Raw genomic sequence first — 114667 nt, 5'->3', positions numbered from 1 at the left:
GAATGAAGCCTTTTAAAGCCGTCATTGGATTTCTAATTTCATGGGCAATTCCAGCGGCAAGCTCTCCGACAACATGAAGCGTATCCGATTTTCTTACCCGCTCCTCTAATTCCTTGCGCTCAGTCACATCTCTAAAGATGGCCAAATTCATGTTATGAATAATATTTCGTTTAAAAGAAAACTCCAAAATACGTTGATCTGGATGGTTCAGCACAAATGGAACTTCATTGTCCATCTCATCTAATGACATCGCCTGAGCTGGCTGCGCCAAATTTTCAATTTGATATGGTGCAAGGATATGAAAAAGGTTCATTTCCGTTAAGTGATCATCTTTGAGGCCAAGCAGTTCACTTGCGGAAGGATTCACATCAATAATCCGGTATTGATTATCGAAAAGAACAATGCCATCCATAGAGCCATTAAATACTTTACGGAATTTGAGCTCACTTTCTCGCAGCTCCTCTTCCATTCGCTTTCTGTCACTGACATTCCGTAAAATGGTTAAGTGCTGTCCTTCTAATACCGCATGCTTAGAGGTGAACTCAAGCTCTTTGAATTGGCCATTCGCCATTCTAAAGAGGAGTTCTTCTCTGATTTCAAGATTCCTTATATACCGTCTTCTTGTCGGCCGGTATCTGCGATCAGATTTGACTAGAAAATCCATGAGTTTCTTGCCAATCAGCTGATGCATCGGTAATTCGAAAATTCGGCAGGCTGATTCATTTGCCCTGACAATTTCTCCATCATCCGCCCAAATGATGATGGCATCCATCGCATTTTCGAATATTTCTCTAAAACGTTCTTCACTTTTTAGCAGCTTTTCTTCCATTAATCTTTTTTCTGTAATATCACGCATGATGGACATGTAAAAACCACTCATCACATTGGATGTGATGGTCAGTTCGAATAATTTGTGCTGCCCAGATTGAAGGGTAACAGGAAGTTCTCCCTTTGCTTTCCCTGTTTCTTTCAATGAAGTTAAGAGCTGCTGGAGCGCTGGAAGATTTTCTTCTTCAACAAATTCATTTAAGTAGCGGTCTGTTAAATCTGTTTTTTGAAGTTCAAAGCTCTGGCAAAAAGAGTGATTGGCGTCAATCATACAACCATCCTGATCAAAAATGACCATACCGTCAATCGCTCGATCAAATAAATCTTTAAACAGCTGCTCATTCATCGAGCGTTCTCGCTCTAATATTTTCTTTGAAGAAATATCACGCATGACGACAATATATTGTTGATTCACCACGTCGTGCTCTGCTGCAAATTCAATATATTTTGTCTCTCCATTTTCAAGTTGAATGGAGATCTCTCTTTTTAAAGTTCCTTTTCGAAAAAAAATCTCAAGTGAGCAGTCAATTTTGTTTTTCGGAATGCCGTATAGGAAATCTAGAACGGATTTATTGAGGAGGTCTTCTTTCGGTGTTTGGACAAGCCTGCATGTCGCTTCATTGGCTTGGATAATGTTGAGGTGCTGATCAAATATAAAAATGGCATCTAACGTCTTATTTAACAGCATTTTGTGCTGTATCAATTCATTTCGCAAATATTCGTTTTCTTTTTCTAATTTTCTGATATTTTTCGCACCATCGAGCGTTTCAGTCATTCTCTTACACTCCTTTTCCAGCCTCATTCCTCTACAATATTTCTACAAGATTTTCATTGTTCCTTCATTCGACTCATAAAAAAAGAGAACTTTTTACACGAGGCTTGCTTCATTTGTTTCATTTGGATGACACGATTGTATAACGATTCTCTTTTCTTACGCTTCTTTTACAACCGCTCTACAATTTCACATCAAATAGCGAAATGAGCCAATTTGTATTTTAAAATGGGGCAAATGAGGGAACAGTGCACTTAGAACGTTTATGTTCGAAATGAAGCAGGAAAGGTGATGTTATGACATCCACGAGAGACAGTTATTTTGATAATGCAAAATTTCTTCTGATTTTTCTAGTTGTTTTTGGTCATTTGTTACGGTCATTCATACATGATAATGACTGGATACTCTACTTATATAAATTTATTTATACATTCCATATGCCCGCTTTTATATTGGTGTCTGGCTTCTTTGCCAAAGGTTTTAGAAAACCAGGTTTTATGAAAAAAGTCGCTGTTAAGCTGATCATCCCATATTTGATTTTTCAGGTCATCTATTCTGTGTATTATTATTTCTTACAGGATCAAAGCATCTCTAACTTAAATCCGATTGATCCGCAATGGTCTTTATGGTTTTTAATCAGTTTATTCTTTTGGAACTTACTACTTATTCCTTTTTCAAAACTGCCATTCCACTGGGCAATGATCGTCAGTTTATCGATGGCGTTACTTGTCGGTTACGTGGACAGCATTAGCGATACACTCAGCCTATCTCGTACATTTGTCTTTTTGCCGATGTTTTTAGCTGGCTTTTATTTAAAAAAGCAGCACTTTGAATTTATCCGAACAAGCAAAGGGAAACTGACTGCACTTCTTGTACTGATGGCCGTGTTCATGTTTTGCTATTTTTATGAATTCGATTATTCCTTTTTATTTGGGTCACAGTCTTACGCTTCTCTTGGAGATGAAGGACTCATTGCAGCTATGAAACGAATGGTATGGTATTTACTTGCATTTGCTGCTACCTTTAGTTTCTTTGCATTAGTCCCTACACGCCGGTTCTTCTTTACCAAATGGGGCACAAGAACGTTATATGTCTATTTACTTCATGGCTTTGTGATTAAGCTTTTAAGAACGACTTGGTTTGATGATTGGGCTCTAAATACGGCAAGTGTATTGATTCTATTGCTGCTTACGGTCCTCTTAACCTTTACCCTATCTAGTACATTTGTTAAAACTGTTGCACAACCAGTCATCGAGCTCAAAATGACCAGCCTGATGAGAACCATTACTGGCAGACAAAACAGTTATATTAAATAGAAAAAACGATCTCTCAGGATCGTTTTTTTCTATTTATTTTTTGTTTTTCTGTTCAGTATGACATTCATCGTTTTTTTTAGGCTTCATTAAGGTATCAATCCATTTACTGCTGTTTATATCTCCCAGCTCGCTGCCAAATTCCTCTTGCAAGATATCGGGGTTCATCGGTTTTTTATGGTCTTTCATATCTTTACTTTTCACATGTTTTTTAGTCACGAGACGCTCCCCCCTGTTTCCCTTGATGAGAATTTCGGTTCGCCTGGCGGTCTTCTGATTGCTCGTCAAATTGTGTTTGTCCTTGATCGTGTGCCATGCTTTCTGTAGGCGTCATATTATTCGTGTGTGCTTCATTTTTTGCTGTTTTTCTTTTCATCTGTCATCATTCCTTTTTAACATGGTTTAGTTCTTCGCTCAATTGATCAAACAGCTCTTTCATTTGTTTGACTGTCACTGGTTTTTCCTCAGGCTTTAACTCATATCCAATTTGCCCATTCGCTTCTAGCGTTGCTTTTTTGAGACTGCTGATGTCTGTGATACCCTGCTGCTTTAAGCGCATTTTGAATTGGTCCCTTGTCAACCGCGTTTTTTTCAGCTTGTGATCAAGCATTTCTCCATCCTCTAAAATCACCACAGACTTCCCTGAAACCAATTTTTCAAAAAAATCAAATTGAATCGACAGCTTTTCCATAATCACAAGCGCCACAATAAAAATGGCGGCCGCATAAATGGTTTCAAGTAAATTATGCTCAATAAAGGGTTGGATAATAATCGATCCAATTGAAATCATGATGACTGTCTGTTGAACCGTTAATTGACTAATGGATTTAGGCCCTGCTATTCTCAGCAGCAAAGTACCAACGAGCAGCATTACAATTGCTTTCCATAACACATCCAGCACGTCTCTTTCACCTCTTACCTATAGATTGCGAACATCCTTTGTGATTTAGCCAGTTATATAATGGAAATAAAAAAACCAGCATTCAGTAGGAATGCTGGTCTGATTGTCGACAAAGAGTTAAAATGATCGTTATTTTAACTCTTTGTCTTCTTTTCAGCGTGATAGAAAACCTTTGCAGTCTAGGAAAGTCGAGCACCGGAGCAGAGCGAATTTGACATTCGTGAGCACCGGAGCACAGATTTGACAACGAATGCGAGGGTTTGTCTACACGCTGAAACCAGCATTCAGTAGGAATGCTGGTTAGCCGATGATCACACGCTCTTTCGGATAATGATAATTCGCTTCACTTTCCCGGCGGCCAATTAAATACAAGAAGCTTGGAATTCCAATCCGTCCTATAAACATGACCACCATAATAATACACTTACCAAATACCGACAAGTCAGACGTAATTCCGAGCGACAGTCCCGTTGTTCCAAAGGCAGAACAAACCTCAAATAAAGTTTCAAGAAGTGTATGATGGTCTGATAAAGTTAACAGAAACGTAGCGCCAAACACTAAAATAAAGGCCATCATCGTCACCATGAGGGATTTATTAATATCCGCTTGATGAAGCTCTCTTTTAAAGATTTTAATGGACTTATTTCCTCTCGCAAAGTGAAACAAAGCAAGTAAATTAAGGGCAAACGTGGTTGTCCGAATTCCGCCCCCTACCGAGCTTGGAGATGCCCCGATAAACATCAGCAAACATAAAAATAACAGTGTCGGCTCTGTCAATTGCGTAATATCTAATGTCGAAAGCCCGCCACTTCTGGTGGCTGTTGATTGAAACAAAGAATAAAACAAGATTTCATGCCAGCTCTTCCCTAGAAAAGTAAACCGGGCTTCAAGTGCATAAATCCCAATTGCCCCAACGACAACAAGGAGACCAAACGTAATCGTTGTAATTTTCGTAAACAATGAAAACGATGCATGTTTTCGGTCTTGATTGAATAAATAATCCTTTACTTCGACAAGTACTGGAAAGCCAATAGCGCCAAAAATGATGAGCAGCATCGTGATAAATTGTACGAAATAGTCATCTTTATAAGGAATTAACGAATTCCCTGTAATATCAAAGCCTCCATTGGTTGTTGCACTGATACTAGAGAAAAACCCGTGTAAAAAAGCGCCTTGCACATCGTAATACTTTAGAAAATACATACTTAAAATCAGACCGCCTACAAACTCAATCAGCAAGATTAAATATAAGACCTGCTTCATGAGTTTCACAATTCCTGATAAGTTGCTCTGGTTTTGGTCTGCCATAATTAATTTTCTTTCTTTAATGCCGATCCTTTTTCGCATAACCAGCCAGACGAATGTACCAAGTGTCATAATGCCGATACCACCGATTTGCAAAACAAATGCAAGGATCCACATCCCGGTCACACTAAATGTTTGTGACGTATCGACAACAGTCAGACCCGTGACACTAACAGCACTCACAGCTGTAAATAGCGCATCAATAAATGTCCATTTGACTCCTTCTTGGTGAGCCACTGGCAGACTGAGTAGAATGAACGACACGGTCACAGCAAGAAAATAGTAAAGGGCAATCAGCTGAAAAGCCGACAGCCGGTCAATTAGTTTTTTCATTGGATTCATGGTTATTCCTTCTTTTATCTTTCTTTTCGAATACTTTATCATTTTAATGAAAAGAGAGAAGATTTTAAAGGTATTTTGTGCTTTATTTACTTTTTCATCAAAAAGAAAAAGACATCCTTACGCAGAATGTCTTTTGATCTTTCTTATTTTGCTTCTAGTCTTCTAATTCTTTCGTTTAAATCAGGGTGTGTTGAGAAAAGAGAAGCTTTTCTTTTACCACTGATTTTCAGTGTAGCAACAGCTGCTTGATCATCATCTTTAATTCTTGATGTATACGCCTCTAGTGAACGAAGCGCATGAATCATTTTATCTTTTCCTGCAAGGTCCGCACCGCCGCGGTCTGCATGGAATTCACGATGTCTAGAATATGCAAACACGACAAGGCTTCCTAAGATAGAGAAAATAATTTGGAAGACGATCACAGCGATAAAGTGAACAACTGGGACAAGCTCTTCACGTGGAACGAAACGACTTGCGATCCATGCCGCAATTCTTGAAAGGAAGACAACAAACGTGTTGACGATTCCTTGAAGTAACGTCATTGTAACCATGTCACCGTTCGCTACGTGAGCGACTTCGTGAGCGATAACCCCTTCAACTGCTGCATCATCCATTTCATGAAGCAATCCAGTTGATACGGCAACAAGCGATCTACTCTTAGAAGGACCTGTCGCAAAAGCATTTACTTCAGATGATTGGTAAATACCGACCTCAGGCATTTTAGAAAGGCCTGCTGCTCTTGATAGTCTGTGAACGCGGTCAACAAGCTGCTGCTCATCATATGTTAAAGAATCCTTTTCTGGATTTAACACACGCACACCCATCATCATTTTTGCCATCCAGCGAGACATCGCTAGTGACATAAACGAGCCTACAAAACCAACAACTGCACTGAATACAAGAAGATAAAGGATATTAAGTCTTCCGTCTGCTCCTATATAAGAACCAACACCAGTTGCTGCACTAATAACCGATAGGACAATACCAATCGTAGTGATAACAAGAATGTTCGTTAATATAAACAGAAATATTCTTTTACCCATACATAACCTCCGCTGTCATATTAAGTTCATTTGAACTTATTAATAAAATTATAAAAATAAACGTCTCAAATTGCAAGGAAAAAGGAATCGTTTTCTATGTTTATCATACTGGCTCAAACCTCGTCATTTCAATGATTACGCTACTTGCATCCGCTAAAAAGTGAACAAATTGTGACGCAGCTGCCCTATTTTAGTTTATTTTGCATTTTCATTAAAAAGAGATTATGATGTTGAATTAGATCAATAATCACGTTTTTGACGTACAAATGAGGTGGAACATGGTGACTTTTAAATTAACGAGAATTGACATGACGAGACTTCTGTATTCTCTAAAAGGCGAGGGAGATCTGACTCCGCTTCAGCTTTTGAATTTATCTGTAAAAAGCGATAAGGAACATGAATATGATGAATTAAAAATCCCTTCGTTTTTTGAAAAACTCGAACGGCGGAAGCAAAAATCAGAGCACGGGCTTTCAACGAACGAAATCGTTGAGCTTGGCAACTTGTGTGAGCTGACTTCTCTTAAATCGACAGCCATTCAAAACTGGATCAAGCGCGATATTAAAGATATGATCGGCCATCCAGAGCTTGGCAAGAAGTACTCCATTGATCAGGTCGTTATTTTATTAATTGTCCGGGATTTAAAATCAGTATTTGATTTTGATTCTATTCGTATGATCTTATCTGCCTTATTTAATACGATCACAGATCGAACGGATGATATTATCAGCCCCATCCGTTTTTATGAAGCATATGCGCACGTCCTTGATTTTATTTATCACCATACACATTTTCCATTAAAGGAAACGAATTTAAGAGAAATGACAGAAGAACAGACGGACAAGCTCCACGAAGAGTTTACAGAATTGACGAAGCCGCAATGGCACTTGATTAAAGGCATTATCAGTTCTACCGTTTTCTCCGTTTTCACTTCTCACTTGCAAAGCACAGCGCAAGAAATGATGTTTAATACGCTTCAGCTGAAAAAGGCTTAAAACAGAGCCCGAGGTGACCTTCATCACCTCGGCTTTTTTGTGCAGCAATTGCCAGCATAATTGCAGGCTGTTTTTTTCAAAATAAGAAGGCGCAACAAACATGAGGTGAAAGGAGGAATCTGTGATGGCAAATCGAAATCAACTTCTTGTTCCTGGAGTAGAACAAGCATTAGATCAATTTAAATACGAGATCGCTCAAGAATTTGGCGTGACTCTCGGTTCAGATACAGTCGCACGTTCAAACGGTTCTGTTGGCGGCGAGATGACAAAAAGACTCGTACAGCAGGCGCAATCTCAAATGGGCCATTCAACTAAATAAAGACATGGTGAAATACGCCGGATCTATTCTGGCGTTTTTTTACTGTTCATATGTAGGCTCATCCCGGTTTTCACGGTATGAAGGCGGTGTATTTTCCCCTTTTTGTTTGACGTCATTTCTGTTACGTTCGACGTACGGACGATTCTGACCACTGTCGTTTTTTTTTACATGCTTTTCAGCATCACCACGTGATGTGCCATTTGGATGTCTTTTTTCATCAGGATCAGTCGAGTGATTTTTTTTTTGCTCTTTGTCTTTTTCAAAAGGGCGGTCCTTTTCTTCTTTTCCCTTTTTCTCTTTATTTTCATGATTAGGGCTTGTTTGGTGAGGCTTTTGAACAGCTCCTTGCTCTTCCCTCTCAACTTCCTTCTGCTCTTTGTCTTCGCCTTCTGGAGCCTCTTTATCCGGCTGCATCTCATCGCTACCGTCTGTCTTTATATCTTCTTTTTTGTCTTCGTCTTTTTGATCTTCATCAGCATTTTTCGGCTCTTCTTCTTTGACAACCTCGTCATCTGCTGGATCTTCCTCTTCCTTTTTAACGTCCTCTTGTTCTTTGTCTTGCATTTCTTGATTTCTAATATAAGTTCCTGTTGAGATGCCTGCTTTTTGTGCCTTTTCTCTTGTTTCCAGGTCACCTTCCACAGTTTCCAGCTTATAATTGCGCTTTTGATATTCCCCCGAGATGGTGCTGATTTTACTTTTTACGTTTGTTTTGTATGTATGATCCTGCTTGTTTTCATAAACAGTTGAAATATAAATGCTTTTAGAGTGGTTCACGTATCCTTTTTTATCACAATCATCGATGATTTCCTGCACGACTTTGGTCATGTCGTTTTTTTCTAAATCTTTCATACTGGCCAGTACTTGCTTCGCATCTTTATTCAGCGGAGTGACACCGATCACTTGATAATTGTGATCGAGTTTCAGCTCAAAGCTTGGGTTAATGTCAATCGTCATATATGCATATGCTTTTTGACTTGAGAAAGATGGCATCATAGTGAAAATCACGACAATAATTGCTGCAATTGATAGAATTCCTGCATTTAACGGACGTAAACGAAGCAGGTCAAAAAAACCGGCTCTTTTTCTTTCGAGACGTGATTCATTCGGAAACGTCACTTCTTGACCGATTTCATAGTCTTGCTGTTCATACTTTGTCCGCAGAAATTGTCCATCAGGGGTCAGCAGTGTGACATATTTTTTGTTTTTCTCTACTATAATGCCTCTTCTCATGAATTAAGCACCCCTTTAAGGTAATCTTTCAAATACACATAATCACCTGTCATAATGATCGCCATCGCAATAATATATTTTCTATTTCTCTCAATCGTTTTGCGGCTGACTTCCACTAGCTTTTCCAGCTGTTTGACTGGCAATTGTTTTTTCTGAAATAAAATGGTTCTCAGTTCATCGTGCTTAACGAGTGTATGGGCCACTTTAATGGCATTTTGTCTCGCATCCGCATGCTTTGGTGAATGCTCAAGCAGTTCTTGAAACGTAAGACCATATACTTTCAATCGTTCTTTAAAATGTTCAATCTCTTCTCTTCTATGTTCTTGTTCAATTAAACGCCTATATTCATTTGCAGAAAGCTCTGCTTCAATCATGCTTTGCGAGTACTCGCCATTCTCACTTTCTTGAAGGTCCATTTGAACCGTTGGCGCGTTTCTTGCTTCTTTTCGAATATAGTCGATTACTTTTCTTTTAATAATTAACTCCGCAAATGCAAGGAGTGAGTTGCCTTTTTCGGCAGAGTATTTTTCTATCGCTTCATTAAAGGCAATTAAGCCTACGCTGAATTCATCATCTTTTTCATCTATATATCGTTTACAAACGGATGAAACCGTCTTAGCGACAAATGGTTTGTATTGCTCGATTAATGCATTTTGCAGCTCGGTATCACCCTGTTGGATGTTGATTGCCGACTGCTCTAATGTTTGCTTTTTCTTTCCCTTTTTAAACAAAAGGCTAAGCAATGGTTTCACCTCAGTTCTCCCTATATTACTCATTTATGATAGCTAATTTATGAGGGAAGCGCAAAGGAAGAAATGAGGAATTCATTTCCTGTTACTCAATTGTGACATGTATTTCTTTATCTACTTTACAACGTTTCGTTTAAAAGCAAAGAAATAAGGGGGTCTCCCCCCCTTTTTTGTAATATACGTGTTATGAAAATGAAATGATATTTCTTTCAAAAAACCTACTCTTCCAGCCGCATCTCTTGTTTTTCCTCGTTTTGCTGGCCGCCTTTTCTTGATGGACTTGATAAAAACCAACCAAATGCTGCAATTGCGAGAAGAACCGTCCAGAAAATGACTTTCCATAATGTTGAATGAATGAAATGAGAGGACACGATCCCAATGGCTGGATGAGAAAGTGTATAGAGCGTCAGCTTCACGCCAACCCATCCGACAATGACAAATGCTGCTGTTTCTAGGCTTGGTCTCGTTTTAAGCAGTTTCACAAATACAGTCGCCGCAAACCTCATGATCACTAGACCAATGATACCGCCCAATAGAATGACAATAAATTGACCGCCATCAAGCCCGCCAATTTGTGGAAGGTTTGTTGCTGGCAGAGTCACAGCTAATGCAACAGCTGCTAAAATAGAATCTACTGCAAATGCAATGTCAGCAAGCTCAACTTTCACGACGGTTGCCCAAAAGCCGCTTTGTTTCATGTTTGTGTCTGCTTCCTTTTTCTTAAATACGTGCGATTTTAAAATATGGTGAATCGAAATATATAGAAGATAAATTGCGCCAATGGCTTGAACTTGCCACACATCTACTAAAAACGAAATAAGAAAAAGAGAACCAAATCGCATGACAAATGCTCCCGCAAGTCCGTAAAACAATGCCTTTTTTCTCTGTTTTTCAGGAAGGTGTTTGACCATCACAGCCATAACCAGCGCATTATCAGCTGCTAAAATCCCTTCTAATCCAATCAATACGAGAAGAACCCACCCGTACTCTAAAATAATTGCTGCATCCATCATCATTCCTCCTTATTTTTTATCTATTGTCCCACAACAGACAAAGGCTTATGAATGCAAAAAAGACCTTTGCCTGTAATGGCAAAGGTCTTGCTAGACATGTGATATGTAAATCATGCCAACAAAGCCGATGGAATGAGGTTCCATGTAATGACGACTTTGTTTCCGGTAAAAACCGGACGCTACTCCCCTTTGGTGGGATTAAGAATATTTAGATTACTTATATCATAATCAACAGACCCCGGATTGTCAACAGGTGACTTTTTATCTCCACCCATTGATTAAGCCGTTGGTGTTTCTGTTTTTCTTTTTCTTCGTTTCAGCCACACGTAGAGAACAAACAATAAGAGCATACCAATTCCAATCGGCAATACATATGGTTCTAAAATGGTTCCAACCTCTTGCCAGTTCTCCCCAAGGACAAATCCTAGATACACATATACAAATGTAATTGGCGTAATCGCCAAAAACGTATACAGGCAAAAAACCCACACATTCATCTTCGCAATCCCGCACGGAATGGAAATAAGAGTTCTGACCCCTGGAATAAACCGGCCGCTAAACGCAACAAATCCGCCATGCTTTTCAAAAAAGGCATCCGATTTATCAAGTGACTCAGGTTTCACAAAGAAATACTTCCCATATTTATTTAAAAAGGGTCTCCCTCCATAACGCCCTAACCAGTACAAGGTCAAGGGGCCTGCCACACCGCCAATAGAACCGGCAGCCACAACACCAATGAAGGCCATGTCCCCTTTTGAAACCCAGTAACCTGCAAGAGGCAACACCACTTCAGCAGGAACAAATTCAATGCATAATGCAAGAAAGATGCCGAAGTACGACAAATTCTTAAAGGCATCAGCTAATGAAATAATAAAATCTTCGATGTTTATCAATCCCTTTCACACATAATCAGTTTGACAGGCTATGCTTGCAAATCGTACCGTGCCACCTATTAAACGAATAAAAAACCAAAAATGATTCACTTTTCTTCGTTTTTTTACATTAAATTTGATTTTACTATAAAAAATGTTCAAAAAAAAATGCTAAATGCCCTTTTTAAGTAAAGGAAAAGTGAACACAGGAGCCACTTGATCCGATATATTAAGTATATGTCTGTTTTTTTAGATACAGGAGGTTTTCTTACATGACACATTTAACAGGAAGCTACAACGGATGGCTTGTCTTTCTGTCAGTCGCTGTCGCCGCTGTCGCCTCCTACTCAGCTCTTCAATTAGCCAGCCGGGTGATCCAGTCGAGTGGCGCAAAGAAAAGAGTATGGTTGATCATTGGTGCGATGATCATGGGGATGGGAATATGGTCAATGCATTTTATTGGCATGATGGCGTTTCATCTACGCTCTGGTATCACATATGAAACACCCTTACTCATTTTATCGATTTTGGCCTCTTTTATCGGTTCTTTCATTGCATTTTCAATATGTATTCAGCAACAACTTTCTACAAGACGACTTTTGATTAGTTCGATCACGATGGGCTCAGCTATTTGCAGCATGCACTACCTCGGATTGGAATCAATGGCGAATGTCACCATCAGCTATGACCCTGTTCTCTTTTTTCTTTCGTTTTTTATTGGTGCGCTCGCTTCATTCTTTTCATTACACCTTTTTTTCCGGCTCCATCGCTCTGAGAAAAGGCGGGAGGATCAGCTGTTAAAAATAGCGGGTGCACTGATGATGGGCGGTGCTGTTGCGGGCATGCATTACACTGGCATGGCGTCTTCGACGATGTTTTTTCATTCAGATGGTCATGCCGCTGCGGGTGGTTCTCTTGAAATGTCACCATTTAGCCTGTCCATTTTCATCGGCCTGATGACGCTTATCGTCCAATCACTTATGATTTTCGGCGCCTATATTGATCACCGGATTATGTCACAATCCGATCAGCTAAAAGAAAATGAACAGCGGTTCCAATCACTGATCAAACATAATATAGATGGGATTATCGTGTTATCTGTTGATCGAAAAGTGATATCTGCGAATGACCCAGGCAAACACATTTTGAAAATGTGCAATTCCTGGATTGGTGATGATGTGAGTCAATACGTCATGCCGACTGAGATGTGGGAAGACTTTATTTATCAATCAAAAAAAGCAATTACGCGTGAAGCAGAACTGAAAGCAGCAGATCGTTTTTATTATTATCATGTTACATACATACCCGTACACGTCAACCATACACTTGACAGCATTTATCTCGTTTTTAAGGATTTAACCCAGCAGAAGATTGCTGAAAAAGAAATTCATGTGATGGCACATTATGATGCACTAACTGAACTTCCGAACCGTCGTCACGGAATTAATCATTTAAATGATGTTTTATCCGCTCAAGAAGAGACAAAAACGTCAACGGCAGTTCTTTTTCTTGATTTAAATCGGTTTAAAATTATTAATGATGCCCTTGGTCATAACATAGGCGATCTGCTGTTGAAAGCCGCCGCAAACAGACTAACCAAATGTTTGCCTGACAATGGCTTTATTGCAAGAATTGGCGGGGATGAATTTTTAATGATCTTTCCTCACATGGAGCATAACACACATAAAATTGAACAGCTTTTGAAAAACATCATTCGCCAATTTGAACGTCCTTTTTTCATTCAAAACCATCAGCTCATTACATCCATTAGTATTGGAATCGCCATCTCTCCGCAAAACGGAAAGAATGGTATGGAATTGATGAGAAAAGCAGATATGGCCATGTATTTATCAAAGAAACATAAACAAAGCCGCTATGAATTCTTTACTGAATCTATGGAGAGATTGAGTGAGGACAGACTCAATCGCGAACTGGAGCTACGAGATGCCATTCAAAGAAAGCAGTTTGTGCTTCATTATCAGCCGCAAATCAGCGCCAAAACAAGACAGATGACAGGTGTTGAAGCCCTTTTAAGAATGAAAGCACCAGACGGTTCTCTAAAATCACCCGAGGCTTTCATTGAACTTGCTGAAGAATCCGGCCTGATCATCGATATTGGAAGGTGGGTCATTGACACGGCATGTCAGCAGGCAAAATTGTGGTATGACAAGCAATTGAAAATTCCTGTAGCGGTCAATTTATCTGCTAAGCAGTTTAACTCTGAAGACTTAATTGATTTGATTAAACTAACGCTAAAAAAATACGACCTTCAACCATCACTTCTTGAGCTTGAAGTGACAGAAAGCATGACAATGGACAACATCAAGCAGTCAAAACAGGTACTGACATCTCTAAAACATCTTGGCGTCCGTATTAGTATTGATGATTTTGGTACAGGCCACAGCTCTTTAAGCTATTTGAAGGATTTGCCGATTCACCGCCTGAAAATTGATAAATCATTTATCGAGGATATTTTGAGCGATTCAAAGTCTGAGCAAATCACAGGGGCTATTATTGCAATGGGGCACCAGCTATCTCTAGAAGTCATTGCTGAAGGTGTTGAAACTTTTGCACAAGCGCAACTTTTATCTGCGCAGGGCTGTGACGATCTACAAGGCTTTTATTATGCCAAGCCACTTCCAGCTAGTGATATTGAAAAATTTATCGCCTATCCTGCTCATCAGCTGGATACATAAAAAAGGTGCCAACCATGGCACCTTTCAGCGTGTAGACAAACCCTCGCATTCTTTGTCAGTCCTGCGTGCTGGTGCTCACGAATGACAAATTCGCTCCGCGCCAGTACTCGTCCTTCCTAGACTGCAAAGGTTTTCTATCACGCTGGGCTGAAAAGAAGACAAAGGGCTAAAATCAAGTTCATTTTAGCCCTTTGTCAACAATCTAAAAGGTGCCAACCATGGCACCTTTTCGTTTTATCTAAATAACAAATGCTGACTGTGAATACCTGCTTTTTTCAGCAGACTAATTAATTGCTCCTGTTCTTCACGCGAAAGACCAGAAAACGCCCGCGCAATTCGAAGAGAATGGATTGGATAAATTTTATCTAGATAACTGCGCCCTTTATCCGTTAAATGGGCATAAACTGACCGTTTATCCTTTGGGTCCTGTTCTCTTTCAATGAAACCATTTCGTTCTAACTTGTCAATTACGTACGTAACATTCCCGCTGACAAGCAGGAGTCTTGAGCCGATTTGCTGAAGTTTTTGAGCACCTCTCGTATACAGTAATTCGAGAACGGCAAATTCAGTTGGATTGAATCCATGCTCCTTGCTGTCTCTAATACTGTGTTCGGAAACGCTTTTAAATGCTCTTGCAAAAACTTTGTAAAGCGTCATTGAACGTTCTACTTCTTCTTCATTAAACGATAGTCTCATCACATATCTACCTCTTATAATATTTTTTTAACTTCAAGGCTTTCTTGCGGTGCAGTTGGAGCCTTTCGTAAAAAATAGAAGTACGTTTTTGAAAACCCTTTCAACCACATAAGTGACTCCATTCGTGTTATGTATAAGATTTCGATATAAACTTTTAAAATCCTTCTTATTTTTCACAATCATCTCGAAAAAAAGCTTTTCCAGCAAACCATCAAGTTACGACAAATTTTAACATAATCTGTAAAGGCTCTATATTTTCTTACATTTGATTCGTCAAATTTCTACAAAATTCAATATTGCTATAATATTAAACACGCAAAAAAAGAACCCTTCATGTGACAGTGCACATGATAGGGATGTTAAAGATAGCGGTCTGTTTTGTTGAAAAAGAAATGATACTCTTTTTTTAAGTCACTAATTGTCATGTTCTTGGTCATATCAGGGCTATACACCCCAAGTGAGCAAAGCTGCTTCGTATAATAATGTCTTTCTTTCGCTAAAGCTTCTTTTAGCCGCACGACATCTCCCCTCCTATCAATGGATATGGATCGGGTGCTTATGAGGACTTTTTATACAAATCATTTTGTACGGCTCTAAGAAGAGCATGTGCATTCTGACCCGCAGCCTGCATGAACTGCTCCAGCAGTTCATCCCTCTTCACATCTAATGCGATGATTTCTTTTGCCATACGGATGATCTGTGTTTTCTCCATCAAGTGCGCCTCCTCCTCATTTTTTCTTTTTATTATCATATGTTCACGTGACATGATTTGCACGTTATATGTTAATTTTCCTTCCATTGTTTTTCACTTTTTTCATTTTTGTGTTATATTATCTAACAAACGTTAGGTTTTTTTACTGACTTTTCGATATAATATGAAGAAAAGACTTGTAGGGGTGAGGATATGACGCAGGAAGATGTATCTTATAAAGATAAAAAAGTCATTTCAATCGGGATTGTCAGTGAATTAACAGGGCTTTCCGTCAGGCAAATCCGATATTATGAGGAACGGAAACTCATCTACCCCCAGCGCTCAACAAGAGGCACACGGAAATACTCTTTTTCTGATGTAGAACGTTTAATGGATATCGCAAATAAACGGGAAGATGGTGTGCAGACAGCGGAAATTTTAAAAGACATGAAGAAAAAAGAACAGGCATTAAAAAGCGGACAATATAAGAAAAAAATGCTGGAAGGTCAAATTAACGCACACTTCCGGTACAAAAATCGATGAACTAAATAAAAATCGCTTACTCGGCAAAATAGACTTAGCATCTGATCGACCTGAATATGAAACGATGAAAGCACGAACTTACCCAAAGACCGATTCTTGCAGAAGAGTCTATTTCAGACAACGAAAGCCAATGAATCATTGAAGCAGCAAAACGAGGCAGCAATTGCAGCCTCGTTATAAGCTAAAACAACCATTCAACTATTTATCACCTAAGATACTTGATCTTTAACGATTTAGTTTTTCAAATTTGTTCAGGAATCGAAACAGTTCGTTCATTGAGCACATTCCCCGTGTTTAGCGTCGTTTTGGGTTCAATTAAGAGCAAGTGAACTTCTTCTTCAGCAATTGGCTGATGTTCAACTCCTTTTGGAATCACAAGAAATTCTCCTTCATTAAGCGTTATTTCCCTATCCCTAAAACGGATGACTAGATTGCCTTTCCACACAAAGAACATTTCATCCTCATCATCATGGTGATGCCAAATGAATTCACCCTTAATTTTCACCATTTTCATGTATGAGTCGTTCAACTCTCCACTTATTCTAGGATTCCAATAATCATTTATTTGCGAAAATTTTTCTTCGATATTTACCTTTGAAATCAATCGATTCCCCTCCTTATTAAATGGAAACGTCTGTTTTAATTGGCACAGCTAAAAAATTCTCATTTTCTCCTCTCGATCAGATAAAAGGGACGCAATGAGCATCAACCTCTTTTATCATTCAGTTTACATACTTCATTGGATCACGTAAAATCAAAAAATAGCATATAGATCATCACAATTTGTGATGCAAAAAAGGAGAGTTAGTTTGGATATTAAATCTTTGGAAGTATTTAAAGCCGTTGCCATTGAACAAAGCATCACAAAAGCTGCTCAAAAATTAAATTATGTGCAGTCCAATGTCACCGCAAGAATCCAACGTCTTGAACAAGAGTTAGGTGTACCTCTTCTCTATCGATATCATAAGAAAATATCTTTAACGCCTGCAGGACGTGAACTGCTGCCCTATGTAAATAAATTACTATACGATTACGAAGAAGCGATAGAAGCAGTAAAGCTTTCCTCTACTCCGCGGGGATCTTTACACATTGGATCTATAGAGTCCACCGCATCTACGAGATTGCCCAGCATTTTCACAGAATATCACAAAAAATTTCCACAAGTAGAATTGAGCTTGTATATGGCACCTACAGTCGATCAAGTTAGCGCTATCCTCAACTACAAAGTAGACGGCGCCTTGGTAGATGGGCCAATTCTTCATCCAGAAATCATCGAGTATCCTGTATTGGAAGAATCCCTCGTTCTCATTACAAGCTACTCCACGGAGCAATTCCAGGTAGAATCTATTTTACATGAGCCGTTGCTCTCGTCATTCGCCCATTGTATTTATTTAGGACGATGGCAAAAGTGGCTAGAGAACAATGGCTATCCTCCTATGAAGGTCATGGAATATGGTACGTTAGAGGGCGTCCTTAAATGTGTTGAAAGCGGGCTGGGAGTGACCGTATTACCAAAATCTATGGTTGAATCTCGGGGAGAAGGCAAATTTACCTGTCATCCATTACCAGAACCACATCGAATCGTTCCCACTGTGTTGATCAGGCGACGTGATTCGTACATGACCAGTGCCCTGTCACAATTTATGGAGTTAATGGGCATCACGAATAAGTGATCTGAGACAGATCATTGTTTCATAAATAAGATCATGTGTGATAAAAAAAGAGGATAGATAGAGCGACATTCTTTCAGCTCTTCTATCCTTTTACATCATCTCAACTTATGCCTGACTGATCATAAAGCATATGAACGATTCTTTTTATTTAGATGAAGCGTCAGTTCCTTCAACAACCCCTACAAAGTCAATTCGTACGCCGCCTTTTTCAGGATCTTCTTTCACCCGAAAGGCAAGCGCCTTTTTTTCTCCAGTGTTTGCATCTTTATAATTTGCATGAAAGACGTGGATGCTGGCTTCTTCCATTTGAAAATCTTCATAAGAAAGCGTCTCAATTCCCCATTCCTTTTTCGATTTAAGAATGTCATTTGGGCTTGGGACTGCGCCTTCGACATAGACATTGTCCATTTTTCGTTTATTTCCTTCAGTTATCGCTTCAAGCATATGCTCTGATGCCACCAGTCTTCTGTCTTTCCCCTCGTCTTCTCTTGAACATGCACTTAGCAAAACAATGCACATGAAAATGAATAAAAACTTCTTCATTTTTCTCTCCCACCTTCTCCTTAAAATGTAAAGGATGGAAGCGCTATATGCAATCTTTATTCAAAAAAGACTGTAAAACGTTACATTTTACAGTCTTTTGACTACATCAGTGTATGAAGAAATGCTGTTGCAATTCCAAAATAGATGAGTAAGGATAAAATATCATTCAATGTTGTGATCAGTGGTCCAGATGCAATGGCTGGGTCCACGTTTAATCTGTGTAAAATAATCGGCACGACCGTACCTGCCATTGTCCCAATAATCAGTGTTGCAAGAAGCGAGGAACCAACAACAAAACCTAAAATCATATTGCCCTGCCATACCATGGCAACGACCGTAATAATGATTGAACAAACAATCCCAATATAAATACTTGTTCTCAGCTCTCTGAAAATCAAGCGCATAATGGTTTTTTTCGTTAATTCTTCTTTTGACAATCCTCTAATGACAACCGCTAGAGACTGTGTCCCTGTATTCCCTGTCATACCTGCAATCATCGGCATGAAGAACGCTAAAGCAACGACTTGTTGCAAAGTATCTTCAAAATAATTCAAGATACTGCCTGAAATCAGCCCAATGAATAAGAGTAAAATAAGCCACGGAAGACGGCGGTATGCCGCCACAAATGCCGGTGTGTCGAACGTGATATCTTTACCAGAGGCAGCAAACTTTTCATAGTCTTCTCCTGCCTCTTGAATCACAACATCAATGATATCATCGACTGTCACAATTCCGACTAGGACATTGTTCTCTTCTACAACAGGGATGGCAAGGAAATCATATCGTTCAATGAGCTTTGCGATTTCTTCCTGGTCTTGAAAGGCACCAACGGCAATGACTCTTGTAAACATAAGATCCTGCACTTTTTCATCTGGCTCACCTAAAATAAGATCCCTGTATGAGAGTACCCCTACAAGCTGTTTTTGATCATTTATGACATATAAGTAGTTGATCGATTCGGCAATTTCAGCAAAGCTTTTCAGCTTCACCACGGCATCCTGAACCGTATAATGCTGCGGAATCCAAACGTACCGATTGGTCATGATCCGACCTGCTGTCTCAGCAGGATAATTCATGAGAAGCTGGACGGCCTTGGATTCCTCTGCTTCCATGTTAGATAAAAGCTGATCCTTCAGCTCATCCTCCATCTCATCAAACAAGTTGGCTAGATCATCGTTATCCATTTTGTTTGTGACGAAGGTGGCTTTGTCTTTCCCTACTTTTTCAAGAACAATCTCTTGATATTCCCGCTCCAGTTCACCCATCATTTCCGTCACGTCATCGACTGTTAAAAAGCTGAGAAAGCGGCCGCGGTGTTTTTCTGGAAGCTCCTTGAATAAGTAGGCCATATCATAAGGCTGAAGTTCTTCCATAATGTTTTTAAATTCTTTACGTTTTCCATCTCTTAGTAAAATAATGATGCGTAAAATGAGTTCATCGTACGTAATGTTCTGTATCATCGCTGTTACCTCCCCAAAATCAGGAGATACCCGAATCCCTTAGATTGTGCGGGGGTCAGGATCTCCTCTATCTGATGCGTCAATCTGATCTTTTGACATAATCTCTATGTGTCTCGAATCGGGATGATCCATCCCCACACCTCCTTTTCTCATAAAAAAGCACCTTCAACCGAATGAAGGCGCTTTGTAAGCATGACAAATAAACACTTGCTCCTTCAATCGTAGAGCTTTAGCACTGTATGGCATAGGATTAATCCAGCTGCATTAAAAATCACCTTATGTCGATGATTCCTGTTGACCCATTGGCGTCTTTGGACATTTTTGGGCAGCAGCGTATCTCCATACAGGAGCCTCACCTAACGAAGTCTCATATTGTTGACACACTGAGATTACAGAAAAAGCGCAATGATGTCAATAAGCAAGATGCCAAGTTTCCTGATGTATTCGCTTTCTTTTCAAAAAAAGAGCGATCGACAAGTTGACCATCGCCCTTTCATGTCTTTTATTCTTCTTCCGGCTGATTCATATCCTCTTGGGAGAGGAGATGAAAGGAATCATGCAAAAACAAAGCATATCCTTCTCCATCAGGATGGGGAACATATTCCGCACGATCCATCGTCTGTTCTTCTTCTTTTTTCTTCATCATATTCTCTCGCCTCCTTTCCAGTAGTTTGTCCCAATGAAAAAACCTTACACATAAAAGTGTAAGGTTCAGCATGTGCGTGCTGGTGCTCACGAATGTCAAATTCGCTCCGCGCCAGTACTCATCCTTCCTAGGGCTGCAAAGGTTTTCTATCACGCTCAAAGGTTCATTTATGGCTTAATCGTCCCATTCTTGCTTGAGGATTTTGCCTGTTTTAGCAGAAATCTCAAAATCAACTTCTTCGCCGCTTGGTGTCGTAATTTCAATTTCATACAAGTACACACCATTTTCTTTATCTAATTCTGAATCTGTGACTGTTCCTTTTACTTTTGCAAGGGCAATTTGTTCAGCCTGTTTTTTGGTGATTTTTACATTTTGTTTCTTTTCTTTGACTGGATCATTGAGCGCTTTGCCTGTTTTGGCATCGACATATACTTTATATTCAAAGCCGCCTTTTTTAATCTCGACCTCATATACCCATTTTCCTTTTTTACGCTCAAGATCTACATCATCTACATAGCCTTTCACAACTTTTAATGCTGCTTTTTCAGCCTGTTTCTTTGAGACAAATGAAGATTTCTTTTGCACCACTTGTTCGGCATTTGCCGTTTGATTTGTATTTTGCGCTTGAAGGGTGAAACCACCTGCAACAAGTGCTCCTGTGAATGCTGTAGCTACTAGTACTTTTTTTATCATGTTTAATTCCTCCTCTGTTTGATTTCTCCTTTATCTTAAAAAAACAAGATGATAAAGGAAGGAAAGGAACATGAGAAAATCATGAGAAAATGATTAGTTTTCGTACGTAATGCCTTCAATATCTCCTGTATAGGCATTCACTAACACCTCTGCCTCTCTTCCATCCGGCAAATCGAGCTCTACCTCAAACACGAGCATTCCACTAAAAGTTTCAAGATCTGCATCATCCACTGTGCCGCCCACTTCTTTTACGGCAATCTGAATGGCTTCTTCTACCGTTATTTTTGTGAGCTTCTTTTCTTTAGAGGTTGGCTTTTTCTTTTCTGCTTCAATCACCTTGAACGTGTCTTTCTCAACATCCACTTGATACAGTTCTTTTTTTGATTGAATCGTAAAGATAAAGCGATCCGATTTTTCTTTCTTTTGAATCACGGTACCCTTCACTTTTTTCACTGCCACTTCTTCTGCTTGGAGTTCGGCATTTTTCTCATTTGGTTTTTGATAGCTCTTTAACTGTTTCATCTCTTTCATTTGACCGCTTGAGGAAGATGCAATGATTTGATAGATGCCATTTGAATTTTCAAGCGTCAATGTATAGTCCTGTTTATGGTTGATCAGATCAATATTTGTGATGTTTCCATTGTAGTCTTTTGCGATGATTTTTTTTATGTCTGCTTCGCTTAATATTTTTTTGTCAATGGTTTGAATCATGAGCATTGCAAAAGCCACAAGAATGAAAAGACATCCTGCGAGCGTAAGCAGCATTTTCAGTTTTCTAGACATGCAGCGCCTCCTTCCTATTTCCTATTTTATAAGGAGGAAATGAGAAATTGATGAGAAAAGACCTATTTATTTCTGAAAAAGAATGGTCATCACGGTTCCTTCACCGATACGGCTGTCTACCTTTAGCTCAGCCCCATGCTCTTCAGCAATTTGCTTCGCAATTGACAGGCCAAGTCCAGTACCGCCCGTCTCACTGTTTCTCGCTTCATCCACACGGAAAAAGCGGTCAAAGATTTTCGGCAGATCCTCTTCTTTTATGCCAATTCCTTTGTCAACAACCGAAATAAACGGTTTCTCTCCTGCTCGTCCGCAGTTCACATCAACTGGCTCTGCACTATATTTAACCGCATTATCAATCAAGATGGTCAAAAGCTGTTTGATCTTCTCTTCGTTCCCTTCAGCAATAACAGGCTGATCTGTTTGTACATGAGTAAGGATGGTTCGATTTGTTGCCACTTCAAGTGTATGGCCAACTTGGCTGCACAAATGACCAAGATCAACCGGCTTCATGTCCAAGTAAAGCGGCTGCCCATTTTTCGCCAGTGTGAGTAGTTGATCTGTCAGCCTTTTCATTTTTTTTGCCTCATCATGAATGGCTTGAGAGGATTCTTCTACGACCTCTGGCCGGCTTTGCCCCCAGCGTTTTAGTAAATTGCTGTAGCTCATGATGACGGTAATGGGTGTTTTCAATTCATGTGAAGCATCGTGCAAAAATTGCTGCTCTTTCTCATAATGTTTCTCAAGAATTTCGGCCATTTCATTAAAGGTTTGACCCATTTGATACAGTTCATCCTTTGAATCGCCTGTTAATTCAATTCGTTTAAATGCCTTTTCTCTCATACTTGCTTTCATCGTATTGGTCATTCGACTAATTGGGCGGACAATTTGTTTCGTTAAAATGTGGCCTGCAAAATAAGAAAGCACAATAAACAAAACGCCAGCAGCGATTAAAATCATTTTTAATAACGCCAAGTTCTCTTCTGTATTTTCAATTTCTTCATAAACTTGCAGCGACACAATGTCCCCATTTGTCCAAATGACAGGGATAGCCGCGAACGCAATCATATGCTTATTGTATTCTTGAATTTCTGCTGTCTGACCAGATTCGTATGTAAAAGGAAGTGAGCTAAACGTAGATTCCTTCGTGACGGTCAGCTTTGATTCACCTTTCTCTGTGACGACACGGATCATACCATTTTGAGGCAGATACGCTTTCAGAAGCTCTGAAGATGGAAGGCCCTCTTCTTCTGACTTCTTTAGTGCAATCGCAATATTTTCAGCTACTTCCGACAGTCTGGACATATCTTTTTGCGTCAAGGTCATCGAAAAAATAAAATAAATCGCTGTATGAAACAGCAGCACCATTAAAAACAAGGACAACGATGTATAAAGCTGGATCTTATTTTTTAATCTCATGCTTTATCCTTTCATCACATAACCCACACCTCTCACTGTGTGAATCAATTGTTTTTCAAACGGGTAATCGATTTTTTTCCTTAAATAGCGAATATAGACATCAACCACGTTCGTGTCACCAAAATAATCAAAACCCCAAACAGCTGTTAAAAGCTGATCTCTTGTGAGCACTTGCTGTTGATGTTTCAATAAATGAACAAGCAGGTCATATTCTCTCGGTGTCAGCTCAAGCGTCTGACCGCCTCTTTGAATTTCTCTTGTTTTCTCATTCACCGTTAAATCTGCAATATATAGCTCAATTTCTTTTTCCTCTTGCGCATTGTGATTGAACCTCAGCTGTGCACGAATTCGCGCTAATAATTCTTCTATGTCAAAGGGTTTTGTAATATAATCGTTTGCCCCAAGATCAAGACCGCTGACCTTATCGGGAACACTTCCTCTTGCGGTAATCAAAATGATCGGTGTTGCCGTATTTGTCTTTCGAACCCTTCTAAGCACTTCAAGTCCGCTTAATTCTGGAAGCATGACATCTAGAAGCACTAAATCAAAACTCTCCTCCTCGAGCGCCTGGAGCCCTTTCATCCCTGTATCTTGGACTGTGACCTCATATCCTTCATATTCAAGTTCTAATGACAGCACTCTTGCAATTTTCTTTTCATCTTCGACCACGAGTATCTTCCCTTTGTTCATCTCTATCTCTCCTATCTAAAAGGCAAGCTTGTCTTTCCATTATTATATGTTGCCTTTCTCCATTGGAACAGTCACAATCTTCATATCTTATTTTTCATGAATGAGGAATTGTTATGTAATATGGTTGATTTTTATTTTCAGCTGATCCTTTCACATTACACAAATCAACAAAAAAAGCCTCTTTTCTGAGGCTGGTCCCTTACTTCTTTTTAGGTTGACTGACAAAAAGCTCATCTACAGTCGTATTCAAAACAGAGGCGATGTCAAAGGCTAATTGTAAAGTAGGGTCGTACTTATCGTTTTCAATGGCATTGATGGTTTGTCTCGAGACCTTACACCGTTTAGCAAGTTCTTCTTGGGATAATTTAATGGATTTCCTTAGTTCTCTTATATGATTTTGCAATTTAATCACCATATTTTTTTCTGTATATGAGTAATGTAACTAAATATATGACCGAAATCACAGTTAGGAACATGATGGGAGAAATCCCAAACCCCTTATCAGAATTGTTCCCTTGGGTCGTTAAAAATATAGACTTTGCGACTTCTAATAAAAGCATACCGATGACCACCATAAATGCATACGATTGAGCTTTTGAGTAGATAAATCTCTTTCTTTCATCACCCTTTTGAATCATAGGCGCGATAAAGATGAACAGTCCGACCACTAATAAGATGACTGAATACACAACTTTTACAACATCCAACGGTTAGTCCCCCTCCCAATCAAAATGTCAAATACTTTTTACATTTCAATCATATCATCCACTTAAAAAATGTCAAATACTTTTTACATTCTATATTCTTTCGATCATTATAATGAAAAAACAATCATCCGCACATGGCATGTACCTTTTTCTTTTCTGTCATCATCTATCTTTTTATATGATTGCTTTTTCGATCTGCCTTTTTTAGTTCTTTTCGCCCATTTTCATCTATACAGGTGCAAGCTCACTATGCAGCATTTCCTTCTTTTTCATATGATACTAAGAGTTTTCCTCAAAAGGTGACTTCTTTCGGCAAGATATGAGGAGAACTGCACAATGAATAATTATTTGATTATTTGAAAAATTATTACAATTGACCCTTTCCGATCAAACATTTGTTTTATACAATAACATTACGCAACCTGAATCTACTTTGAAAACAAAATAAGGAGGGCTTTCTTATGAAAGGTGAAATTCGCTTAATTCCGTATGAAGTAAAAGCCAATGTGATGGAAGCGAAAGAGACGCCGGAAAGTATTCAGGAGATTAAAGCACCCGAACTTTGGTCAAGTGGCTTCAAAGGAAAAGGCATAACCATTGCTGTCCTTGATACAGGTTGCGACACGGAGCATCCCGATTTAAAAGATCAGATTATCGGAGGAAAAAACTTTACCGATGATGACAATGGAGATGCTGAGAATGTAAAAGACTACAACGGACATGGTACCCATGTATCAGGAACGATTGCAGCAACGGATCAAAATGGCGGCATTTTAGGTGTTGCACCTGAAGCCAAGCTGTTGATCGTAAAAGTTCTTGGAGGGAAAAATGGCAGCGGGAAATACGAATGGATTATCAATGGCATTAACTATGCGGTTGAGCAGAAGGTTGATATCATTTCCATGTCTCTCGGTGGGCCAAGCAATGAACCAGCACTGCAAAAGGCCATCCAACATGCGGTAAGCAGCGGTGTGCTTGTTGTCTGCGCAGCAGGAAATGAAGGTGACGGAGACGAGCGTACTGAAGAGTTCTCCTACCCAGCTGCATACAATGAGGTCATTGCCGTCGGCTCTGTCTCTCTTGCAAGAGAATCCTCTGAATTCTCCAATGCGAATAAAGAAATCGACCTCGTCGCTCCAGGTGAAGACATTTTATCCACTCTCCCTAACCATAAATACGGAAGACTAACAGGCACTTCCATGGCTGCCCCTCATGTGAGCGGTGCACTCGCCATTATTAAAAATGCCGAAGAAGAAGCGTTCCAGCGTAAGCTGACAGAACCTGAGGTATATGCTCAGCTCGTACGGAGAACCCTTCCGCTAAAACAATCGAAAACCCTTGTAGGAAACGGGTTTTTATATTTAACTGCACCAGATGTGCTTCTTGAGAAAACATTGGAAGCAGAACTTTTGTCTCTATAGGTACATTTTAGGTCCTGAGAAAAGATAGAATTTTCTCAGGATTTTTTTAATTAAAATTATTCAAAATTTACTTTGACGAAATGAAGTGAACGTTATATAATCGAACACAATAAATTCATAGTTTGAGAGTCGGTAATTCGATCACACGTCGAATTTTAATTGGGAAGACCGGTGAAAATCCGGCGCGGTCCCGCCACTGTAAGTGAGGAGAGCTTTTCGTTAATAATCCACTGTCATGAGGATGGGAAGGATGAAAAGCTTGCAGATTCGCGAGCCAGGATACCAGCCGCTCTATCACATCAAACCCCCTACGGTTGATAGGAGATGTCGGAAAAGCGTTCGTCATTGATACTTACGCCTTCTTTCGCACACACATTTTGTCTTTTTAAACCAGACATTTGCCCTCATCAATCTTGATCATGAGTGTGAGTGTCTTTTTATATTTAGAGGAGGAATTGGAATTGACAATTGTTAAAACAAGTAATCTAGGTTTCCCGCGAATTGGTTTAAACAGAGAATGGAAAAAAGCACTTGAGTCTTATTGGAAAGGTCAAACTGACAGAGAAACCCTCTTAAGCACACTCGATGAACAATTTTTAGCCGCTATTAAAACTCAAATTGATCAACAAATTGACGTTGTTCCTTCTGGAGACTTTACCTTCTATGATCACGTGCTGGATACTGCCGTTATGTTCAATTGGATTCCAGAGCGCTTCCGCAGCTTGAAAGACCCGCTAGATACATACTTTGCGATAGCAAGAGGAACAAAAGATGCTGTCTCAAGTGAAATGACAAAATGGTTTAATACAAACTATCACTACATCGTTCCAGAATATGAAAAAAGCACAGAATTCAAACTCACACATAACAAACCGCTTGAAGCATACGAAAAGGTGAAAAAAGCGTTTGGTGTTGAAACAAAACCTGTCGTCCTTGGTCTTTATACATTTGTTTCTCTTTCTAAAGGCTATGAAGCCAATGAAGTGAAAGAGATTCAGCAGCGCCTAGTGCCGCTTTATACTCAGTTGTTAAAAGAGCTTGAAGAAGCCGGTGTAAAATGGGTTCAAATTGATGAGCCTGCTTTAGTCACAGCTTCAAGTGAAGACGTGAAAGCAGTAAAAGCCATCTATCAAACGATTAAAGAAGCTGTACCTGCCTTAAACGTTCTCCTTCAAACATACTTTGACTCAGTAGATGCCTATGAAGAGCTTGTCACGTATCCTGTTGAAGCCATCGGTCTTGATTTTGTCCATGATCAAGGACGAAACCTTGAACAAGTGAAAAAACACGGCTTCCCAAAAGATAAAATTTTAGCAGCCGGTATCATCGACGGCAGAAATATTTGGAGATCAGATCTAGGAGAAAGATTATCGTTTATTTCTGAAGTAATTGCTGACGTGCAGCCGAAAGAAGTATGGCTACAGCCTTCAAGCAGCCTGCTACATGTACCAGTTGCAAAACATCCGAGCGAACAGCTTGAAGAAAAACTATTAAACGGACTTTCTTATGCCACTGAAAAGCTGGCTGAATTAACGCTATTAAAAGAAGGCTTATCAAAAGGAGCGGCTGCCATTGATGCAGACATCCATGCAGCAAATGAAGCACTTCTGACGTTAAAAGAATTCGCGAAAGGAACGAATGCGGATCTGACAGCAGAGCGCAACAGTCTTTCATCAAAAGATTTTAAACGTCCAGTTGCTTTTGAAGAACGACTACGCATTCAAAATGAATCTCTTGAACTGCCGCTTCTTCCAACCACAACAATCGGAAGCTTCCCTCAGTCAGCTGAGGTGCGCAGTGCTCGTCAAAAATGGCGCAAAAATGAGTGGACAGATGCAGAGTATGATGAATTTATTAAAAAAGAAACAAAAAGATGGATTGATATTCAAGAAGAGATTGGCCTAGATGTACTCGTTCATGGAGAATTTGAACGTACAGACATGGTTGAATACTTCGGTGAAAAACTCGCTGGATTTGCCTTTACAAAATTCGCTTGGGTTCAATCTTATGGATCACGCTGCGTGAAGCCGCCGATCATTTATGGAGATGTAGAATTTACAGAGCCAATGACAGTGAAAGAGACGGTTTACGCTCAAAGCTTAACGGAGAAAAAAGTCAAAGGAATGCTGACAGGGCCTGTCACGATCTTAAACTGGTCTTTCCCAAGAACAGATATCTCTCGTAAAGACATTGCCTTCCAAATCGCTTTTGCTTTACGTAAAGAGGTAGAAGCGTTAGAAGCAGCGGGTATTCAAGTGATTCAAGTGGATGAACCTGCGCTAAGAGAAGGTCTTCCTTTAAAAGAGAGTGATTGGGCAGCATACTTAAACTGGGCAGCAGAGTCATTCCGTCTATCGACATCGTCTGTTCAAAATGAAACGCAAATTCATACACATATGTGCTACAGCAATTTCGAGGATATTGTTGATACGATTGAAGACCTTGATGCAGACGTGATTACGATTGAACATTCACGCAGTCATGGCGGGTTCCTCGATTATTTAGAAAAACACCCGTATTTGAAAGGCCTTGGACTTGGGGTATATGACATCCACAGCCCGCGCGTTCCAGCTGTTGAAGAAATGAGTAAAATCATTGATGATGCACTGAACGTCTGTCCGACAGATCGCTTCTGGGTCAACCCTGACTGTGGACTGAAAACAAGACAAGAACCTGAAACCATTGCTGCTTTGAAAAACATGGTGACAGCTGCTGAAGTCGCTCGTAAAAAGCTAGCGCAGCACGCATAATTAACTCACTCTTCCCCTGCTGAACATTTGGCAGGGGTTTTTTATCCGTAAATTGTCCTGTTCGATCTCCTCCTACAATGATTCCTTTTCTATCATGATTCGTTTATACTAGAGAAGTCAGTCGAACAAAGGGAGGAAGACAATGAATCACGAAGCTTTTTTACAACGCGCAATTGATCTTGCAGTAGAAGGAGTAAATAGTGGCACAGGCGGCCCTTTTGGAGCGGTCATTGTCAAAGACGGTCAGATTATTGCAGAGGGAAGCAACAATGTCACAACGAGTAATGATCCAACCGCACATGCAGAAGTTACAGCCATTCGAAAGGCGTGCCAAACACTACATACATACCAATTAGAAGACTGTATTTTGTATACAAGCTGTGAGCCTTGTCCAATGTGTCTTGGTGCTATCTATTGGGCTAGACCAAAGGCCGTATATTTTGCCGCTGGGCACAAGGATGCAGCGACTTCTGGTTTTGATGACTCCTTTATTTATGAAGAAATCAACAAAGAATACGAATCAAGAAACATTCCATTTTACCAGCTGACCCTTCAAAAAACCCTTGCTCCATTTGAAGCATGGGACACATACGACAAAAAGAAAGAATATTAAAAAAAGACACCTGCTCCACAGCAGGTGTCAGTAGATTGTTGAGAAAGGGCTAAATTTTAGCCCTTTTTTCTTTTCATGATTCCGCCACTTCAAGCTCTACTTCGATATTTCCTCTTGTTGCTTTTGAATATGGACAGAATTCATGTGCAGCCTCAACAAGCTCTTTCGCTTTGTCATGGTCAAGCCCTTTAGCGGAAACAATCAGCTTCACGCCAAGTTTAAAACCGCCATCACTTTCATCTTTTAATAGACTGACATGTCCTTCTACTTCTGATTCAATTTCGACACCTTGCTTCTTGGCGACTTGTTCAAGCGCCCCTCCGAAGCAGGCCGCATAACCCGCTGCAAATAATTGCTCAGGATTCGTACCAGTTTCTCCATCTTTCTTTGCGTTTGGCATCACAATGTTGTGGTCAAGCACACCATCATCCGAACGAACATGTCCTGCTCTTCCGTGCTGTGCTTTTACTTTTGCAGTAAATAATGGTTTCATCTTGATCTCCTCCTTCTTCTACTTATACCTTTCACGTTCTATTCGTTGCTCAAACATTTATGGCACATTGAAGAATTTTTCATTTTTAGTCTGTATTTATTTTAAAAAGGAAGAAAATCTTATACAATGATAAGTATGACAAAAAATAGTTGGTGACAGATATGACAAATGAATTTGAACATATGAAGCTGGAAAATCAGCTTTGTTTCTTGTTATATGCAAGTTCAAGAGAAATGACGAAGCAGTATAAACCATTATTAGAAGAGTTAAATATCACATACCCGCAATATTTGGCACTGCTTTTGTTATGGGAGCATGGGACATTAAATGTGAAAACAATGGGAGAGCTTTTATATTTAGACTCCGGTACACTCACACCTATGCTAAAACGAATGGAACAAAATGGACTCATCATCCGCGAACGTTCGAAAGAGGATGAGCGTTCGGTCCAAATTCGTTTAACAGAATACGGAGAAGCTTTACAAGAGAAGGCCACTTCGATTCCATTTCAAATGCTGTCTGGAACAGGCAGATCAGAAGAAGAGCTGAAAACACTTCGCGCTTCTTTACATGAGCTTTTGCAAAAATTAACACAATCAAAAGGCTGAGGGAATATTCCCTCAGCCTTTTTTTGATGTCTATTATTGAGCGACAGCTACTAATTCTACTTCAATGTTTCCTTGCGTTGCTTTTGAGTATGGGCAAACGCCGTGTGCTTTATGAACAAGTTCATCAAGTGCAGATTGCTCAATTCCAGTTCCTTTTACTTCTAATTTGACACCTAGTTTGAAACCGCCGTCTGAACTGTCTTTGACTAAGCTTACATGTGCCGTTACTTCACTTTCAAAACGGATACGCTCTTGTCTTGCGACCATTTGAAGGGCTGAATCAAAACATGCAGAATAGCCCGCTGCGAATAATTGCTCTGGATTCGTTGCTTTCTCAAGCTTTTTCGCTCTTGGCGTTCCTGGCATTGCTACATCATGCTCTAGTACACCATCTGTTGACACAACCTTACCTTCTCTTCCTCCTACAGCTGATACCGTTGCAGTAAATAAAACTTCTGACATGAATATAACCCTCTTTCGCTCTAATAATATTTTCTACAATTGAATTGTACACAATCTAAATTCAAGAGTCAATGAAAAACACTCACTTTCATCTTTCCTCCATTTTTTATTTTTATGAATGTGCAACCTCCGATGATTGAAGCGGTCAATAAAAAAAGCCCTTTAAAAAGGGCTTTTTAGATCGTGATATGCTGCGGATTCGGTTTTTCTAGCGTATGGTTTCTGTTATCGGGGTCGGCATTAGGTGATGTGATCCATAATGCCAAGATTGTGATGCTTGTACAGACGACTGCCCATTTTTTAAAATTCATATAAACAATCCCCTCTCTGAATATAGATACGAGCATGTTCCGCTTCCCCATAGAACATGGAAGATTTTTCATAATCCTCCATTTCATTATAATACTTTGCGGTGTCTAAAGCCAGCTCTTCTATATCTGGATATGCATAGGAAGATTCTAAAAAATGGAAAATTCGTTTAATATGCTCTGCATCTTGTCGTAAGTACAATGCTTCTAAAAAAATGGTCTTCTGAATATGAATGTCATCCTGCAGAGCTTCTGCTCGTTTCATACATTCTTCTCTGTAATATAATGCTTCATTGTTTTTACCTTGTTTGTATAAGATCTGAGCGGCTGTATAAAGAGGGTCTATCGATCGACGAAGATGATCAGATTGATTTTGATCAAATAATGAGATGGATTCTTTCATTAAGTCGAGTGCGCGGTTCAAGTCTCCCATTCTGTAATAGCTGTTGCCCATATTAAACAAAGAAGAAGCAATAAAACGCACATTCTGAAAGTCTCTTGACCTTGCAAGTGCTCTTTCGAGATGTGGCAATGCCTTTTCATGCCTTCTCATATCATCATAATTACCGGCTACAATAAATTCACACTGAATGGTACGAAGCGCATATAGTTCGTGCTGAATATAGACATCCAGCGCTAGTTTGGCATGGTGCATCGAAATGTGTGTTTGTTTCATGTGATAATATATTTCTGACATTTTAAAATGAAATTCTGCACGTTCAATATCGTCGGATACAAAAGAAAGCTTGTGCTCTGCCTTTTGATAGGACGATATGGCAGCAATGTACTCTCTCCGGCCGAACTCATACATGCCTCTGAAGAAATGATAGTAATATTCAAGCATGCCTGTGACATGCGTTTGATGCTCATCTATTTCTTTCGAAAGCTCGGAAAAGTTGGCGCGAAGCTTTCCTTCCTTTAATGGCTTTAAATAATCGAGCATGACCTCATGCCTGAATTCCATTAAAGAAAAATAGAGAAGCAAATTCTGATCTTCTTCCATTGAATCAAGAGAGGTGCGAATTTCCTGCTTTAACTGTTCTGCTTGTTCTGAATCAAATCTGCGGATTAATTCATACCACTTGTTGATTTTCACTCCAATATCCGAAGAGGGAATGATTTTCGCCATACGTTGCCTTCTCCAATCTTCTCAAAATATAAAACATTACCATATTTTATCATACTTGACCGGAGAAATACAAAAATGAAAGGAAAAAGAGAGCCTTGTGCGATAAGACTCTCTTTTTGGGTTGGTTATTCTCTTATTTGTCCTTGACCACGAATCACAAATTTTTCAGAGGTTAAGGCTGGCAGACCCATTGGTCCTCTAGCATGCAATTTTTGTGTGCTAATGCCGATTTCCGCTCCGTAGCCAAATTCAAAGCCATCTGTAAACCGGGTGGATGCATTATGATACACAGCGGCTGCGTCAACGGCTGTTAAGAAAAGTGCCGCATGCTGCTCGTTTTCCGTAATGATCGCTTCAGAATGCTTAGAGCTATATTTTTGAATATGCTGTATCGCCTCTTCCATGGTCTTGACGGTTTTAATACTGACAATCGGCGCTAAAAATTCCGTTTCAAAATCAGTGGCCTTAGCTAATGTGGCACTCGGTGCAAGTGCACATACTGCTTCATCGCCCCGTATCTCTACACCATGTGTCTGAAGTGCTTCAAAGAGCGAAGCGCCATGTTCTTTTGCCCATGTTTCATGAATGACAATGCTCTCAATGGCATTACAAACAGATGGTCTTTGTGTTTTCGCATTCAGAACAATTTGTTCAGCCATTTCTTTTTGGGCTGTTTCATCAATGTAAATATGACAATTCCCTGCACCCGTCTCAAGTACTGGAACAGTAGACTCTCTCACAACAAGATCAATTAAATGTTTCCCGCCGCGTGGAATCAGGACATCTAGATAGTCATTTAAAGTGAACAGGGTTTTAGCTGTCTCACGGCCTGTATCTTCAATCAATTGTACACTGTCTACTGGAATATCCGTTGGTTGCAACGCTTCATGAATGACTTTCACAATCGCTTTATTACTATGAATGGCCGATGAACTTCCTCGAAGAATCACAGCATTTCCAGTTTTCAAGCAAAGAGTGGCCGCATCGACTGTCACGTTTGGTCTTGCTTCGTAAATCATCCCAACCGTTCCAAGAGGCACACGTACTTTTTCAATGAAAAGCCCGTTTTCTTTTTGAATGGTCTCTAATGTTTCACCAATTGGGTCTTTGAGCTGAATGAGTTGATGCGTAGCGTCTGCAATCGCTTCAATTCTCTCTTCTGTTAATGTAATTCTGTCGATCACAGATGGCGTGAACTCTTTGTCTATAGCCGCCTGAACATCTTTTTGGTTCTCGGCAATTAAATACGCTGAAGATGCTTTTAATGCTTTTGCAATAGCGTCTAATGCAGCATTCTTTTGTTCAGTTGTTTTTAATAGCAGCTGATCTTTGGCTGCGCTTGCCTTTTTTGCTTTTTCTAGAACTTCATTCATCGTTTTCCCTCCTCAGTTTTGTACGTGCTGAACCCAGTGATCTCGGTGAATGACTTCAGGTTTTTCATGAGAAAGCTCATGACTTCGCATCCCTTTAATGCCAAGAAGCTCATCTGAATCATACAATGTTTGTCCTTTACCGACTAACCCGTTTGGACCAACAACTTCGACGACCTCTCCTTTAGAAAATTCACCAGCCACATCAATGACACCAGCTGGAAGAAGACTTCTTCCATTATGCAAAATCGCCGCCTCTGCCCCCGCATCAATCATGATCTTTCCAGAGACTGGTGAGTGGAATTGAATCCATTGGCGACGGTTATTGACTGATGATAAGTCTTGTTCACCAATATATGTGCCGTCCCCTTGACCAGCGAGAATGTGAAGAAGCTTGTCTTCCCCTGCACCTGTACCAATGAAGACTTTAACGCCAAGGGAGAGAGCTGTTTGTGCAGCTGAAAGCTTAGATTTCATCCCGCCTGTTCCAACCTTTGAACCCGTACTCTTCGCATATGAGAACAATTCATCTGAAATGTGAGTCAGCACATCAAACCGCTTCGCATCAGGATTCTCACTTGGATTGGCATCATAAATTCCGTTGATATCTGTTAAAATGATCAATTGGTCTGCATGAATTAAGCCACTCACCAGTGCTGATAACATGTCATTATCACCAAAGGTAAGCTCCTCGATGGACACAGAATCATTTTCATTAATGATCGGTAAAATTTTTCTTTCGAGCAGCTCCATCATCGTTGCGTAAGCATTTCGATATCTTGTACGATCTGAAAAGTCATTACGTGTTAAAAGCATTTGTGCAGGCGTCATCTGAAACTGTGAAAATAGTTCTGTATATTTCTGCATTAACAAGCCTTGACCAACAGCAGCAGCAGCCTGCTTCCCTTTTAAGGTCACAGGTCTTGACGGATATCCTAAACTGCCAAATCCCGCCGCAACGGCACCTGACGAAATGAGAATGATTTCATGCCCTGCCTCTTTTAGTTTTGCGATGGCTTTGACATGATCCTGCATTTTTTGTTCATCAATGGCTCCCTTTTGCTCTGTTAATGAACTGCTACCAATTTTTATGACGATCCTTTGCTTTTTCATCATTGATTCCCTCCGCTATACCTTTCACCACATAAAAAATCCCTTTTTCTCCTTATGTAAAGGACGAAAAAGGGATTTTCCGTGGTACCACCTTCATTGAATAAGCATACGTCTGCTTATTCCACTCAACTCCTGTAACGCCAGGCATGCGCTTAGATTTTTCCTCTAAGGCTCAAAGGGTAGGTTCAGCAGCTGTCTGCGGCAAATGTTTCAGCGTGTCATTTGCTCTCTTTACACAGCAGGTCCTGCTTACTATTCCTTCTCAACGCTCGTTAATTTTTTTATATTATCACCAATTGCTTCAGAAAAGTCAAGCGGTCAATTAAACACAATCGTTTTATTCTCATGGACAATGATTCGATCTTCTAGATGCCATTTGACAGCACGGGCAAGCACACTGCGCTCAATCGTGCGGCCAATATTTTTTAATGCCTCTGCATCATCTCTATGATCTACCCGCTCAATATCCTGTTCAATGATTGGCCCTTCGTCTAAATCATTGGTGACATAATGGGAAGTCGCGCCAATCAGTTTAACCCCTCGCTCATATGCACGCTTGTAAGGGTTAGCCCCTATAAAAGCCGGCAGGAAGGAATGATGAATATTAATGATTTTGTTCGGGTGCTGTTCGATAAAGGCTGGCGTCAAAATTTGCATGTATCTAGCAAGCACAACCGCATCAATATCATATTCTTCTAATAATGCAAGCTGTTGTTTTTCTGCATCTTGGCGGATGTCTTTATTTGCTTTCACGAAGTGGAATGGAATGCCGAGTGCTTCGACTGTATCTTTTGCCGTTTCATGATTGCTGATGACAACCGCTATTTCAGCCATTAAATTACCGCTTTGCCATTCCCATAAAAGTTCATGTAAACAATGAAGCTCTTTGGACACAAAGATCGCCAGCTTTTTCAGATCACTTGCACGCGACATGCTCCATGTCATGTGAAATGATTGCGCAATTGGCTCAAAACTGCTTTTCAATTGATCTAAGTTGGCAGAAATGTCTTTCCAATCAAATTCAATTCTTAAAAAGAACCGGCCGCTCTCATGATCTGTTGTGTATTGACTAGATTCAATGATGTTTGCTCCATGTTCAAATAAAAAAGTAGAAACAGCTGACACAATACCAGGCTGATCCGGGCAGCTGACTAAAAGCCTTCCTTTTTGCTCATGCTTTTGTCTGTGTAATTCAAGTTTCTCTGTAATCAATGTTCTCATGTCTTATGACCTCATTTACATTTTTCATTCTAATGAAATATTATACTGGACTGGAAAGAGAAAAAGCAATTAAGCGTCGTATTTTTTATTGAATATTCATTCAATTCTGCACCTAGCGTGATATAATATGAATAGACCTTTTATCACAAAAGGAGTGATGGAGATGAAAAGCATGACTTTGTTTGGTAAAGTGAGCTTTTGGCTCGGCATCGTATGTCTAATCACGGGCATTTATCTATTTATGACCGGAGAAAGACTCATTCCTTTACTTACATTTGGTGTATGTTTTCTGCTTGTGAGTCAGCTTTACCGCAAAAATGAAAACGATTCCAATCATCATTCGATGTAGCAAAAAGGCTGGCTCATGTTTGCCAGCCTTTTCTTATTCAATGATTTTCAACCCGACCGCTGCTGATAAAATGAGTGCGATAAAGAAAATACGTTTTGCGTCTTTCGACTCTCCATAAAACAGCATCCCAACAATCGCTCCTCCAGCTGCTCCGATTCCTGTCCAAATCGCATACGCCGTTCCCATCGGAATTGTATTCATCGCAAGAGACAGCATCAGAAAGGAAAGCGAAAAGCCAGCTGCTATGAAGACGATCCATTTTATATGGCGATCTTTCTGAAATTGATTCATCATGGTGACACAAAGCATTTCTAAGATGCCTGCCCCAATGAGTAAAAGCCAGCTCACGATTCAGCCTCCCCTTTCTTTTCACCTGTGGTCAATTTGAGTCCTAATACACCGCTTAAAAGCACCATGATCAAAAGTAATTTTACTAGCTGTACTGGCTCACCCATGACCATCCCTACTATGACCGTACCGGCTGTTCCAAGTCCGGTGAAAACGGCGTAAAGTGTGCCAACTGGAAGTACAGTCGTGGCTTTCAGGAGTAAATAAAAGCTGACAACAATACAAACGATGGTGGCGCTCCATTCCAATATAGAGCCAGCATATTTCAACCCCATCACCCAGCCGACTTCAAATACGGCTGCAATCAAAACATTTCCCCATTTCATTCGATCTCTTCCTTTCTTACCGATTCCAAGCAATAAAAAAAGCCCGGAAATCGATCGTTTGATCAAATCTCCCGGGCTTTTATCCCTCCGTGTCCATACGGTCTATTGTCTAGACCCTATGTGTTTTCTCTCGGTCCAGACTGCGCTGCCCGCACGGAACCCTAGAAAACCAATTCATGATAATCAGATCTAGCGTAGAGCCGATTCTGTATGAAAAAGTGTATCACACCCTGATATGCCGGTCTACCACTTTGCTTTTTCCCTTCAAATATACTTGTTCATTTTTCGAAAGAAAGTGGATGAAAGCGAAGTATACTAAATGTTAGAAAGAGGAACGACCACATCACTGATATAATAAAACAAGAGGTGGATCAAATGATGATGACCGACCAACAAAAACACGAATTTTATCAAGCACTTGTTGATAAGAATCCGCAATATGACGGCACGTTCTTTGCAGGTATTAAAACAACCGGCATCTTCTGTCATGCCACATGTACTGCTAGAAAACCAAAATATGAAAACTGTGAGTTTTTCTTTACAGCAGAGGAGGCGCTGCTTGCAGGGTATCGGCCGTGTAAGCGATGCACGCCTTTAACATATCCTAACAGCATTCCAGAAGAAGTCAAAACACTTGTATCAGCAGTTGAAGAGAGTCCTGAGAAACGGTGGAAAGAAGAAGATTTTCGCCAATTAGGGATTCACTCTGCAACAGCTCGGAGAAAATTCAAAGAAATCTATGGAATGACCTTTGTTCAATATGCTAGATCACGCCGAATGGGGCTAGCGTTTAAAGAGATTCTGAACGGAAAAAAAGTCATTGATCAGCAAGTCACCTTCGGTTACGAGTCTTCCAGTGCCTTCAATGATGCCTTTACGAAAATCATGGGGAATCCACCCAAAAAGGCGCAAGTCAATATTTTGCATGCGAATTTTATTTCTACTCCGATTGGGCGGATGATGAGCATTTCAGATGCAACACATGTGTATTTGCTTGAATTTATGGACAGGCGAGGATTAGAAAGAGAAATTGAGAACATCAGAAAAAAACATCATGCCCGTATTTTAGTTGGAGAAACAAACGTCCATCAGCAATTAGCAAAGGAATTGGCCTTATATTTTGAAAAGAAACTCACGCAGTTTACTGTGCCACTTGCTATACATGGCACCCCTTTTCAGAAAAGGGTATGGGATCTTCTATTACAGATTCCGCCAGGCGAAACGAGATCGTATCGAGATTTTGCCATCATGCTTGGCGATCCCCATTTGGTTCGGGCGGTTGGAAATGCAAATGGTGCCAATCAGTTGGCCATCATCATTCCTTGTCACCGAGTCATTCAAACAAGCGGTGAACTTGGCGGATATGGCGGGGGAATCGAACGAAAGAAATATTTACTTCAGTTAGAACAGCGTCTATAAAAGAAAAAGCGGCTCTCTTTATTGTTCAAGTGAGCCGTTTTTTCCATCATGAGTAATAGTGTAAACATCAATCATTTGATCCCATTTTGAAATGGTTTTTTCTTTTTTCATCCCCATTTTCATTGCGACCTTGACTGACGCTTCATTGTCAGGGCGAATTAAGCTGACCATTCGCCTCACCTTCATTTCGTCAAACCCATACGCAAGACAGCCTTTTGCAGCCTCAACAGCATATCCTTTTCCCCATGCCGATCTCTTTAGCATATAGCCAATTTCAAGCTCTGTTTGTCCTTCGACGTTTTGGAGAACAATTCCGCTTTGACCAAGTGGTTCCTTCGTTTCTTTTTCTTCAATGATCCACAGGGATGTATGAAATGTGCGGTCATTCTTTTGATTCCAAGCAATCCACTCTTTTGTTTGCTTTTCATCCTTTAGTGAAGGATAATACTTCATGACCTCTTCATCTTGGAACAGCTTTTCATATAAAAAAGGCGCATCGTCTTCATCCATTGTTCTCAGTCTGAGGCGCTCTGTTTCAAGCACGATCCGTGTTTGATGTGTCATTTGTTATCCTCTCTCCCCTGCTTACTTGCTAAAAATATCTCCGAACAACCCATTTGAATCTGGGGCAAAGTAATGGAACCCCGCACCCGTTAAACTAGCAGCTAATGCGGTCCACATGATTAAACTGACCGTCATCCACACAGTGACTTGTTTTCTTTTCGTCCCGAAGCTCATACACATAAAAGCCGCTAAATGACTGCCAATAATAAAAGGACCGATAAGTGCCAGACCAGGGAGACCGTACCGTTCCCAAACCTTTCTGGCTTTCAGCTGTTTTTTCTCTCCTTTTTCATCATGTTTCTCCTCTTTCCTCTTCAGCCACCACGCTTTAAATCGGTCCACGAAGACGATGAGTAGCAAGACGGTAAGAAAGTTGCCGACGAATCCAATAACTGCCGTTGTCACAGGATGCAGACCACTTAAAATCCCTAGCGGAACGACACCAACCACTTCAAAGAAAGGTAAAGCAGCCAATATAAAAACGAGTACATACCCCCATACAATATCCAATCACAGAACCCCTTTTCATTTTTGTCCTCTTCTCATTGTAAAGAAAAATGTGATCCCATATCTACATTTTTTTAGAAAAAGAAAAGCACATCGCAAGAGATGTGCTCCAGATTGTTGACAAAGGGCTAAAATGAACTTGATTTTAGCCCTTTGTCTTCTTTTCAGCTTGATAGAAAACCTTTGCAGCCCTAGGAAGGACGAGTACTGGCGCGGAGCGAATTTGACATTCGTGAGCACCAGCACGCAGGACTGACAAAGAATGCGAGGGTTTGTCTACACGCTGAAGCACATCGCAAGTGATGTGCTCTATTTACATTAAATGTTCATTTTTCTTGTTTGTTTTCCGTAAAAAAGCGATTGTGAGCAAGACTAAAATCACAATGGATACCAGACTTGTGAAAAGAAGCATGAGAGGTGATGTCCATCCAAGCCATTCGAATAGGAGCTGCGGTCCGAAGAAGATCAGCGGAATGAGCGACACCATATTGGCTTTTAAAATGGCATTCAATAAGATAATACACAGCAGTAACAGAAGAATGACGCCCCATCTTTGGCTCGAGGTCAGCACAAGTAAAGGAGTACCAAGTTTTTGGTCCAATAATTTCACTGTGATCAAGGCTGTCATCTGAAAAACACCTAATATCCAAAAGTAAAAGAATGCCCTCCTGCTTGTTTGAAAGGCAGAAGCCCTAAACATCACAATGGTCATGATCACATTGGCCACTATGATGAGCGGATAACCAATGAGTGCATACCAAGAATACGATAAACTTTGACTGATGGCATCTGCTAACATCATGTAAAAAAGAGATCCAATTAAAAAAGCACTGACAAACGGAACCCAGTCTTTATGATTTCTAGAAAGCTCTTTCGCCAGCTCATCAGCAAAGCCCCGTGGATCTCCTCCAAATACATCTTCCCCTGTTTTCCCCTCTTTCTCAGCTTCGACAGCGTGTGTCGTTAATTCATCCATCACTTCGTCGATCTCGTCCTGATTTTTCCCTTTTGATATGAGATAGAGTTGCAGCTCTAATAAGATGTGTCTCGTTTCTTTTGTTACCATCTTCTCACTTCCCTTTATGTAATAATCGCTCTACATTCCCTGACAGCTCATTCCATCGCATGGTAAAATCCGTCAGCGCTTCTTCGCCTCTTTGTGTGAGCGTATAGTATTTCCTTTTCGGCCCGCTCGCCGATGCTTTTGTGGACGTACTGACCAGCTGTTCTTTTTGCATGCGCAGCAAGATCGGATAAATACTGCCTTCACTAATTTGATCAAACCCATAGTGCGCAAGCTTCTTTGTCATTTCATAGCCATAAATTTCACCTTCAGAAATAATCGACAGTAGGCATCCCTCTAGAATTCCTTTTAGCATTTGTGTTGATTGTGTCATCATCGATCCTCCACTTTCAGTACCTTGCATGACAAGATAGTTTGATCTTACCACACACTATCTTGCCATGCAAGATACCGACTCAGAAAAAAATCACCGCTTAAAGGGTGATTTTTACGCCCAAGGCTTATCCGTCCCAAGTGCGTCAGCCAAAGCTTTACTATGCTTTCGGCGGCTTTTTCTTTCCTCTGCCCGCTGCTTCGCTGTTTGATGAAGCATGATTTCTTCCTCTGTTTCCGGCATGACTTGTGGAACTCGTTTTGGCTTCCCGTTTTCATCAAGCGAGACAAAGGTAAGAAATGAAGTTGCTGCGAGTCTGCGCTCTCCAGACATCAAGTTTTCCTTAATGACTTTGACGAATACTTCCATAGAAGATGTGCCGACCCATGTCACATAAGATTCTAAGCAGACGGACTCTTTCTGTCCAATCGGCTCTAAAAAATCAACTGAATCCATTGATGCGGTGACTGTTTCACTACGGCTGTGTCTTGCTGCCGAGATGGAAGCAATGTCATCTATATAACTCATTAATTTCCCGCCAAATAACGTTTGGTGGTTATTCGTATCGAGGGGGAATACCCTGCTGGTTTTCACAACTTTTGATTCCTTGCAGTATTTGAAATTTTCTTCACTCATCGTCATAGCTCCTTCTTGCTGTTTTCGTTGATGCGGAACGACTTTTATTAAACACTATTCTATTAGGTTTGTCTAAACTTTTTGCTTTAGTCTCTCATGAGAGATTTTCTTTCGGAAATGTTTCAACATTTACTAGAAGGAGGAATAATATAACTATCGATAAACAAGGAGGCCCTTTGATGGATTCTATGAAATCAGAGAAAGTGTACAAAACGCCGCAATGTATGAGTGAATACGATGATTTACAAGAAGTCCTCTTATGCAGTCCAATTTATATGGAAATTAAACAGATCATCAATGAAACCCAAAAGTATTTTGCAAGAGAAAATATTTCTCAAATCAAAGCCCTCACGCAGCATAAGCAATTCATCCAAACGCTGAAAAACCATCATGTCCGGCCTGTCCTTCTTCCTGCAAATGAACGTTTCCCTGAACAAGTCTTCACTCGGGATATTGGATTTACAATTGGACAGACTTTATTTGTTTCAAACATGGCAGCCCCTGTCAGACAAGGAGAAGAACATTCCTTAAAAGAATGGGCACAGACAAAAGGATGGACAACCATCACGCTGGATGATGGAACGATTGAAGGCGGCGATGTGCTTATAGACCAAACCCGTGTATTTGTGGGGATCAGTAAAAGAACAAATCTAGCCGCCATCCAGCAGCTCAAAAAAGAACTGCCGAATTACGACATCATTCCTATTCATCTTCCTTCTCACATTTTGCATCTTGATTGTGTGATGAATATTCTTTCTTCTCATGAGATATTGATTTACCCTGAAGCTTTTACGGAAAAGGATCTTCATATGCTCAAAAAGCATTATGATCTCATTGAAATAAGTGAGCAAGAGCAGTTCACACTTGGACCAAATGTTTTGTCCATTGGTCAGAAAAAAGTCATCAGCTTACCAATCAACCAGGAAACAAATGCTGCATTAACAGCACGCGGCTACACCGTCATTGAAGTGGATTTTTCAGAAATCATTAAATCCGGCGGCTCTTTTAGATGCTGTACATTACCTATTAGGCGTTCATAAAAGCCAAAAAGCCAGCTTGTTTACTCGCTGGCTTTTTAAACGCTTGTCTTCTTCCCTCTATCTATTTCCTATCATATAAATGACAGGCCACTTCATGTCCTTCTTCGACTGCTTGTAATACTGGCTTTTTGTCCGCACATACATCCATTGCAGCAGGACATCTTGTCCGAAATACGCAGCCGCTTGGCGGATTCACTGGACTTGGAATTTCTCCCTTTAAAATAAAGCGCTTGCGTTTATCTTCCACATCAGGATCTGGAATCGGGATAGCAGACAGCAATGCTTGTGTATATGGATGAAGCGGTGTTTTATATAAAGCATCACTGCTAGTCATTTCCACGAGATGTCCTAAGTACATGACACCGATTCGATCGCTAATATATTTGACCATCGATAAATCATGGGCAATAAATAAAAACGTCAATCCTTCTTCCTTTTGCAGTTTTTTCAGCAAATTCACGACCTGAGCTTGAACGGATACATCTAGTGCAGAAATCGGCTCATCTGCCACAATAAACTTTGGCGATAAGGCGAGTGCTCTAGCAATCCCTATTCTTTGCCTCTGTCCTCCGCTGAATTCGTGAGGATAGCGTGTAGCAAAATCATGACTTAGCCCCACCGCTTCAAGCAGTTCCTTCACACGCTCGAGTCTTTTCTTTTGACTGCCATACAATTGGTGGATCTCCATCGGTTCTAGCATAATATCTTTTACAGAGAGCCTAGGATTTAAAGAAGAATACGGATCTTGAAACACCATTTGAATTTGTCTATTGAAATCAAATGATTCTCGGTTCGATAAGTGATGGAGACTTTTCCCTTCATACAAAGCTTCACCTTCTGTCGGGTCATAAAGCCGCATGAGCACTTTTCCAAGTGTAGATTTACCACAGCCTGACTCACCAACAAGACCAAAGGTTTCGCCTTGTTTTAGCTGAAAGGTGACACCATCTAATGCTTTTAACGTTCTTCCTTTCGATAGATGAAAATGCTTTTTTAAGTTGTTGACTTGCAGAAGTGGTTCACTTCCCATCACATCTCCCCCTCTCAGCTTTCAAATACCGCCTTGTTCCTGCCCATTCCTGTTCATATGACGTACCAGAAAGAGAAAGGAGTTCAATCTGTCTGCCCGTTTTTGGCGAGTGAAGCATCATGCCATCTCCAGCATACATCCCTACATGGCGAACTGCTCCCTTCCCATTGTCATTGGCAAAAAACATGAGATCACCTGGCGCCAAATGGTTTGATGCGACTGGAGTTCCTTGAACTGCTTGGTCACTTGCGTCTCTCGGTAATAAACATCCACACGCTTTGTACATGCTGTAAACAAAACCCGAACAGTCGTAGCCATAGCTGCTCATGCCGCCCCACAAATATGACAGTCCAATAAATTGTTTTCCTATGGCTAAGGCATCCTTACCGCTCATAGAAGAAGGGGATGAAGCATGGCGCACATCTTCTTTTTTGATTTCTCTTCTTCCTACTGGAGTTAGAACATCAAAGGAATCGCTCATTTCTTCAACAGGTGCTAGTTCTGTTAAAAAACTAACCTCCATATCCGGTGTTCCGTTTTGATATAAAACCGCTTTTTTCTGACAAACAATCAAGGGACTAGCAGGTGGTTCACTCTCTGATACTTCATTTAATTGCTCTACAGGGATATAACCTGGGTAGCCTTGCGGGTGTTTCCGGCTCGCCTGCTGAGGGATGACAACTTTCATCCAGCCATTTGTCTCCTCCAGCCCAATGACTCGTTCGCCGAGCAGTACTTGGGTTTGAATAAGGTTTTCTTCACATAAGGCCAATTTCTGTTCATATGTTTGCTCATCAATCCATTCTTTGATCTGGACGGAGCTTTGAAGAACGTGTCGATCCATTTCTCTCGGCGACTGCGGTGCTGTCCATATATTTGCGACTGGAACCTTTGATTCATATAACATCATAAGACCCCTTTCACTCTTTGAATGCCTAACCCATGATGCAGCGGAAAGAGAATATCTTTTCCTTGATAGACAATTCCTCCGTCTATTAAGTCCTCTTTGAGCATAAGCGGCGCATCAAAATCGTAACGGGTAATATTCGGTTGGCTTGCAGCAAGATGAGCGGCTGCGGTAATCCCTAGTTTTGATTCAATCATACTGCCAACCATGCACTTGACGCCGTATGCTTCTGCTAAACTATTGATTTTCAGCGCTTTTTTGATACCGCCTGTTTTCATTAATTTTAAGTTGATGAGATCACAGCTTCTCGTTTCTAACACCTTGATGGCATCATGGAGGCTAAAAATACTTTCATCTGCCATAATCAATGTGTCTGTTGCTTCCGTCACCCGGCGCAGACCCTCGATGTCTTCTTTAGGCACTGGCTGCTCGACTAGTTCAATATCGAGTGCCTCCATTTTTCGAATGGCGACAATCGCTTCCTTCCATGTCCAGCCTTGGTTGGCGTCAAGCCTGATTTGAATATCCGGCCCGACTTTTTCTCGAATCCGTTTGATCCGCTGAATATCCGTATCTATATCATCTTTTCCCACTTTGATCTTTAAGGTACGAAAGCCTTCAGCTGCATATTGCTTCGCATCCTCTGCCATTTCTAGCGGACGGTTGACACTAACCGTGTAATCCGTTTCCAGCTGATCACGATAACCACCAAGATATTGATAAAGCGGCAGGCCAGCCTGCTTCGCTAAACCATCGTAAATCGCCATATCTATTGCAGCCTTTGCACTCGTGTTTCCTACAAGTACACGGTCGATCGCTGAAAAGATTTGTTCATATTGTGACAATGAGGCCCCAATCAAGATCGGCCTCATCACAGCGCAAATAGCATAGTCGATGCTTTCCAGTGTTTCACCTGTAATGACCGATGTCGGCACTGCCTCTCCATAGCTGACATCGCCTTGATCATAGGTGATGATCACAATAAGAGATGCGGCGTCACACACCGTTCTTAATGCTGTTTTGAAAGGCTTCTTTAGCGGTACACTCGTTCTGCATGTGCGAACATCTACGATTTTCATTTGATCGCCTCTTTCGCTGCAACACCTGGGGAAATATGCAGTTTTTTCCCTGTAGCATCTAATGTTGCGTGCACGCCGATTGGAATGGCGAAGTTTGGAGATGAATGACCGATCCGAAAGCCGCCAAGTGCAGGTTTCTGTTGCGGGACAATATACTTCTCCCATAACTGATCGAGCGTTAAGGACTGCTCTTTCTTTTTCGGCTCACATTGATGAAAATCACCAATGATAAATCCCGCCGCATCATGTAATTTTCCTGCAGATGCTAAGTGCTGCATCATTCGATCGATTTTATATGGTTCTTCGTCAATATCTTCTATCAATAAAAGCTTCCCCTTTGTATCAATTTCAAAAGGTGTACCAAGTGTCGTGACGATAAGGGCAAGATTTCCCCCGGTGATTTCGCCTGAAGCCGTGCCATGATAAAAAGTGTGAAGAGGTGACAGGTGGTTCGTATACGAAAAGGCTTTCGGAGTGAATAGCTGTAAAAAGGTATCTTTTGTATACGGATGAACCTCCTCAAGTCCCACATCAGAGGAGAGCATTGGACCATGAAAGGTCACAAGACCCGTCTGCTGCTGAATCGCTGTATGTAAAAACGTAATATCACTGTATCCCCAAAAGATTTTTGGGTTCCGGCGAATGAGATCATAATCAATGGCTTCTGCAATTCTTCCTGTTCCGTATCCTCCGCAAGCACAAATCACTGCCTTCACGTCTGGATCTTGAAACATGTGATGAATATCTTCCACTCGTTCATGATCATGAGCTGCTAAATAACCATACCGGGAGTTGATATACTTCCCCTTTTTCACCTTTAGCCCTAAGCTTTCTAAAAAAGAAATACCTCTTGCTAATTTCAGCTCATCAGGCGGGCTTGCTGGTGCAATGATTCCCACTGTATCTCCTGTTTGAAGTGCCACTGGCAGATGGTTCATGCCAATCCCCTCTTTCTCTTCGTTTCTTTCAATCTATGGGCATCTTCTTCATAACATGAACGAATAAAGGAACAGACGCTTTTTTCAAAGCGTCCCAGATTGTTGACAAAGGGTTAAAATGAACTTTATTTTAACCCTTTGTCTTCTTTTCAGCGTGATAGAAAACCTTTGCAGCCCTAGAAAGGACGAGCATCGGCGCGGAGCGAATTTGACATTCGTGAGCACCGAAGCGCAGGACTGACACCGAATGCGAGGGTTTGTCTACACGCTGAGACGCTTTTTTCAAAGCGTCCCGTTCTCTCATTCTTTTCATTTACTCTCCATCTACCTGTGCCCATTTCAAATCAATGTAACCAACAGGATGACGGACAATGCCCTTTACGCCTTCTTTTTGTAAATAGACTTGGTTATAAAAATGAATGGGAATGATCGGTGCTTCTTCCATGAGAAGTGCCTCGGCATCATGCAGCATACGATTTCTCTTTTGTTCATCTGCTTCTTGACTCGCCTTTTTGATCAGCTGGTCATACGTATCATTTGACCAACCTGTCCGGTTCATCGCATTTCCTGTTTGGAAGCTCTCTAAGAAATTGATTGGGTCTGCATAGTCAGCTAGAAATGAACTTTGCGAGAATTGGAATTTGAGTGCCTTTTGATCTTCTGCAAACACATTTGCTTCCATGTTGGCAAGCTTCACATCTACCCCTAGCGCTTCTTTTAATTGCTGCTGAATGGCTTCTGCTTTTTTCTTATTTTCAGGCTTTGTACTATATGTTAATGTGACGGGCGGCAGCTTTGAATAGTTCTCTTCTTTCAACCCTTTTTCTAATAGTTTTACGGCTTCACTCGTATCATGTTTGACAAGGTCGCCGCCAGCTTCTCTGAAATCTTCACCCTTTGAATCTAAAATTCCTGGTGAAACGAAGGCACGTGCTGGCTTCTCTTCATTTTTCGTTACATACTCTACAATATCCTGAGGATTGATCGCCATTTGAAAGGCTTTGCGAATGTTCTTATTTTGAAAAGGCTCCATGTTGACATTTAGACGATAAAAAAACAGCCCTGCTTGATCTTCAATTTGCACATCTTTGCTTTTTAACAGGTCTTCACTTTGTTCTGCCGGAACGAAGGCCGTATCTAAATCTCCTGATTGATACATTTGGTAATCTGTGTTTCGATCACTGATCATGAGCCATTTCACTTGATCTAGCTTGACCGTTTGTTTGTCCCAATACGTGTCACTTTTTTCCATTGTAAAGCTTTCATCATGCTTCCACTCTGTCAGCTTAAACGGTCCATTACCGACAAAGGTTTTCGCATCCTTGGCCCAGTTCGGGTCCTTCTCCGCTACCTTCTCATTCACCGGGAAAAAGGCAGGGTTTGCGGTCATATTTAAGAAAGATTTCTGCGGGTATGCTAGCTTGACCTCTAGCGTTTGATCATTAACAGCCTTGACTTTTACATCTTCTTTCTTCCCTTTTCCGCTGTTAAACGCTTCGCCCCCTTCAATCATATAAGCTAAGAATGCCGCAGAAGAGCCCGTCTTTGGATCTAGCAGCCGCTTCCACGCATATTCAAAGTCACTTGCTTTGACTGGGTCACCATTTGACCACTTAATCCCATCCCTTAAATGGAACGTGTACGTTTTTCCGTCCTTTGAAATGTCCCATTTTTCCGCCATGGCAGCAGATGGTTCGTGCTTTTCATTCAGTCTCGTTAATCCTTCCATTAAGTTATTGAGCCCTTGCCAGGACACATTATTAAAACCAATGGGCGGATCAAATGATGTCGGTTCGTTTTCATTATTTAATGTTAAAACTTTCTCTTCGCCCTTGCTTGAAGATCCTTTGCCTGCTTGCTCATTGGCTGTACATCCTGCAAGCAGCATCACTGCGATAAAGCACATACTGAGAATCCAACCTGTTTTTCTCATGAAAAACTCCCCCTTTGTGTTGAAGATAAAACCGTTTGCTTCGCTCGTTCATCTTGAAGCCAGCAATGTACTGCATGTGTAGGTGAACGCTGCGTTTCATGCGGCATGATATGATCACACACTTTCATCGCAGACGGGCATCGATCGGTATATGGACATCCTTTTGGCGGGGCAAATAAATCAGGCGGGCTTCCTTCAATAGGAATGAGTTCATCTTTCATATCCAGCCTTGGAACGGATTGCAGTAGCCCTTTTGTATAGGGATGCTGCGGACTGTAAAAGATATCTCGCCTTGTCCCAACTTCAACGATTTTCCCCCCGTACATGACGGCCACTCGATCAGCGACTTGTGCTACGACCCCTAGGTCATGTGTGATTAAAATAATCGTCACGCCTGTTTTTTTCTGAATCTCCTTAAATAGTTCTAAAATCTGCGCCTGTATGGTGACATCTAGTGCAGTTGTCGGTTCATCTGCAATCAGCACCTTCGGCTCACAAATAAGAGCCATTGCAATCATGAGCCGCTGCCTCATGCCACCGCTGAATTGATGCGGATATTGCTTCAGTCTCTCTTTCGGCTGCGGTATCCCCACCAAGTCAAGCATACGAAGCGCCTCTTCTTTCACTTCTTTTTTTGTCAGCTTCTGATGCACTTTTGCAGCTTCCATCAGCTGATCCCCAATTGTTAGCGTCGGGTTGAGTGCCGTCATAGGATCTTGAAAAATCATGGAGATATCGACACCACGGATGCTGCGCATGTCTTTTTCAGATAATGACAGCAAGTTGCGATCACGAAACCAAATTTCCCCTTGATCGACTTGTGCGCTGTATGCAGGGAGAAGCCGCATGATACTTTGAGACGTCACACTTTTTCCGCAGCCTGATTCTCCTACAATGGCGAGGGTTTCTTTTTCATACACATCCACATTCACCCCGCGTACCGCTTGAACAGAACCGCCATATGTCCGAAAGCTAACATGCAGATCGATAATCCGAAGCATTTTTTTCATCACGCCATCACCTCTTCATCTTCGGATCAAGCGCATCTTGCAAGCCATCACCTAAATTATTAAAGCAAAACATCGTCAGCGAAATAAAAAATGCCGGAAAGAATAAACGCCACCAGTGGCCATTATCTGACAGCACTGTCGGCAAGGCGTCATTGGCCATCACACCCCAGCTTGCAAACGGGGCTTGAATCCCTAAACCGAGAAAACTTAAGAATGCTTCAGCAAAAATCGCTGTCGGTACAGTTAGCGTCATCTGGACAATAATCGGTCCCATCGTATTCGGCAGTAAATTTCTGCGGATGATGCGCAAGCTTTTTGCGCCAAAGGTTTTCGAGGCAAGGACATATTCTTGGCTTTTCAGCTGAAGGACTTGACCTCTCACGATTCTTGCCATCCCGATCCAGCCTGTGACAGTGAGCGCCACAATAATAGTGACAAGCCCAGGCCCCATCAGGACCATCAATAAAATGACGACGAGTAAATACGGCAGACCGTAAAGCACCTCGACGATCCGCATCATGACATGGTCATACTTCCCGCCTTTATAGCCTGCAATACCGCCATAGATGACACCGATTGCAAAATCAATGAGAGCGGCCATCACGCCCACAAATAATGAAATGCGTGCGCCGTACCAAGTACGTGTAAACACATCACGTCCAAGCTCATCTGTTCCAAACCAGTGAGCAGCTGACGGTGGCAAGTTTTGCATAGAAAGCCGCTGTTCTGTCACACTATTCGGCGCAAGAAGTGGACCTAATACAGCCATGAGGAAAAGAAAAATCAGCACCGATAAACTAAACATAGCGAGTTTATTTTGTTTTAACCGTCGCCAAGTATCTGCCCAATACGAAAGTGAGGGTCTTTTAATGGCATGGACTTCAGATGTCTTTTGTTCTTTAGGAGCAAACCATTCATCTGGCACTTCATGCGCTTGATTCGTTTGATCATGCTGAAGGTGTATACTCATGCCTTTCCTCCTTTCTGATGCAACTGGATCCTTGGATCAAGCAGACGATATGTCACATCTACAATGAAAAGAAGGGTAATTAAGATGATGCTGTAAAAAACAGTGGTTCCCATGATGACAGGATAGTCACGGTTGTTAATACTCTCGACAAAATATTTTCCCATTCCTGGGATCGCAAATATTTTTTCAATCACAAAACTGCCTGTTAAAATACTTGCGACAAGTGTGCCAAGGATCGTGACAACAGGTAAAAGTGCATTCCGCAGGGCATGTTTAAACACAATTTTATAAGGGGAAAGTCCTTTCGCTTTTGCAGTTCGAATATAGTCCTGCGACAGCACTTCAATCATGCTCGATCTCGTTAACCGGGCAATGATCGCCATTGGACCTACCGCCAGTGCAATGGTAGGAAGCACCATATGCATTGGACTTGTCCACATCGCTGTAGGAAAGAGCTTTACGTTCACAGCAAGCTGCTGAATTAATAAGGTAGCAAAGATAAAGTTTGGTATGGATATACCGAAAACAGCAATCGTCATGGCGATATAATCAATCAAACCATTATGCCGGAGGGCAGCCATGATTCCGAGCAAGATGCCGGAGATGACAGCAATCAAAATAGAGATAAGACCAAGTTCTAATGAGACTGGAAAACCTCTCGCCAATAAATCATTGACACTTTCAGAAGGCTTTTTAATGGAAGGACCAAAATCAAAAGTAACGATGGATTTTAAATAGATCATGTATTGAACATAGAGTGGTTCGTCTAAGTGATAGTAGCTTTCGAGGTTTCGCTGGACAGTTTCGTTTGTATTTCGTTCTTCATTGAAGGGCGATCCTGGGATGACCTTCATTAAAATAAACGTTAACGTCGTAATCGTTAAAATCGTGGCAATCATCGCAATCAAACGCTTGAGCAAAAAGCTGGCCATCTGCTGTCTCCCCCTCGCTTAACAAAATGTTGTACGTGCGGCAAGCTCTGTCATGACAAGCATCGCTTGGTAGGCTTCTAATATATTCTCCGCTTGGTACGTCACCGTTGTTGTCCCTTCAATGATGGCCGTACCCGGCATTAAATTCGCCCATTCAGCTTGTCCATAATTGGCAAACTCGATTTTCAGCACTGGCTGCTCAGGAGGCGTGAGCGGCTTCATTTGATGAATTTGTTTCATGGCAGCTTCCACTTGCTGAGAGATGAGGGTGCTCACTTTCGCTGGTGTTAAGCATTTCACAGCAGATCTTGAAATGGTTTCTTTCACCGCCACTGTTTTCACGCCAGGCATTAACTTTTCTGCTTCAAGTGCCGCTTGATCGTCTCCGCATACAAGAATGACCGGAACACCATAATAGCCTGCGACATACGCATTAAAGCCCATTTCACCAATCGGATGATCATTTATGTAAAAATGTCTGACACCAAAAATCATACTGTGAGACATCACACCTTTCATTGATGCCCTTGCATGATAGCCTAAAAAAACAGCGGCATCATACGTTTGATCTAATCCTTGAACCATTGAATAAGGCTTTACATCACCTGATATGAGAGATGCTTCCTCATGCAATTCTTCAATCAACAGATTATTCATTTTAGAATGGCTATCATTCACTAAAATATCGGTCGCCCCATGTGTAAGAAGAGCTTCTACACAGGCGTTCACTTCACCTGTCATGATTTTTCTCCCGCGCTCATAATTGTGCTGGCGGCTATCAACAAATGTATGATCAGCTAGACCAGTAATTCCCTCCATATCGACTGATAAATAGAGCTTCATCCCCATCCCCCTTTAATTAAACTTAAAATTTGTGTATATTTTTCTAAATTTTCTAAAAAATTATATGAGAACTTGATTGATTTTTCAATACAATGTCTGAAAATAAGGAAATTAGACTCAGGTAATACAGGTCAAAAGCATTGATGCGAAAGGATTTATTTTACAGAAAAAACACCACTAGCTATGTCTTTAGTGGTGTTTGTCTGCTTCATCGATTTGCGATTTTAGCTGCGCATATTTTTTCATCGTTTGTGTAAACAAGTCATCGAACATTTGCGGTGCCTGCTGCTGGATGACTGCAGCGCCTTCTCCTGTAATCCCGCCTTTTGTTGCGACCCTGTTCACCGTTTCAGCAAATGTCAGTCCGTGTTCAACAAGAACTTGTCCTGTACCGAGCAGCGCATATGTTAAAAATTCATAGGCTTCTTCTAAAGAAAGCTCACTATTCCGAACAGCTGCTCTCGCCATTTCTTCAAAGATTGCTGCAATAAAGCCCGGAGAAGAGCTTGTCAAATTACTCGCCGCATCAAACCGGTCCTCCTCCACTTCCCTGACGATACTAAAAGCTGAAAGCAGGCGGTGGAGTCGTTCTTGTGCCTCCTGCCCAGTGGTTTCACCATGCGCCACAAGGGATACACCCGTTCCTACGGCTGATGTCAAAGTGGGAATGTATCTAGACACCGGCTGATTCGTATGTTGCATTAATTTGTCTAACGTGACAGCCGCTGCCACTGATACGATATGAAGAGATGTCTTTGCGGGGCTCAGCTGATCTAAGACATCAAGTACAGCAAGCGGTGGTACACAAACAAACACGACATCACATGATGCAGAGATGTCATCTAAAGAGCAAATGTTGACATGCTGGTTCTTCTCTTTCAGCTGTTGCAGACGCTCCGTTTCACTTCTTGTATGGATCATAAACTGACTGGCATGAAGTACTCCTTTATCCAGCCATTTTTGTACCATCATATCTGCCATGCTTCCATATCCAATGATTCCAATAGTCTCCACAGTTTAATCTCCTCTATTTTGCTTAGATTCACTACTTATTTTAACAATTTCCCACAATGTTTTCATTTTTATCCCACACTTTTTTCTTACGCTAAAGTCAGTATCCACCACATACGGTCAAACATCTTGAACACATACATGTAAAAATCGATGAAAGAGAGTGATCTTAATGACACAACACAAAGATGAAAAACACACTTCTTATGAATTACAAACCATTGAACAGCCGAAACAAAAGCAGAAGAAGCCAAGTGGCTGGCTGAAGCCATTTGTCAGCGGGATTGTAGGCGGTACGTTAGCGTTAGGTGTTTACGTTCTAACTCCATATGCTCAGCATTCAGAAAATCATTCAACTGATTCGTCAACGAAAACAGCCGCTGTATCGACAAATGATACAAGTACAAATTCGTCAAAAACAACAGCGTCACAAACATCCAATTCGACCAGCAGTATTTCCAATATGGTCGAAAACGTATCACCAGCCATCGTCGGCATTACAAACTATCAAACACAAAGTCAAACAACCACAGATTTTGGCGATATGAACACACCTTTTGATGGATCACAGCAAAATCAAAACAGTAGCAGTCAAGAACAAGAAAGCGGTACCGGATCAGGGGTTATTTTCAAAAAATCCGGCAGTAAAGCCTATGTATTAACAAACAACCATGTGATTGAAGGAGCAAATAAATTAACAGTCTCCTTGCATAATGGTAAGACGGTGGAAGGAAAAGTGGTCGGTTCTGATCCGCTAACTGATCTTGCTGTCGTGGAAATTAGCAGCAGCGGCGTTACAAAAGTCGCTGAACTTGGAGACTCCTCATCCCTTCGTGCAGGAGAAACCGTCATCGCAATCGGAAACCCGCTTGGTGAAGATTTATCAAGAACAGTAACGCAAGGAATTGTCAGCGGTGTCGATCGAACAATTTCTATGGATACCTCAGCTGGCGAAAGCAGTATTAATGTCATTCAAACAGATGCAGCCATTAACCCTGGCAACAGCGGCGGGCCGCTGTTAACAACAGACGGAAAGGTTGTGGGGATCACCAGTATGAAAATTTCTGAAACAGGTGTGGAAGGTATCGGGTTTGCGCTCCCAATCAATGATGTCAAACCAATTGCAGAGCAGCTTCTCACAAAAGGAAAAATCGAACGACCTTATATCGGTATCAGCATGCTGGATCTCGAACAAGTACCAGATGCTTATCAGAAGGAAACGCTTGGACTGACAAGCAGTCAGCTTGATAAAGGCGTGTACGTAAAAGAAATCGCTGCTGGCTCACCTGCTGCAAAAGCTGGATTAAAGGCAGAGGATGTCATCACCGCCATCAATGGCAAAAAAGTGACAACCGGCAGTGAATTACGTCACGAGCTTTACACGAATGCAAAAGTAGGAGATACCGTCAGCATCACACTCGTTCGTAATGGAAAAGAAGAAACAAAACAAGTGACATTAACACAATCTGAATCAAAGCAAGTCAGTTCTTAACGAAAAAAGCAGCTCATAAAAATTGAGCTGCTTTTTTCATGTTCACTTGATTGGGACCAATCTTTGTTCAATTTCTGCTCGTTTGTGCTCTAAAAATGGCGGAAGTGCTAATTGATCACCAAGTTCATCCACGCTTTCATCCACTGTAAATCCCGGACCGTCTGTTGAGATTTCAAACAAAATGCCGTTTGGCTCTCTAAAATATAGGGCTTTAAAATAAAAACGTTCTACAACACCAGAGTTGGTGAAACCGGCTTTGGCTATTTTATCATGCCATTTTTCAAGCTCTTCTGCGTCCGCTACACGAAAAGCTACGTGATGAACACTCCCTCTGCCAGATCGCTCAGCAGGTCCTTCTGCTTTTTCAATGACATGAATCTCTGTTCCAGCTCCGCCTTGTCCTGATTCAAAAATCGTCACGATTTCCCCATCATTTGATTGTTCACGTGCTTTTTCTGTGAAACCAAGGATGCTCGTTAACACACTGATCGTTTTATCTGCTTCTGCGACTGTTAATTCTACTGGTCCCAAACCTCTGATCGCAAAATCAGCAGGAATCTCATCATGCACTGGTGGCTTCGCTCCATCTTGCACGTTTGGTTCTACAGTCAAAAACAGCTGCTGTCCTTCTGGATCTGTAAATTTCAAAGCAGGTCTGCCGCCTCTTAAAGAAGCTGTTTCTTTCTTTACACCTTTTTCTTCAAAGCGCTTTTCCCAAAATGTGAGTGCCTCTTCTGAAGTGACAATCAAACCTGTGCGTGAGATCGCATTTGTTCCGTCCAACCGGCGGGCGAGCATCGGTATTTCAAAAAACGTCAGCTCTGTACCAGGTGAGGCGACCTCATCTCCATAAAATAGATGATACATCGATGGATCATCTTGATTGACTGTTTTTTTCACCAGTTTTAAGCCAAGGATTTGGCGGTAGAAATCAACGTTTTTCTGAGCATTTGCTGTTAGTGCTGATACGTGGTGAATCCCATTTATTTTCATTGTGTTCACTCCTATTATAAAATATCTCGAATTCAAGATAATATCCTTATGAATAAAATAGGTCATTTTAGAAGAAAAGTCAACCATTCGGCTGCATCTTTATTGGACGTTCGGCTTCCGCCTATTAAATTAACATTACATCAAAAATTTTCTTATATTGTTCGTTTTTAAGATAACATTCATCCTAATATCTCCAATAAACGAACACTTTTAAATACAAATACGAAAATCAGAAAATTTTTTTAATTCTTGTTTTCCTAAAATCGTATTACAATGAACAAAATACATGTCACAGTAACGTATGAAAGTGATGCAGGAGGTCGTGTGTAATGAACAAAGAACAACCAGCGTTAAAACAAGACATCGGCTTATTTTTTGCCCTATCTCTTGTCATCGGAACAATTATTGGATCTGGCGTTTTTATGAAGCCTGGCAACGTCCTTTCTTATTCAGGAAGCTCAGGCATCGCCTTATTCGCATGGCTGTTAGGCGGGATCTTAACCCTTGCAGGCGGACTCACAGTCGCTGAAATTGGTACACAAATCCCACGTACTGGCGGTTTATATGCCTATCTTGAAGAAATATACGGTGAATTTTGGGGCTACTTATGTGGCTGGGTGCAAATTATTATTTACGGGCCAGCGATTATTGGTGCTCTTGGTCTTTATTTTGGTTCATTATTAGCTAATTTATTTTCTCTTTCTTCTTTATGGGCTACAACGATTGGCATTATCACCGTTCTTTTTTTATGTGTGATCAACATCATGGGAACGAAATACGGTGGTTTTGTCCAAGGACTGACCACGATCGGAAAGCTTGTTCCAATTGCAGCAATTATTGTGTTTGGCTTATGGAAAGGAAATGAACATATTTTCACAGCCGTCAATGAGAGTATCGCACAAATGAACTTCGGTGCAGCAATTTTGGCGACGTTATTCGCCTATGATGGCTGGATTTTGCTTGCAGCGCTTGGCGGTGAAATGAAAAATCCAGAGAAACTGCTTCCTCGCGCGATGGCAGGCGGTATTTTAATTGTCACAGCATGTTATCTCTTTATTAACATCGCCCTTTTGCATGTGTTACCAGCTGATCAAATCGTTCAACTAGGTGAAAATGCAACAAGCACAGCTGCTACAATGCTCTTTGGTCCAATTGGCGGTAAAATTATTAGTATCGGAATCATCATTAGTATCTTTGGCTGTTTGAATGGAAAGGTTCTTTCGTTCCCGCGTGTCATTTTTGCGATGGCAGAACGAAAACAAATTCCGTTTGCCAAAGCCATTTCACGCATTCATCCTACTTTTCAAACACCTTGGATCGCTGTATTTGTACAGATTTTGATTGCCATTGTGTTTATGATCGTCAGTAATCCCGAGAAGCTGTCAGAAGTTTCGATTTTCATGATTTACATCTTTTATGTGATGGCCTTTTTCGCTGTCTTTAAGCTAAGAAAACAAAACAGGGGAATGAAGCGCGCTTATAGCGTACCACTTTACCCGCTCACACCGATCATTGCAATTATCGGCTCTTTCTTTGTCTTAATCAGCACCATGATCACCGATTGGCAAAGCTGCCTGATCTCCATGCTGATCGGCATTGCTGGACTGCCGATTTATTACTACATGAAAAAAACACAAAATAAAGCAGAGCGCTAAGACAGCCTCTGCTTTATTTTTTATATTGCTTAATGACCTTATAAGATTCGTTTAAATATCTCATCAGCCGGTATGGCTTACTTAAAACCCGGATGGGGAGTCTTGAAATAAATCCATTCAGATTCGCCTTATACTCCTGCGTCATCCGCTTCGGCTTTGTGGCAATTTTTTCATACACTTCTTTGTAAAATTCCTTCATGATGTCGACTTGCACACTGATCTTCTGATGACACTCTGTACACTCAACGCTTTTCATCTGATCATTCACATAAACGATGCTGTGGAGGGTCTCTTCTTGGCACCGAGTACAGTGTAGGTTTGCTTCCATTTCGGTTTTCTTCAAGATACACAACTCCTTTCTCGTTTGATGTTGCTCTTTTTATACAATACGATGGCTGTCAGCTGTTTATTGGACAGATGCTTCCTTTAAAATAGCTGCCGCAGTCAATTCATCGGTGACGAGCACCTGAATAAAGCCGCCGTTTAAAGCCCCTAAAATACTTTCAGCCTTATGGGTTCCTTCCACAACTGCGATGACTTTTTTCACGTTCTTTAATTGTTCTAACGATAATCCAATCACCTTTTGGTTCAACTCATCTTGGACTGGTTTCCCTTCCCCGTCAAAGAAACGAAAACCAATATCACCAACAGCTCCTGATTGCCTTAAACCAGACAAATCCTCTTCTTTTAAATAACCGACTGTTTTCAATGTAGAGCCTTTATGCGGATTCCCAATACCGATCAGGGCAATATCAACATTTCTGCCTTCTTCAAGCACAGCTTCTATGTCCTGCATCGCCATCAGCCGCTCTTTTAATTCTTCTGTTTCTAAAATCGCAGGTGCATATAAATAGGAGCACGTACCATTCATCTTCTTTGCCAGCTCATATGCCAGCTGATTCGCGTGAATGTCGACCGCCTGCCTGCCCATTCCGCCCTCTAAAGGAATGACTTTGACATCGTTTCTTCGCTCAAATGGATATTCCTTCACGAGCTCGGCAAGTGTGGTTCCCCATGAAATACCGATTTTCTCAGCGCCTTTCATGTTTTTAGAAAGATAATAGGCGCCCGCTTGACCAACTGCCCGTTTGACCATCTCAGACATTGTCCCGACACTTGGGACAACGACAGCATCCGTTAATTGAAAGGTCGTTTCCAGCTGCTTTTCAAGTTCCACTGTATGAATACTTTCGTCTTTAATGTACACTTCAACGATTCCCACATCTTTTGCTTTTTGTAAGAGCTTTGAAATGACTGGTCTTGAGACATTGAGCTTTTTTGCAATCTCCTGCTGCGTCCACCCGTCTGTATAATAAAGATGAGCAACCTTGACGAGCTGTCGTCTTTCTTCCCAATTCAGCATGTGACATCATCCTTTTAATATACTATGATTACCAGTATACCAAACATTCGTTTCTAATTGGAACAATTGTTATGAAAATAAAAAAAGAGCGATTAACTCTCCGCTCTTTTTCCCTCGCTATATTTAGGCTGATACGTTCTCCCGCCATCTAATAAGAGTATCTGTCCGTGCAAATAGCTTCCCTCGTCACTTGCGAGAAATAAAGTGACTCCAGCAATATCTTCTGGTTTTCCTAATCTCCCGATAGGAATAAGGGATCGAAGCTGACTTTTCTCAAGCTCAGTCGGATAGAGCGTATCAAGCATCTGAGATTCAATGACGCGCGGTGCAATGACATTGATGCGGACATGATGGGAACCCAATTCCTTTACAAGCGAACGCATGAGACCAAATGCCCCGGCTTTTGACGCGTAATACTGGATGCCGCCGCCAGAGCCTGTTATCGCAGATCCTGATCCAATAATGACAACGCTGCCTTCTTTCCGCTCACATAGATAGGGTGCTAATGCTTTGATGCAGTAGAAAAGACCATATAGATTCACAGCCAGTGTCTTTTTCCAAAGTGAAAAATCAACCTCTAAAAAAGGAAGGGATTTCGTCATTCCTGCTGAATAGACAAGATGCCCAATGCCACCCAGCTCCCTTTCAGCTGCTGACGTCATCTGCTGAACACTTTCCCACGATGAAACATCAGCTTGGAACGTCAGCAGCTGAGGATGCTGTTGTTTTAAAAGCGAAAGTCCCTGTTCATCTATATCTGACACAGCTACACGATGCCCTTCTTTTAAAAAACGCTGAGCAATTTCTTTGCCGATCCCTTGGGCACCACCTACGATGAGAACTGGTTTTTGTTGATTAGCCAGCGCTCTCACCCCCATCAAGCATAATCGCTGCTCCATCTGTAAATGCACCGTACGATGTACTTAAGAAAACCGTCATATGAGCCACCGTCTCCTTGATTTGCTCTTTGTCAGGAAGCAAATGGAGAGGCGGCGGAAGTAGAGCCAATACCCGAATGCCTTTGTCTTTAAATTCGCGCGCTAATCCTTTTGTCATGGCATTCAACATACTATTTGATGTAGCATGTGAGATCCCACCGTCACCTGTTATGCTCCCTGATGAGGAAATATTAATAATGCAGCCCTGCTTCTGATCCACCATATGCCACACAGCGGCTTGACTGGAAAGAAAGACTGTATTTACGGATCTTTCCACTTCATCGACCCATATCTCAGGACTTACGTCATCAATCCCCCCATCTGCTTTTTGCTCGGCTTGGTTGACTAAAATATCAAGCTTGCCGCATGTATCGATGACTTGTCTTAGCATAAGCGTAGCATCACGCGGTGTCTCAAGCGGATTGATGACAACAGTCGATTGGCCGCCTAATTTTTCAATGTCTTTGCTAATCGACTTTGCTTTTGATTCATCACGAAAAGCGTGTATGAAAACATGTGCACCTGCCCGGGCCAAAGCCAGGCAGATGGCTTCTCCAAATCCATCTGTGCTATCTGTCACAAGTGCCACTTTCTGATGAAGCTGGACGTGCACACGGATCTCCTCCCTATCCCTTGTTTGGCATTTATTTTCTCAGCTTACTCACAATATCAAGAGCTGCTTCATAAAAGCCTTCTGAGATGGTAGGATGCGGGTGAATCATTTTGGCCATCTCTTCAGCTGTTCCTTCTAAATACATAAATGAGGAAGCCTCTGATATCATCTCCGTTACATGCGGACCAACCATTGTAGCGCCAATGACTTCACCATAAACGGTATCGTACACGAGTTTAATAAAACCTGTTTGAACACCTGCTGCCAACGCTTTTCCGCTTGCAGCTAAATCAAATCGCTCTGCCCGAACGTTCAGCCCTTTCGCTTTCGCCTCTTTCTCAGTCAGCCCAACACTCGCTACCTCTGGCAATGTATAAATACATCTAGGAACGATGTCGTGATTCATTCTTTCAGGCTCGCCGCATATATTGCTAACTGCAACGGCTGCCTCTGCCATCGCCGCATGAGCGAGCTGATAGCCGCCGGCTACATCGCCAATTGCATATACACCTTCAGCACTTGTCTTCATCTCGTCGTTTACTTTAATAAAAGGGCCATCCAGCTGAAGATCCAGCTGACTGACAGCAGATACATTTGGTCTTCTTCCGACACAAACTAACAGTCTTTCAGCCGTAAAGATGTGCGTCTCTCCTTTATCGTCTGTCGCATGAATCGCTTTGACTCCTTCGCTTTCTGTTACCTCTGTCACCGTCGTTTTCTTTGCGATATGGATGCCTTTTTTCTTCAATTCTTTTTCTAGTAATTTCGACGCTTCTTCATCTTCCTGCGGAATAATCGACGGAGCGGCTTCTATAATGGTGACTTTTGATTGGAGACTCTGGAAGATACAGGCCAGCTCAAGACCAATCACACCCCCGCCAATAATGACGACAGATGCAGGAATATCTGGGATGTCAAAGATCGTATCACTTGTGTCAAATTGAATCTCTTTGAGCCCTGGAATAGGCGGAATAGCAGGTGATGAGCCAGTGGCAATGATCAGCTCTTTTGTTTCAATCGTTTCTGACCCATCTTGTTTTTCAATGTCAATGCGATTTTTTGTCACAGCTGTCCCTCTGCCGTTATATACATCAATCTTTCCTTGCTTTAATAAAAAGGCGATTCCGCCCCTGAGTTTTTCGATGACATCATCTTTACGTTTTCTCATTTTATCGAAAGAAAGAACCATCTCACCTGTTTCGATTCCCCAGCTTTTTGCTTTCTCAATTGATTCAATGACTTCTGCATGTTTGAGCAGTGTCTTTGAAGGGATACAGCCTCGATTTAAACAAGTACCCCCTAGAAAATCCTCTTCAATCAATGCAACCTTGTGTCCACGTTCAGCGGCTTGAAGGGCGGCAGTGTATCCGCCAGGCCCTCCGCCAATGACTGTCAGATCATACGTTTTTGTCATCCGATTCATCTCCTACATTAGCAATTCAAATGGTTGTTCAAGCACTTTTTTAAGGTCTGTTAAAAAGGCCGCTGCTGGTGCACCATCTACCACTCGATGATCAAATGATAAGCTGACACCCATCATTGGCCGCACCTGAATTTCTCCATCGATCACTACAGGTTTTTCTTGAATGCGTCCAACGCCTAAAATCGCCACTTCCGGCTGATTAATAATTGGGGTAAACGTATCAATGGCATACATCCCTAAGTTACTAATGGTAAATGTAGACCCCTTCAACTGGTCTGGCAGCAGCTTTTGATCGCGTGCATTTCGACCAATTTCTTTTGCTTCTTTTGTGAGCTGTTTCAGCCCTTTTTGATTTGCATGAGAGATGACCGGAACCATTAGGCCGTCTTTCACAGCAACCGCAAGACCAATGTGCACATCCTCATGGAAATGGAGCTCATTTTGTTCAAACGTCATATTGATTTGCGGATGGCGCGTGAGGACACTGCTGACCGCATGGATGATGATTTCTGTAAACGACAATCTGTAGCCTGTCTCTTTTTCTATCGCTGGGAGCAGCTGTTTGCGTACTTCTTTTGCTTTTGTCATATCAATTTCACTTGTTAATGTGACGTGCGGCGCTGTAAAGGCACTTTGTGACATGCGATCTGCGATCACTTTTCTCATCCCGACTAGTTTTTGTGTTCTTACTGGAGCAGCTTCTGCCTTTTGTGCGCCTGCTGCTGTCACATCACTCTTCATGATTTTTCCGTGGACGCCAGAACCAGCAACATTCGCTAAGTCGATCCCTTCACGAGCAGCCACTTTTCCTGCAAGTGGTGATACTCGCTGACCTTCCTCGCTCGTATGAAGGGCCGCTTCGACATCCCGTTTTTGAATTCTGCCTTTTGGTCCTGTACCAGATACTTCGTGAATGGCTACTTGATGATCTTTTGCCGTTTTTCTCGCTGCAGGTGTTGCGCGTACTTTCTCACCCACCGTTGGTTCAACGTCAGTCGAAACAGATGGTTCAGATGTCGATGATGTTCCGCTGTCTTCAGAAGATGCTTCATCTGACTGCGCTGGTGGCTCGCTCGGTACCTGCTCATTTGCCTCTCCGATATATCCAATGACAGCATTGACTGGAATCTGATCATCTGCTTCGTAATATTTCTTTAGAAAAACGCCATCATCATAGGCTTCAACCTCGATATTGATTTTGTCTGTCATAATTTCAAATAGAGGCTCACCGATTTCAACCGAATCTCCTTCTTCTTTAAACCATTGAAGCAAGGTACCGATCTCCATCGTACTGCTTAGCTTCGGCATAAATATCTCTTTTGGCATGATCTTCTCCCCTTTACTTAAGAGCGCACGAGCTCTTTTGCTGCTTCAATAATATCTGGCACTTGTGGAATGACTGCTTTTTCCAGCGTTGGGTTGTACGGTATTGGGACGGCAAGACCGCCAAGTCGTTTAATAGGTGCATCTAAATAGTCGAAGGCTTCACTCTCCGCTATCATACTCGCAATCTCTCCGCCGTAGCCGCCGCGTTTCACTGCCTCATGCACAACGATACATTTGCCTGTTTTTTTCACAGATTCAATAATGGTTTCTTCATCTAATGGGACGAGCGTTCTCGGATCAATGATCTCGACATCGATTCCTTCCGCTTCTAGTTCCTTCGCTGCTTCGAGCGCTTTGTGCACCATAATGGCTGTTGCGACAATTGTGACGTCCTTTCCGCTTCTCTTCACATCCGCTTTCCCTAAAGGAATCGAATACTGCTCTTCTGGTACTTCACCAATTGTTTTATATAAAAGCTTGTGTTCATAGAAAATGACAGGGTTGTCATCATCCATTGCTGCTTTTAAAAGTCCTTTTGCATCATAAGCTGTTGAAGGCTGAACCACCTTTAGTCCAGGAATATGAGCCATCCACGCTTCTAAGCTTTGGGAGTGCTGCGCTGCGGCACCTGTCCCGGAACCTGCTGGTGTTCTGACAACAAGCGGCACTTTCCCTTTTCCGCCAAACATGTAACGTGTTTTCGCTGCTTGGTTTACAAGCTGATCCATTGCAATTGTAATAAAGTCAGAGAATTGTAGTTCTAAAATCGGACGCATCCCTGTCAAAGCCGCTCCGACTGCGCCTCCTGCGATGGCAGCCTCTGAAATCGGCGTATTGCGGACGCGTTCTGGACCGAATTCCTCGATCATCCCGCGCGTGACACCAAATGCGCCACCGTATACGCCGATATCTTCACCTAAAATGAAGACATCTTGATTTTTTCTCATTTCCTGACTCATTGCTTCTCGAACGGCTTCTAAATATGAAATCTCTCTCACTGTCGTGTTTGTCACGTGATTCCCCTCCTAATTAGGCGTATACATCCTCTAATAGTGTGTCAATTGATGGTTCTTTACTATTTTTCGCAAATTCAACAGATGCCTCGATCTCTTGCTTCGCTTCTTCTTGTAAACGAGCAGCCTGTTCTTCTGTCAGAACATCTAGCTCCATTAAGAGTGACTTAAAGCGTTTAATTCCGTCTTTTTGTCTCCATTCTGTCTCTTCTTCACGTGTACGGTATTTTTTCGCATCACTCTTTGAGTGACCCTTCCAGCGATACGTTTTCATTTCAATGAGTGATGGCCCTTCTCCAGCTCTTGCACGGCTTACCGCTTCATCTACTGTATTCATGATTTCAACCATGTCATTTCCATCAACTGTTTTCCCTGGCATTCCGTAGCTTTTGGCTCTTGTTGAGATGTCTTCAATGTTGATCATTTCTTTCACAGGACCAGACATGCCGTATTGGTTGTTTTCACAAATAAACACAACAGGTAAATCCCAAATGGAAGCAAGATTCAGCGCTTCATGGAAGCTGCCTTCATTTGTAGCGCCGTCTCCGAAGAAACAAAGGACCACAAAGCCTTCCTTTTTCATCTTGGACGTGAGCGCCGCACCAGTTGCAAGCGGAATACCGCCGCCAACAATTCCATTTGCCCCAAGGTTTCCTTTTTCTAAATCGGCAATATGCATGGAACCGCCTTTTCCTTTGCAGTAACCTGTTTCACGTCCGAATAGTTCAGCCATCATTTTATTGACCTCTGCACCTTTTGCAATACAGTGACCATGTCCGCGGTGTGTACTGACAATCTTATCTTCATCCTTTAACACAGCAATAGACCCAACAGCCGATGCTTCCTGTCCAACACATAAATGGGTCGTTCCATGGATTAATCCTTTAGCAAAGAATTGATCGACCTTTTCATCAAAATATCTTACTAACCACATTTGTTTATATAAATCTGCTAATTTCTCATGACTAATCTGTTCAGGCAAAGTGATTTGTTTTTGCATTTCTTCTCTCCCCTTTACATTTGTTCTTATGTGTTACATTTGTAATTATCATACGTTTAACTCTCATTGAAGTCAAGTATTTCCGTTTATTTTTTAAGCGTTTTCATCTTTTTTCAGAAAAAAAGAGAAAGGCAAAGCCCTTTTCCAAAGACCTTCTCTTTCTCTCCATCTCGTACATTCTCATTCATCTGGATACATCATGATTTTGACGCTTTCACCTTCTGGATGCCTAGCGCATTCTATCGCCTGACGAAGCTGACTTAATGGATATCGATGCGTCACCATTTTTTCTGTATGAACGACCTTTGCTTTTAAGAGCTCTAGCGCTTCACGATAATGGTATGGATGCGAGGAATAAGCTCCGACTACTTTTACTTCATCATGGAAAAAACGTTCTGCTGGAATGGAGACATCCCCTTTCGGAAAGTGAGCAAAGACCAAAATCGTTCCGCCTCTTGCAACAGCTTGAAATGCTTCTTTTAAAAGCGCACTGCTCCCCACAGAAATAATGACAAGGTCCGCTCCCTTTCCATCTGTTTCTTTCATGACGCGGTTTTCTACTGGCTCAGATGCTGGATGAAAGGCGACGTCCGCCCCAAGATTTCTTGCTTGAAGGAGCCTGTTCTCATTTACGTCTGTGATCATCACTTTTCCAGCCAAATAATATTTGGCAAGCTGTAATTGAATGCAGCCAATTTGCCCCGCTCCAAGAATCAAGACCGAATCTCCAGGATGAACGGGCGCCCTTTCAAAGCCGTGAAGACAGCAGGCAACCGGTTCGACCATCGCTCCTTGTTCATATGAGACGTCATGTGGGAGTTTGCCCATTGTATGCTTCACATGTAAAGCAGGAACACGAATATATTCCGAAAAACCGCCCGGCTCTACATTTGTGGCTGCAAATTGCGGGCACATTGTATAAAATCCTCTTTGACAAAAGTCACAAGTGAAACAAGGGACATGATGCGCTACATACACCCTGTCTCCCGTTTGAACATGTGTGACGTGACGGCCTGTTTCGATAATGTCACCAGCGATTTCATGCCCTAGCACTGTGCCAGGAGGTACCGTCTCATGTGTCGCTTTATAAATATCCGTCCCACATAACCCGCAGGCACGCATTTTTAATAATACTTCATCATCACCAATGGCTGGCCGCTTCCGCTCCTCGTAACGAATGTCCTCTGAAGAATAAAAGACAGCTGATTTCATTTAGCCGCATCCTCCTTTTCATCACATGTCGCAAGACTCTGCAAGGATTGAACGAGCTGCTTGTACTCACTCATCTCACTTGAAATCCAGTAGCGTCCGCCAAATATTCGCGCAGGTCCCACTCTGACATATACTTTCCCGATATGAGGATATGGTTTTAAAAACAATTTTCCTTTAATATCGGACACGGCATATGTGTGCCACCTGCCAAAAGCACCTATTTTCAGCTCATCTTCACTAATCATGATATTCGTTGGCTGATTCAGGCCAGTGATGCTAGAAAGCATAAGGATAGGCAGCGTATAGACACCTAACACAGCTAATGGCTCAGGTCCTGCCGACATCAACGTATAAAGAGACCAGAGAAAAAACACACATATTAACAAGGCCGGAAGGAAAATAGAAAACATGGCAGACGTTCGGCTATAAGCATGCTGCTGCATGAGAGCTCCTCCTTTCAAATGACATGGAAGGAGCTTTCGCAGCTCCTCCACGCAATCATCGTTCACTTAATATGATCGATAATTTTTTCAATATCTTCTTCAATGCCAAATCCCGTTAAAAAAGATAACGTTTGAATCACAGGCGTTCCTTTTGTATCACTAACAGGCGTTGTCGTCACAATTAAATCAGCACCCTCCGCTTTCTGCGGAACCTCAGATGCCTTACACTGTTCAACGATGACATCGTATCCTTTTTCCTTTAATGTCTCTTCTACCTTTTTTGCCACAACCGTTGACGTAGCAACTGCCGTTCCGCAAGATACTAATATTTTTTTTGCCATGAGAATCCCTCCAGCTCGTTTATTGATCTTTCTGATCTAAGCCCATTTCTTTTGCATACTGCTTTTTAATATCATTTCGCACCCAGTACCAAAGAAGCGCATATGCCAGTGCACAGACAATCGCTGCAATGAAGTAAGGATTGCTCGGATCAAGAAGTCTCACCATGATCCAAGGAATGACGTGTGAACCAAGATCGATACCAGAGATCATATTTGCCCCTTCTGGGAAGTCGAAACCAACTGCTTTCCCCATTGTTGTGGCGAGTGGTGCAAGGTTCGTTGCAATGAAGAAGACAATCATTAAAGTAAAAATACTGTTAATGAGGCCGCGAATAATATTCCCACGAGCGGCTGCTACTGCCCATACGACTGTAAATGGCAGAACCGATAAGTCTGCAAACGGCAGCATGCCATTGTAAGGAAGGACGACAGCGAGCAAAATGGTGATTGGCACCATCAAAAGGGCTACAGCCATATTCGCTGGATGACCAATGACAATCGCTGTATCCAAACCAATATAGACATTTTTTCCAGGGAAACGCTTTTGAATATAAGAACGAGCACCCTCAGAGATTGGAATAAGTCCTTCCATTAATAAAGCAACCATTCTTGGCATTAACACAAGCACTGCAGCCATTTGAATTCCAAGAGTCATGACACCTTTTGCATCATAGCCGCCAAGAAGACCAATAATGATACCAAGTATAAGACCCATCACAAGCGGTTCACCAAAGATGCCAAAACGTTTTTTCAAAGTTTCTGGATCCGCATGAATTTTGTTTAAACCAGGGATTTTATCAATCACGCGGTTTGACGCATACATCAGCGGAGCGAAGTTGACCGTTTCAGCATGAGCCATCGATACGCCTTTTAATCCGAAATGGTGTTCAATCGTCGGTGCCGTCCAATCGGCGAGTTTTAGTGTAATCGCAGAAACGATTAAACCAACGGCAAGGGCTAAGAACATATTATGATAAGCGTAGTAAGTAACAGAAGCAGCGAAAATCAAATGCCAGAAATTCCAAATATCCACATTCAATGTTTTCGTAAAGTTAACAGACAGCAAAATAACATTTAACAAGAGCACAAGAGGAATCATTAAAGGGGCAACAGGTGTACCAAATGAAATAGCGGCTCCAATCGGCCAGCCGACATCTAAAATATCAAGCTTTAATCCAAGAGAATTGACCATGGCTTTGGCTGCTGGTCCAAGACCGCTTACGAGTAAATTAATGACAAGATTGACCCCGACAAATCCAATTCCGATCGTAATACCTGCACGGAAGGATTTTTTAAATCCTTGCCTTAAAATCATACCGAATAACGTCATAATAATTGGGAGCATAATTGTTGGCCCTAAGTCTAAGATAAAATCGACGGCTTGCTTGATCATACATCCACCTCCTGATTTTAGATAAAGCGCTTACATTATGTCGTGAATAGCTATTGGTTTAATTCTTTTTGAAGTACATCAACGGCTTCTTCATACGATGTCATCTGAGATAAACTTGTCATTACTTCTTCTTTTCTGAAAAGCGTCATCAGTTTCTCTAACATCACGAGCTGCTTACTAGGTTCAGAGATTGCCAGAACGAACACAATTTTGGCTTGAACTGTCTCATGAGGGCTTCCCATCTTATGAAAAATAACAGGTTCCTTTAATGTCGCTACACTGATCGCCGGTTTGTTTACATGTTCAGGATCTGTATGGGGAATGGCCACCCCAAAGGTCGCAAGAGGAAGACCGGTCGGATATGTTTTTTCTCTTTCAAGCACTGCTGGTAAAAAGCTCGATTTAATATACCCTCCAGTTTCTAACCTTTCTGCTAAATAGGCAGTCACCTCCTCACTTGAAGATGCTTCGTATTGCAGCTCAATCAGCTGTTGATCTAACTCAAACAAGCTGTTCAAACAACCACCCCTTTCATTTGGTATAAATATGAACACATGTAACAAAAAGAATGAACATTTTAAAATAGAACCTTTTGTAAAGCGCTTACAAATAGATGTTTTATAAAATGTTCAATACTGTTACCTTTGTAAAGATATTATAATATTCGAAATTATAAGTCAATGTTCCTAGGAAAATTTTTATAAAAAAAGATGCAGCTTTTTGCCGCATCTCTTTCATTACATCACATCAACTTCTTGTTAAATATGGCTTCCTATATCTAAAAATTCAGCTACAAAAAGGTTGTCTGTCTGCTCTGTCATTTCTTTTTTTGTGCCGATTTTTTCGATTCTGCCCTCATTCATCACTACAACACGATCAGCGATATCAAACGCTTCTTCTTGATCATGCGTCACAAAGATGGTCGTCATTTGAAATTCTTGATGAACTTTTTTCAGCCAATGTCTTAATTCTTTTCTCACCTTTGAATCTAGTGCACCAAAAGGTTCATCTAAGAGAAGAGCTTTCGGTTTAACGGCTAGAGCACGTGCGAGTGCTACACGTTGCTTTTGTCCACCTGACAGCTGCTCTGGATAACGGTGTTCATACTGCGTTAATTGAACAACTTTCAGCAGCTCATGCACCCGCTCTTTGATGTCTTTTTTAGGCAGCCTTTCTCCTCTAGGTTTCATCTTCAATCCATAAGCCACATTATCAAATACCGTCATATTTCGAAAAAGCGCATATTGCTGAAAGACAAAACCAATTTGCCGTTTTCGCACTGGAATGTGAGTATAATCTTGTTCTCCAAATAAGATCTGCCCTGTATTCGCATCATCAAGCCCTGCAATAATTCTTAATAAAGTCGTCTTACCTGATCCAGATGGTCCTAGTAAGGATATTAATTCCCCATTTCCGATCGTCAAATCCACGTTTTGCAAAACCTTCGTCTGCCCAAATTGCTTTGATATTTGTTTCGCTGTAATCCCCAAGGCTGATCCCTCCATTTATTTTGAACGCTTGCCAAGCCTGTGATCTCTCTGCTGAATGATCTGCTTGATGATTAATGTGATGACCGCTACAAACGCCATGAGAGAGGCCACGGCAAAAGCAGCTTGGAATTGATACTCGTTGTATAGAATTTCTATATGAAGCGGCATTGTATTTGTCATTCCGCGGATATGACCGGATACAACTGACACTGCACCAAATTCACCAATCGCCCTTGCCCCTGCTAAAATGGCGCCGTAAAAAAGGGCCCATTTTATATTTGGAAGTGTCACAAGGAAAAAGGTCTTCCACCCACTGGCACCAAGCGTAAGCGATGCTTCTTCCTCATGAATGCCTTCATTTTGCATAAACGGAATTAACTCTCTCGCAACAAAAGGAAATGTCACAAAGATGGTCGCAAGAATCATCCCCGGTACAGAGTAAATCACTTTCCATCCATTTGCTAAAAGCCACGGTCCTAAAAGTCCATTTGAACCAAATAAAAGTACAAATACAAGTCCTGCAATGACAGGTGACACCGCAAATGGAAGATCAATGACAGTCGTTAACAAACGTTTTCCCGGGAAATGAAATTTTGTGATGATCCAAGCAGCACTGATCCCAAAAATCATTTGAAGCGGCAATGTGATCATCACAATGAAAACAGTCAATTTAATTGCCGCAAGCGTGTCTGGATGTGAGATGGCAAGAAGATAAGAACTCCATCCTTTCTCAAAAGCCTTTGAAAACACAGCAATCAACGGCATAAGTAAAAACAAAATCAAAAAAGCATACACCACACTAATCAACATACGCTTCACCGCTTTTGATTCCGTCACAGGACTCCTGTACTTGATGCGGTGCTCTTTAAGAAGCTCCCTTTCCAATCATCTCACCTCACTTCCACTTGTTTTTCGCTCGACAAACCACTGCAATCCGTGAATCAATAACAAAATGACAAATGATAAGAGCAGCATGAAACAGGCAATGGCTGCGGCACCTTGATAATCATACTGTTCAAGCTTAGACATGATCATCAGTGGTGTAATCTCTGTTTTAAACGGAATATTTCCCGCTATAAACACAACGGAGCCATATTCACCGAGTGCTCTTGCAAATGCAAGAGAAAATCCAGTCATCACCGCTGGAAACAAGGCAGGCAGCAGTACATGAAAAAAGGTCTGTTTTCTTGTAGCACCAAGTATGGCTGCGGCCTCTTCCACTTCCTGCTCAAGCCCCTCAATGACCGGTTGAACCGTTCTTATGACAAATGGAATGCCAATAAAAATCAGTGCCAAAATAATCCCGAGCGGGGTGTATGCCACCTTCACATGCAAAAATTGCCCAATCCACCCATTCGGAGAATAAAGAGTCGTCAAAGCGATGCCAGCCACTGCCGTTGGAAGAGCAAACGGCAAATCGATGAGGGCATCCAGGATGTTCTTTCCTGGAAACGAGTACCGCGTGAGAACCCATGCGATCAGTACACCGAAACCTGCATTGATGAGTGCAGCTGCAAAAGAAGTCGTAACCGTAAGCTGCAGCGACTTTAGCACCCGCGCATCACTAAAGACATTCCAAATTCCTTCTGCTCCTAATGAAGCCGTCCAAATAAATACCATAGATAAAGGAATCACGACAATCGCACTGACATAAACAAGTGTCACTCCGAGACTCAGCCCGAATCCAGGCAATACACGTTTTCTTTTATTGGCGGCAGCATAGCCTTTCTTCATCACGTCGCCCCCTATTTTTGTCCGCTATATATTTGATCAAATAATCCGCCATCATCAAAAAATCTTTTCTGCGCCTTTCGCCATCCGCCAAATGCCTGATCAATGGTCACCATATCAATTTCTTTAAATTGATCTTTATATTTGTTTAGCACTTCTTGATTTCTTGGTCGATAATAGTTTTTCGCCGCAATTTCCTGTCCTTTTTTAGAATACAAATAATCTAAATAAGCCTTTGCCACTTTCTCTGTTCCTTTTCGTTTCACATTTTGGTCGACAACGGCAACGGGCGGCTCTGCTAGAATACTAATGGAAGGACTGACAATCTCAAATTTGTCTTTGCCTAATTCATGCAGTGTCAAATAGGCTTCATTTTCCCAAGCAATTAACACGTCACCAAGACCGCGCTCGACAAAAGTTGTTGTGGCGCCACGAGCACCTGAATCGAGCACCTCGACATGCTCATATAACTTTTTCACAAAATCCTTCGTTTTTTCTTCATCCCCATGAAAGGTTTTATCGGCATATGCCCATGCGGCTAAATAATTCCATCTTGCACCGCCTGACGTTTTTGGATTTGGTGTGATGATAGATACACCTGGCTGAATCAAGTCATCCCAGTCTTTAATATTTTTGGGGTTCCCTTTCTTCACAAGAAACACAATAGTAGACGTATAAGGTGTGGACTGATTCGGAAATTCTTTTTGCCAATCCTTTGAAAGTAGCCCTCGATCTGCAATGGCATCAATGTCGTACCCAAGAGCAAGTGTAGCCACGTCTGCTTCGAGTCCATCAATAATCGATCTCCCCTGCTTACCTGACCCTCCATGAGACTGCTGGATTGTCACATCTTCACCGGTTTTGTCTTTCCAATAAGTCTGAAAGGCTTGATTGTATTCCTGATACAATTCACGGGTAGGATCGTATGACACATTCAAAAGCTCAACCTTTCCCTTTTGATTTGAGGCTTCATTCGCATTTGAGCATGCAGCACTTGTGATGATGAAAAGTGTGATCGCAATAGACATCCATATCCATTTTTTCACGTTATCCGCTCCCTTTCACATTGAATAGTGACACCAACCTTGCCGTTTTCAGTTCTATACGCAAAAAAGGCCCTCAGCGATTGAAGTACAAAAAAGTCCTGTACGTCAATGCCAAGAGCCTTCGGTTGTCCGATCAGCTATGTATGATTGATGTTAGTCTATATATTATTCAAACTATTCACAGGTGTCAACTGTGTTTTTATTTTAATGAAAAAAAGAAACGCCTTCTTGATGAGGCGCTTCTTTTCCCGGGAAATGCTATTGATCTGCAGCTACCTTTAGATTGACACCAACAGCAGTTCCATTTCTCGTTGAATCAGCTACTCCAGTAAATGTCCCTGCTTTTCGATCAATCAGTAAAGCTTGCACATTCCCTATATCAATAGGTGAACTGCCAAACTGGTGACCCATATCATTTAACTTTGTTCTTACATCTAGAGGGACACCTACTTCATAACGATACGAAGTTAAGCTGTTTGTGTAGATTCTTGGCTCTTCTACCGCATCCTGAAGCTCCATGTCATATTCAAGTAAATTGAGAATCGTCTGTGAAACAGAAGCAATGATCGTCGTTCCACCAGGAGATCCAACAGTCATGACAGGCTCTCCATCTTTAAAAATGATCGTCGGGGTCATACTTGATAATGGACGTTTATTTGGCTGGACTTCATTTGCACCGCCAGGTCGTGCATCAAAATCAGTTAGTTCATTATTTAAGAAAAATCCATACTCTGGAACAAGAATCCCTGTACCAAATAATTGTTCAATGGTAGTGGTGAATGACACAACATTTCCCCACTGATCTGCAACAGTAAAATGGGTCGTCTCACCAATGGTTTTATCTTCTGGCTGAGGAACAATTGGGGATGGATTTTTTTCATCCTCATATGCCCAAGGATCTCCTTCTTTCGGGCTGCGATTCATTTGATCTAATTGAATGAGAGAGGCTCTTTCTGAAATGTAATCATCGTCTAATAGTCCTTTTAGTGGAACATCTACGAATTCGGGGTCGCCGGCATATGCGGCTCTGTCAGCATAGGAGAGGTGCATCGTTTCAGCAAGAAGCTGATATTTTTCGAATGATTTGGGGTCATACTGAGACAGGTTAAAATGGTCAAGTATTTTGAGAATTTGTAGCATAAACACCCCGCCTGAGCTTGGTGGTGGCATGCTTGCAAGCTGATATCCTTTATAGTCTCCCCAGATTGGCTTGTCAGTCTTGACTTCATAACGTTTGATATCTTTTGAAGTCATCGTCCCGCCAAAATCTTGAACTGTATTTGCAAGTGCCTTTGCTACTTTTCCTTCATAAAACGCTTTGCTTCCTTTTTTCGCAATAAGTTTAAATGTTTTTGCAAGACCTGGCTGGACAAGCAGATCTCCTTCTTCGAGCGGCTGATCATTTGGAAGAAAAATTGGCGCTGCGGCCGTTTTTTTCAATTTTGCTTGATGATCATCAATCGCTTTTGCCAAGACAGAATCAATTTCAAAACCATCTTCTGCAAGTTGAATGGAGGGCTCAATCAATTCCTTCATAGAACGAGTACCCCACTTATCTAATGCAGCTTCAAGACCTTTTACAGTCCCTGGAACACCTACCGCATTTCCATGTGTAGATCGCTCAGCAAACGGAATCACTTTTCCATCATCTGTTAAAAACATGTCAGGTGTTGCGCCCTGTGGTGCTCGCTCTCTGCTATTGATGATGGATGTTTCCTTTGTCTTCCCATCATAAACCATCATAAATCCGCCGCCGCCAATTCCAGACATCATTGGCTCTGTTACATTAAGTGCGTACTGAATGGCAACAGCAGCATCCACTGCGTTCCCACCTTTTTTCAATACGTCAGCACCAATCTCCGATGCAAGCGGATGTGCAGTAGCCACCATCCCATCTTTGCCAACAGCTACTTTATTCCCATGAGTTTCGTTTGCAGTGACTTGGCTGACCGGCAGAAAAAACGAGAAAACAAACAGACATATGGACAAAACAGTTAGAGAAATGCGTTTCATGAACAACACCCCTTCCATATTCTTACTTTGACCTTACCGACTTCTTGACCAGAATACAATAGATTATTCTAAAATTTCAAAATTTTTCATTCTATCATCCTATATCTGCCAAACAAAACACATGTTTTCAAAACATATGACATGCACATCTTGTAGTAATAAAGACATACGTTTTTCAAGTAGGAAACTTCACGATATAATAAACTCATAACAAAGGGGGAAAAAGGATGAACCACAAAAGCACTTTATTTTGGGAATCTTATTGGGAAGAAAAATCAGGAAAAACTCCTGATCACGCCTCTGTTTCTGCTTGGGCATTTGGCGCAAATCCAGATCACTTGCTTGACCTTGTACAACAAGGAAAAAAAACAGCCACTTGTTCTGGATACCTTTTTTACGAAAAAGAACAAGAGCCGCTTCCAAAACCCGGTCATTATGCGGTCATTTTGGACAGCCGGGAGGAACCAAAAGCCATCATAGAGATCACGCAAGTAGATATCATGCCAATGAATGAGGTTCCTGAATCATTTGCAAAAGCAGAAGGTGAAGGCGATCTTTCATATGACTATTGGTACAAAGAACATGAAGAATTTTTCACAGAAGCACTTAAATCGTACGGATTAACATTTAAGGAAGATATGCTTCTTGTTTGTGAGCGATTTAAGCTTGTTTATTCAGCTTCTTAACGTTTAAGCGGTGCCAAAAATGGTCCGCTTTTTTGCTTTCTTTTCCCCTTTCTGAAAAAGGTGAGTTGAGATCACATCTTTAGGTCAGAATAAGATCAAATAGAAAAAGTGAAGAAATTTTCGACTACACCTGTTTTTTTTCGACAAAAGAATATATAATTATTTGATGTGTGCATTGTCTCATTTATACAATGGAGGGTTTTTACATGTTAAAAAGGAAAAAAGACAAGTTTTCCGTCTTGTTAACGGAAATTGCTAAAAATTTAGATGAAACTGCTGAGTATTTTGTTAGCTATAAAGTAACAAATCAAACCACTCTGAAAGAATTTTCTGACACATTGAAGGAATATGAGACAAAAGGTGATAATCATGTTCATACCATGATTAAAGAGCTGAATAAAGCCTTTATTACACCGATTGAACGTGAAGACATTCTTCAATTGACGAATAGCCTCGACGATGTTTTAGACGGCATTGAGCATTTTTCTGCAACATTAGAAATTTATTCAATTACAAGCTCTGACGAACATATCGACAAATTCAGCCACTACATCAGAGAATGTGCGAAAGAAATTTTAATAACTATTGAATTACTGGCTGAAAATCGCTTAAAAGATATTCATCCGCACGCAATCAAAATTAAAGAGATTGAGCATAATTGTGACAATCTTCACCGCAAATCACTAAAGAACTTGTTTGGAAAAGAAACAGATCCAATTAAGGTCATTCAATACAAAGAAATTTACGAAACACTTGAAGAAATCGCAGATTCCTGTCAAAGTGTTGCCAACAATCTAGAAACAATCATTATGAAGAATGCGTAACGGGGTTAGTTAAACATGGATACATTACTCATCCTTACCATACTTATTGTCATTTGTGCACTTGCTTTTGATTTCATTAACGGATTCCACGATACAGCAAATGCCATTGCCACTTCAGTTTCAACAAAAGCGTTAAAGCCTAGACATGCTATTATTATGGCAGCGTTCATGAACTTCTTAGGAGCAATGACATTTACAGGTGTGGCAAAGTCCATTACAAAAGACATCGCAGATCCTTTTACACTTCAAAACGGATCTGTCGTCATTTTGGCTGCTTTAATTGCAGCCATTACTTGGAACTTGCTTACTTGGTATTACGGGATTCCGAGTAGTTCTTCACATGCACTGATCGGATCAATTGCAGGAGCTGTTATTGCCTCTGCTGGTTTTGGCGCTTTAAACTATTCGGGATTCATTAAAATCATTCAAGCACTTTTGCTTTCACCTATCCTGGCTTTTGTTTTGGGATATATCGTGTATACCATTATCAAAATTGTATTCCGAAACAACAATCTCGCAAAAACAAATAAACAATTCCGACGTGTTCAAATTTTAACGGCTGCATTGCAATCGTATACCCACGGAACAAACGATGCGCAAAAAGCGATGGGAATTATTACGATGGCTTTAATTGCAGGTAATTTGCATACAACAGACGACATTCCTTTCTGGGTACAATTCTCTTGTGCGCTTGCAATGGGACTAGGTACGTCTATCGGCGGCTGGAAGATTATTAAAACAGTCGGCGGTAAAATCATGAAGATTCGTCCAGTAAACGGAGTATCTGCAGACTTAACGGGTGCAGCTATTATCTTCGGTGCGACATTTATTCACTTACCGGTTAGTACCACTCACGTGATCTCATCTTCTATTCTAGGTGTAGGTTCTGCACATAGAGTAAAAGGAGTCAACTGGGGTACGGCAAAACGTATGCTTGTCACTTGGGTGATCACATTACCGATTTCGGGAACTCTAGGGGCACTTATATACTTTGTGTTAAATGCGATTCTCTAATATCAAAGACCTGTCTAACAGGTCTTTTTTTATTTGTGTTTGGATTCTCAAATGCTCTTTTTCTGCAAGCCATTTTTTCATGAAGCAGGGTTTCCAATCATACCCATAGAAATAAATAAGTATCCATCTGTCTATGGGAGAGAAGAACATGCTATTATTTTTTCAATTGACTGTTTGGTTATTGCTAGGAGCTCTTGCTGTATATGTATTTGCGGTATGGCGCTTTGAACAAAAAGTAAAAGAAAAGATGTTTGCGATTCGTAAAACGTGGTATTGGATTTATGTAGCGGGTGCTGTTGTGTACTGGACAAATGACCCTGCTTCAATCTTCACCGATTGGATGCACTACCTGATTATTGCTGTTTTTTTCGCATTAACTGATGCCTTTATTTTCCTCAGCTCCTATATTAAAAAACTCGGAAATCATGAACTTGAAACCGACACCCATCAACTCCTAGAACAAAATAACGACCTGCTTCATTCTTACCTCAATAAACTAAAAACGTACCAATACCTATTGAAAAACGAACCGATCCATGTATATTATGGAAGTATAGAAGCTTATATAGAGGGAATTGAACGACTGATCTATTCTTTTGCAGAAAAAATGAATATTCAAGCAGTTCTTTGTACTTATGATAAGCAGGAGCAAAAAGATGACCTGCTGCGGACACTTGATCAGAGAGCGCTCATTCAAGCAAAGCTTGACAGGCAGGAAGTGTATTACGATGATTTCGGCAAATTGGTTCTCATCCCGTTTTCAGTAGCGGATGCACACTTTGTGATTAAGCTGACCTCTGAGGATATTGTCACTGAATTCGACTATTTATTAATGACTTCACTTACAACGATTTATGATCTAATCTTGCCTGACGAAGAGGAAGGTGATGAAGATGGAACACGCACTTCAAGGGGATAATAACAATCGCAAGAAAAACCCTTTTAAGATTTTAAAGAAAAAACGCCATATTAGTATGGCTGATTACAAAGTAAGTCCCCATACGGAGCGTATTTTCAAAAAGAATGAACAGCTCCTAGATGAGTATAAAAATAAAAAAGCTTGATTACACTAAAGGACGCGGAACTTCATCCGCGTCCTACTTCCGTTTTCACATCTACTTGCATACAATAAAACCAACTGCTGCAACGATTGAGGTGCCAATATGAAAAAGAAACTTAAACAATTGAGATATGTTCAGTTTGCTGAATTTAAGCCATCCCCATATGTCTGCCGATTACATGAAAAGAGTGAAGCCGTCATTCAAGCGGCCAAAAAGAAAGACTTACTGATTTAATAGTTGAAGCAGCTTCACTTTTGTTTTAGGACCGTATACCCCATCACTTGTTAGACCATTCATTAGTTGAAATCGCGCGACGGCATTGGCTGTTTTTTCCCCATAAACGCCATCAATGCCCTTGTCTACAGCTGTTTTGTCAGGATAAAAATACACAGCAGCAAGCGCTTTTTGGACGAGACGTACATGCTCCCCCTTTGTCAGAGGTGATGTCACCTTTAACACCCCATCCGGCAGTTCATAACTGAGCTTTTCTTCTGTACGATAAATCTTGAGAACTTGTCCAACTCGAATCATGTTCGGGTCACTAATCTGATTCCATGTCTGTAAATCACTCACTGTGACACCATGGGCTTTGGCAATACTCGTTAGCGTATCCCCTCTTTTCACCACATATGTGATCACCGTTTCCGGATCACCTGCAGTCTCAATTCCTCTTTTAAATTCATCCCATGTAGCTAGCAGCAGACGTGGACATGTTTTTCCTGACCAATGCTGATGCGTCACCACATTTGCTAATGGAATGCCATGTTCTTTTAAAAGCTTTTGAATAAGCCACTGGGCATGTTTGACAGCTTGTTGAAAGTTTCCATCCTCATTTTCACAAATTTCAATGCCAATCGATTTTCGGTTGCCATCTCCATGTCCATCCCCAGCATGCCATCCATTTTCATTTAAAGGGAGATGCTGAAAAATTTCCTTGTCATCCACTGTAAAGTGCCAGCTTACCTCTGTTGTTGAGCGTTTGACATATGCCGCGTGACTTTTTGCGTCAGCTCCCTTAGATGTATTGGCTGTGTTATGCACAGTTACATAAAGCGGCGTCATAGCATATCCTGGCCGATTTCCGTTTCCAACTGGAATAAAATCTTGATAAATTTGTACCATGTTTTGCACTCCTTTTTGTTCAATTGATGTTTGATCTTGCTCATCAATCGGTGGCAAACGTAAGACAAATTTGTTTGTTTTCGTCAGAAGACTATGGTAAAATTTGAATTCAATCGCCGTTTTATCTTTATAAAAAATAAAAAAATAGAATAAAAAACAGGAAAAACTTCCAATTTTCTTTGATTTTATGTTAAAATTGTTAAAAACAAGCCGATATAAAAAGTAAGCGATAGCTTTATTAGCCATTTAGTCCTATATGGACTTTTCTTTTATGGCAAAAATAGAACATACGTTTGTATGGAGGTTTTGACATGACTTATTTTTTAACCCATTTAGAAGAAGATATTAAACGGTTATACACTCAACTGCAAATAAGCGGTCCTGCCTATGTAGACATGCATAGGATCGCAGCTGAATTTCATGTATGGGTACACTACGAGGATACTGGCAGCATGATGATCAAACATCAAGGTCTTTACAGTATTATTTTAAACAGAGCCTTATCGTCAGAAGAACAGTGGCAAGATTTCGCCCACGAGCTTTGTCATGTGCTGAAGCATACAGGCAACCACTTTAACATGCACAAGCTCTTTCGAGAACTGCAAGAGTTTCAAGCAAAACAATTCATGTATCACTTTTGTGTTCCGACTTTTATGCTACTGCAAATGACGCTCCCAAACCTTAGGCAGCAAGCCATTTTGCATATTGCTCAAACATTTCATGTCACTCGGGCTTTTGCTGAAAAACGGCTTGCTCTATTTGAACAGCGAAGAGCCGGCATTCAATTTCAAAAAGAATTTACTTCTTATTTAATGAGAGCCGGCAAGGTCGCAGAAAATGAAGCTGCGTATCAAACAAAAGCGTCAGCACACGTGACGTCAGAAGTTTATTCATAAAGGCTTAACACTTGTTTCAGTACATTTGTGTATTGATAAAATTGTTCGGTTTGTGTATCACGCCTACGGCTCCGCCTAAAGTCTTGAAAGAAAGCTCTTCTCTGAGCTTGGCTAATTTCAATTTGAACACTTTTTCCTGTGAGGCACTGATTATTAATATTTTGAGGATGTGTTCCAGCAAATTGATCCGATTCAGATAAAAGTAAGGCATGGAAGCCATTTTGTGTGAGACGCTTCACTGTTTCAGCAGCTTTTTCCCTGTCGGTACCGCCAACTAAAGTTTGTAGGACGTCTGTTTCTCCATAGCCGTGGAGTGCAAACGTATAATGATGTGTATGCACTTGAGAAAGACAAATCGGCTCATCAAAACGTGTGCTCGTAATATGAAGAACATGATTGCCTTTCACTTTAAGGCCCTCGAATAAATACATAGAATAATCGGTTGCTACTTCATGGACCAGCTCGCTCACGCCAGATTCAATTCCTCCCGCATGAGGTGACAGGACGAGAAGCTGATCCCCTTTCCGCTGATGAAGAATCTGATAGTCAATCCCTTTTCTTTCATGAGCGGAAAGCTCTTCATAATTTTGATACGTATCTATGATTTGATTCATTCCATCTGCCCCATTTCTCTATATGAGCATAAGTCTACTGATCGCAAATTCTTTTGTAAAGTGTTTTAGAATGACCAGTGTGATCTGAATGCATCCTTAAATTTTCCTTACCTTTTCGGGCTAACTGTTGAATGTTGAGAAAAAATGACCGATAATTGAAATGAATAGAACTTTTGGACTATATGAATCTTTTTGTATTCTCTCTCATATATTAGAATATTGCGATCTATACCTGGAGGAATTCATGTTTAAAAAGAAAACCACCATCATCCTTGCCATCTTATGTCTTAGCTTCGCCGGAATTATTTACTGGAAATGCTTCTCTCTTCAAGGCGTGTCTCACGGGACATTCATCCGCTCGATATCATCACCTGATGGAACCTATACCATTAACACGTATCGACATAGCGGAGGAAAGCTAAAAGAGAATGCGGTCAGAGCAGAAATTGAAAACAAACTCACCCATCACAAGAAAACAATCTACTGGAAGTACCCTGATAAAGATCCACTGATCAAATGGGAAAATGCACAGCTCGTTCAAATTGGACATGAGTTTTTAAATGTGGTCAAAGGTGAAACATACGATTATCGCTTTGATAAGAAAAATAGAAAATAACGAGCCAGCAAAAAAAACGAACCCTTTTTGGATTCGTTTTTTACGTTGACATCACCTTTTGCATAAATTCTTTCATTTCTTTGCTAACTGTCGTCAACCTGTCTACAATTTCACTAAACTCCGTCACTAATAAAGCTTGTTCTGAAGATGACCCTTTCATATGGCCCATACTCTCAAGTAATGTATGTATATTAGAGGAAATCCCTTGCAATGAGCTTTCTATGTTTTCCGTTGCACGTGAGGTTTCGCTTGAGAGCTTTTGAACCTCGCTCGCTACAACACTAAAACCCGCTCCCTCTTTTCCTGCCCTGGCCGCTTCAATTGAAGCATTCAATCCTAGCAAACTCGTTTGTTTAGAGATACCTTTGATCATTTTTGTAATATCTGAAGTTTTTTTCGAGCTTTCAAGTGTTTGCTGTGTTTGGAATGTCATTTCCTCACTTGTCGCAGAGAGCTCTTCTGAATGAGCCGCCACCACATGTACTTTTTCTTGAATACTTTGAATGATGTCGTTCAATGACTCCATATACGCCTCGAGTTCTATTTGATTTTTAAGCGGAAAACCTAAAGCAATTGCACCAATGACTTGATGATTTTCATCGAAAATAGGTAATCCCATTGCATTTAAAGGCGTCCCATACACCGATTCAGGTACAAATGTACTTGATGTTTCGCCTCTAAGCGCATTTTTCATATTCTGATCATCTGGTTTAATGGGATCTCCTGTCCGTATTTGAAAATCCACATCTTTTGATGGCAAATACAGCAAGAATTTTTCTCGATCAATGACCCCCATCGTCACTTCATCTTTTAAAATCTTCATCATATAAGGTGCTGCTGTTACAATACTCTGTAGTATATCCATCTTCTCTACCCCCTTAATGTATTTATCGGTCATTCCTCTTAAATTTGATCATTATTTTTAAAAAATAATGATCAAGATTGAAGTTTTTTTCATATTTACGAGTAAAAAGTATGCCAATTCCTTTCTATATTCAAAAAAACAAGAATTTGCTATACTTAGAAAATCAACATATGATGAAATGGTCATGTAACCATTTTATATATTCACTGGAGGCGCATGTTGTGACACAACCCATGAAGTATGAGCGGGCGATCGTCATCGGAGGCGGAATAACGGGAATGCTCGCTGCAAAGGTTTTATCAAGTTTTTACCTTGAAGTATTGATTATTGAAAAGGACGAATTGCCAGACTCTCCTGAGAATCGTCTTGGCACGCCTCAAGCTTTTCATCCACATAGAATGCTGCCACTAGGCAAACAAATAGTGGAACGTCTATTTCCTGGTTATACAAAAGAATTACTCGAAATGGGCGGGTACAACACATGGCATCAGACATCTCGATTTTTGACAAAAGATGGCGAGTTAGTACTCACCGATACTGAAGAAACAGCTGTCACACGACGTGCCATGCTAGAGTGGGTGCTGATGCAAAGAATGTTACGTGAGGAACGTGTTCAATTTTTAGAAAAACATGAAGCGATCGCTCTTCTTTTTGAAGAAGAAACGACTAAAGTGAGTGGATTACAGGTCAAAGATCGGAGGATAAAGCCTGGAATCATCAACAAAATAAGTGCGGACTTAGTCATTGATACGTCTGGAAGAATGTCTAAATTGCCAAAATGGCTGAAAAGCGCAGGGCGAACCTTGCCGCAGACAGATGAGCTAATCGTGTCTCTTGGCTATAGCACAAGATACTACCAAATACCACCTGAGGCACCGAATCTGGAACCAATGGTCATCGTTGGACAGCCAAATAAGAAAATTCCAACAGGACTGTTTGAACGAGTAGATCATGATTTAGTAGCGGTTCTTCTCTCAGCAGCTGGCGGCTCTCATTATCCAACAACGGACGCTGATCAGTTTGATGCAGAGACCGCTAGGCTGACCAATCCCTCGATAGCAGAAGCCATCACTCATTTAATTCCCTATACGAAACCAAAAGGATTTAGAGTTCCGGCTTGTGTCAGAAACCACTATGAACAAATGGAAGATTGGCCAAGCGGCTTATTGGTCATGGGTGATGCCTTATGCACATTAGATCCAATACATGGTCAGGGAATGACAAAGGCAGCTCTTGAGGCACAGACACTTGAGCGTATGCTCAAACAAGCACAAGAAAATGAGCTTATTTCTTTTGAACGGCATACCTTACAACAAATGCAGCACGCCAATGAACTTGGCTGGTGGCTTTGTGCAATTGCGGATATGGCATGGGAAGGCGTCGAGTTAAAAGGAACCCCCATTCCCCATCTGACATTTGTACAAGAATTTTTCAATTATTATGTACAATATGCCGTTCAAACAAAACAAACTAAATACCTTGAGGCATATCATCGTATGCATTCATTCTTAATAGAACCGAGAAACATCATCAACCTAGAGCAGCTGCAAGACATGATTCAAGCTGACTCCACTGGTGAGGTCGGCCACTGGTGGCAGAGGTGGGATCAAAAGAATGATGAATTAAATCAAGCTTTCTTCTACGAAGCTGTTCCAGACTTTCAATTACATCAATTGCTAAAATCAACATAAAAAAAGCCCCTCAACGGGGGCTTTTAATTAACGTAATAATTGAAGTACGTTTTGTGGCTGTTGGTTCGCTTGTGCAAGCATTGCTTGTGAAGCTTGAGAAAGAATGTTGTTCTTAGTGAACTCACTCATTTCTTTCGCCATGTCAACGTCGCGAATACGAGACTCAGCAGCTGTTAAGTTTTCAGCAGAAGCACCAAGGTTGTTGATTGTGTGCTCTAGACGGTTTTGGACCGCCCCAAGTGATGAACGTTGTTTAGATACAGCGCCGATTGCCGCATCGATTTTTTCAATTTCAGTATCGAAATTGAAGCCATCAACACTTACATCAATATCTTTAACTGTTAATGTTTCTGCATCCATTTTACCAATTTCAACAATAATATGTTGTTCCTTGTTCGCACCAATTTGGAATTGGAATCCGTCTGTAACATCTCCATTTAAAAGGTTCTTTCCGTTAAATGCTGTGCGGCTTGAGATACCATCAATCTCTTCAACAAGTGCTTTAATCTCATCTTGAATCGCCGTTAAATCCTCAGTCTGCTGTGTACCTACGTTACCCGCTTGAACTGTCAACTCACGCATACGTTGAAGAATCGCATGAGTTTCAGTTAATGCACCTTCAGCTGTTTGAATAAGAGAAATACCATCTTGTGCGTTTTTAGATGCCATTTCTAATCCGCGGATTTGTCCACGCATTTTTTCAGAGATTGCAAGACCCGCTGCGTCATCTCCTGCACGGTTGATACGAAGTCCAGAAGAAAGCTTCTCCATGTTCTTTTGTCCTGCCCCATTGTTTGCAGACAAACGGTTCAGTGTGTTAAGTGCTGCGATATTGTGGTTAATTCTCATATTAAATGACCTCCATGTGTTTGAACCAATTAGACATCCATGTCCAAAAGTTCTAAATTAGAATTTTTTTGTAAGCCTTACAATCCATTTATCGAACTTTAATGGAATATGTTTAACAAAAAAGGAATAAATAAGTAAAAAGTCTTATTCATTATGATCGTTTCGCTAGAGTATGCCAAATTTAGAGGTCATTTTTCATGATTTATCAGAGGGATTTAAGAATCATAAGACTGGAGGAAATGCGAAGGAAAAAACAGCATAAAAAAAGCCCCATCAAGGGGCCTTTCATTAACGTAGTAATTGAAGTACGTTTTGTGGCTGTTGGTTCGCTTGTGCAAGCATTGCTTGAGAAGCTTGAGAAAGAATGTTGTTCTTAGTGAACTCACTCATTTCTTTCGCCATGTCAACGTCACGGATACGAGACTCAGCAGCTGTTAAGTTTTCACCAGAAGCACCAAGGTTGTTGATTGTGTGCTCTAGACGGTTTTGGACTGCACCAAGTTTAGCACGTTGAGAAGATACTTGGTTGATAGCTGAATCAACAATCTTAAGTTGAGTATCAAAACCAACATCTGCTGCATCTGCTGCATTAGTTGCAAAAGCTGTTACATCTAAATCTTTAATGGATTGGTTTGCAGTGATGCCACCAGTACCATTATCAACGCCTAATGCGTCTGCACCCATATCCTGGATATTAACTTTGATTTGTTGTGTTCCGTTAGCGCCAATTTGGAAAACTAAAGATGGATCAGCTGCTACTGGTGGAGTAGAAGCTTTATACGCACCATTCAAAAGTTTTTTACCATTGAACTCTGTACGATCAGAAATACCATCAATCTCTTGAATTAAAGCATCCATTTCATCTTTAATTGCAGTTAAGTCTTCATCTTGCTGTGTACCGGTGTTTCCAGCTTGAACCACTAGTTCACGAACACGTTGAAGGATTGAGTGTGTTTCAGTCAATGCACCTTCAGCTGTTTGGATAAGAGAAATACCGTCTTGTGCGTTTTTAGAAGCCATTTCTAATCCACGGATTTGTCCACGCATTTTTTCAGAGATTGCAAGACCTGCTGCGTCATCTCCTGCACGGTTGATTTTAAGACCAGAAGAAAGTTTCTCCATGTTCTTTTGGCTCGCACCGTTGTTTGCAGACAAACGGTTTAATGTGTTAAGTGCTGCGATATTGTGGTTAATTCTCATTTCCTATTACCTCCATGTATGTGGGACCTGACAGACGTCCTTGTCTGAAAAAAGTCCTTTATTCTAGGGCTTATCAACCCTGACAATTGTATTATCGGACGTGGTTATGGGATGTTTAGCAGATTTTTAAAAAAATATCTTATTTTTTTATGATGTTCATCCTAATTTTAACAATAATACAAAATATAAAAAGCTGCTAATCTATTATCAGCAGCTTTCATTTTATCAATATTGCTTGATATCAAACATTAATATATTTTGGTACACCACGTAATCCTTCTTACTTGTGAAAGGTCCTTTATTGTGTTCATCATTGATCTCATAAAAGTTCATCCCAATTCCAAAGCTTCTTTCTTTGTACCAGTTAAGAAAATCGTTGATTTCTTTCATTGAGAGCAGATAATCCTTTTGTAACCCATTGATCATGGTAATGGAAAGTATACCTTTCGCAGTTTCTTCTCCTGGTTTTGTCCCATCTTGGTCTTTCGGTTCTTCTGTTGTACCGTCACCTGGCTTTGTTCCGTCTTGATCCTTTGGTTCTTCTGTTGTACCATCACCTGGCTTTGTTCCGTCCTGATCTTTCGGTTCTTCTGTTGTATCATCACCTGGCTTTGTCCCGTCCTGATCTTTCGGCTCTTCGGTTGTATCATCACCTGGCTTTGTTTCCTCCTGATCCGTTGACACTTTTTGCAGATCTTTTAATGGAATAGAGATAACAGATTTAAAATTGTTTTTGACAGAATGACTACCAATTGATTCAGCATAGTCTCTTCCACCAATAACATATAATTGGTCATCAGCAATTACTGCCACAGATCCAACTCTACCTTCAGGGATTTCATATAAAGAATCTTTAACTTGACTAGTTTTTGGATCAAATATTTGAACTTGTTTTAATAATTTGCTAGATCTATCTCCAATTTGCTGACCACCAATGATAAATAGTTTATGATTATATGTCGCAAATGCAGCTTCATAGGCAAAAGAATTTAATTGAACATCCTTTAAGCGTTGCCACTTCCCTAGCGACAAATCATATTCTAAAATGTCTTTATCTTTCCCTCGGCTAACATTAGCCTCACCACCAGCAATATATATTTTCCCATTTATTTCTGAAATACTTCTACCTTGGTGATTCACTAATAGGGAACTATCTAAAGATTCCCACTCTCCACTTACCGTATCATAGGAATAAAAATTTTCTTGATAGGATGATAAAGAGGATACGATATAAATCTTTTCTCCAACTGTAACAGCTCGTAAGGCACCTGTTGTATAGGATGTATATATAAATTTATCAGGCATCTTAATCGGTTCTTCTGTCCATTGGTCAAGTTCTGTATCATAAACATCCATAGTTCTATGAACTGTTTTAGTCGTTTCATAGAGACCTCCAATGACATAGATTTTTTTATCTACTGTCGCATAAGCAGCACCTGTTCTTGACCTAGGCATAGCTGATTTTTCTGTCCACGAATCAGTTTTAGGATCATACATATATGTTGAATCATTGAACTTAGACTGCTGGCTAGCTCCACCGAATACATATATTTTTCCGTCAACTACACCTACACTTGCTCCGATACGCTCTTCCGGTAAGTCCGCTCGCTTCGTCCAACCATTTGTCTCAGCTGCATGAGCATTTAACGGATGAATTGTGACCATCATAAAAATGGCTAAAAGCACTAAAAACAATCCTTTTTTCATCGTTTCTTTCCTCCATCTCTTAAATTTCCCTCCTTTTATCGACATATTTGTAATAAAATTTAATTTTTACCGTTGTACTTGTCATAAATTTAGGACGCTCCTATTTCTATTATTATCATTCTATATATATCAATTTTATATGACATTACCTTTTCATAATCACTTCTTCATCTTTCAACTGAATCATAAGTGAGGATTGAATATATAATAAATTGATAATGCGGCGTGCCATTTCTGAGGGAGATGCATTGTAGTCATTTCTGATCCATTCAATGATAAAACCAAAGATGCCGTATGAACGATACTGGACAAAATAACTGTCGTTGATTTCTTCATACTGATCACTCACAAACGACATTCTATTTTGGAAAATATATTGTATTTTCTTAAGCAATTGTTCTTGTATGTGGGGAATTCGGTCTTCCATCACTAATAAATCATAATAGTCGCGATTTTCAACGATATATTGAAATACATCAGTGCCCTCTGGTTTCATGCGAGTTAAATCCAACAGTGGATTTTCACGAGTCGGCTTACAAAATTCATATTCAAAATCGACCATTTCCCGGTGAATAACATCTGCTGCTAATTCATCTTTACTTTCATAATGCACATAAAACGTTGTCCGATTATAGTTTGCCTTTTCCACAATATCCTTCACTTTTACGTGCGAATATCCTTTTTCTTTTACTAGTATTTTGAATGTTTGACGAAGTGTTTCTTTTGTTCGCTCAACACGGCGATCCTCTTTTTTGATCATGGGCCCCTCCTTTAGACACTTTTTAAAAAATGTTGATTAGAGATACATAATTTCATTTGTGTTGAAAACCTATACAAAAAAGTTTTTTTGCTGATTGAAACGAAAAATCTTTCGTCCTACAATCAACTTAGTCATAAAGAAATGAATTTTTTGTGACATTTGATCTAACCTTTCTTCAGAATATCATACTATACAAAAAGTGAGGGCACATGATATGGAAATTCAAGCGATGGTCACAACAAATGAAAAAGATTTCGAGAAACAAACACTATTACTAGATGATCCAAAAGCAGATGAAGTGCTTGTCAAAATCGTTGCATCTGGCGTTTGTCATACGGATGCCACTGTATTAGATGGCACGCTTCCTGTCCCACGTCCTGCTTTATTAGGACATGAAGGCTCTGGTATTGTCGTGAAAGCAGGTTCTAATGTCACAACCGTTCAAGAAGGAGACCACGTTGTACTAGGTTTCGCTTATTGCGGTCATTGCCATAATTGTCTTGATGGGAACGCTGGTGGATGTGAAAACATGATTCCACTGAATTTTTCTGGTCGTAATAAACATAATGAAACGCCTATCCATACACATGATCATCAAGATGTATCACAATTTTTTGGTCAATCGTCATTTGGTACATATGCAACGGTTGATGAGAAAAATGTGGTGAAAGTAGACAAAGAAACTGATTTACGTTATTTAGGACCATTTGGCTGCGGCTTAATGACTGGGAGCGGTACTGTCTTAAATTCACTTGCTCCAGCTCCAGGTACAAGCTTTGTTGTGTTCGGTACAGGCGCTGTTGGTTTAAGTGGGTTAATGGCAGCAAAAATTGCAGGCTGTGATCCGATTATTGCCGTTGATATCCATAATAGCCGCCTTGAGTTAGCAAAAGAATTAGGTGCAACACATGTCATCAACAGTAAACATGAGAATCCAACTGAAAAAATCAAGGAAATCACAGAAGGAAAAGGGGCACATTACTCATTTGAAACAACTGGAGTACCAGAAGTCACGCTAGCTGCTCTTCACTGCCTACGTGTCAAAGGAACTTGTGCAACAGTAGCAGTAGGAAAGCGCGATTTAACGTTTAATGTGACAAATGATCTCATGCTCAATGCGCTCACGTTAAAAGGTGTGATAGAAGGAGATGCCGTTCCTCAACTATTCATTCCTAAACTAGTCAAGTTCTTTAAAAATGGACAATTCCCAGTTGAGAAACTAGCAAAATTCTACGAATTAGAAGAGATTGAACAAGCCTTTGAAGATTCTAAAAATGGATCTACGATTAAACCAATTCTTATTTTAGATAAAGAGTATCGAGCTTAAGTCGTAATGAGACATGAAACTCAAAATCCCCCTTTCCATATAAAGGGGGATTTTTGGACTTTCATGCTGTCCTTACCTTCACACATACATCACCGGCGTCGATATTTTAATAATCTTCCCGCCTCGACGATAAAACCTTGGGACTCGGCGGCTTAAGGTCGCGACAACTTCGTAATTGATCGTATTCAGCATTTCAGCAATTTCATCAACAGAAATTTCTCCGCCCTTTTGACGGCCATAAATGACGACTTCCTCGCCTTGCTTTGCTTTCATTTCCCCTAAACTGATCATCGTCATATCCATTGTGACTCGGCCAGCAATCGGCATTCTTTCTCCGCGGAAAAGCATAAACCCTCGATTGGATAAAGCACGTGAGTACCCATCTGCATAACCAATCGGTATGGTCGCAATGACTTCGTCAGGCTTTGCCACATAGGTTGCCCCATAGCTGACCGTCCTAGGTTTTGTGACCATTTCTTTTACAAAAGCAATTCTTGCCTTTAAGCTTAGTGCTGGTTCCAATTGAACAGCGTCTAAGCTTTGAATATATTGCGATGGATACAATCCATAAAGTCCGATACCAAGCCGGATCATATCGGCACTAAATTCAGGAAACGCAATCGAAGCAGCTGTATTATTCATATGTACGGTCGGCAGTTTGATCCCTTCTTCTTTCAAAAACCGAAGAAAATCAATGAAGATGCTGTGCTGAAGCAACGTAAAATCAGGATCAGGCTCATCCGCAGTGGAGAAATGCGTAAATATTCCATCCCACCTCAGGTTTTCACTCTTTTCAAGCGCCTTCACCACCGCTAACAGCTCTTCCTTTGTCCGTACACCTAATCGCCCCATCCCTGTGTCAACATTGACATGAATCCCAAGCCGGCGCTGGCTTTCTTCTTCCGCTAAGATCTCATTTGCTTGAGCAATCCAGTCTTCTCGAAGGCCGGAGAGATCGATTCTCCAGGCTGCGGCCCTTTTCACACAATCGAGCGGTGTAAATCCAAGCACAAGAATAGGTGCTTCTATTTTTGCTCTTCGCAATACAATCCCTTCTTCTAAGCTAGCAACTGCAAGTTCTGTCGCACCGCTTTCTAGTGCCTGCCGCGCTACCTCCACTGAACCGTGTCCATAAGCATTCGCCTTCACGACAGCCATGATCTTACTCTTCTTTGGAATATGCGCTTGAATGGCTTCGATATTTCTTTTAATTGCATCAAGATTAACTTCGATCCAGACTTCCCGGCAAAGTTTTTTCATAATCGTTCCTCCTTTTAACATAAGTTTCTTCTGTAATTTGTGTTCGTTTTAACATATAGTCTATCTTTATTCATTTATACAAAAAACATTCAATAAGAACCAAGACCTGTTAATTCTTGAAAAAGCCTATATAGACTTGAATACTTACATTCACACTGAAATGACATTAATGATAGGACCTTACAAAACTGAAATAATTATGATGCTCTTGATAAAGCTTGGCTTTCACAATCTAGTTCAAAATAGAGTCCCGCAAACGGTCAATGCCGTGTCACTTCTTTAGTTGTAAATGATCTTTTAAGCGGCGAATGAATGAAGATAGAATTAGGAAATGGCTAGATTTTTTTCAATATCATCCATGGGAAAAGATTAGACTTTTCCTCTTCACAATTCTCTGAGGAAATTTCTTAAAATAGGTAGATATTCAAATCGAGAAGGAGCTTTAGCAATACGAGTAATGAGCAATATTCTTACTAAAAAATAATGTTTTAAATTTTTAATAGATAGATATTAAGTCGTTTTCTTCACAGAAAATTTCAATTCATCCCGAAAGGAAAATGTTCACAATTAATTAACACTTTTTAACAGGAATATCTCGATTTAATATCGAATTAATGACTTGTAAACTAATTTAAAAGGAGTGCTTTAGAATGAAAATGAAGAAATCTATGTATTCTCTTATTGCTGTTTCTGCATTGACTTTTACTATTGGAGGGGTTGCTTCTGCTCAAGAATCCGTTCAAACTAATCATCTTTCATCTATGCCTATTACGCTAAAATCTTTATCCGCGGATGCTCCAATTAAAACAAATGCAAGAAATATCACAATTAACGTAGGATCTAGTTATCCTATTGATGACATTGCCTCATATGCTGTTGTTGTGAAAGGATCACAGTATGTCTCTGTATCCGGTAGAGATATTAAAGGGTTAAAAGATTCAGGTAGTAACCAAGTAGAAGTATGGATGTATAAATCAAATGGCGCTCTATTAGGCGCTCTTTATATAACGGTTAGAAAGTAAATTAAAAAGCCTCTATTATGGAGGCTTTTTTTTAAGCAGGATCACCAATACCTAACGTGTGAGTCACATTAGATTATTTTACAATTTTATCCTTATTCATAAACAAGCACCCAGTACTTCGCCCCAGGCTCCCCTTCCTCTACAACAGCCTTCCATCCTCTTTTTTGATAAAAAGACAAAGCTTTGTGATTTTCGGATACACATTTGAGGGTGACTGGTGTTCCCAAAACTTTTATAGCTTGCTTAAGCAGCAGATCGCCAGCCCCTTGACCAGCAGCTTCTGGATGTACAAACAAGAGATGAATAAAACGATCTGGTACATATAATGAGATGAATCCAAGGATTTTATTGCTCTCCTCAGCTAAGAAAATTTGCTCTTCCTGCGTATCTTGATCAAAATCTTGCAGTTTGATTTCTTCTGTATTGAGCCAGTGAAAGCTCTGACGTCGGGATTCTAAATAGATTTGTCTTAATTGTGGATAATCTTCTATGCTTGCTTCTCTTATGAACATCGCAACACCCCCTATGTTTTCATTTGAATGTTAATTCGCTTCTAAAATGTGTTTTGCCTGTGTTCTACCTGCCAATAACAATTGATCACTGAACTGCGAATCATTGACAGCTCGTGCAAGAGCAATTGTACCAATCATGCTGCTTACTAGTGCGTAACTGGTAGAGAGATCTATGTTTCCCGTATCAGCTATAAACGCCATAAACCGTTTCAATTCATCTGTATAGGCTTTACGTACCTCTTGCGATAATTGAGCAATCTCCCCTGCCAGTGCAGGCAATATACAGCCGATCTCCGTCTGATCACGGTGAACGGAACTTAAATAAAAGTCAATGATCGTCTGAATTCGAGGCTGATCTACTTTCTTATCTGCAACACTTTGCAGCAGCTTGATCGTATCAGTAATAGCAAAATGAAAAGTCTCTATCACCAACTGATCCTTGTTCTTAAAGTGAGCGTAAAACCCTCCATGAGTTAGACCTGCCCCTTTCATAATGTATGGCAAACTGATACTCCGGACGCCATTTGTTCGAAATGCTCGTGCAGCACTAGCGATGATCTGCTCTCTCACTTTTGACTTATGACCTTTCGGATAAGGCAACCTCTTTCCCCCTCCTTCCTTTTAACTCATCTAAGTGTATTTATTAAAATATTATATTCATCATATTATCATGTGTCAATTGACTGAAATCCATCTTTCCTCACTCAAATGGGATTGACTTCGCCAAAATATGATGACTATAATATATTATGAACATCATATTTTGAAATTGGAGGTGCAAGAAATGATTCATTTAGAAACAGTAGATACATTAGTGATTGGATCAGGCCCGGGAGGCTACGTGGCGGCGTTACGTTCAGCTCATCTCGGCATGAAGACTGCGATTGTAGAACGTGATCAGTTAGGTGGCGTATGCACCCATGTAGGCTGTATCCCCTCTAAAGCGCTAATAGCAGAAGCAGAGCGGTTCAAACTCCGCACACAATGGGGTGGTTTTCAAGAAGGCGGTTCTTTCAATGAAGCTCAAGCGTTCAAAAAAGCTGTTGTGGAAAAACAAGCTGGAGGCGTCCAATTTTTGTTAAAGTCAGCTGGAGTTACCATTTTGGAAGGCGATGCAAGCTTGTTCGATCAGCATACAGCGGTGATTCAACATGCCGAAAAAGGTGAAAAACGAATCAACTTCAAACACCTTATATTAGCAACCGGCTCTCGTCCAATTGAAATTAAATCACTCCCTTTCGGAGGTCGTATATTGTCTTCCACTGAAGCACTATCCCTTCCCGAGATCCCTAAAAGCCTTGTCGTAGTTGGGGGTGGGTATATTGGTGTTGAACTAGGGCAGATGTTTGCAAGATTTGGAACAAAAGTCACCATCTTGGAAGGTGGCAATCAAGTATTGCCAGGCTTTGAAAGTGAACTTGTCTCGCCTGTCGTTCGTCAATTGAAAGAAGATAACATCACGATTATTACAGGAGCAAACGTCACAGATGCCGAGCAGCATATAAGCGGAATTGATCTTCATTATGAGAAACAGAAAGAAAGCTACACGGTGAAAGCGGAATATGCCCTAATTACTGTCGGAAGAAAACCGAATACAGATGGAACATTAGGTCTTGATTCTATCGGGGTGTCTATTCCCCCTCACGGACGTATTGAAATTGATGAACAATGCAGAACATCCATCCCGCACATTTATGCAATTGGTGATATCACCGAGGGTCCTGCTCTGGCTCATAAAGCTTCCTATGAAGCGAAGGTGGCAGCAGAGGCAATCGCCGGGAAACCTTCGATGATCGATTATAAAGCGATCCCACTTGTTGTGTTTTCTAGCCCAGAATTGACGAGTGTTGGACTGAGCGAAACGGATTGCAAGCAACAATCCATTCCGACTGTTACTGGAAAAACAATGTTCTCTATTAATGGTCGAGCACTGGCATTAAAAGAACCAGAAGGATTTGTGAAGATTGTGGCCCATGCTGAATCTGGCCTTATTTTAGGAGCACAGATCGTAGGTGCAGAGGCATCTACTCTTATATCAGAACTTTCTCTCTCTATTGAAATTGGTGCTACAGTAGAAGATTTAGCCATGACGATTCATCCTCACCCAACATTAGGTGAAATGATCATGGAGGCTGCAGAAATGGCCACTCGTAAAGTTGAAAAAAATCTGGCACGATAATTCATTCAGGTGCATCTTTTAAAAATTGAGTAAAATAATCGCCATAGCCTACTTAGGAATAGGCTATGGCGATTTCAATTGAGTCATGATATAAAAGCAGCGGTATATTGATCTTTAATTGGATACCTCATCACGTTTTTTCCCTAACTTCATCGATAACTGCACGCCAATCATCAGCATCACGATGGCGAGCATTGCGACAATAGCAGCTTGAAAATGTCCGCTGATATCGAAAATCAAACCGATTAAAAATGGACCAAATCCTCCCATGATGTACCCGCCCATCTGTGACATCGCTGACCATGTACCGGCTTCTTCTGGTGTACGCGTTTCAATAATAGGCAGCATAAGCGCTAAAGGAAATAATCCACCTGCTCCAATCCCCAGAAAAATAACAGCTGGCAGGATCGGCATTGGCAATAGAAGGAATATGAGTCCAATCAGCTCTGACAAACTGCATAAAATCAGAAATAATTTCGGCTTTCCTAGACGATTGACGATGTTTGGAACGAGTAATGCCACCGGAATCTGAATGAGCGTAAATATCGTAAGCAGCATGGCGGCATACTGCGGACTATTCCCAAAATCAAGCGCAATGGGTGAAATCCACGCTGTTAACGAATAGAACATGCTAGACATAAAGCCAAAGAACAAGGTGAATTGAATGGCTTTTTTGTTTCGCAGCGGTAATCTCAGCGGCACATCTGCATGATCCGCTTGTTGATTTTGACGAGCTAGACCGAGCCACAAAATCAGTGCAATAACGCCTAAAACCGCCCAGCAAGATAACGCAAGTGGAAGGTTATGCTCACTGCGAAGGTAAATCGGAATGGTCAAGCCCGAAGCAAGTGCAGCTCCAACTGTCATCGATATAGAGTACACACTGACAATCCCAGGACTTTTCGGGAAATACTTTTTAATAAAACTAGACAACAATGGTCCGGCAAAACTTATTCCAACTCCTCCTGCAAAAGCTGTCACGAGAAGGATCGTAACCGTTTGACTTGTACCACGCAGTCCAGTCGCAATTGTGATAAGAAAAATCGAGAAAAAAAGAGTTCTCTCTAATCCAAACCGGCGGCTTAGTTTCGTTGCTACAGGGGCAAACACTCCCATGCACAAGACCGGCAAAGTGGTTAAAAGACTTGCCGTGAGTGCACTAACGCCAAGGTCTGATTGAATCATGCTCATCATAGAAGCCACGGATGTAATGATTGGGCGCAAGTTTAAGGCAGCTAAAAATAAAGCAGCTAAATAAAATATTTTTTTTATCAATACTCTTCTTCCTCTCTCATCTTGTTGAGGTTACTATGAGTATAAATCCGCTTCATTCATTGATCAATACAATAATTCGTATTATGATGATAGGAAAATACTATCATTAATGAAAGGATGGCATATGGATACTCGTCACATTACCTATTTTATGGCTGTATTCGATCATTTACATTTCACAAAGGCTGCAGAGCAACTAGGTATATCACAGCCTACATTAAGCCAACAGATTCAGCTGCTTGAGGCTGAAGTTGGGATGCCGCTCTTTGACCGAATCGGTAAAAAAGTAGTTGCAACTGAAGCTGGTACGCTTCTTTATCAATATGGCATGAAAATGCTTCAGGCTGAACGAGATGCAAAAAATGCCATGAAAGAACTGTTATCTGAACAGCGGGGTACCGTTCGGCTTGCCGTCCTTCCCTCTGATCTTGACTTTCAGCTTGTTCCGCTTTTTGTAGAATTTAAAACGCTGTATCCAGAGATCAACCTAAAGGCTTTTTCGACCATCTTTGTTCGTGACGAGGTGCTCTCACATAAAGTCGATATCGGAATTGGGCTGCGCGGGCCTGCGGATAAACGACTGATTCAAATTCCACTTGGCGATGAGCCCTACGAATTGTTTGTTCACTCAGACAGTGAACTGGCAAAAAGGCGTGAAGTGACGCTAAAAGAGCTGACAAAGCATGCACTGGTCATGTATCCAAAAGGCTACCTAGGAAGAGATTTGGTCGATGACGTATGTAAAGAACACGGTTTTGAATTGGACACGGTCATGGATGTTGGGTCTGCCACTTCACTATTGCAGTTGGTTGAAGCCGGGATCGGCGCCACCATCCAGCCAAGAGGGCTGTTAAAGCAACATTCAGCATGGCCTAATATTGTCTCTATCCCTATTTCTGCCCCTGCTCCTGTTCGGCATCTTGAATTAACGTATTATGCCGATCGATTTGTGACCAAAGCGCAAAAACAGCTATCTGAATGGCTAATAGACTTTTTCAAATCAAGAACAAATTAAAAAGTGAGGGTAAAACATGAAGAATGCAAACAGCATATTTACAAGAACAAGCCGGATTGTGATTCGCCAGTTTGATCAGCAGGATATTGAAGCATTTTATCAATACCGATCAAACCCCTCTATTGCCACATTTCAATCTTGGGAAAACTACACGCACGAAGACGCTGAATTATTTGTTCAACACCAAATGACGCAACAACCTAATCAACCAGGGACGTGGTTTCAATACGCGATTGCCTTATCTGAATCCAATCAGTTGATAGGAGATTGCGCCATTCATACACTCGGCAGCGAGCCTAGAATCGTTGAAATAGGATTTACACTCGCGCCTGAATTTCAAGGAAAGGGCTATATTCATGAAGCCTTGAATTCAATGATCGAATATATTTTCACTACACTGAACAAGCATAAAATCATTGCCTTTACAGATGTACGAAACGAAAAATCTATTCGAGTGCTGGAACGTTTAGACATGAGACGCGAAGGACATTTGCTACAAAATTATATGTCAAAAGGACATTGGGTCGATGAGTATCAATATGCGATTCTTCAATCCGAGTGGGCCGCGAAGCGTCATTAATCATTTATTTCCTATTCAAAATCCCTAAATAAGCGCTCCACGGTCCTACATCGGTTCGATATCGTTCCGCCATGATCCGAACAATTTGGGAGATATGGGTGAAATCATGGACAACCCACGCAGAAAGTAATTCGCTCACTTGCACGACGCCGAATTCTGGATGGACGCCCTTTTTCTCTAGATCAAGACTTGAATGTGTCATACGCTGAATGTATGCCACATTCTCCATCCGCACATGATGAAACTCCGCTAGTGCTTGTTCTATCTGTCTTTCAGTTTGATTCAAATGGGAGTAGCGGTCAAATGCAGGAAATGGGGCATTCTCTCCATCAGCAAGAATGACATTTAATCGAGGAATCCAGTTGAATTTCTCTGCTTCAATCAAATGTTCAATGACTTCAACGGGATTCCACGTTCCCTCCCCTTCACGACTGTGAAGCCAATCCTTCGATAAACCTGACAAAAGACTTTCTAATGTACGAGGAGTTCGACTCAACATATCTATAGCTTCATCCAAATTGAAATTCATATGGTTGCTCCTTTAGCAATTTTTCTTTATTCTAATGTTTTTTGATTAGATTGCAACTCATACCTCAAAACAGATAAAGAAGAAAATAAAAGGCGCTTTTGATCAACCTTCTATATACAAATAGAACTTTTCTATAACACTCACCATCCTTTCTTTTTTTATAATAGAAAAAAATGAAATGTGGTGATATTGATGTCTACAACGATTGGGATTATGGGCGGTATGGGCCCTTTAGCGACGATTGATCTGATGAAAAAAATCATCTCTCATACACCAGCTATTAAAGATCAGGATCATCTCCATGTGATTGCTGATAATGATCCGCAAATCCCTGATAGAACCAATGCCATATTTGGGAAAGGCGAAGATCCTACAGAATATATGATTGCATCAACCAAAAGATTAGAACGCGCAGGAGCGGACTTTATTCTGATTGCATGCAATACCGCTCACTTCTTTTTAGAAAACGTACAACAATCCACTCATATCCCTATCATGAATATGCCATTAGAAACCGCGAAGCACCTGAACAAACATCACTATACGTCTGTGGGCTTACTATGTACTGATGGCACATTAAAAACCCAGCTCTATCAAAAGGCTTGTGCCCATCACAAGATTGATGTCATGACTCCTAGTGAAAATCTTCAGAAAAACGTGATGAATGGGATTTATGCCGTGAAAGCAGGGAAATTGAGTAAAGGCGAAAGTGAACTGGCGTTAGCTGCAGAAATTTTAATCAATCAAGGAGCAGAAGCCATCATTGCCGGCTGTACAGAAATTCCTTTAGTTCTAAGGTCAACCAAAGCTGTGAAAGTGATTGACCCTACTGTCATTTTGGCGAAAGAAGCTGTAAAATTAGTGTATGAGCTTGAGAAGCTAAACATTTAAAGAACGTCATATAAGGGGATAACATGAATATTGAGAATATAGAAGCGTTTATTTATGTATGCCAGCTAGGCAGTATCAATAAAGCTGCAGAAGCACTGTATTTAACCCAGCCTTCTGTATCGGCACGTATTCAATCGTTAGAAAAAGAATTAGACCTGAAATTATTTGATAGACAGAGAAATAAACTATCTCTGACGGAAAAAGGTGAACAGTTTTACCCGCATGCCAAAAAGATTCTCCATTCGTATCAAGAAGCAAAGCATAGTCTCAAACAAACGGTGATCCCTTATGAATTGACGATTGGATGCGCATCCTCTATTTCCAATAATCTATTGCCTAACATATTGCCCGCCCTAAAAGAAAAATACGAAAACCTGAAAGTGAAAATTGTAACAGGACATTCAAAGGATGTTGTCCAAAAAGTGATTAACAACCAAGTAGACTTTGGCATTGTCAGGACTGAAACACATCCTCAAATTGAATCAATCCCGATTTTCAGCGATCCAATCGGGCTGTTCGTCCCAACTCATCACCCTCTTGCCAGCCATGACAACATCAATATGAATGAACTAGAAGAACAACCTTTTATTTTCTTTGACTATGGGTCATTTGATTGGTTGATGCTCCACCGATTATTTCAAAAAAACAACATCACACCGAACATTTCCATTGAGGTTGATCATATGGAAACTGCAAAAAATTTAGTGCTACAAGGAATGGGACTATCGTTTCTTCCTCATCATTGTGTTAGAAATGAAGTAGAACAAGGAACACTAAAACAAATTTCAATCGATCCATCCATTCATTTCAACATCAATATCGAGTTCATTTATAAAAAAGGAAAATCCAAATCCGTTTTCATTGATCAACTCAAACAGTTTTTTCATGAATTAGATTAAAAAAAGCCCTTTTTAGGGGCTTTTTTGGATTTGTTCTGATAGATTAGCTTTCGTTTGCCAACATGTATGCTGCCGTTTCATACATATCTTTCAATCCTGATCTCTGTGCGTACTCGGCCACAGTGATCGCACTTGTCGTCAGAAGTTCTATTATATGTTCATCCATTCCTGACCAAGTTCTCCCGCCTGCTTTTTCATACGCATGGATAAGTTTCGTTAATCCTTCTTTCCCAAAGAGAAGTTGATGCGACAAAAAGTCTGCAGATACATCACCAATCCCCACTTCAGACCAATCAATCACACCGGTAACACATTGATTTTCATCAATCAGAATGTGACCAGGATGCAAATCTCCATGCTTCACTCCCACAAAAGGCGGCCATAAAGAATCTTTAGCTAGCCATTCTTGCCAGCGCTCCCATAAACCGCTGTTAATGGTGTATTGCGATTTGACACGTTCCATTCGCTGTTTCATTGATCCTCTTAATTCATGAGCACTGAGCATCTCCACACCGATCGTTTTAAAAGGCTGTTGATCTAAGGAATGTACATTCGCTAAAACTCTTCCATAATAAGCTTGCGGTACATTCGTTTGGTCAAAACTCCACTCATAAGATTGCTGTTCCACATCAATACTAGCCGCCGGTACCCCCTCTAATTGTTTATAAGCAATCAGACTTTTTGTAAAGATAGACCACTTAGGAACCTGAAAGTGAACCTGATTACTAATGTAATCTAATGTCTTTTTTTCTTGTAAGGTATGTTTCATTGATTCAGGTCTGCGAGGCATTCTTAATATCCATTGATCACCATGTAAATCTTCGACGTGAGCGACACGGAAATCCACACCTGATTCATTTATTTTGATGGTATTCTCTAAAATCTCTAATCCGTGATGTTTGACTAACTGCTTTAATTCCAGTCTATTCATATCCATTCCTCCAATTGCTCATTTAGTCATGATCAATAGGCATCAAGAATATCATCACAAAACCCACAAACAGGCTACTTTATGTGGTCAGAGTAAACAAAGCTAGACATATGCCTTTCTTTGCATCATAAAAAACATACAAAAAAAGACAGATCGATTAGCTGCCTCTTTTCTAGTGAAATTGCATACTTTCCCGCTGAAGATCATTAAAAATGTGCAGACTACCCCGTTTACTCCGTTTTGATGAAAACAGAGCCTTTGAACATATGAAATTACTGATTGTTCAAAGTTTGCTGGCGTAATCTTCCTGCATGCATCATCTTTAACCATCCTCCTCTTTGTCATATAAAGTTACTATACGTTATTTAAATATGACTTTCAATAAGATGACAAAAAGAAGGATTTAAAATCATCAAACACCCTTTAAATTACATAAAATGAAATAATTTTATTTTTCCACGGTATGATATGGTTATTGATTCTTCTATCTAATATAATTTATTAAACTCAAAAACCCGATGTACTATGAATTTTGAGTGTATGAGAGGCAATGAGAACAAATCAAAAGTAGCTAAGTCAATTAAAAGGAGAATGGATATGACTCATTTAGAATTCGCATTCGGCTTGCTTCCAGTAAGTCTGATCATCGCTTCATTTATCGTCACATTGATTATACAAAAGGTTTATTTCATGCCAGTTGTGAGCTTTATCATTTTGCTCATCCTGACATTTACACTTTTTAATGTTTCTTTTATAGGCTGGGCAGTTGTTTACACTTTAGGCTCATTCATTGCTTCATATATAGCATTATTCATCATGAAAATTTTAAATAAAAAGAGATCATAAACTACATTCAAAAAGCCCTGAAAAGGGCTTTTCTTCTTTCACTATCGTTTTTTCACTGGATGAATGTCTTCTCCCAAAAAGACGGTATTAGGATCTCCACTATTTTCCAGAAATTCAGCAATTTCTTGCAGCTCTTTATTGATACGGTCATTCCTTGGCATATCTGGGTTTAACAGAAGGTTGGAGTGAATAGCAGTAGCTGTTTCATACAAGACATGTTGATCTTTTATCTGTTGAATGCACTGTTTCATGCGCAAGAAAAACCATGCGATCTCTTCAATGTCTTCCATCGGATAATGTGCCATTTTTAAGAGATTCTGCTGACAAAGGTCTCCTCTCTCAAAAATGAGTTCAAGCTCTTCTTTACTGATATATAAATCCGAAGCTTCCTCCTCAATCTCTATTACTTCAACCATGGCATCGTCAGCTGTATATAACCGCTCAACAAATTCATCGAAACTATCTGCCAGCTTAAAATCTACTTCCATCTCTAAATCGAAATAGTGAATAGGAGGATGTTCCTTCGTTTCTCGATAATCCATAGCGATCCATGTATCTTCTTCCCCGCTGATGAAAATAAGTCCCTCGGGCAGCTCCAATTTATCACTTAACTGAGCGCTATTCATAATTCCATCATCTTTGGCGATTCCTCTTAGATGGTCGAATTGAACATGATCCTCTGCCCATGAATTCAGCCATTCGGTTGGAAAAGCACTACGAACTGTAAAACCACCATTCCATTCTAAAATGAGTTTTTTGTATGTATCAGGTAAAGTGACACCAAGTGTTCCCTCTGCTTCACGAATTTGTTCCTCATCTATCTTTTCTAACGTAAAAGGACTCTCTTCATCTTTCTCCCAGAATGTTTTCAAAGTGGATGCCTCCTCGTATCTATCTGAGATAAGTATAACATTGACCAACTGTTCATTTACTCATTCTACTTCATAAAAAAAAAACAGACTCTTAAAGTCTGTTTTAATCTTGTCTATACATTTTCAGAAGTTGTATTTCGATCAATCATAATCGTGTTTCGATTTGATTTTTGTTCCTCCATTGTTGTATTCCGAATTGATTTCGTTTCAATGATTTTTAAAGTTTCTGCTGTTGAAACACTTAACAATACAATGGATAAAATGATTAGTAATTTTTTAATAATCATACAGACACTCTCCTTTTTGAATATCATTTTGAGCTTTAAGAGCCTTTCTGTAATATTCGGCAGCTTTTTCAAAGTCCCCTTTTTTTTCATAAAATAACCCGAAACTTTGAGCAAATGCTTCCACATAGACATGTAGTTTCTTTTCTTCAAAAATATCAAACACTTCTTTCAAAGCCTGTTCAACAGTATCCATATAAATAGCTTTTAATGCTTTAAATAACAAGACACTTAGCGAATCATTTACCTTTGAGGAATATATAAGTCCATCTTCAACGAGCAGATCCGCTTCATCAGTTTGATTAGACTTGTACAGCGACCAACACAAACTAAATAGAGTGATTGGCTTTATGTCACTTTTTTCCGAAGAAATGACATCTAACACTTCTTTATAATGCTTTATTGCCTCTGTATACTTTGATTGCCTATCATATGTATTACCAATATTTAATAATGTTTTTGCTACTAAACGTTGATCGTTTGCGCCCACAGCAATTGAATAAGCAGTCTTTAAATGTTGCAACGATTTTTCATATCTCATGAAATCATCATAATTTCCTGCAATGACAATTAGACTTTGAATTTGGCGAACTTTATACTGCTCATGTTCTTTATAAATATCTAGCGCCTTTATGATGTGATGCATAGAAACATGAGTTTGTTTCATAATATAGTAGGCTTCAGCCACCTTGAAGTGAAACTCCGCTTGCTCAATATCATCGACAACCAATGCAAGCTGCCTTTCAGCGATCTTATAATATTGGATAGCCTGTATGTATTCTTTCTTACTAAACTCGTACATTCCTCTAAAAAAGGCATTGTAATATTGCAACATACCGGAAAGTTGATGATTAGAATTCTCAATTTTATCAACCAATTCAGAAACAGATGGCGATCGTTTTTCTGAAGGTTTAATATAATCGAGCATAAGCTGATGGCGAAAACACATCAATTGATAATAAATGAGCAGATCTTGATCCTCTTCCATTCGTTCAATTTCTCGTTCGACCTCAGCTTTCAAAATCTCTGCATCAGGTACACTGAATTGCCGAATCATTTTATACCATTCATTTATTTTCACACCTACATGTGAAGAAAGAACTTTCTCCATCCCTTATTCCCCTTCCACGAAAATCCCTTATATGACATTTATTATCACATGCAGTAATTTACAAAGCACCGAAAAGAAACCGCAAAAAGAACAATTGTTACATCAATAAACCTTTGGCACATGTCTTTATCATCACAAAACAAAAAGGCAGACTCATTTCAGTCTGCCTTCATCTTCTAGATTTCCATGAGAACACCTTTTGTCTTCAGGTAATTTGCATTGAATCATTTAACCACTCTTCACAATGTTCTATAAGCCATCTCAAATATTCAACATATTGACCGACATGATAGCCATCACAAACAGCATGATGTACTTGAATCGCAACGGGCAGAATGATTTTTCCTTCTTCCACCTTAAACTTGCCTATCGTAAATATTGGCAGTAAATAAGTTATATCTGTAGATACATTAAGGTTAAAAGAAGTAAAATCAATCCACGGCAGGCTTGAAATATTGAACATGTTTTCTGGCATATGAGGTTTCGGAAATAGGTTGCTGCTTTTGCTGTAAGTTTCCATGTCCGCTACACAGCTTTTATAAAACCGAGCAAAGTTTTCATCATAAGGCGTCCAAATACTTGAAAATGTCTTTGTTTCTTTATTTAAAATCGTATAACTAGGATAGAGAATATCCCAGTAACCAAGTTCATCGTTCACTTGATCCATCCGAAATTCCGGTAATTTTTGCACAGCTCTTGCTAACAAATATATTTGCACAGGATATACTTTCAGATTTCTTTCTTTCAATATTGCATGCAATGTCGTAATGTCTAGATTGATCACCAGGCTAAATGAGCATTGGGTTGCCGTCATATAATGATGAAAGTGGTCTTTTCTCGGATAATTTCCATCTATTTTTTTAAACATTTTTTATCTCCTCCTGAATGTGATTTCATGTATTCAGGAGGAGACTTTATCTGTTTTCACCACCACAATCATCCTTTCAACAGATCGGTTATGTTTCTATCCACTACGGTCTGTGAGTGATCACATTTTCATTCAAAAGCTACCATAAGCTTAGCCTACAACAAAAACTTCAGCAACTCTTCGTAAGTAATTTTCCCTAACGTGAAGGGTTCTAGTGCCATATATATTTCTCCACTGTCAATATAGAATTTGTCATTTTGAGCGCTATCCTCTATTCACTTCTACCCTTACTGCTGCAGAAGCTTTTTCATTGATTTATCGTACCCAGCCAAATCATCAATTTGATAATAACCGACGGTTAACAATAGGCATGAAAAAGTGAAGAATGATGCCTCCGAAACAAATAGTTAATATGGTTCCAACACCGATAGGTCCTTTGCATATAAAAGCTAATATTAAGAAAAATGCATATAATATTGTTCTCGAAAATGCGATGGTTCTTTTTGAAATATCTCGAAGAATGAGTGTTAAATGATCAATTGGTGTTGATGCGAACTTTGTTTGAAGATATACGGCTGTTCCAAGACCAATGAATATCAAACCAGCTCCAAAGCAAGTCAGTTTGCTAAACCACGTGCTTGTATCAATGACATATTTGATGAGGAGTAACCACAGATCAATACCGATTCCAGTCACGAACGCTGTAATCAAACCTAAAAAAACAGGTTTTTTTCTCACTAATATAGAATTGCAAATTAAGATGATGATAGAAATCAAGACCTCCCAGCTCCCTACGGTAAGACCAAATTCTTTGGAAAGGCCAACTAAAAGGGCATCAAATGGGGAAGCACCTAGTCCTGATTGTATTGTTAATGAAATTCCTAAACTTAATACGAGTACACCTAAACCGTAATAAACATACTTTTTTTTATTAGACATGATCTCTACTTAAAGATAATTCTTTTATCATTAAAACGTGCGGAATCCCGTCTTCCATAAATTCATCTGAAGCAGTTTGAAAACCAAGTTTTTTATAAAAACCTTCTGCTTGTGTTTGTCCATGCAGCTTTATCTTTGTAATTCCTTTTTCTTGCATGATTTTTTCCAGTTCTCTGATAATCACTTTGCCTAAACCGTACTTACGATAAGGTTTTAGGATGCAAATTCGTTCCAATTTACCTGTACCATCCACAATACGCACCCGACCTGTGCCGACAGGTTCATTCTCATGGCATACCAAGACATGCTGACATTGTTCCTGAAGAGTGTCAAATTGATCAAATTCTTCAGACTCAGGTACTTGCTGTTCATCAATAAAGACCGACTTTCTAATATTAAGAGCAACTTGTAAGTCATTTTCAGTTGTTATTTTTTTTATATGCATTGTTTATCAATCCTTTTCTGATATTAGTCTGAACCAGGTGAAGCATTTATATGGTCTTATACTAGTAAGAATAAAATATTTTTATTGCAATTACAACAAAAATGCAGGTTTTTTTAAGACAGTGGGCATTTTGCAAGAGAAAGAAATTGAGAAAGCTGGTTTTAGTAGTGAATGTCGAGGCGGAATTAATGCGGACTATTGCGCCACTTATCAGTTTGGTATCTCTTGGCGTTACACTTCTCACTTTTGGTGCCTTTGTTTTTTTGTGATTAACCATTTGAAGAAAGTTCCCAGAAAAAAGCCCCTAGCCATAAAAGTCAGGGGTTTTACATTGTTTATTTTTCAATACCTGTTCAATAGTTTCTTTCGTTTTAAGCACATAAATTCCATTAGCCACAGGTCCAAGCTGAAATCGTTTGACCGCATCTGCTGTCTTTGGATCACAGTAGCCATTTACCCCATTGAATTTTGCTAATTATGGCACTTTCATGTTGCAATGAAAATGTTTCTGCGTTAGTATGTATTATTACTTTTGAAAGGATGTGAGAACATGAAGGATTTTGTGACTTTCCTTCTTCTTACCTTATTTGTCGTTGCTTCTCCTGGAGTTGATTTTGCGTTAATTACGAAAAGAACCATCGGAACAGGAAAATCTGATGGAATGAAGATGGCATTAGGTCTTACATCTGGCGCTCTCATTCATACACTTGCCGCAGCATTTGGACTTTCTATAATTTTAATGAAGTCTGCCTTAGCGTTTGAAATCATCAAATATTTAGGTGCTATTTATCTTATATATCTAGGTGTATCTTCTTTCATTAACAAGAAAAAGAAAGACAATACATCTTTACAAGAAGTTGAAGTGCCAAAACAATCTGCCTTTAAACAAGGTTTAATTTCAAATACTTTAAACCCAAAGGTTGCTATATTCTTTTTAACGTTTTTACCTCAATTCGTTACACCACAGTTCAATACTAGTCTTCAATTTGTCATTATGGGCTCTATTTATGCTCTATTATCTATATTGTGGTTTACGACGATTGTATTTCTGCTTGGCTACATCAGGAAATTCCTATTATCAACAAAAGTGCAAATGACAATTGACAGAATAACAGGACTAGTTTTAGTAGGTTTTGGTGTGAAACTATTATTTACAAATCCAAAACATTAAATTTTGACTACTAGTAGCGTTACACCATTTAAAACATAAAAAAACCTTGCTAGGCAAGGGTTTCAACGATGATTCCAACTGGGCTCGAACCAGCGACCTCTATCCTGTCAAGGTGAATGACCTCATCCGAAGCAAACAGACCTTCCCTGAAAAAGACTGATTTAATAAGGTTCTATGATGAGCCTTTCTGATAAAAAATGTGCATTTCTGAACAAAACTGAAAGGGTTGGTCCCCAATCCGTCCCAATAAAAAAACAGACCCTCAAGGTCTGTTTTAGTTTTGCCTATTAGTTTTCAAATATTGAGTTTGGATCGATCATCGTCGTGTTTCGATCAGTTTTTTGAGGAAATACAGTGGTATTTCGATCAGTTGATTCTTTTGAGTAATTAAAAGACCCCAGACAAGCAGCACCTACCAATAAAGCGGCGCTAATCAATATCTTTATTTTAATACTCATATAAACACTCCCCTTTTTGGATTTCGGTTTGAGCTTCTATGGCGGTTCTATAATAATCTGCTACCCTCTCCGAATCATTCCTTTTCTCATAGAGATTTGCAAGGCTTAAAGCAAACTCTTCAATATAAGGATACAACTTCTTTTCTTCTAATCCTTTAAACATTTTTCGTACATTTTCAATACCTTCATCGACATAAATTGTCTTTAATGAATTGAGCAATGTTTTATAAAACAGATTGTTTTCTGCTGTTGCACTTTTTATTCCTTTAGAGATATAATCAAGTGCTTCTCTTGTGTTATCACTTTTAAACAAGGTCCAACTTAAACTAAAAAATAATCTTGGTTTTATATCTTCATTGTTTTCACTCATCTTATCTAGTCCTTTTTTATAGAAGGACGCAGCTTTAATATAATCCTGTTGCCTGTCATACGTATTTCCAAGATTCAAATAAGTTTTAGCAATTAATCTTTGATCATTTATTTCTTCAGCAAGCTTTAGTGCTTTATGTAAGTGGGGGAGCGACTTCTCATATCGTTTAAAATCATCATAATTTCCTGCGATCACAAATAGACTTTGAATTTTTCTCACCTTATAAAGATCATAACGATCATAAATCTCTAGGGCTTTTATAATATGGTGCATAGAAACATGGGTTTGTTTCATGATGTAATATGCTTCTGCTACTTTAAAATGGAATTCTGCTTGTTCAATTTCATCTACAACAAGCGCCAGCTGCCTCTCAGCAATCTTATAATATTGAATGGCCTGTACATACTCTTTCTGACTGAATTCATGCATACCTCTAAAAAAGGCATTATAGTATTGCAACATTCCAGACAGTTGATGGTTAGCATTCTCTATTTTATCGACTAGAGCGGAAATAGATTGATCGAATGAAGGTTTTATATAATCAAGCATAAGTTGATGTCGAAAACACATTAATTGATAATAGATAAGAAGATCCTGATCTTCTTCCATCCTATCTAATTCCCATTCAACTTCCGCTTTCAAAATCTCTGCATCCGGCACACTAAATTGCCGAATCATTTTATACCATTCATTTATTTTCACACCAACATGTGAAGAAAGAACTTTCTCCATCCCCTTACTCCCCTTCCGCAAGATTCCCTTATATTACATTTATTATGACATACAGAAATTTACAAGGCACCGAAAAGAAACCGCAAAAAGAACCATTGTACATCAATAAACCTTTGGCACATGTCTTTATCATCACAAAACAAAAAGGCAGACTCATTTCAGTCTGCCTTCATCTTCTAGATTTCCATGAGAACACTTTTTGTCTTCAGGTAATTTGCATACCACTCTTCACAATGTTCAATAAGCCACCTCATATATTCCACATATTGACCGACATGATAGCCATCACAAACAGCATGATGGACTTGAATCGCAACTGGCAAGATGATTTTTTCTTCTTTCATCTTAAATTGACCTAACGTAAATATTGGTAGTAAATAAGTTATATCTGTAGATACATTAAGGTTAAAAGAAGTAAAATCAATCCACGGCAGACTTGAAATATTGAACATGTTTTCTGGCATATGAGGTTTCGGAAATAGGTTGTTACTTTTGCTGTAAGTGTCCATGTCCGCTACACAGCTTTTATAAAACCGAGCAAAGTTTTCGTCATAAGGCGTCCAAATACTTGAAAACGTCTTTGTTTCTTTATTTAAAATTGTATAACTAGGATGGAGAATCTCCCAGTAACCAAGTGCATCGTCCACTTGATCCATCCGAAATTCCGGTATATTTTGCACAGCTCTTGCTAACAAATAAATTTGCACAGGATATACTTTTAGCCTTTTTTCTTTTAATATTGCATACAATTTTGTGATGTCTAGATCGATCACCAGACTATATGAGCATCGGGTTACCGTCATATAATGATGAAAGTGCTCTTTTCTCGGATAATTTTCATCTATTTGTTTAAACATTTTTTATCTCCTCCTGAATGTAATTGCTTGTATTCAGGAGGAAGCTTTATCTGTTTTTACCACCACAATCATCCTTTCAACCGGTAGGTTATGTTTCTGTCTACCACTACTCTAAGTTATAACGTTTTCATTCAATGGCTACCATAAGCTTAGCCTACGATAAAGCCTTCACCAATTCTTCTTAAGTGATCTTGACTAACGTGAACTTTTCTAGTGCTCTATATCTTTCTCAGCTTACAAAGAAGATATAAAAACCCTGTAATTATTAACGATATACTGTATTCACTTCTATCTTTTTTTTAGAAGCTGTTTATCCTCCTCTTCTTCTTTAATATTCCCCTCTGGTATTTCTTCGTTTTTAAGAGCAAAAAAGATATTCCTTTTTTTATTCTACGAATGATTTAAATTCTTTGTTAGTCATGTCTTTTCGTAATTAATATGTATATTGTACCATTCTATCCTATAACAAATAACCTATTTACTTCATTTATTTACAAATGATAACATTATTTAGAAAAGGAAGAATATTTCTAACAACTAAAACAATTATTGAATTATTAATTACGTTGAAAGCTTAATCTATAAAATATTCCAAAGTAGGAGCTTATTATGGGAAAATCAAGTACTTCCAAAGGTTTAATATTATCAATGGTTGCAGGAATTTCTGTTTTTATACTCTCACCTTTTGCAGAAGCAAATGCATCTAAAGCTTTTGAGAAAGAACAGTTCTATTCTTATTCATTTGTAAAATCTTCTTTTGATCAAACAAAAGAGCCTACAATAGATGAGATAACACAGTATTGGAATTTAAATGAAGTAGAAACAGAAAAGTTCAAAAAAGCAATTAAAGGAGCTCAATCAAAAACAAATGGAGAAGCTATTACACACGGTAAATTCACATGGGCTATAAAAGCAATAAAAGAAGCTTATGACCAATTACCTACAAAACTGAAAGTAATGATAGGCGGTGTTACAGGGTTAGAAACAATTCTAATAACTATTGAGCATTATACAGGCACTCTTGAACATGGTATTTATTTAGGTGCTCTTAAAGTTACTGGAAGTGAAAATGCAGCATGGTGGGTTGCTAAAACCATAATGTTGTTCGTTTTTTAAAATGTACTAAAACACACCTAGATGCTGAAACAAAAAGGAGGTTCTGGTTAATGACACAGGAAAATAAAGCATCCAAAAGTTTGTTAATTACTTTACCCATCGCTATTATAGCTGTTATCTTGATTTTAGGGAAAATTGATACACCTGTAACAAATATTTTATTTTATGTAGTAGCTTTCGGTGTAATGGGTTTAACTGTTTCAAGCTTAGTAAAAGACTACAAAAAAAAGAAAGATTGATGACTTGTCCGTAGGTGCTGGTTACAAAAATATGGTTTCATGATCTTAAACAAACTATGAAACTAATCTATTGTTAAGTGGCTCACCTATCGTATCTTAAATTGACCACACTGAAAAATGCAGTGTGGTTTTTAATTTTACTAATGTTTTCTTTTGCTTTAGAAATACAAAAGCCTCTCGACTATCTCAAGAATGGCTCTGTATCAACATCTTTTCATATGATTCCGACTGGGTTCGAACTAGCGATCTCTCCCCGTCAAGTTGAATGACCTTATCCGAAGCTACCAGATGTTCTCTTAAAAATTTAATAAGATTCTATGCTAAGCCTTTCTAATAAAAAATATGCACTTCTGAAGAAAACTGAAAGTTGCAAAACAAAAAATTGAACAACCAATTTTAAAGGAAGAATTTAATTGTTTTTCTAAACTAATCTCTCCCATCTTAGGGAATGAAATATAAATTCTTTATGATATAATTCAATATCAGTTTAAAAAAGCCTTTGTTGAACTTTAACAAACGATCCGGATTACGTCACAAGAAGCTTTTATAAAACGTATTTTTAGGAGGTTAACATTAGTGAACAGTTCCCCCCATGAATTGAAACTTACCATTCCAACAGTATGTGACAATGCTCCCAGGAAGCAAATAGTCATTGATTTTACAGTAGCTATATTAACACGGGAGAATGAAGTGATTAATGAATATGCGGGTGAATCTATTATATGGTATCAGTTAAAGGATAATGCAAAGCTTGAAGGACGAAATGCCTTAATCTCCACTTTGTACAAAGAGGACAGAGAAATCGTTAGCGCCCTTGAAATTTACCAAGTAATCACACACGGAAAATTTGCTTCAATAAATGGTGTAATGTTATTAGCGAATGGTTTAAAAATTGATTTCTGTGATGTCTATATTTTTAGTAGTGCTGCAAAGTCTGGAAAGATAAAGGAAATCAAATCATATAGGATTTAGACGTTCCTGGTCCATTTATATAGGTGACTCTAACCATCCCCATAAAAAAAACAGACCCTGCATGGTCTGTTTTCATTTTGCCTATACGTTTTGAGATGTGTTTCTAATACCTTTTGATCAGCAGCCGTAGCTTCTTCAAATCGACCTTGTTTCCCATACTCATCTGCATATACTATATAGCATGCTTCAGCATAAGCGAAACGCTGTTTCTGCTCTAAATACTGAAAGACCTCGGACAACTACTTCTCATTTATATGAATAAAATAAATCGGTTTATACCATTTTAACAAGTAAAAATATCTCATCCTTATTTTAATATTGGATTACGTTAAACTTGTGAAAAAAACATGTTCATGTATAATACAATTAATGTATTATACATGAATTGTAGGAGAGTGACCTTTTTGAAAAGAGAAGATGCCTTAAAACTAAGATCAGATATTAAGAAAATGATTATAATAACTGGGGTTTTTGAATCTCAAAATTTGCCCAATGGACCATTTGAAAAACCTCTACCAACCTCTCAAATGATGGCGTTAGAGGAAATAGAGATGGAAAAATTAACTGTTTGGCAACTATCCAATAAACTTAGATTAGAGACTTCAACTGTAAGTAGATTGGTAGATAAGTTAGTAAAAAAGGGACTTGTTTATCGTGAAGTAAATGAAAAAAACAGAAGAGAACTTTTTCTGCACCTCACAGAAAAAGGTCACATTACTGTTAATCGCTTAAGAGAACAATCCCTTACATTTTATCAACGTATCCTCAATAATTTATCAGAATCAGAACAAAAAATAGTTGTGGATGGTTTTGAATTATTTATTGATTCTATTTCTAAGTCTTTTGATTAGAGTGAGGTAAATCATACCCTTTGGAGGATAAAATGAGTTTGGATTTTGAACGTCCTATGATTGAACTAAAAGAGAAATTTGATGAATTAAAGAAAATGATGAAAGAACATAATGTAGATTTATCAACAGAAATTCAAGAATTAGAAAAACGTTTAAATAAAATGCAAGATGAAATTTATTCTAATCTTACACCTTTTCAACGAGTTCAAATTGCAAGGCTACGTAACCGGCCCACGACATTGGATTATATACCTTTATTGTTTACAAACTTTTTCGAACTTCATGGTGATCGATTATATGGTGATGATCAAGCAATGATAGGTGGTATTGCAAAATTTAAAGGGATGCCCGTTACGGTTATTGGTCATCAAAGAGGGAGAAGTACAAAGGAAAATATAGAAAGAAATTTTGGAATGTCACATCCAGAAGGATATAGAAAAGCGCTAAGACTGATGAAACAAGCTGATAAATTTAATCGCCCTATTATTACATTTATTGATACAATTGGCGCCTATCCAGGGAAAGGGTCTGAAGAACGTGGAATTTCTGAAGCAATAGCTCGAAATCTATTGGAAATGGCAACACTTAAAGTGCCAATTGTTTGTATTGTAATTGGAGAGGCATCAAGTGGTGGAGCTCTTGGCATTAGTGTCGGTAACCATATCCATATGTTAGAGTATTCATGGTACTCGGTCATTTCACCAGAAGGAGCAGCATCTATCCTATGGAAGGATGCTAAGTATGCTCCAGAAGCTGCTAAACACATGAAAATTTCAGCAAAAGATTTAAAGCATTTAGGAATTATTGATGAAATCATTCCTGAAATGAAAGGTGGAGCACAAAATGATATCAAATCACAGGCAAAATTGATTGAATCTGCAATCGAATCATCTCTTAAAAAATTGATACGATTATCCTCGGAAGAGCTTATACAACAGCGATATGAAAAGTATAGACAAATAGAGAATTATAAATGAAAATACTTAAAACCGTATTACATTTCTGTGGATTCTTACTAAAAAGTTCTAAATATTTTGTAAGTAACCTCTTAAACTGGATATGCTGTTACTATTAAAA

125 protein-coding genes, 4 riboswitches and 1 other annotated feature (1 of these 130 only partly in view) are annotated in these 114667 nt (G+C 40.1%); of the genes, 38 read left to right on the top strand and 87 right to left on the bottom strand.

Annotated elements, in window-relative coordinates; genetic code table 11:
* A protein-coding gene (locus NST15_RS06535) for a PAS domain-containing sensor histidine kinase (protein WP_008346118.1) crosses the window boundary here: on the bottom strand, positions 1-1603 show its 5' portion. Its footprint begins 593 nt before the window's first position; only the first 1603 of its 2196 coding nucleotides appear in the window; it begins with the start codon at positions 1601-1603; its stop codon lies beyond the left edge, outside the window.
* Between the two features lie 293 nt (positions 1604-1896).
* Here NST15_RS06535 and NST15_RS06530 point away from each other — a divergent pair, with 293 nt between their 5' ends.
* The gene (locus NST15_RS06530) at positions 1897-2916 is read left to right on the top strand and encodes an acyltransferase family protein (protein WP_017367116.1); all 1020 of its coding nucleotides are present in this window, start codon (positions 1897-1899) and stop codon (positions 2914-2916) included.
* A gap of 33 nt (positions 2917-2949) precedes the next feature.
* On the opposite strand, the gene NST15_RS06525 is transcribed toward NST15_RS06530, so the two are convergent.
* From NST15_RS06525 to htpX, 5 genes are all read right to left on the bottom strand, one after another.
* Positions 2950-3132, bottom strand: a complete 183-nt coding sequence (locus NST15_RS06525) for a hypothetical protein (protein ID WP_017359457.1) — start codon at positions 3130-3132, stop codon at positions 2950-2952.
* Complete coding sequence (locus tag NST15_RS06520) at positions 3125-3289, bottom strand: hypothetical protein (protein ID WP_164071262.1); 165 nt, start codon at positions 3287-3289, stop codon at positions 3125-3127. Before NST15_RS06520 ends, NST15_RS06525 begins: the two co-directional genes overlap by 8 nt.
* Before the next feature lie 6 nt (positions 3290-3295).
* On the bottom strand, positions 3296-3814 hold the full coding sequence (locus tag NST15_RS06515; protein WP_057079627.1) for a YetF domain-containing protein: 519 nt from the start codon (positions 3812-3814) through the stop codon (positions 3296-3298).
* 300 nt (positions 3815-4114) lie between these two features.
* Positions 4115-5461, bottom strand: coding sequence for a TrkH family potassium uptake protein (locus NST15_RS06510; RefSeq protein WP_007498761.1), 1347 nt, complete (start codon positions 5459-5461; stop codon positions 4115-4117).
* Between the two features lie 143 nt (positions 5462-5604).
* Positions 5605-6504, bottom strand: coding sequence for a protease HtpX (gene htpX, locus NST15_RS06505; RefSeq protein WP_282833562.1), 900 nt, complete (start codon positions 6502-6504; stop codon positions 5605-5607).
* 278 nt (positions 6505-6782) lie between these two features.
* Between htpX and NST15_RS06500 the strand changes: the two genes are divergently transcribed.
* A complete protein-coding gene (locus NST15_RS06500; protein ID WP_236810407.1) occupies positions 6783-7499 on the top strand; it encodes a DUF1836 domain-containing protein in 717 nt (238 codons plus the stop codon).
* A gap of 124 nt (positions 7500-7623) precedes the next feature.
* Positions 7624-7818, top strand: coding sequence for an alpha/beta-type small acid-soluble spore protein (locus tag NST15_RS06495; protein WP_017367112.1), 195 nt, complete (start codon positions 7624-7626; stop codon positions 7816-7818).
* A 39-nt stretch (positions 7819-7857) separates the two neighbouring features.
* Here NST15_RS06495 and NST15_RS06490 read toward each other — a convergent pair whose 3' ends face one another.
* From NST15_RS06490 to NST15_RS06475, 4 genes are all read right to left on the bottom strand, one after another.
* Positions 7858-9051, bottom strand: a complete 1194-nt coding sequence (locus NST15_RS06490) for an anti-sigma factor domain-containing protein (RefSeq protein WP_342498952.1) — start codon at positions 9049-9051, stop codon at positions 7858-7860.
* Complete coding sequence (gene sigI, locus NST15_RS06485; RefSeq protein WP_008346139.1) at positions 9048-9803, bottom strand: RNA polymerase sigma factor SigI; 756 nt, start codon at positions 9801-9803, stop codon at positions 9048-9050. Before sigI ends, NST15_RS06490 begins: the two co-directional genes overlap by 4 nt.
* Before the next feature lie 215 nt (positions 9804-10018).
* Complete coding sequence (locus NST15_RS06480; protein ID WP_046527615.1) at positions 10019-10810, bottom strand: TerC family protein; 792 nt, start codon at positions 10808-10810, stop codon at positions 10019-10021.
* Between the two features lie 96 nt (positions 10811-10906).
* A riboswitch (yybP-ykoY riboswitch) is annotated at positions 10907-11013 on the bottom strand.
* Positions 11014-11091: 78 nt separating this feature from the next.
* On the bottom strand, positions 11092-11706 hold the full coding sequence (locus NST15_RS06475; protein ID WP_007498772.1) for a DedA family protein: 615 nt from the start codon (positions 11704-11706) through the stop codon (positions 11092-11094).
* A gap of 251 nt (positions 11707-11957) precedes the next feature.
* Here NST15_RS06475 and NST15_RS06470 point away from each other — a divergent pair, with 251 nt between their 5' ends.
* Positions 11958-14381, top strand: coding sequence for an EAL domain-containing protein (locus NST15_RS06470; protein WP_342498951.1), 2424 nt, complete (start codon positions 11958-11960; stop codon positions 14379-14381).
* Positions 14382-14615: 234 nt separating this feature from the next.
* On the opposite strand, the gene NST15_RS06465 is transcribed toward NST15_RS06470, so the two are convergent.
* From NST15_RS06465 to NST15_RS06455, 3 genes are all read right to left on the bottom strand, one after another.
* Positions 14616-15080, bottom strand: coding sequence for a MarR family transcriptional regulator (locus tag NST15_RS06465; RefSeq protein WP_088004396.1), 465 nt, complete (start codon positions 15078-15080; stop codon positions 14616-14618).
* A gap of 356 nt (positions 15081-15436) precedes the next feature.
* On the bottom strand, positions 15437-15595 hold the full coding sequence (locus NST15_RS06460) for a hypothetical protein (RefSeq protein WP_035700511.1): 159 nt from the start codon (positions 15593-15595) through the stop codon (positions 15437-15439).
* Positions 15596-15633: 38 nt separating this feature from the next.
* Positions 15634-15789 (bottom strand): hypothetical protein, encoded by a 156-nt coding sequence (locus NST15_RS06455; RefSeq protein WP_008346151.1) that lies wholly within the window; start codon positions 15787-15789, stop codon positions 15634-15636.
* A gap of 192 nt (positions 15790-15981) precedes the next feature.
* On the opposite strand from NST15_RS06455, the gene NST15_RS06450 reads away from it, so the two are divergent.
* The gene (locus tag NST15_RS06450) at positions 15982-16311 is read left to right on the top strand and encodes a MerR family transcriptional regulator (protein ID WP_007498778.1); all 330 of its coding nucleotides are present in this window, start codon (positions 15982-15984) and stop codon (positions 16309-16311) included.
* Between the two features lie 241 nt (positions 16312-16552).
* Here the strand turns inward: NST15_RS06450 and NST15_RS06445 are convergent, their stop codons facing one another.
* The gene (locus tag NST15_RS06445) at positions 16553-16915 is read right to left on the bottom strand and encodes a cupin domain-containing protein (protein ID WP_017367108.1); all 363 of its coding nucleotides are present in this window, start codon (positions 16913-16915) and stop codon (positions 16553-16555) included.
* A gap of 205 nt (positions 16916-17120) precedes the next feature.
* Here NST15_RS06445 and NST15_RS06440 point away from each other — a divergent pair, with 205 nt between their 5' ends.
* Positions 17121-17984: a LysR family transcriptional regulator gene (locus NST15_RS06440; RefSeq protein WP_025207232.1), complete on the top strand. Its 864-nt coding sequence runs from the start codon at positions 17121-17123 to the stop codon at positions 17982-17984.
* Positions 17985-18128: 144 nt separating this feature from the next.
* Here the strand turns inward: NST15_RS06440 and NST15_RS06435 are convergent, their stop codons facing one another.
* The 9 genes from NST15_RS06435 to NST15_RS06395 all read right to left on the bottom strand — a co-directional run bounded on the left by NST15_RS06435 (position 18129) and on the right by NST15_RS06395 (position 24922).
* Positions 18129-18527, bottom strand: a complete 399-nt coding sequence (locus tag NST15_RS06435) for a hypothetical protein (protein ID WP_017367106.1) — start codon at positions 18525-18527, stop codon at positions 18129-18131.
* 101 nt (positions 18528-18628) lie between these two features.
* Complete coding sequence (gene mgtE, locus NST15_RS06430) at positions 18629-19987, bottom strand: magnesium transporter (protein ID WP_007498785.1); 1359 nt, start codon at positions 19985-19987, stop codon at positions 18629-18631.
* A 207-nt stretch (positions 19988-20194) separates the two neighbouring features.
* Positions 20195-20358: riboswitch (M-box (ykoK) riboswitch) on the bottom strand.
* Between the two features lie 131 nt (positions 20359-20489).
* Positions 20490-20633, bottom strand: coding sequence for a hypothetical protein (locus NST15_RS06425; protein ID WP_008346168.1), 144 nt, complete (start codon positions 20631-20633; stop codon positions 20490-20492).
* Positions 20634-20807: 174 nt separating this feature from the next.
* The gene (locus NST15_RS06420; RefSeq protein WP_008346169.1) at positions 20808-21326 is read right to left on the bottom strand and encodes a PepSY domain-containing protein; all 519 of its coding nucleotides are present in this window, start codon (positions 21324-21326) and stop codon (positions 20808-20810) included.
* 93 nt (positions 21327-21419) lie between these two features.
* Positions 21420-22109, bottom strand: coding sequence for a PepSY domain-containing protein (locus NST15_RS06415; RefSeq protein WP_008346172.1), 690 nt, complete (start codon positions 22107-22109; stop codon positions 21420-21422).
* Positions 22110-22175: 66 nt separating this feature from the next.
* Entirely contained in the window at positions 22176-23525 is a 1350-nt protein-coding gene (locus NST15_RS06410; protein ID WP_041092345.1) for an ATP-binding protein, read from the bottom strand.
* Positions 23526-23528: 3 nt separating this feature from the next.
* On the bottom strand, positions 23529-24215 hold the full coding sequence (locus NST15_RS06405) for a response regulator transcription factor (RefSeq protein ID WP_342498950.1): 687 nt from the start codon (positions 24213-24215) through the stop codon (positions 23529-23531).
* Positions 24216-24414: 199 nt separating this feature from the next.
* Positions 24415-24630: a helix-turn-helix transcriptional regulator gene (locus NST15_RS06400; RefSeq protein ID WP_169476040.1), complete on the bottom strand. Its 216-nt coding sequence runs from the start codon at positions 24628-24630 to the stop codon at positions 24415-24417.
* Positions 24620-24922, bottom strand: coding sequence for a hypothetical protein (locus NST15_RS06395; RefSeq protein ID WP_008346180.1), 303 nt, complete (start codon positions 24920-24922; stop codon positions 24620-24622). The genes NST15_RS06400 and NST15_RS06395 overlap by 11 nt, the downstream gene beginning before the upstream one ends.
* Before the next feature lie 461 nt (positions 24923-25383).
* Here NST15_RS06395 and NST15_RS06390 point away from each other — a divergent pair, with 461 nt between their 5' ends.
* From NST15_RS06390 to NST15_RS06380, 3 genes are all read left to right on the top strand, one after another.
* Positions 25384-26343: a S8 family peptidase gene (locus NST15_RS06390; protein ID WP_050827199.1), complete on the top strand. Its 960-nt coding sequence runs from the start codon at positions 25384-25386 to the stop codon at positions 26341-26343.
* Positions 26344-26456: 113 nt separating this feature from the next.
* A riboswitch (cobalamin riboswitch) is annotated at positions 26457-26649 on the top strand.
* A 155-nt stretch (positions 26650-26804) separates the two neighbouring features.
* Complete coding sequence (gene metE, locus NST15_RS06385; RefSeq protein ID WP_046343358.1) at positions 26805-29093, top strand: 5-methyltetrahydropteroyltriglutamate--homocysteine S-methyltransferase; 2289 nt, start codon at positions 26805-26807, stop codon at positions 29091-29093.
* Positions 29094-29235: 142 nt separating this feature from the next.
* Positions 29236-29706 carry a nucleoside deaminase gene (locus NST15_RS06380; protein ID WP_008346184.1) on the top strand — a complete coding sequence of 157 codons (471 nt, stop codon included), beginning with the start codon at positions 29236-29238 and terminating at the stop codon, positions 29704-29706.
* Between the two features lie 73 nt (positions 29707-29779).
* On the opposite strand, the gene NST15_RS06375 is transcribed toward NST15_RS06380, so the two are convergent.
* Positions 29780-30199, bottom strand: a complete 420-nt coding sequence (locus NST15_RS06375; protein ID WP_008346186.1) for an organic hydroperoxide resistance protein — start codon at positions 30197-30199, stop codon at positions 29780-29782.
* 161 nt (positions 30200-30360) lie between these two features.
* Between NST15_RS06375 and NST15_RS06370 the strand changes: the two genes are divergently transcribed.
* The gene (locus tag NST15_RS06370; RefSeq protein WP_008346188.1) at positions 30361-30807 is read left to right on the top strand and encodes a MarR family transcriptional regulator; all 447 of its coding nucleotides are present in this window, start codon (positions 30361-30363) and stop codon (positions 30805-30807) included.
* A gap of 33 nt (positions 30808-30840) precedes the next feature.
* Here the strand turns inward: NST15_RS06370 and NST15_RS06365 are convergent, their stop codons facing one another.
* The 6 genes from NST15_RS06365 to purU all read right to left on the bottom strand — a co-directional run bounded on the left by NST15_RS06365 (position 30841) and on the right by purU (position 36410).
* Positions 30841-31269, bottom strand: coding sequence for an organic hydroperoxide resistance protein (locus NST15_RS06365; RefSeq protein WP_017367099.1), 429 nt, complete (start codon positions 31267-31269; stop codon positions 30841-30843).
* Between the two features lie 176 nt (positions 31270-31445).
* Positions 31446-31580, bottom strand: coding sequence for a hypothetical protein (locus tag NST15_RS06360; RefSeq protein WP_008346190.1), 135 nt, complete (start codon positions 31578-31580; stop codon positions 31446-31448).
* Positions 31570-32706, bottom strand: coding sequence for a tetratricopeptide repeat protein (locus NST15_RS06355; RefSeq protein ID WP_008346192.1), 1137 nt, complete (start codon positions 32704-32706; stop codon positions 31570-31572). The genes NST15_RS06360 and NST15_RS06355 overlap by 11 nt, the downstream gene beginning before the upstream one ends.
* 125 nt (positions 32707-32831) lie before the next feature.
* Complete coding sequence (locus tag NST15_RS06350; protein WP_206114302.1) at positions 32832-34079, bottom strand: glutamate-5-semialdehyde dehydrogenase; 1248 nt, start codon at positions 34077-34079, stop codon at positions 32832-32834.
* Between the two features lie 12 nt (positions 34080-34091).
* The gene (gene proB, locus NST15_RS06345) at positions 34092-35189 is read right to left on the bottom strand and encodes a glutamate 5-kinase (protein WP_048002076.1); all 1098 of its coding nucleotides are present in this window, start codon (positions 35187-35189) and stop codon (positions 34092-34094) included.
* Positions 35190-35245: 56 nt separating this feature from the next.
* Positions 35246-35464, bottom strand: a binding site (T-box leader).
* Positions 35465-35507: 43 nt separating this feature from the next.
* The gene (purU, locus tag NST15_RS06340; protein ID WP_007498809.1) at positions 35508-36410 is read right to left on the bottom strand and encodes a formyltetrahydrofolate deformylase; all 903 of its coding nucleotides are present in this window, start codon (positions 36408-36410) and stop codon (positions 35508-35510) included.
* A gap of 163 nt (positions 36411-36573) precedes the next feature.
* Between purU and NST15_RS06335 the strand changes: the two genes are divergently transcribed.
* Complete coding sequence (locus NST15_RS06335; protein WP_024719622.1) at positions 36574-36759, top strand: hypothetical protein; 186 nt, start codon at positions 36574-36576, stop codon at positions 36757-36759.
* A gap of 33 nt (positions 36760-36792) precedes the next feature.
* On the opposite strand, the gene NST15_RS06330 is transcribed toward NST15_RS06335, so the two are convergent.
* A complete protein-coding gene (locus NST15_RS06330) occupies positions 36793-37107 on the bottom strand; it encodes a multidrug efflux SMR transporter (protein WP_035700485.1) in 315 nt (104 codons plus the stop codon).
* The gene (locus tag NST15_RS06325; RefSeq protein ID WP_024719620.1) at positions 37104-37433 is read right to left on the bottom strand and encodes a multidrug efflux SMR transporter; all 330 of its coding nucleotides are present in this window, start codon (positions 37431-37433) and stop codon (positions 37104-37106) included. Before NST15_RS06325 ends, NST15_RS06330 begins: the two co-directional genes overlap by 4 nt.
* 66 nt (positions 37434-37499) lie before the next feature.
* A riboswitch (guanidine-I (ykkC/yxkD leader) is annotated at positions 37500-37609 on the bottom strand.
* A 199-nt stretch (positions 37610-37808) separates the two neighbouring features.
* On the opposite strand from NST15_RS06325, the gene NST15_RS06320 reads away from it, so the two are divergent.
* A complete protein-coding gene (locus NST15_RS06320; protein ID WP_342498949.1) occupies positions 37809-38852 on the top strand; it encodes a trifunctional transcriptional activator/DNA repair protein Ada/methylated-DNA--[protein]-cysteine S-methyltransferase in 1044 nt (347 codons plus the stop codon).
* Between the two features lie 18 nt (positions 38853-38870).
* Here NST15_RS06320 and NST15_RS06315 read toward each other — a convergent pair whose 3' ends face one another.
* From NST15_RS06315 to NST15_RS06295, 5 genes are all read right to left on the bottom strand, one after another.
* Positions 38871-39416 (bottom strand): GNAT family N-acetyltransferase, encoded by a 546-nt coding sequence (locus NST15_RS06315; RefSeq protein WP_342498948.1) that lies wholly within the window; start codon positions 39414-39416, stop codon positions 38871-38873.
* 21 nt (positions 39417-39437) lie between these two features.
* The gene (locus tag NST15_RS06310; protein WP_007498817.1) at positions 39438-39926 is read right to left on the bottom strand and encodes a small multi-drug export protein; all 489 of its coding nucleotides are present in this window, start codon (positions 39924-39926) and stop codon (positions 39438-39440) included.
* Positions 39927-40236: 310 nt separating this feature from the next.
* Entirely contained in the window at positions 40237-40989 is a 753-nt protein-coding gene (locus tag NST15_RS06305; RefSeq protein WP_342498947.1) for a hypothetical protein, read from the bottom strand.
* A gap of 4 nt (positions 40990-40993) precedes the next feature.
* Positions 40994-41320, bottom strand: coding sequence for a PadR family transcriptional regulator (locus NST15_RS06300; protein WP_019743451.1), 327 nt, complete (start codon positions 41318-41320; stop codon positions 40994-40996).
* 114 nt (positions 41321-41434) lie between these two features.
* The gene (locus NST15_RS06295) at positions 41435-41956 is read right to left on the bottom strand and encodes an acyl-CoA thioesterase (RefSeq protein WP_008346212.1); all 522 of its coding nucleotides are present in this window, start codon (positions 41954-41956) and stop codon (positions 41435-41437) included.
* A 179-nt stretch (positions 41957-42135) separates the two neighbouring features.
* Here NST15_RS06295 and NST15_RS06290 point away from each other — a divergent pair, with 179 nt between their 5' ends.
* A complete protein-coding gene (locus NST15_RS06290) occupies positions 42136-42996 on the top strand; it encodes a dimethylarginine dimethylaminohydrolase family protein (protein WP_342498946.1) in 861 nt (286 codons plus the stop codon).
* Positions 42997-43057: 61 nt separating this feature from the next.
* Here the strand turns inward: NST15_RS06290 and NST15_RS06285 are convergent, their stop codons facing one another.
* From NST15_RS06285 to proG, 10 genes are all read right to left on the bottom strand, one after another.
* Positions 43058-44026 carry an oligopeptide/dipeptide ABC transporter ATP-binding protein gene (locus NST15_RS06285; RefSeq protein ID WP_008346217.1) on the bottom strand — a complete coding sequence of 323 codons (969 nt, stop codon included), beginning with the start codon at positions 44024-44026 and terminating at the stop codon, positions 43058-43060.
* Positions 44016-44933, bottom strand: coding sequence for an NlpC/P60 family protein (locus NST15_RS06280; protein WP_065460232.1), 918 nt, complete (start codon positions 44931-44933; stop codon positions 44016-44018). The genes NST15_RS06285 and NST15_RS06280 overlap by 11 nt, the downstream gene beginning before the upstream one ends.
* Positions 44933-46012 (bottom strand): dipeptide epimerase, encoded by a 1080-nt coding sequence (locus NST15_RS06275; protein ID WP_342498945.1) that lies wholly within the window; start codon positions 46010-46012, stop codon positions 44933-44935. The genes NST15_RS06280 and NST15_RS06275 overlap by 1 nt, the downstream gene beginning before the upstream one ends.
* The gene (locus tag NST15_RS06270) at positions 46009-46950 is read right to left on the bottom strand and encodes an LD-carboxypeptidase (protein ID WP_342498944.1); all 942 of its coding nucleotides are present in this window, start codon (positions 46948-46950) and stop codon (positions 46009-46011) included. The genes NST15_RS06275 and NST15_RS06270 overlap by 4 nt, the downstream gene beginning before the upstream one ends.
* A gap of 313 nt (positions 46951-47263) precedes the next feature.
* Positions 47264-48883 carry a peptide ABC transporter substrate-binding protein gene (locus tag NST15_RS06265; RefSeq protein WP_035700454.1) on the bottom strand — a complete coding sequence of 540 codons (1620 nt, stop codon included), beginning with the start codon at positions 48881-48883 and terminating at the stop codon, positions 47264-47266.
* Positions 48880-49893, bottom strand: a complete 1014-nt coding sequence (locus NST15_RS06260) for an ABC transporter ATP-binding protein (protein ID WP_007498841.1) — start codon at positions 49891-49893, stop codon at positions 48880-48882. The genes NST15_RS06265 and NST15_RS06260 overlap by 4 nt, the downstream gene beginning before the upstream one ends.
* 7 nt (positions 49894-49900) lie before the next feature.
* On the bottom strand, positions 49901-50863 hold the full coding sequence (locus NST15_RS06255) for an ABC transporter permease (RefSeq protein ID WP_017359137.1): 963 nt from the start codon (positions 50861-50863) through the stop codon (positions 49901-49903).
* Positions 50860-51795, bottom strand: coding sequence for an ABC transporter permease (locus tag NST15_RS06250; protein ID WP_008346233.1), 936 nt, complete (start codon positions 51793-51795; stop codon positions 50860-50862). The genes NST15_RS06255 and NST15_RS06250 overlap by 4 nt, the downstream gene beginning before the upstream one ends.
* A gap of 18 nt (positions 51796-51813) precedes the next feature.
* On the bottom strand, positions 51814-52638 hold the full coding sequence (locus tag NST15_RS06245; RefSeq protein ID WP_008346235.1) for a M55 family metallopeptidase: 825 nt from the start codon (positions 52636-52638) through the stop codon (positions 51814-51816).
* 189 nt (positions 52639-52827) lie between these two features.
* Positions 52828-53652, bottom strand: coding sequence for a pyrroline-5-carboxylate reductase ProG (gene proG / locus NST15_RS06240; protein ID WP_017359139.1), 825 nt, complete (start codon positions 53650-53652; stop codon positions 52828-52830).
* A gap of 169 nt (positions 53653-53821) precedes the next feature.
* On the opposite strand from proG, the gene NST15_RS06235 reads away from it, so the two are divergent.
* On the top strand, positions 53822-55141 hold the full coding sequence (locus tag NST15_RS06235) for a trypsin-like peptidase domain-containing protein (protein WP_342498943.1): 1320 nt from the start codon (positions 53822-53824) through the stop codon (positions 55139-55141).
* Between the two features lie 42 nt (positions 55142-55183).
* On the opposite strand, the gene NST15_RS06230 is transcribed toward NST15_RS06235, so the two are convergent.
* Entirely contained in the window at positions 55184-56134 is a 951-nt protein-coding gene (locus NST15_RS06230) for a ring-cleaving dioxygenase (protein WP_096881317.1), read from the bottom strand.
* Positions 56135-56463: 329 nt separating this feature from the next.
* On the opposite strand from NST15_RS06230, the gene NST15_RS06225 reads away from it, so the two are divergent.
* The gene (locus tag NST15_RS06225; RefSeq protein WP_024719606.1) at positions 56464-57789 is read left to right on the top strand and encodes an amino acid permease; all 1326 of its coding nucleotides are present in this window, start codon (positions 56464-56466) and stop codon (positions 57787-57789) included.
* 13 nt (positions 57790-57802) lie between these two features.
* Here the strand turns inward: NST15_RS06225 and NST15_RS06220 are convergent, their stop codons facing one another.
* The 18 genes from NST15_RS06220 to ggt all read right to left on the bottom strand — a co-directional run bounded on the left by NST15_RS06220 (position 57803) and on the right by ggt (position 75134).
* Positions 57803-58132, bottom strand: coding sequence for a hypothetical protein (locus NST15_RS06220; protein ID WP_008358910.1), 330 nt, complete (start codon positions 58130-58132; stop codon positions 57803-57805).
* A gap of 63 nt (positions 58133-58195) precedes the next feature.
* Entirely contained in the window at positions 58196-59152 is a 957-nt protein-coding gene (locus tag NST15_RS06215) for a sugar-binding transcriptional regulator (protein WP_017359143.1), read from the bottom strand.
* Between the two features lie 92 nt (positions 59153-59244).
* Positions 59245-60030 (bottom strand): SDR family oxidoreductase, encoded by a 786-nt coding sequence (locus NST15_RS06210; protein ID WP_008346247.1) that lies wholly within the window; start codon positions 60028-60030, stop codon positions 59245-59247.
* The gene (locus tag NST15_RS06205; protein WP_052320225.1) at positions 60008-60703 is read right to left on the bottom strand and encodes an SDR family NAD(P)-dependent oxidoreductase; all 696 of its coding nucleotides are present in this window, start codon (positions 60701-60703) and stop codon (positions 60008-60010) included. Before NST15_RS06205 ends, NST15_RS06210 begins: the two co-directional genes overlap by 23 nt.
* 31 nt (positions 60704-60734) lie before the next feature.
* Complete coding sequence (lpdA, locus tag NST15_RS06200; RefSeq protein WP_008346251.1) at positions 60735-62117, bottom strand: dihydrolipoyl dehydrogenase; 1383 nt, start codon at positions 62115-62117, stop codon at positions 60735-60737.
* 12 nt (positions 62118-62129) lie between these two features.
* Positions 62130-63452, bottom strand: coding sequence for a dihydrolipoamide acetyltransferase family protein (locus NST15_RS06195; protein WP_008346253.1), 1323 nt, complete (start codon positions 63450-63452; stop codon positions 62130-62132).
* Between the two features lie 17 nt (positions 63453-63469).
* Positions 63470-64450, bottom strand: a complete 981-nt coding sequence (locus NST15_RS06190; protein ID WP_026050078.1) for an alpha-ketoacid dehydrogenase subunit beta — start codon at positions 64448-64450, stop codon at positions 63470-63472.
* Positions 64451-64481: 31 nt separating this feature from the next.
* Positions 64482-65465, bottom strand: coding sequence for a pyruvate dehydrogenase (acetyl-transferring) E1 component subunit alpha (gene pdhA / locus NST15_RS06185; RefSeq protein WP_041092295.1), 984 nt, complete (start codon positions 65463-65465; stop codon positions 64482-64484).
* 180 nt (positions 65466-65645) lie between these two features.
* On the bottom strand, positions 65646-66677 hold the full coding sequence (locus NST15_RS06180) for an alcohol dehydrogenase catalytic domain-containing protein (protein WP_017367078.1): 1032 nt from the start codon (positions 66675-66677) through the stop codon (positions 65646-65648).
* The gene (locus tag NST15_RS06175) at positions 66674-67120 is read right to left on the bottom strand and encodes a hypothetical protein (protein ID WP_008346260.1); all 447 of its coding nucleotides are present in this window, start codon (positions 67118-67120) and stop codon (positions 66674-66676) included. Before NST15_RS06175 ends, NST15_RS06180 begins: the two co-directional genes overlap by 4 nt.
* 62 nt (positions 67121-67182) lie before the next feature.
* Positions 67183-67461: a PTS sugar transporter subunit IIB gene (locus tag NST15_RS06170; RefSeq protein WP_008346262.1), complete on the bottom strand. Its 279-nt coding sequence runs from the start codon at positions 67459-67461 to the stop codon at positions 67183-67185.
* A gap of 19 nt (positions 67462-67480) precedes the next feature.
* Positions 67481-68854 (bottom strand): PTS transporter subunit IIC, encoded by a 1374-nt coding sequence (locus NST15_RS06165; RefSeq protein WP_007498866.1) that lies wholly within the window; start codon positions 68852-68854, stop codon positions 67481-67483.
* A 50-nt stretch (positions 68855-68904) separates the two neighbouring features.
* A complete protein-coding gene (locus NST15_RS06160) occupies positions 68905-69372 on the bottom strand; it encodes a PTS sugar transporter subunit IIA (protein ID WP_017359150.1) in 468 nt (155 codons plus the stop codon).
* Between the two features lie 240 nt (positions 69373-69612).
* Positions 69613-70344 (bottom strand): sulfate ABC transporter ATP-binding protein, encoded by a 732-nt coding sequence (gene cysA, locus NST15_RS06155; protein ID WP_017359151.1) that lies wholly within the window; start codon positions 70342-70344, stop codon positions 69613-69615.
* A gap of 15 nt (positions 70345-70359) precedes the next feature.
* Entirely contained in the window at positions 70360-71229 is an 870-nt protein-coding gene (gene cysW / locus NST15_RS06150; RefSeq protein WP_065460218.1) for a sulfate ABC transporter permease subunit CysW, read from the bottom strand.
* Positions 71230-72078, bottom strand: a complete 849-nt coding sequence (cysT, locus tag NST15_RS06145) for a sulfate ABC transporter permease subunit CysT (protein WP_065460216.1) — start codon at positions 72076-72078, stop codon at positions 71230-71232.
* Positions 72079-72089: 11 nt separating this feature from the next.
* A complete protein-coding gene (locus NST15_RS06140) occupies positions 72090-73103 on the bottom strand; it encodes a sulfate ABC transporter substrate-binding protein (protein ID WP_342499050.1) in 1014 nt (337 codons plus the stop codon).
* A gap of 276 nt (positions 73104-73379) precedes the next feature.
* Positions 73380-75134, bottom strand: coding sequence for a gamma-glutamyltransferase (gene ggt / locus NST15_RS06135; protein WP_008346275.1), 1755 nt, complete (start codon positions 75132-75134; stop codon positions 73380-73382).
* A gap of 227 nt (positions 75135-75361) precedes the next feature.
* Here ggt and NST15_RS06130 point away from each other — a divergent pair, with 227 nt between their 5' ends.
* From NST15_RS06130 to NST15_RS06105, 6 genes are all read left to right on the top strand, one after another.
* Positions 75362-75820 carry an ASCH domain-containing protein gene (locus NST15_RS06130; protein ID WP_342498942.1) on the top strand — a complete coding sequence of 153 codons (459 nt, stop codon included), beginning with the start codon at positions 75362-75364 and terminating at the stop codon, positions 75818-75820.
* A gap of 206 nt (positions 75821-76026) precedes the next feature.
* Entirely contained in the window at positions 76027-76644 is a 618-nt protein-coding gene (locus NST15_RS06125; RefSeq protein WP_008346281.1) for a DUF47 domain-containing protein, read from the top strand.
* A 15-nt stretch (positions 76645-76659) separates the two neighbouring features.
* Positions 76660-77658 carry an inorganic phosphate transporter gene (locus tag NST15_RS06120; RefSeq protein ID WP_008346283.1) on the top strand — a complete coding sequence of 333 codons (999 nt, stop codon included), beginning with the start codon at positions 76660-76662 and terminating at the stop codon, positions 77656-77658.
* Positions 77659-77806: 148 nt separating this feature from the next.
* Positions 77807-78577: a type II toxin-antitoxin system SpoIISA family toxin gene (locus tag NST15_RS06115; protein WP_008346287.1), complete on the top strand. Its 771-nt coding sequence runs from the start codon at positions 77807-77809 to the stop codon at positions 78575-78577.
* Complete coding sequence (locus NST15_RS06110; protein ID WP_008346289.1) at positions 78546-78722, top strand: type II toxin-antitoxin system SpoIISB family antitoxin; 177 nt, start codon at positions 78546-78548, stop codon at positions 78720-78722. The genes NST15_RS06115 and NST15_RS06110 overlap by 32 nt, the downstream gene beginning before the upstream one ends.
* 99 nt (positions 78723-78821) lie before the next feature.
* Positions 78822-78953 (top strand): hypothetical protein, encoded by a 132-nt coding sequence (locus NST15_RS06105; protein ID WP_008346290.1) that lies wholly within the window; start codon positions 78822-78824, stop codon positions 78951-78953.
* Here the strand turns inward: NST15_RS06105 and NST15_RS06100 are convergent.
* The gene (locus tag NST15_RS06100; RefSeq protein WP_039956311.1) at positions 78942-79841 is read right to left on the bottom strand and encodes an N-acetylmuramoyl-L-alanine amidase; all 900 of its coding nucleotides are present in this window, start codon (positions 79839-79841) and stop codon (positions 78942-78944) included. The genes NST15_RS06105 and NST15_RS06100 overlap by 12 nt on opposite strands.
* 311 nt (positions 79842-80152) lie before the next feature.
* Between NST15_RS06100 and NST15_RS06095 the strand changes: the two genes are divergently transcribed.
* Entirely contained in the window at positions 80153-80737 is a 585-nt protein-coding gene (locus tag NST15_RS06095) for an ImmA/IrrE family metallo-endopeptidase (RefSeq protein WP_008346294.1), read from the top strand.
* Here NST15_RS06095 and NST15_RS06090 read toward each other — a convergent pair.
* Positions 80728-81351, bottom strand: coding sequence for a poly-gamma-glutamate hydrolase family protein (locus NST15_RS06090; protein WP_007498897.1), 624 nt, complete (start codon positions 81349-81351; stop codon positions 80728-80730). The two genes, NST15_RS06095 and NST15_RS06090, sit on opposite strands and share 10 nt — an antisense overlap.
* A gap of 244 nt (positions 81352-81595) precedes the next feature.
* On the opposite strand from NST15_RS06090, the gene NST15_RS06085 reads away from it, so the two are divergent.
* Positions 81596-81967, top strand: coding sequence for a DUF5412 domain-containing protein (locus tag NST15_RS06085; protein ID WP_008346297.1), 372 nt, complete (start codon positions 81596-81598; stop codon positions 81965-81967).
* A gap of 40 nt (positions 81968-82007) precedes the next feature.
* Here the strand turns inward: NST15_RS06085 and NST15_RS06080 are convergent, their stop codons facing one another.
* Positions 82008-82832 (bottom strand): methyl-accepting chemotaxis protein, encoded by an 825-nt coding sequence (locus NST15_RS06080; protein ID WP_008346300.1) that lies wholly within the window; start codon positions 82830-82832, stop codon positions 82008-82010.
* 221 nt (positions 82833-83053) lie between these two features.
* On the opposite strand from NST15_RS06080, the gene NST15_RS06075 reads away from it, so the two are divergent.
* Positions 83054-84523, top strand: coding sequence for an FAD-dependent monooxygenase (locus NST15_RS06075; RefSeq protein WP_017359607.1), 1470 nt, complete (start codon positions 83054-83056; stop codon positions 84521-84523).
* Between the two features lie 27 nt (positions 84524-84550).
* Here NST15_RS06075 and hag (NST15_RS06070) read toward each other — a convergent pair whose 3' ends face one another.
* The 4 genes from hag (NST15_RS06070) to NST15_RS06055 all read right to left on the bottom strand — a co-directional run bounded on the left by hag (NST15_RS06070) (position 84551) and on the right by NST15_RS06055 (position 89039).
* The gene (gene hag / locus NST15_RS06070) at positions 84551-85372 is read right to left on the bottom strand and encodes a flagellin Hag (protein WP_008346306.1); all 822 of its coding nucleotides are present in this window, start codon (positions 85370-85372) and stop codon (positions 84551-84553) included.
* A 288-nt stretch (positions 85373-85660) separates the two neighbouring features.
* Positions 85661-86572 carry a flagellin Hag gene (gene hag, locus NST15_RS06065; RefSeq protein ID WP_017359608.1) on the bottom strand — a complete coding sequence of 304 codons (912 nt, stop codon included), beginning with the start codon at positions 86570-86572 and terminating at the stop codon, positions 85661-85663.
* Between the two features lie 225 nt (positions 86573-86797).
* Positions 86798-88279, bottom strand: coding sequence for a kelch repeat-containing protein (locus NST15_RS06060; protein ID WP_281201308.1), 1482 nt, complete (start codon positions 88277-88279; stop codon positions 86798-86800).
* Positions 88280-88424: 145 nt separating this feature from the next.
* Complete coding sequence (locus tag NST15_RS06055) at positions 88425-89039, bottom strand: TetR/AcrR family transcriptional regulator (protein WP_057079653.1); 615 nt, start codon at positions 89037-89039, stop codon at positions 88425-88427.
* 214 nt (positions 89040-89253) lie between these two features.
* Here NST15_RS06055 and NST15_RS06050 point away from each other — a divergent pair, with 214 nt between their 5' ends.
* Positions 89254-90366, top strand: coding sequence for an NAD(P)-dependent alcohol dehydrogenase (locus tag NST15_RS06050; RefSeq protein ID WP_048003016.1), 1113 nt, complete (start codon positions 89254-89256; stop codon positions 90364-90366).
* A 78-nt stretch (positions 90367-90444) separates the two neighbouring features.
* On the opposite strand, the gene alr is transcribed toward NST15_RS06050, so the two are convergent.
* On the bottom strand, positions 90445-91626 hold the full coding sequence (alr, locus tag NST15_RS06045; protein ID WP_048003017.1) for an alanine racemase: 1182 nt from the start codon (positions 91624-91626) through the stop codon (positions 90445-90447).
* A 650-nt stretch (positions 91627-92276) separates the two neighbouring features.
* On the opposite strand from alr, the gene NST15_RS06040 reads away from it, so the two are divergent.
* The gene (locus NST15_RS06040) at positions 92277-92648 is read left to right on the top strand and encodes a hypothetical protein (RefSeq protein ID WP_008348328.1); all 372 of its coding nucleotides are present in this window, start codon (positions 92277-92279) and stop codon (positions 92646-92648) included.
* Positions 92649-92740: 92 nt separating this feature from the next.
* Here NST15_RS06040 and NST15_RS06035 read toward each other — a convergent pair whose 3' ends face one another.
* Together NST15_RS06035 and NST15_RS06030 are read right to left on the bottom strand one after the other, a co-directional pair.
* Positions 92741-93160: a GNAT family N-acetyltransferase gene (locus tag NST15_RS06035; RefSeq protein WP_342498941.1), complete on the bottom strand. Its 420-nt coding sequence runs from the start codon at positions 93158-93160 to the stop codon at positions 92741-92743.
* A gap of 30 nt (positions 93161-93190) precedes the next feature.
* A complete protein-coding gene (locus tag NST15_RS06030; protein ID WP_076821842.1) occupies positions 93191-93760 on the bottom strand; it encodes a TetR/AcrR family transcriptional regulator in 570 nt (189 codons plus the stop codon).
* A 184-nt stretch (positions 93761-93944) separates the two neighbouring features.
* Here NST15_RS06030 and lpdA (NST15_RS06025) point away from each other — a divergent pair, with 184 nt between their 5' ends.
* Positions 93945-95339, top strand: a complete 1395-nt coding sequence (gene lpdA / locus NST15_RS06025; protein ID WP_342498940.1) for a dihydrolipoyl dehydrogenase — start codon at positions 93945-93947, stop codon at positions 95337-95339.
* A 114-nt stretch (positions 95340-95453) separates the two neighbouring features.
* Here the strand turns inward: lpdA (NST15_RS06025) and NST15_RS06020 are convergent, their stop codons facing one another.
* Positions 95454-96611: an MFS transporter gene (locus NST15_RS06020; protein WP_035701038.1), complete on the bottom strand. Its 1158-nt coding sequence runs from the start codon at positions 96609-96611 to the stop codon at positions 95454-95456.
* A gap of 112 nt (positions 96612-96723) precedes the next feature.
* Between NST15_RS06020 and NST15_RS06015 the strand changes: the two genes are divergently transcribed.
* Both NST15_RS06015 and NST15_RS06010 read left to right on the top strand, forming a co-directional pair.
* Positions 96724-97629 carry a LysR family transcriptional regulator gene (locus NST15_RS06015; protein WP_019743043.1) on the top strand — a complete coding sequence of 302 codons (906 nt, stop codon included), beginning with the start codon at positions 96724-96726 and terminating at the stop codon, positions 97627-97629.
* A 16-nt stretch (positions 97630-97645) separates the two neighbouring features.
* Positions 97646-98209 carry a GNAT family protein gene (locus NST15_RS06010; RefSeq protein WP_342493440.1) on the top strand — a complete coding sequence of 188 codons (564 nt, stop codon included), beginning with the start codon at positions 97646-97648 and terminating at the stop codon, positions 98207-98209.
* 4 nt (positions 98210-98213) lie between these two features.
* Here NST15_RS06010 and NST15_RS06005 read toward each other — a convergent pair whose 3' ends face one another.
* The gene (locus tag NST15_RS06005; RefSeq protein ID WP_342494639.1) at positions 98214-98738 is read right to left on the bottom strand and encodes a DinB family protein; all 525 of its coding nucleotides are present in this window, start codon (positions 98736-98738) and stop codon (positions 98214-98216) included.
* A gap of 192 nt (positions 98739-98930) precedes the next feature.
* On the opposite strand from NST15_RS06005, the gene NST15_RS06000 reads away from it, so the two are divergent.
* Both NST15_RS06000 and NST15_RS05995 read left to right on the top strand, forming a co-directional pair.
* Positions 98931-99629, top strand: coding sequence for an amino acid racemase (locus tag NST15_RS06000; RefSeq protein WP_342494638.1), 699 nt, complete (start codon positions 98931-98933; stop codon positions 99627-99629).
* 23 nt (positions 99630-99652) lie between these two features.
* Positions 99653-100528 carry a LysR family transcriptional regulator gene (locus NST15_RS05995; RefSeq protein ID WP_342494637.1) on the top strand — a complete coding sequence of 292 codons (876 nt, stop codon included), beginning with the start codon at positions 99653-99655 and terminating at the stop codon, positions 100526-100528.
* Positions 100529-100571: 43 nt separating this feature from the next.
* On the opposite strand, the gene NST15_RS05990 is transcribed toward NST15_RS05995, so the two are convergent.
* The gene (locus NST15_RS05990) at positions 100572-101459 is read right to left on the bottom strand and encodes a macrolide 2'-phosphotransferase (protein WP_342498939.1); all 888 of its coding nucleotides are present in this window, start codon (positions 101457-101459) and stop codon (positions 100572-100574) included.
* Between the two features lie 597 nt (positions 101460-102056).
* Between NST15_RS05990 and NST15_RS05985 the strand changes: the two genes are divergently transcribed.
* Positions 102057-102305: a DUF2651 family protein gene (locus NST15_RS05985; protein ID WP_017367047.1), complete on the top strand. Its 249-nt coding sequence runs from the start codon at positions 102057-102059 to the stop codon at positions 102303-102305.
* A 41-nt stretch (positions 102306-102346) separates the two neighbouring features.
* Here the strand turns inward: NST15_RS05985 and NST15_RS05980 are convergent, their stop codons facing one another.
* The 6 genes from NST15_RS05980 to NST15_RS05955 all read right to left on the bottom strand — a co-directional run bounded on the left by NST15_RS05980 (position 102347) and on the right by NST15_RS05955 (position 106824).
* Complete coding sequence (locus tag NST15_RS05980) at positions 102347-103177, bottom strand: SMI1/KNR4 family protein (protein ID WP_342498938.1); 831 nt, start codon at positions 103175-103177, stop codon at positions 102347-102349.
* Between the two features lie 113 nt (positions 103178-103290).
* Positions 103291-103464, bottom strand: a complete 174-nt coding sequence (locus NST15_RS05975) for a RapH phosphatase inhibitor (protein ID WP_148780218.1) — start codon at positions 103462-103464, stop codon at positions 103291-103293.
* Positions 103454-104572, bottom strand: coding sequence for a tetratricopeptide repeat protein (locus NST15_RS05970; protein WP_342498937.1), 1119 nt, complete (start codon positions 104570-104572; stop codon positions 103454-103456). Before NST15_RS05970 ends, NST15_RS05975 begins: the two co-directional genes overlap by 11 nt.
* A gap of 205 nt (positions 104573-104777) precedes the next feature.
* Entirely contained in the window at positions 104778-105440 is a 663-nt protein-coding gene (catA, locus tag NST15_RS05965; RefSeq protein ID WP_342498936.1) for a type A chloramphenicol O-acetyltransferase, read from the bottom strand.
* A 336-nt stretch (positions 105441-105776) separates the two neighbouring features.
* Positions 105777-106379 (bottom strand): YitT family protein, encoded by a 603-nt coding sequence (locus tag NST15_RS05960; protein WP_342498935.1) that lies wholly within the window; start codon positions 106377-106379, stop codon positions 105777-105779.
* The gene (locus tag NST15_RS05955) at positions 106372-106824 is read right to left on the bottom strand and encodes a GNAT family N-acetyltransferase (RefSeq protein ID WP_281215419.1); all 453 of its coding nucleotides are present in this window, start codon (positions 106822-106824) and stop codon (positions 106372-106374) included. The genes NST15_RS05960 and NST15_RS05955 overlap by 8 nt, the downstream gene beginning before the upstream one ends.
* A gap of 550 nt (positions 106825-107374) precedes the next feature.
* On the opposite strand from NST15_RS05955, the gene NST15_RS05950 reads away from it, so the two are divergent.
* Positions 107375-107995 (top strand): LysE family translocator, encoded by a 621-nt coding sequence (locus NST15_RS05950; RefSeq protein WP_144678910.1) that lies wholly within the window; start codon positions 107375-107377, stop codon positions 107993-107995.
* Between the two features lie 447 nt (positions 107996-108442).
* Here the strand turns inward: NST15_RS05950 and NST15_RS05945 are convergent, their stop codons facing one another.
* The gene (locus NST15_RS05945; RefSeq protein WP_017367037.1) at positions 108443-109555 is read right to left on the bottom strand and encodes a Rap family tetratricopeptide repeat protein; all 1113 of its coding nucleotides are present in this window, start codon (positions 109553-109555) and stop codon (positions 108443-108445) included.
* A 176-nt stretch (positions 109556-109731) separates the two neighbouring features.
* Complete coding sequence (gene catA / locus NST15_RS05940; RefSeq protein ID WP_342498934.1) at positions 109732-110412, bottom strand: type A chloramphenicol O-acetyltransferase; 681 nt, start codon at positions 110410-110412, stop codon at positions 109732-109734.
* A 609-nt stretch (positions 110413-111021) separates the two neighbouring features.
* Between catA (NST15_RS05940) and NST15_RS05935 the strand changes: the two genes are divergently transcribed.
* The 5 genes from NST15_RS05935 to NST15_RS05915 all read left to right on the top strand — a co-directional run bounded on the left by NST15_RS05935 (position 111022) and on the right by NST15_RS05915 (position 114567).
* The gene (locus NST15_RS05935) at positions 111022-111528 is read left to right on the top strand and encodes a hypothetical protein (RefSeq protein ID WP_268450780.1); all 507 of its coding nucleotides are present in this window, start codon (positions 111022-111024) and stop codon (positions 111526-111528) included.
* 50 nt (positions 111529-111578) lie between these two features.
* Complete coding sequence (locus NST15_RS05930) at positions 111579-111767, top strand: hypothetical protein (protein ID WP_065460192.1); 189 nt, start codon at positions 111579-111581, stop codon at positions 111765-111767.
* A 576-nt stretch (positions 111768-112343) separates the two neighbouring features.
* Positions 112344-112739 (top strand): hypothetical protein, encoded by a 396-nt coding sequence (locus NST15_RS05925; protein ID WP_065460190.1) that lies wholly within the window; start codon positions 112344-112346, stop codon positions 112737-112739.
* A 404-nt stretch (positions 112740-113143) separates the two neighbouring features.
* Entirely contained in the window at positions 113144-113590 is a 447-nt protein-coding gene (locus tag NST15_RS05920; protein ID WP_008348375.1) for a MarR family transcriptional regulator, read from the top strand.
* 32 nt (positions 113591-113622) lie between these two features.
* Positions 113623-114567 carry an acetyl-CoA carboxylase carboxyltransferase subunit alpha gene (locus tag NST15_RS05915; protein ID WP_048003226.1) on the top strand — a complete coding sequence of 315 codons (945 nt, stop codon included), beginning with the start codon at positions 113623-113625 and terminating at the stop codon, positions 114565-114567.
* Positions 114568-114667 lie beyond the last annotated feature (100 nt).

Source organism: Bacillus sp. FSL R5-0820, from assembly GCF_038593385.1.
In the GTDB taxonomy this organism is placed as follows: Bacteria; Bacillota; Bacilli; order Bacillales; family Bacillaceae; genus Bacillus; species Bacillus altitudinis.
The sequence above is the reverse complement of the archived record's forward strand: the minus strand, read 5'-3'. Positions and strand labels throughout refer to the sequence as shown.

What these genes read in the sequence shown, in the direction of transcription:
- NST15_RS06275 (WP_342498945.1), bottom strand. Translation starts at nt 46,012, where the DNA reads ATGAAAATCGTAGATGTTCGCACATGCAGAACGAGTGTACCGCTAAAG.
- NST15_RS06080 (WP_008346300.1), bottom strand. Translation starts at nt 82,832, where the DNA reads ATGGATATACTACAGAGTATTGTAACAGCAGCACCTTATATGATGAAG.
- cysT (WP_065460216.1), bottom strand. Translation starts at nt 72,078, where the DNA reads ATGAAGAAAGGCTATGCTGCCGCCAATAAAAGAAAACGTGTATTGCCT.
- NST15_RS06500 (WP_236810407.1), top strand. Translation starts at nt 6,783, where the DNA reads ATGGTGACTTTTAAATTAACGAGAATTGACATGACGAGACTTCTGTAT.
- NST15_RS06510 (WP_007498761.1), bottom strand. Translation starts at nt 5,461, where the DNA reads ATGAATCCAATGAAAAAACTAATTGACCGGCTGTCGGCTTTTCAGCTG.
- hag (WP_008346306.1), bottom strand. Translation starts at nt 85,372, where the DNA reads ATGAGAATTAACCACAATATCGCAGCACTTAACACACTGAACCGTTTG.
- NST15_RS06400 (WP_169476040.1), bottom strand. Translation starts at nt 24,630, where the DNA reads ATGGTGATTAAATTGCAAAATCATATAAGAGAACTAAGGAAATCCATT.
- purU (WP_007498809.1), bottom strand. Translation starts at nt 36,410, where the DNA reads ATGAGAACATTGATTACAGAGAAACTTGAATTACACAGACAAAAGCAT.
- NST15_RS06245 (WP_008346235.1), bottom strand. Translation starts at nt 52,638, where the DNA reads ATGAAGCTCTATTTATCAGTCGATATGGAGGGAATTACTGGTCTAGCT.
- NST15_RS06480 (WP_046527615.1), bottom strand. Translation starts at nt 10,810, where the DNA reads ATGGATGCAGCAATTATTTTAGAGTACGGGTGGGTTCTTCTCGTATTG.
- NST15_RS06410 (WP_041092345.1), bottom strand. Translation starts at nt 23,525, where the DNA reads ATGAGATTAAAAAATAAGATCCAGCTTTATACATCGTTGTCCTTGTTT.
- NST15_RS06255 (WP_017359137.1), bottom strand. Translation starts at nt 50,863, where the DNA reads ATGAGTATACACCTTCAGCATGATCAAACGAATCAAGCGCATGAAGTG.
- NST15_RS06095 (WP_008346294.1), top strand. Translation starts at nt 80,153, where the DNA reads ATGACTTATTTTTTAACCCATTTAGAAGAAGATATTAAACGGTTATAC.
- hag (WP_017359608.1), bottom strand. Translation starts at nt 86,572, where the DNA reads ATGAGAATTAACCACAATATCGCAGCACTTAACACATTAAACCGTTTG.
- NST15_RS06530 (WP_017367116.1), top strand. Translation starts at nt 1,897, where the DNA reads ATGACATCCACGAGAGACAGTTATTTTGATAATGCAAAATTTCTTCTG.
- NST15_RS06470 (WP_342498951.1), top strand. Translation starts at nt 11,958, where the DNA reads ATGACACATTTAACAGGAAGCTACAACGGATGGCTTGTCTTTCTGTCA.
- NST15_RS06175 (WP_008346260.1), bottom strand. Translation starts at nt 67,120, where the DNA reads ATGCAGCAGCATGCTTATAGCCGAACGTCTGCCATGTTTTCTATTTTC.
- NST15_RS06405 (WP_342498950.1), bottom strand. Translation starts at nt 24,215, where the DNA reads ATGAACAAAGGGAAGATACTCGTGGTCGAAGATGAAAAGAAAATTGCA.
- NST15_RS05995 (WP_342494637.1), top strand. Translation starts at nt 99,653, where the DNA reads ATGAATATTGAGAATATAGAAGCGTTTATTTATGTATGCCAGCTAGGC.
- catA (WP_342498936.1), bottom strand. Translation starts at nt 105,440, where the DNA reads ATGTTTAAAAAAATAGATGGAAATTATCCGAGAAAAGACCACTTTCAT.
- NST15_RS06010 (WP_342493440.1), top strand. Translation starts at nt 97,646, where the DNA reads ATGAAGAATGCAAACAGCATATTTACAAGAACAAGCCGGATTGTGATT.
- proB (WP_048002076.1), bottom strand. Translation starts at nt 35,189, where the DNA reads ATGAAAAAGCAAAGGATCGTCATAAAAATTGGTAGCAGTTCATTAACA.
- NST15_RS06055 (WP_057079653.1), bottom strand. Translation starts at nt 89,039, where the DNA reads ATGATCAAAAAAGAGGATCGCCGTGTTGAGCGAACAAAAGAAACACTT.
- NST15_RS05950 (WP_144678910.1), top strand. Translation starts at nt 107,375, where the DNA reads ATGAAGGATTTTGTGACTTTCCTTCTTCTTACCTTATTTGTCGTTGCT.
- NST15_RS06170 (WP_008346262.1), bottom strand. Translation starts at nt 67,461, where the DNA reads ATGGCAAAAAAAATATTAGTATCTTGCGGAACGGCAGTTGCTACGTCA.
- NST15_RS06165 (WP_007498866.1), bottom strand. Translation starts at nt 68,854, where the DNA reads ATGATCAAGCAAGCCGTCGATTTTATCTTAGACTTAGGGCCAACAATT.
- htpX (WP_282833562.1), bottom strand. Translation starts at nt 6,504, where the DNA reads ATGGGTAAAAGAATATTTCTGTTTATATTAACGAACATTCTTGTTATC.
- NST15_RS06115 (WP_008346287.1), top strand. Translation starts at nt 77,807, where the DNA reads ATGCTATTATTTTTTCAATTGACTGTTTGGTTATTGCTAGGAGCTCTT.
- NST15_RS06235 (WP_342498943.1), top strand. Translation starts at nt 53,822, where the DNA reads ATGACACAACACAAAGATGAAAAACACACTTCTTATGAATTACAAACC.
- NST15_RS06300 (WP_019743451.1), bottom strand. Translation starts at nt 41,320, where the DNA reads ATGACACAATCAACACAAATGCTAAAAGGAATTCTAGAGGGATGCCTA.
- NST15_RS06335 (WP_024719622.1), top strand. Translation starts at nt 36,574, where the DNA reads ATGAAAAGCATGACTTTGTTTGGTAAAGTGAGCTTTTGGCTCGGCATC.
- NST15_RS06100 (WP_039956311.1), bottom strand. Translation starts at nt 79,841, where the DNA reads ATGGTACAAATTTATCAAGATTTTATTCCAGTTGGAAACGGAAATCGG.
- NST15_RS06455 (WP_008346151.1), bottom strand. Translation starts at nt 15,789, where the DNA reads ATGGAGAAAACACAGATCATCCGTATGGCAAAAGAAATCATCGCATTA.
- NST15_RS06125 (WP_008346281.1), top strand. Translation starts at nt 76,027, where the DNA reads ATGTTAAAAAGGAAAAAAGACAAGTTTTCCGTCTTGTTAACGGAAATT.
- NST15_RS06365 (WP_017367099.1), bottom strand. Translation starts at nt 31,269, where the DNA reads ATGTCAGAAGTTTTATTTACTGCAACGGTATCAGCTGTAGGAGGAAGA.
- NST15_RS06260 (WP_007498841.1), bottom strand. Translation starts at nt 49,893, where the DNA reads ATGAAAAAAATGCTTCGGATTATCGATCTGCATGTTAGCTTTCGGACA.
- NST15_RS06380 (WP_008346184.1), top strand. Translation starts at nt 29,236, where the DNA reads ATGAATCACGAAGCTTTTTTACAACGCGCAATTGATCTTGCAGTAGAA.
- NST15_RS06520 (WP_164071262.1), bottom strand. Translation starts at nt 3,289, where the DNA reads ATGAAAAGAAAAACAGCAAAAAATGAAGCACACACGAATAATATGACG.
- NST15_RS06085 (WP_008346297.1), top strand. Translation starts at nt 81,596, where the DNA reads ATGTTTAAAAAGAAAACCACCATCATCCTTGCCATCTTATGTCTTAGC.
- NST15_RS06180 (WP_017367078.1), bottom strand. Translation starts at nt 66,677, where the DNA reads ATGAAATCAGCTGTCTTTTATTCTTCAGAGGACATTCGTTACGAGGAG.
- NST15_RS06370 (WP_008346188.1), top strand. Translation starts at nt 30,361, where the DNA reads ATGACAAATGAATTTGAACATATGAAGCTGGAAAATCAGCTTTGTTTC.
- NST15_RS06280 (WP_065460232.1), bottom strand. Translation starts at nt 44,933, where the DNA reads ATGTTATATGAATCAAAGGTTCCAGTCGCAAATATATGGACAGCACCG.
- NST15_RS06355 (WP_008346192.1), bottom strand. Translation starts at nt 32,706, where the DNA reads ATGGCGAAAATCATTCCCTCTTCGGATATTGGAGTGAAAATCAACAAG.
- NST15_RS05955 (WP_281215419.1), bottom strand. Translation starts at nt 106,824, where the DNA reads ATGCATATAAAAAAAATAACAACTGAAAATGACTTACAAGTTGCTCTT.
- lpdA (WP_342498940.1), top strand. Translation starts at nt 93,945, where the DNA reads ATGATTCATTTAGAAACAGTAGATACATTAGTGATTGGATCAGGCCCG.
- NST15_RS05985 (WP_017367047.1), top strand. Translation starts at nt 102,057, where the DNA reads ATGACTCATTTAGAATTCGCATTCGGCTTGCTTCCAGTAAGTCTGATC.
- NST15_RS05970 (WP_342498937.1), bottom strand. Translation starts at nt 104,572, where the DNA reads ATGGAGAAAGTTCTTTCTTCACATGTAGGTGTGAAAATAAATGAATGG.
- NST15_RS06000 (WP_342494638.1), top strand. Translation starts at nt 98,931, where the DNA reads ATGTCTACAACGATTGGGATTATGGGCGGTATGGGCCCTTTAGCGACG.
- NST15_RS06215 (WP_017359143.1), bottom strand. Translation starts at nt 59,152, where the DNA reads ATGCTGAATTGGGAAGAAAGACGACAGCTCGTCAAGGTTGCTCATCTT.
- NST15_RS06195 (WP_008346253.1), bottom strand. Translation starts at nt 63,452, where the DNA reads ATGCCAAAAGAGATATTTATGCCGAAGCTAAGCAGTACGATGGAGATC.
- NST15_RS06225 (WP_024719606.1), top strand. Translation starts at nt 56,464, where the DNA reads ATGAACAAAGAACAACCAGCGTTAAAACAAGACATCGGCTTATTTTTT.
- NST15_RS06015 (WP_019743043.1), top strand. Translation starts at nt 96,724, where the DNA reads ATGAAAGGATGGCATATGGATACTCGTCACATTACCTATTTTATGGCT.
- NST15_RS05915 (WP_048003226.1), top strand. Translation starts at nt 113,623, where the DNA reads ATGAGTTTGGATTTTGAACGTCCTATGATTGAACTAAAAGAGAAATTT.
- mgtE (WP_007498785.1), bottom strand. Translation starts at nt 19,987, where the DNA reads ATGATACAGAACATTACGTACGATGAACTCATTTTACGCATCATTATT.
- NST15_RS06450 (WP_007498778.1), top strand. Translation starts at nt 15,982, where the DNA reads ATGACGCAGGAAGATGTATCTTATAAAGATAAAAAAGTCATTTCAATC.
- NST15_RS05975 (WP_148780218.1), bottom strand. Translation starts at nt 103,464, where the DNA reads ATGATTATTAAAAAATTACTAATCATTTTATCCATTGTATTGTTAAGT.
- NST15_RS05930 (WP_065460192.1), top strand. Translation starts at nt 111,579, where the DNA reads ATGACACAGGAAAATAAAGCATCCAAAAGTTTGTTAATTACTTTACCC.
- NST15_RS06390 (WP_050827199.1), top strand. Translation starts at nt 25,384, where the DNA reads ATGAAAGGTGAAATTCGCTTAATTCCGTATGAAGTAAAAGCCAATGTG.
- NST15_RS06325 (WP_024719620.1), bottom strand. Translation starts at nt 37,433, where the DNA reads ATGAAATGGGGAAATGTTTTGATTGCAGCCGTATTTGAAGTCGGCTGG.
- NST15_RS06120 (WP_008346283.1), top strand. Translation starts at nt 76,660, where the DNA reads ATGGATACATTACTCATCCTTACCATACTTATTGTCATTTGTGCACTT.
- NST15_RS06320 (WP_342498949.1), top strand. Translation starts at nt 37,809, where the DNA reads ATGATGATGACCGACCAACAAAAACACGAATTTTATCAAGCACTTGTT.
- NST15_RS06090 (WP_007498897.1), bottom strand. Translation starts at nt 81,351, where the DNA reads ATGAATCAAATCATAGATACGTATCAAAATTATGAAGAGCTTTCCGCT.
- NST15_RS06130 (WP_342498942.1), top strand. Translation starts at nt 75,362, where the DNA reads ATGAACCACAAAAGCACTTTATTTTGGGAATCTTATTGGGAAGAAAAA.
- pdhA (WP_041092295.1), bottom strand. Translation starts at nt 65,465, where the DNA reads ATGCAAAAACAAATCACTTTGCCTGAACAGATTAGTCATGAGAAATTA.
- NST15_RS06060 (WP_281201308.1), bottom strand. Translation starts at nt 88,279, where the DNA reads ATGAAAAAAGGATTGTTTTTAGTGCTTTTAGCCATTTTTATGATGGTC.
- NST15_RS06360 (WP_008346190.1), bottom strand. Translation starts at nt 31,580, where the DNA reads ATGAATTTTAAAAAATGGGCAGTCGTCTGTACAAGCATCACAATCTTG.
- NST15_RS06305 (WP_342498947.1), bottom strand. Translation starts at nt 40,989, where the DNA reads ATGGTAACAAAAGAAACGAGACACATCTTATTAGAGCTGCAACTCTAT.
- ggt (WP_008346275.1), bottom strand. Translation starts at nt 75,134, where the DNA reads ATGAAACGCATTTCTCTAACTGTTTTGTCCATATGTCTGTTTGTTTTC.
- NST15_RS06265 (WP_035700454.1), bottom strand. Translation starts at nt 48,883, where the DNA reads ATGAGAAAAACAGGTTGGATTCTCAGTATGTGCTTTATCGCAGTGATG.
- NST15_RS06290 (WP_342498946.1), top strand. Translation starts at nt 42,136, where the DNA reads ATGGATTCTATGAAATCAGAGAAAGTGTACAAAACGCCGCAATGTATG.
- NST15_RS05945 (WP_017367037.1), bottom strand. Translation starts at nt 109,555, where the DNA reads ATGGAGAAAGTTCTTTCTTCACATGTTGGTGTGAAAATAAATGAATGG.
- NST15_RS06285 (WP_008346217.1), bottom strand. Translation starts at nt 44,026, where the DNA reads ATGGGAAGTGAACCACTTCTGCAAGTCAACAACTTAAAAAAGCATTTT.
- NST15_RS06105 (WP_008346290.1), top strand. Translation starts at nt 78,822, where the DNA reads ATGAAAAAGAAACTTAAACAATTGAGATATGTTCAGTTTGCTGAATTT.
- NST15_RS06435 (WP_017367106.1), bottom strand. Translation starts at nt 18,527, where the DNA reads ATGAAGAAGTTTTTATTCATTTTCATGTGCATTGTTTTGCTAAGTGCA.
- NST15_RS06425 (WP_008346168.1), bottom strand. Translation starts at nt 20,633, where the DNA reads ATGATGAAGAAAAAAGAAGAAGAACAGACGATGGATCGTGCGGAATAT.
- NST15_RS06490 (WP_342498952.1), bottom strand. Translation starts at nt 9,051, where the DNA reads ATGAGAAGAGGCATTATAGTAGAGAAAAACAAAAAATATGTCACACTG.
- NST15_RS06210 (WP_008346247.1), bottom strand. Translation starts at nt 60,030, where the DNA reads ATGGGGGTGAGAGCGCTGGCTAATCAACAAAAACCAGTTCTCATCGTA.
- NST15_RS06415 (WP_008346172.1), bottom strand. Translation starts at nt 22,109, where the DNA reads ATGTCTAGAAAACTGAAAATGCTGCTTACGCTCGCAGGATGTCTTTTC.
- NST15_RS06035 (WP_342498941.1), bottom strand. Translation starts at nt 93,160, where the DNA reads ATGTTCATAAGAGAAGCAAGCATAGAAGATTATCCACAATTAAGACAA.
- catA (WP_342498934.1), bottom strand. Translation starts at nt 110,412, where the DNA reads ATGTTTAAACAAATAGATGAAAATTATCCGAGAAAAGAGCACTTTCAT.
- NST15_RS06110 (WP_008346289.1), top strand. Translation starts at nt 78,546, where the DNA reads ATGAAGATGGAACACGCACTTCAAGGGGATAATAACAATCGCAAGAAA.
- NST15_RS06375 (WP_008346186.1), bottom strand. Translation starts at nt 30,199, where the DNA reads ATGAAACCATTATTTACTGCAAAAGTAAAAGCACAGCACGGAAGAGCA.
- NST15_RS05935 (WP_268450780.1), top strand. Translation starts at nt 111,022, where the DNA reads ATGGGAAAATCAAGTACTTCCAAAGGTTTAATATTATCAATGGTTGCA.
- NST15_RS06350 (WP_206114302.1), bottom strand. Translation starts at nt 34,079, where the DNA reads ATGAATGAAGTTCTAGAAAAAGCAAAAAAGGCAAGCGCAGCCAAAGAT.
- NST15_RS05960 (WP_342498935.1), bottom strand. Translation starts at nt 106,379, where the DNA reads ATGTCTAATAAAAAAAAGTATGTTTATTACGGTTTAGGTGTACTCGTA.
- NST15_RS06495 (WP_017367112.1), top strand. Translation starts at nt 7,624, where the DNA reads ATGGCAAATCGAAATCAACTTCTTGTTCCTGGAGTAGAACAAGCATTA.
- NST15_RS06270 (WP_342498944.1), bottom strand. Translation starts at nt 46,950, where the DNA reads ATGAACCATCTGCCAGTGGCACTTCAAACAGGAGATACAGTGGGAATC.
- NST15_RS06050 (WP_048003016.1), top strand. Translation starts at nt 89,254, where the DNA reads ATGGAAATTCAAGCGATGGTCACAACAAATGAAAAAGATTTCGAGAAA.
- NST15_RS05990 (WP_342498939.1), bottom strand. Translation starts at nt 101,459, where the DNA reads ATGAATAGACTGGAATTAAAGCAGTTAGTCAAACATCACGGATTAGAG.
- NST15_RS06140 (WP_342499050.1), bottom strand. Translation starts at nt 73,103, where the DNA reads ATGTCTATTGCGATCACACTTTTCATCATCACAAGTGCTGCATGCTCA.
- NST15_RS06230 (WP_096881317.1), bottom strand. Translation starts at nt 56,134, where the DNA reads ATGAAAATAAATGGGATTCACCACGTATCAGCACTAACAGCAAATGCT.
- NST15_RS06250 (WP_008346233.1), bottom strand. Translation starts at nt 51,795, where the DNA reads ATGGCCAGCTTTTTGCTCAAGCGTTTGATTGCGATGATTGCCACGATT.
- alr (WP_048003017.1), bottom strand. Translation starts at nt 91,626, where the DNA reads ATGAAAAAACTTTGCCGGGAAGTCTGGATCGAAGTTAATCTTGATGCA.
- NST15_RS06315 (WP_342498948.1), bottom strand. Translation starts at nt 39,416, where the DNA reads ATGACACATCAAACACGGATCGTGCTTGAAACAGAGCGCCTCAGACTG.
- NST15_RS06420 (WP_008346169.1), bottom strand. Translation starts at nt 21,326, where the DNA reads ATGATAAAAAAAGTACTAGTAGCTACAGCATTCACAGGAGCACTTGTT.
- NST15_RS06005 (WP_342494639.1), bottom strand. Translation starts at nt 98,738, where the DNA reads ATGAATTTCAATTTGGATGAAGCTATAGATATGTTGAGTCGAACTCCT.
- NST15_RS06040 (WP_008348328.1), top strand. Translation starts at nt 92,277, where the DNA reads ATGAAAATGAAGAAATCTATGTATTCTCTTATTGCTGTTTCTGCATTG.
- NST15_RS06295 (WP_008346212.1), bottom strand. Translation starts at nt 41,956, where the DNA reads ATGAGTGAAGAAAATTTCAAATACTGCAAGGAATCAAAAGTTGTGAAA.
- lpdA (WP_008346251.1), bottom strand. Translation starts at nt 62,117, where the DNA reads ATGACAAAAACGTATGATCTGACAGTCATTGGCGGAGGGCCTGGCGGA.